97 protein-coding genes and 1 riboswitch (1 of these 98 running past the window's edge) are annotated in these 115,343 nt (G+C 50.3%); of the genes, 74 read left to right on the forward strand and 23 right to left on the reverse strand.

What is annotated here, in order from left to right; translation table 11 throughout:
* Nucleotides 1-100: 100 nt before the first annotated feature.
* The 8 genes from dapA to ABID13_RS18625 all read left to right on the forward strand — a co-directional run bounded on the left by dapA (nucleotide 101) and on the right by ABID13_RS18625 (nucleotide 8,212).
* Entirely contained in the window at nucleotides 101-994 is an 894-nt protein-coding gene (dapA, locus tag ABID13_RS18585; RefSeq protein WP_007867682.1) for a 4-hydroxy-tetrahydrodipicolinate synthase, read from the forward strand.
* Nucleotides 995-1,014: 20 nt separating this feature from the next.
* Nucleotides 1,015-2,352: a hypothetical protein gene (locus ABID13_RS18590; protein ID WP_242849225.1), complete on the forward strand. Its 1,338-nt coding sequence runs from the start codon at nucleotides 1,015-1,017 to the stop codon at nucleotides 2,350-2,352.
* A gap of 98 nt (nucleotides 2,353-2,450) precedes the next feature.
* Nucleotides 2,451-3,545, forward strand: a complete 1,095-nt coding sequence (locus ABID13_RS18595) for an ethanolamine utilization protein EutH (protein WP_048929401.1) — start codon at nucleotides 2,451-2,453, stop codon at nucleotides 3,543-3,545.
* A gap of 5 nt (nucleotides 3,546-3,550) precedes the next feature.
* Nucleotides 3,551-4,174 (forward strand): flavodoxin family protein, encoded by a 624-nt coding sequence (locus tag ABID13_RS18600; protein WP_007867673.1) that lies wholly within the window; start codon nucleotides 3,551-3,553, stop codon nucleotides 4,172-4,174.
* Between the two features lie 138 nt (nucleotides 4,175-4,312).
* Nucleotides 4,313-5,833: a xylulokinase gene (locus ABID13_RS18605; RefSeq protein WP_007867670.1), complete on the forward strand. Its 1,521-nt coding sequence runs from the start codon at nucleotides 4,313-4,315 to the stop codon at nucleotides 5,831-5,833.
* A gap of 24 nt (nucleotides 5,834-5,857) precedes the next feature.
* A complete protein-coding gene (locus ABID13_RS18610; protein WP_007867668.1) occupies nucleotides 5,858-6,187 on the forward strand; it encodes a cupin domain-containing protein in 330 nt (109 codons plus the stop codon).
* A 42-nt stretch (nucleotides 6,188-6,229) separates the two neighbouring features.
* The gene (locus tag ABID13_RS18615) at nucleotides 6,230-6,808 is read left to right on the forward strand and encodes a GntR family transcriptional regulator (RefSeq protein ID WP_048929400.1); all 579 of its coding nucleotides are present in this window, start codon (nucleotides 6,230-6,232) and stop codon (nucleotides 6,806-6,808) included.
* A 471-nt stretch (nucleotides 6,809-7,279) separates the two neighbouring features.
* Complete coding sequence (locus ABID13_RS18625; RefSeq protein ID WP_048929399.1) at nucleotides 7,280-8,212, forward strand: AraC family transcriptional regulator; 933 nt, start codon at nucleotides 7,280-7,282, stop codon at nucleotides 8,210-8,212.
* 93 nt (nucleotides 8,213-8,305) lie between these two features.
* Here ABID13_RS18625 and ABID13_RS18630 read toward each other — a convergent pair whose 3' ends face one another.
* The 8 genes from ABID13_RS18630 to ABID13_RS18665 all read right to left on the reverse strand — a co-directional run bounded on the left by ABID13_RS18630 (nucleotide 8,306) and on the right by ABID13_RS18665 (nucleotide 17,237).
* On the reverse strand, nucleotides 8,306-9,508 hold the full coding sequence (locus ABID13_RS18630) for an ABC transporter substrate-binding protein (protein WP_048929398.1): 1,203 nt from the start codon (nucleotides 9,506-9,508) through the stop codon (nucleotides 8,306-8,308).
* 77 nt (nucleotides 9,509-9,585) lie between these two features.
* Nucleotides 9,586-10,533 carry an ABC transporter ATP-binding protein gene (locus tag ABID13_RS18635; protein ID WP_048929397.1) on the reverse strand — a complete coding sequence of 316 codons (948 nt, stop codon included), beginning with the start codon at nucleotides 10,531-10,533 and terminating at the stop codon, nucleotides 9,586-9,588.
* Nucleotide 10,534: 1 nt separating this feature from the next.
* Nucleotides 10,535-11,512: an ABC transporter ATP-binding protein gene (locus ABID13_RS18640; protein ID WP_045092375.1), complete on the reverse strand. Its 978-nt coding sequence runs from the start codon at nucleotides 11,510-11,512 to the stop codon at nucleotides 10,535-10,537.
* A gap of 21 nt (nucleotides 11,513-11,533) precedes the next feature.
* Nucleotides 11,534-12,412: an ABC transporter permease gene (locus ABID13_RS18645; protein WP_045092374.1), complete on the reverse strand. Its 879-nt coding sequence runs from the start codon at nucleotides 12,410-12,412 to the stop codon at nucleotides 11,534-11,536.
* 17 nt (nucleotides 12,413-12,429) lie between these two features.
* The gene (locus tag ABID13_RS18650) at nucleotides 12,430-13,353 is read right to left on the reverse strand and encodes an ABC transporter permease (RefSeq protein ID WP_048929396.1); all 924 of its coding nucleotides are present in this window, start codon (nucleotides 13,351-13,353) and stop codon (nucleotides 12,430-12,432) included.
* A gap of 27 nt (nucleotides 13,354-13,380) precedes the next feature.
* Nucleotides 13,381-14,940, reverse strand: coding sequence for an ABC transporter substrate-binding protein (locus ABID13_RS18655; RefSeq protein ID WP_048929395.1), 1,560 nt, complete (start codon nucleotides 14,938-14,940; stop codon nucleotides 13,381-13,383).
* A gap of 19 nt (nucleotides 14,941-14,959) precedes the next feature.
* Nucleotides 14,960-15,961 carry a dipeptidase gene (locus ABID13_RS18660; protein WP_045092371.1) on the reverse strand — a complete coding sequence of 334 codons (1,002 nt, stop codon included), beginning with the start codon at nucleotides 15,959-15,961 and terminating at the stop codon, nucleotides 14,960-14,962.
* Nucleotides 15,962-16,055: 94 nt separating this feature from the next.
* Nucleotides 16,056-17,237, reverse strand: a complete 1,182-nt coding sequence (locus ABID13_RS18665) for an enolase C-terminal domain-like protein (RefSeq protein WP_045092370.1) — start codon at nucleotides 17,235-17,237, stop codon at nucleotides 16,056-16,058.
* A gap of 338 nt (nucleotides 17,238-17,575) precedes the next feature.
* Here ABID13_RS18665 and ABID13_RS18670 point away from each other — a divergent pair, with 338 nt between their 5' ends.
* From ABID13_RS18670 to ABID13_RS18700, 7 genes are all read left to right on the forward strand, one after another.
* Nucleotides 17,576-18,664 (forward strand): TRAP transporter substrate-binding protein, encoded by a 1,089-nt coding sequence (locus ABID13_RS18670; RefSeq protein WP_048929394.1) that lies wholly within the window; start codon nucleotides 17,576-17,578, stop codon nucleotides 18,662-18,664.
* Nucleotides 18,665-18,686: 22 nt separating this feature from the next.
* The gene (locus ABID13_RS18675) at nucleotides 18,687-19,181 is read left to right on the forward strand and encodes a TRAP transporter small permease (protein WP_007867630.1); all 495 of its coding nucleotides are present in this window, start codon (nucleotides 18,687-18,689) and stop codon (nucleotides 19,179-19,181) included.
* Nucleotides 19,178-20,482: a TRAP transporter large permease gene (locus ABID13_RS18680; RefSeq protein WP_048929393.1), complete on the forward strand. Its 1,305-nt coding sequence runs from the start codon at nucleotides 19,178-19,180 to the stop codon at nucleotides 20,480-20,482. Before ABID13_RS18675 ends, ABID13_RS18680 begins: the two co-directional genes overlap by 4 nt.
* 40 nt (nucleotides 20,483-20,522) lie before the next feature.
* Nucleotides 20,523-21,260: an aspartate/glutamate racemase family protein gene (locus ABID13_RS18685; RefSeq protein ID WP_007867627.1), complete on the forward strand. Its 738-nt coding sequence runs from the start codon at nucleotides 20,523-20,525 to the stop codon at nucleotides 21,258-21,260.
* 164 nt (nucleotides 21,261-21,424) lie between these two features.
* Nucleotides 21,425-22,615, forward strand: a complete 1,191-nt coding sequence (locus tag ABID13_RS18690) for a coenzyme F420-0:L-glutamate ligase (protein WP_007867625.1) — start codon at nucleotides 21,425-21,427, stop codon at nucleotides 22,613-22,615.
* A gap of 154 nt (nucleotides 22,616-22,769) precedes the next feature.
* Nucleotides 22,770-23,555: an aspartate dehydrogenase domain-containing protein gene (locus ABID13_RS18695; protein ID WP_007867623.1), complete on the forward strand. Its 786-nt coding sequence runs from the start codon at nucleotides 22,770-22,772 to the stop codon at nucleotides 23,553-23,555.
* Nucleotides 23,556-23,625: 70 nt separating this feature from the next.
* Complete coding sequence (locus ABID13_RS18700) at nucleotides 23,626-24,522, forward strand: NAD(P)-dependent oxidoreductase (RefSeq protein WP_007867621.1); 897 nt, start codon at nucleotides 23,626-23,628, stop codon at nucleotides 24,520-24,522.
* An 11-nt stretch (nucleotides 24,523-24,533) separates the two neighbouring features.
* Here ABID13_RS18700 and ABID13_RS18705 read toward each other — a convergent pair whose 3' ends face one another.
* From ABID13_RS18705 to ABID13_RS18715, 3 genes are all read right to left on the reverse strand, one after another.
* Nucleotides 24,534-24,980 carry a MarR family winged helix-turn-helix transcriptional regulator gene (locus ABID13_RS18705; protein ID WP_007867618.1) on the reverse strand — a complete coding sequence of 149 codons (447 nt, stop codon included), beginning with the start codon at nucleotides 24,978-24,980 and terminating at the stop codon, nucleotides 24,534-24,536.
* 103 nt (nucleotides 24,981-25,083) lie between these two features.
* Complete coding sequence (locus ABID13_RS18710; protein ID WP_048929392.1) at nucleotides 25,084-26,934, reverse strand: ABC transporter ATP-binding protein; 1,851 nt, start codon at nucleotides 26,932-26,934, stop codon at nucleotides 25,084-25,086.
* Entirely contained in the window at nucleotides 26,934-28,658 is a 1,725-nt protein-coding gene (locus tag ABID13_RS18715) for an ABC transporter ATP-binding protein (protein ID WP_007867613.1), read from the reverse strand. Before ABID13_RS18715 ends, ABID13_RS18710 begins: the two co-directional genes overlap by 1 nt.
* A 210-nt stretch (nucleotides 28,659-28,868) precedes the next feature.
* Between ABID13_RS18715 and ABID13_RS18720 the strand changes: the two genes are divergently transcribed.
* From ABID13_RS18720 to thiI, 6 genes are all read left to right on the forward strand, one after another.
* Nucleotides 28,869-29,588 (forward strand): hypothetical protein, encoded by a 720-nt coding sequence (locus tag ABID13_RS18720; protein WP_007867610.1) that lies wholly within the window; start codon nucleotides 28,869-28,871, stop codon nucleotides 29,586-29,588.
* A gap of 447 nt (nucleotides 29,589-30,035) precedes the next feature.
* Nucleotides 30,036-30,791, forward strand: coding sequence for a sulfite exporter TauE/SafE family protein (locus tag ABID13_RS18725; protein WP_007867607.1), 756 nt, complete (start codon nucleotides 30,036-30,038; stop codon nucleotides 30,789-30,791).
* Nucleotides 30,792-30,853: 62 nt separating this feature from the next.
* Entirely contained in the window at nucleotides 30,854-31,810 is a 957-nt protein-coding gene (gene prmA / locus ABID13_RS18730) for a 50S ribosomal protein L11 methyltransferase (protein ID WP_048929391.1), read from the forward strand.
* Nucleotides 31,811-31,821: 11 nt separating this feature from the next.
* Entirely contained in the window at nucleotides 31,822-32,571 is a 750-nt protein-coding gene (locus tag ABID13_RS18735) for a 16S rRNA (uracil(1498)-N(3))-methyltransferase (protein ID WP_048929390.1), read from the forward strand.
* A gap of 146 nt (nucleotides 32,572-32,717) precedes the next feature.
* Nucleotides 32,718-33,866 carry a cysteine desulfurase family protein gene (locus ABID13_RS18740; protein ID WP_048929389.1) on the forward strand — a complete coding sequence of 383 codons (1,149 nt, stop codon included), beginning with the start codon at nucleotides 32,718-32,720 and terminating at the stop codon, nucleotides 33,864-33,866.
* A 13-nt stretch (nucleotides 33,867-33,879) separates the two neighbouring features.
* Complete coding sequence (thiI, locus tag ABID13_RS18745; RefSeq protein ID WP_007867592.1) at nucleotides 33,880-35,064, forward strand: tRNA uracil 4-sulfurtransferase ThiI; 1,185 nt, start codon at nucleotides 33,880-33,882, stop codon at nucleotides 35,062-35,064.
* Between the two features lie 153 nt (nucleotides 35,065-35,217).
* Here thiI and ABID13_RS18750 read toward each other — a convergent pair whose 3' ends face one another.
* Complete coding sequence (locus ABID13_RS18750; RefSeq protein ID WP_007867589.1) at nucleotides 35,218-35,451, reverse strand: HPr family phosphocarrier protein; 234 nt, start codon at nucleotides 35,449-35,451, stop codon at nucleotides 35,218-35,220.
* Nucleotides 35,452-35,639: 188 nt separating this feature from the next.
* On the opposite strand from ABID13_RS18750, the gene mtaB reads away from it, so the two are divergent.
* From mtaB to ABID13_RS18820, 14 genes are all read left to right on the forward strand, one after another.
* On the forward strand, nucleotides 35,640-36,995 hold the full coding sequence (gene mtaB, locus ABID13_RS18755) for a tRNA (N(6)-L-threonylcarbamoyladenosine(37)-C(2))-methylthiotransferase MtaB (RefSeq protein ID WP_048929388.1): 1,356 nt from the start codon (nucleotides 35,640-35,642) through the stop codon (nucleotides 36,993-36,995).
* Between the two features lie 164 nt (nucleotides 36,996-37,159).
* The gene (locus ABID13_RS18760; protein WP_007867583.1) at nucleotides 37,160-37,420 is read left to right on the forward strand and encodes an IreB family regulatory phosphoprotein; all 261 of its coding nucleotides are present in this window, start codon (nucleotides 37,160-37,162) and stop codon (nucleotides 37,418-37,420) included.
* Between the two features lie 357 nt (nucleotides 37,421-37,777).
* A complete protein-coding gene (gene ruvX, locus ABID13_RS18765) occupies nucleotides 37,778-38,224 on the forward strand; it encodes a Holliday junction resolvase RuvX (RefSeq protein WP_007867581.1) in 447 nt (148 codons plus the stop codon).
* Nucleotides 38,214-38,513 (forward strand): DUF1292 domain-containing protein, encoded by a 300-nt coding sequence (locus tag ABID13_RS18770; RefSeq protein WP_007867576.1) that lies wholly within the window; start codon nucleotides 38,214-38,216, stop codon nucleotides 38,511-38,513. The genes ruvX and ABID13_RS18770 overlap by 11 nt, the downstream gene beginning before the upstream one ends.
* Before the next feature lie 17 nt (nucleotides 38,514-38,530).
* Nucleotides 38,531-40,759: a ribonuclease J gene (locus ABID13_RS18775; protein WP_330376628.1), complete on the forward strand. Its 2,229-nt coding sequence runs from the start codon at nucleotides 38,531-38,533 to the stop codon at nucleotides 40,757-40,759.
* Nucleotides 40,760-40,853: 94 nt separating this feature from the next.
* Entirely contained in the window at nucleotides 40,854-41,594 is a 741-nt protein-coding gene (locus ABID13_RS18780) for an endolytic transglycosylase MltG (RefSeq protein WP_048929387.1), read from the forward strand.
* A gap of 5 nt (nucleotides 41,595-41,599) precedes the next feature.
* Nucleotides 41,600-42,247 (forward strand): O-methyltransferase, encoded by a 648-nt coding sequence (locus tag ABID13_RS18785; protein WP_048929386.1) that lies wholly within the window; start codon nucleotides 41,600-41,602, stop codon nucleotides 42,245-42,247.
* A gap of 58 nt (nucleotides 42,248-42,305) precedes the next feature.
* Nucleotides 42,306-43,544 carry a peptidase U32 family protein gene (locus ABID13_RS18790; RefSeq protein WP_007867564.1) on the forward strand — a complete coding sequence of 413 codons (1,239 nt, stop codon included), beginning with the start codon at nucleotides 42,306-42,308 and terminating at the stop codon, nucleotides 43,542-43,544.
* A 25-nt stretch (nucleotides 43,545-43,569) separates the two neighbouring features.
* On the forward strand, nucleotides 43,570-44,397 hold the full coding sequence (locus ABID13_RS18795) for a YdcF family protein (protein WP_007867562.1): 828 nt from the start codon (nucleotides 43,570-43,572) through the stop codon (nucleotides 44,395-44,397).
* 129 nt (nucleotides 44,398-44,526) lie between these two features.
* Nucleotides 44,527-47,496 (forward strand): insulinase family protein, encoded by a 2,970-nt coding sequence (locus ABID13_RS18800; RefSeq protein WP_048929385.1) that lies wholly within the window; start codon nucleotides 44,527-44,529, stop codon nucleotides 47,494-47,496.
* Nucleotides 47,497-47,509: 13 nt separating this feature from the next.
* Nucleotides 47,510-48,421, forward strand: coding sequence for a GTPase Era (gene era / locus ABID13_RS18805; protein ID WP_007867538.1), 912 nt, complete (start codon nucleotides 47,510-47,512; stop codon nucleotides 48,419-48,421).
* A 101-nt stretch (nucleotides 48,422-48,522) separates the two neighbouring features.
* Nucleotides 48,523-49,173 carry a DNA repair protein RecO gene (recO, locus tag ABID13_RS18810; protein ID WP_048929384.1) on the forward strand — a complete coding sequence of 217 codons (651 nt, stop codon included), beginning with the start codon at nucleotides 48,523-48,525 and terminating at the stop codon, nucleotides 49,171-49,173.
* Between the two features lie 158 nt (nucleotides 49,174-49,331).
* Nucleotides 49,332-49,985 (forward strand): hypothetical protein, encoded by a 654-nt coding sequence (locus tag ABID13_RS18815; protein WP_082173805.1) that lies wholly within the window; start codon nucleotides 49,332-49,334, stop codon nucleotides 49,983-49,985.
* A gap of 37 nt (nucleotides 49,986-50,022) precedes the next feature.
* Nucleotides 50,023-51,411, forward strand: coding sequence for a glycine--tRNA ligase (locus tag ABID13_RS18820; RefSeq protein WP_048929382.1), 1,389 nt, complete (start codon nucleotides 50,023-50,025; stop codon nucleotides 51,409-51,411).
* A gap of 113 nt (nucleotides 51,412-51,524) precedes the next feature.
* Here ABID13_RS18820 and ABID13_RS18825 read toward each other — a convergent pair whose 3' ends face one another.
* A complete protein-coding gene (locus ABID13_RS18825; protein ID WP_040417159.1) occupies nucleotides 51,525-52,406 on the reverse strand; it encodes a phosphatidylserine decarboxylase in 882 nt (293 codons plus the stop codon).
* 57 nt (nucleotides 52,407-52,463) lie between these two features.
* The gene (locus ABID13_RS18830; protein ID WP_195415372.1) at nucleotides 52,464-53,093 is read right to left on the reverse strand and encodes a CDP-alcohol phosphatidyltransferase family protein; all 630 of its coding nucleotides are present in this window, start codon (nucleotides 53,091-53,093) and stop codon (nucleotides 52,464-52,466) included.
* Between the two features lie 215 nt (nucleotides 53,094-53,308).
* Here ABID13_RS18830 and ABID13_RS18835 point away from each other — a divergent pair, with 215 nt between their 5' ends.
* Nucleotides 53,309-54,847, forward strand: a complete 1,539-nt coding sequence (locus ABID13_RS18835) for a sensor histidine kinase (protein WP_045092354.1) — start codon at nucleotides 53,309-53,311, stop codon at nucleotides 54,845-54,847.
* Nucleotides 54,819-55,508: a response regulator transcription factor gene (locus ABID13_RS18840; protein ID WP_007867519.1), complete on the forward strand. Its 690-nt coding sequence runs from the start codon at nucleotides 54,819-54,821 to the stop codon at nucleotides 55,506-55,508. The genes ABID13_RS18835 and ABID13_RS18840 overlap by 29 nt, the downstream gene beginning before the upstream one ends.
* A 544-nt stretch (nucleotides 55,509-56,052) precedes the next feature.
* Here ABID13_RS18840 and ABID13_RS18845 read toward each other — a convergent pair.
* Complete coding sequence (locus tag ABID13_RS18845; protein WP_270289294.1) at nucleotides 56,053-56,175, reverse strand: hypothetical protein; 123 nt, start codon at nucleotides 56,173-56,175, stop codon at nucleotides 56,053-56,055.
* A gap of 381 nt (nucleotides 56,176-56,556) precedes the next feature.
* Here ABID13_RS18845 and ppdK point away from each other — a divergent pair, with 381 nt between their 5' ends.
* Nucleotides 56,557-59,187 carry a pyruvate, phosphate dikinase gene (gene ppdK, locus ABID13_RS18850; RefSeq protein ID WP_007867518.1) on the forward strand — a complete coding sequence of 877 codons (2,631 nt, stop codon included), beginning with the start codon at nucleotides 56,557-56,559 and terminating at the stop codon, nucleotides 59,185-59,187.
* A gap of 139 nt (nucleotides 59,188-59,326) precedes the next feature.
* On the opposite strand, the gene ABID13_RS18855 is transcribed toward ppdK, so the two are convergent.
* Nucleotides 59,327-60,244: an AraC family transcriptional regulator gene (locus tag ABID13_RS18855; RefSeq protein WP_007867515.1), complete on the reverse strand. Its 918-nt coding sequence runs from the start codon at nucleotides 60,242-60,244 to the stop codon at nucleotides 59,327-59,329.
* Between the two features lie 126 nt (nucleotides 60,245-60,370).
* On the opposite strand from ABID13_RS18855, the gene ABID13_RS18860 reads away from it, so the two are divergent.
* The 9 genes from ABID13_RS18860 to ABID13_RS18900 all read left to right on the forward strand — a co-directional run bounded on the left by ABID13_RS18860 (nucleotide 60,371) and on the right by ABID13_RS18900 (nucleotide 71,021).
* The gene (locus tag ABID13_RS18860) at nucleotides 60,371-61,567 is read left to right on the forward strand and encodes an MFS transporter (protein WP_007867514.1); all 1,197 of its coding nucleotides are present in this window, start codon (nucleotides 60,371-60,373) and stop codon (nucleotides 61,565-61,567) included.
* Nucleotides 61,521-62,420: a PHP domain-containing protein gene (locus ABID13_RS18865; RefSeq protein ID WP_007867512.1), complete on the forward strand. Its 900-nt coding sequence runs from the start codon at nucleotides 61,521-61,523 to the stop codon at nucleotides 62,418-62,420. Before ABID13_RS18860 ends, ABID13_RS18865 begins: the two co-directional genes overlap by 47 nt.
* Before the next feature lie 42 nt (nucleotides 62,421-62,462).
* The gene (locus ABID13_RS18870; protein ID WP_048929381.1) at nucleotides 62,463-62,807 is read left to right on the forward strand and encodes a TIGR04076 family protein; all 345 of its coding nucleotides are present in this window, start codon (nucleotides 62,463-62,465) and stop codon (nucleotides 62,805-62,807) included.
* Between the two features lie 235 nt (nucleotides 62,808-63,042).
* A complete protein-coding gene (locus ABID13_RS18875) occupies nucleotides 63,043-65,955 on the forward strand; it encodes a hypothetical protein (RefSeq protein ID WP_048929380.1) in 2,913 nt (970 codons plus the stop codon).
* 131 nt (nucleotides 65,956-66,086) lie between these two features.
* Complete coding sequence (locus ABID13_RS18880) at nucleotides 66,087-67,769, forward strand: histidine kinase N-terminal 7TM domain-containing protein (RefSeq protein ID WP_048929379.1); 1,683 nt, start codon at nucleotides 66,087-66,089, stop codon at nucleotides 67,767-67,769.
* Nucleotides 67,770-67,795: 26 nt separating this feature from the next.
* Nucleotides 67,796-68,428: a response regulator gene (locus tag ABID13_RS18885; RefSeq protein ID WP_007867493.1), complete on the forward strand. Its 633-nt coding sequence runs from the start codon at nucleotides 67,796-67,798 to the stop codon at nucleotides 68,426-68,428.
* Between the two features lie 142 nt (nucleotides 68,429-68,570).
* Nucleotides 68,571-69,473, forward strand: a complete 903-nt coding sequence (locus tag ABID13_RS18890; protein WP_045092388.1) for a DMT family transporter — start codon at nucleotides 68,571-68,573, stop codon at nucleotides 69,471-69,473.
* Between the two features lie 120 nt (nucleotides 69,474-69,593).
* Nucleotides 69,594-70,352: an SIR2 family NAD-dependent protein deacylase gene (locus ABID13_RS18895; RefSeq protein WP_007867490.1), complete on the forward strand. Its 759-nt coding sequence runs from the start codon at nucleotides 69,594-69,596 to the stop codon at nucleotides 70,350-70,352.
* Between the two features lie 90 nt (nucleotides 70,353-70,442).
* Nucleotides 70,443-71,021 (forward strand): L,D-transpeptidase family protein, encoded by a 579-nt coding sequence (locus ABID13_RS18900; protein WP_048929378.1) that lies wholly within the window; start codon nucleotides 70,443-70,445, stop codon nucleotides 71,019-71,021.
* A 61-nt stretch (nucleotides 71,022-71,082) separates the two neighbouring features.
* Here ABID13_RS18900 and ABID13_RS18905 read toward each other — a convergent pair whose 3' ends face one another.
* Nucleotides 71,083-73,479 carry a response regulator gene (locus ABID13_RS18905; protein WP_048929377.1) on the reverse strand — a complete coding sequence of 799 codons (2,397 nt, stop codon included), beginning with the start codon at nucleotides 73,477-73,479 and terminating at the stop codon, nucleotides 71,083-71,085.
* A gap of 141 nt (nucleotides 73,480-73,620) precedes the next feature.
* Here ABID13_RS18905 and ABID13_RS18910 point away from each other — a divergent pair, with 141 nt between their 5' ends.
* Nucleotides 73,621-75,012: a GntR family transcriptional regulator gene (locus ABID13_RS18910; protein WP_045092348.1), complete on the forward strand. Its 1,392-nt coding sequence runs from the start codon at nucleotides 73,621-73,623 to the stop codon at nucleotides 75,010-75,012.
* A gap of 143 nt (nucleotides 75,013-75,155) precedes the next feature.
* On the opposite strand, the gene ABID13_RS18915 is transcribed toward ABID13_RS18910, so the two are convergent.
* The gene (locus ABID13_RS18915) at nucleotides 75,156-76,613 is read right to left on the reverse strand and encodes a sodium:solute symporter family protein (protein WP_048929376.1); all 1,458 of its coding nucleotides are present in this window, start codon (nucleotides 76,611-76,613) and stop codon (nucleotides 75,156-75,158) included.
* 377 nt (nucleotides 76,614-76,990) lie between these two features.
* On the opposite strand from ABID13_RS18915, the gene ABID13_RS18920 reads away from it, so the two are divergent.
* The 7 genes from ABID13_RS18920 (at nucleotide 76,991) to ABID13_RS18950 (ending at nucleotide 85,718) form a co-directional block, all read left to right on the forward strand.
* Nucleotides 76,991-77,692 carry a LytR/AlgR family response regulator transcription factor gene (locus tag ABID13_RS18920; protein WP_007867477.1) on the forward strand — a complete coding sequence of 234 codons (702 nt, stop codon included), beginning with the start codon at nucleotides 76,991-76,993 and terminating at the stop codon, nucleotides 77,690-77,692.
* Between the two features lie 7 nt (nucleotides 77,693-77,699).
* Complete coding sequence (locus tag ABID13_RS18925; RefSeq protein ID WP_007867475.1) at nucleotides 77,700-79,007, forward strand: ATP-binding protein; 1,308 nt, start codon at nucleotides 77,700-77,702, stop codon at nucleotides 79,005-79,007.
* A 70-nt stretch (nucleotides 79,008-79,077) separates the two neighbouring features.
* Nucleotides 79,078-79,186: riboswitch (TPP riboswitch) on the forward strand.
* 206 nt (nucleotides 79,187-79,392) lie between these two features.
* Nucleotides 79,393-80,184 carry a bifunctional hydroxymethylpyrimidine kinase/phosphomethylpyrimidine kinase gene (gene thiD / locus ABID13_RS18930; protein ID WP_007867473.1) on the forward strand — a complete coding sequence of 264 codons (792 nt, stop codon included), beginning with the start codon at nucleotides 79,393-79,395 and terminating at the stop codon, nucleotides 80,182-80,184.
* Entirely contained in the window at nucleotides 80,180-81,397 is a 1,218-nt protein-coding gene (gene cytX, locus ABID13_RS18935; protein ID WP_082082566.1) for a putative hydroxymethylpyrimidine transporter CytX, read from the forward strand. Before thiD ends, cytX begins: the two co-directional genes overlap by 5 nt.
* Nucleotides 81,398-81,571: 174 nt before the next feature.
* Nucleotides 81,572-82,324 carry a peptidylprolyl isomerase gene (locus tag ABID13_RS18940; protein ID WP_007867467.1) on the forward strand — a complete coding sequence of 251 codons (753 nt, stop codon included), beginning with the start codon at nucleotides 81,572-81,574 and terminating at the stop codon, nucleotides 82,322-82,324.
* Nucleotides 82,325-82,686: 362 nt separating this feature from the next.
* Nucleotides 82,687-84,087: a L,D-transpeptidase family protein gene (locus ABID13_RS18945; RefSeq protein WP_007867464.1), complete on the forward strand. Its 1,401-nt coding sequence runs from the start codon at nucleotides 82,687-82,689 to the stop codon at nucleotides 84,085-84,087.
* Between the two features lie 266 nt (nucleotides 84,088-84,353).
* Nucleotides 84,354-85,718 (forward strand): MATE family efflux transporter, encoded by a 1,365-nt coding sequence (locus ABID13_RS18950; protein WP_048929374.1) that lies wholly within the window; start codon nucleotides 84,354-84,356, stop codon nucleotides 85,716-85,718.
* 127 nt (nucleotides 85,719-85,845) lie between these two features.
* Here ABID13_RS18950 and ABID13_RS18955 read toward each other — a convergent pair whose 3' ends face one another.
* On the reverse strand, nucleotides 85,846-87,081 hold the full coding sequence (locus ABID13_RS18955; RefSeq protein WP_007867459.1) for a BTAD domain-containing putative transcriptional regulator: 1,236 nt from the start codon (nucleotides 87,079-87,081) through the stop codon (nucleotides 85,846-85,848).
* 192 nt (nucleotides 87,082-87,273) lie between these two features.
* Here ABID13_RS18955 and ABID13_RS18960 point away from each other — a divergent pair, with 192 nt between their 5' ends.
* The 5 genes from ABID13_RS18960 (at nucleotide 87,274) to ABID13_RS18980 (ending at nucleotide 91,931) form a co-directional block, all read left to right on the forward strand.
* Nucleotides 87,274-88,140, forward strand: coding sequence for a hypothetical protein (locus ABID13_RS18960; RefSeq protein WP_048929373.1), 867 nt, complete (start codon nucleotides 87,274-87,276; stop codon nucleotides 88,138-88,140).
* A gap of 54 nt (nucleotides 88,141-88,194) precedes the next feature.
* The gene (srtB, locus tag ABID13_RS18965; protein WP_007867454.1) at nucleotides 88,195-89,070 is read left to right on the forward strand and encodes a class B sortase; all 876 of its coding nucleotides are present in this window, start codon (nucleotides 88,195-88,197) and stop codon (nucleotides 89,068-89,070) included.
* 314 nt (nucleotides 89,071-89,384) lie between these two features.
* Nucleotides 89,385-90,308 (forward strand): transporter substrate-binding domain-containing protein, encoded by a 924-nt coding sequence (locus ABID13_RS18970; RefSeq protein ID WP_045092344.1) that lies wholly within the window; start codon nucleotides 89,385-89,387, stop codon nucleotides 90,306-90,308.
* 79 nt (nucleotides 90,309-90,387) lie between these two features.
* Nucleotides 90,388-91,188, forward strand: coding sequence for an amino acid ABC transporter permease (locus ABID13_RS18975; protein WP_007867449.1), 801 nt, complete (start codon nucleotides 90,388-90,390; stop codon nucleotides 91,186-91,188).
* Nucleotides 91,188-91,931, forward strand: a complete 744-nt coding sequence (locus ABID13_RS18980) for an amino acid ABC transporter ATP-binding protein (RefSeq protein ID WP_007867445.1) — start codon at nucleotides 91,188-91,190, stop codon at nucleotides 91,929-91,931. Before ABID13_RS18975 ends, ABID13_RS18980 begins: the two co-directional genes overlap by 1 nt.
* Nucleotides 91,932-92,093: 162 nt before the next feature.
* Here the strand turns inward: ABID13_RS18980 and ABID13_RS18985 are convergent, their stop codons facing one another.
* Both ABID13_RS18985 and ABID13_RS18990 read right to left on the reverse strand, forming a co-directional pair.
* Nucleotides 92,094-92,276 (reverse strand): hypothetical protein, encoded by a 183-nt coding sequence (locus ABID13_RS18985; RefSeq protein WP_007867442.1) that lies wholly within the window; start codon nucleotides 92,274-92,276, stop codon nucleotides 92,094-92,096.
* A 151-nt stretch (nucleotides 92,277-92,427) separates the two neighbouring features.
* Nucleotides 92,428-93,345, reverse strand: coding sequence for a LysR family transcriptional regulator (locus ABID13_RS18990; protein ID WP_048929372.1), 918 nt, complete (start codon nucleotides 93,343-93,345; stop codon nucleotides 92,428-92,430).
* A gap of 208 nt (nucleotides 93,346-93,553) precedes the next feature.
* Between ABID13_RS18990 and ABID13_RS18995 the strand changes: the two genes are divergently transcribed.
* Genes ABID13_RS18995 through ABID13_RS19010 form a run of 4 tightly spaced genes read left to right on the forward strand, consistent with a single transcriptional unit; the run spans nucleotide 93,554 to nucleotide 97,970 of the window.
* On the forward strand, nucleotides 93,554-95,002 hold the full coding sequence (locus tag ABID13_RS18995) for an NAD(P)/FAD-dependent oxidoreductase (protein WP_048929371.1): 1,449 nt from the start codon (nucleotides 93,554-93,556) through the stop codon (nucleotides 95,000-95,002).
* Nucleotides 94,999-96,240, forward strand: a complete 1,242-nt coding sequence (locus ABID13_RS19000) for an NAD(P)/FAD-dependent oxidoreductase (protein WP_048929370.1) — start codon at nucleotides 94,999-95,001, stop codon at nucleotides 96,238-96,240. Before ABID13_RS18995 ends, ABID13_RS19000 begins: the two co-directional genes overlap by 4 nt.
* Nucleotides 96,237-96,599 (forward strand): DUF1667 domain-containing protein, encoded by a 363-nt coding sequence (locus ABID13_RS19005; protein ID WP_007867428.1) that lies wholly within the window; start codon nucleotides 96,237-96,239, stop codon nucleotides 96,597-96,599. The genes ABID13_RS19000 and ABID13_RS19005 overlap by 4 nt, the downstream gene beginning before the upstream one ends.
* A gap of 48 nt (nucleotides 96,600-96,647) precedes the next feature.
* The gene (locus tag ABID13_RS19010) at nucleotides 96,648-97,970 is read left to right on the forward strand and encodes a nickel pincer cofactor-dependent isomerase, group 22 (protein ID WP_007867417.1); all 1,323 of its coding nucleotides are present in this window, start codon (nucleotides 96,648-96,650) and stop codon (nucleotides 97,968-97,970) included.
* A 79-nt stretch (nucleotides 97,971-98,049) separates the two neighbouring features.
* On the opposite strand, the gene pyrG is transcribed toward ABID13_RS19010, so the two are convergent.
* Nucleotides 98,050-99,651: a CTP synthase gene (gene pyrG / locus ABID13_RS19015; protein ID WP_007867415.1), complete on the reverse strand. Its 1,602-nt coding sequence runs from the start codon at nucleotides 99,649-99,651 to the stop codon at nucleotides 98,050-98,052.
* Between the two features lie 239 nt (nucleotides 99,652-99,890).
* Here pyrG and ftsH point away from each other — a divergent pair, with 239 nt between their 5' ends.
* The 7 genes from ftsH to ABID13_RS19050 all read left to right on the forward strand — a co-directional run bounded on the left by ftsH (nucleotide 99,891) and on the right by ABID13_RS19050 (nucleotide 109,719).
* Entirely contained in the window at nucleotides 99,891-102,014 is a 2,124-nt protein-coding gene (gene ftsH, locus ABID13_RS19020) for an ATP-dependent zinc metalloprotease FtsH (protein WP_048929369.1), read from the forward strand.
* A 191-nt stretch (nucleotides 102,015-102,205) separates the two neighbouring features.
* Nucleotides 102,206-103,999, forward strand: coding sequence for a cache domain-containing sensor histidine kinase (locus tag ABID13_RS19025; protein WP_007867411.1), 1,794 nt, complete (start codon nucleotides 102,206-102,208; stop codon nucleotides 103,997-103,999).
* The gene (locus ABID13_RS19030) at nucleotides 103,996-104,760 is read left to right on the forward strand and encodes a response regulator transcription factor (RefSeq protein ID WP_007867409.1); all 765 of its coding nucleotides are present in this window, start codon (nucleotides 103,996-103,998) and stop codon (nucleotides 104,758-104,760) included. Before ABID13_RS19025 ends, ABID13_RS19030 begins: the two co-directional genes overlap by 4 nt.
* Before the next feature lie 260 nt (nucleotides 104,761-105,020).
* Complete coding sequence (locus tag ABID13_RS19035; protein ID WP_048929368.1) at nucleotides 105,021-106,145, forward strand: BMP family protein; 1,125 nt, start codon at nucleotides 105,021-105,023, stop codon at nucleotides 106,143-106,145.
* Nucleotides 106,146-106,197: 52 nt separating this feature from the next.
* Nucleotides 106,198-107,727, forward strand: coding sequence for an ABC transporter ATP-binding protein (locus ABID13_RS19040; protein WP_048929367.1), 1,530 nt, complete (start codon nucleotides 106,198-106,200; stop codon nucleotides 107,725-107,727).
* A gap of 3 nt (nucleotides 107,728-107,730) precedes the next feature.
* Nucleotides 107,731-108,795, forward strand: coding sequence for an ABC transporter permease (locus tag ABID13_RS19045; protein WP_007867395.1), 1,065 nt, complete (start codon nucleotides 107,731-107,733; stop codon nucleotides 108,793-108,795).
* 6 nt (nucleotides 108,796-108,801) lie between these two features.
* Nucleotides 108,802-109,719 (forward strand): ABC transporter permease, encoded by a 918-nt coding sequence (locus ABID13_RS19050; protein WP_007867390.1) that lies wholly within the window; start codon nucleotides 108,802-108,804, stop codon nucleotides 109,717-109,719.
* A 55-nt stretch (nucleotides 109,720-109,774) separates the two neighbouring features.
* Here ABID13_RS19050 and ABID13_RS19055 read toward each other — a convergent pair whose 3' ends face one another.
* Nucleotides 109,775-112,333 carry a hybrid sensor histidine kinase/response regulator gene (locus ABID13_RS19055; RefSeq protein WP_048929366.1) on the reverse strand — a complete coding sequence of 853 codons (2,559 nt, stop codon included), beginning with the start codon at nucleotides 112,331-112,333 and terminating at the stop codon, nucleotides 109,775-109,777.
* Between the two features lie 174 nt (nucleotides 112,334-112,507).
* On the opposite strand from ABID13_RS19055, the gene ABID13_RS19060 reads away from it, so the two are divergent.
* From ABID13_RS19060 to ABID13_RS19070, 3 genes are all read left to right on the forward strand, one after another.
* Nucleotides 112,508-113,995 (forward strand): GntR family transcriptional regulator, encoded by a 1,488-nt coding sequence (locus ABID13_RS19060; RefSeq protein WP_048929365.1) that lies wholly within the window; start codon nucleotides 112,508-112,510, stop codon nucleotides 113,993-113,995.
* A 206-nt stretch (nucleotides 113,996-114,201) separates the two neighbouring features.
* On the forward strand, nucleotides 114,202-115,134 hold the full coding sequence (locus tag ABID13_RS19065; protein WP_007867381.1) for a sugar-binding transcriptional regulator: 933 nt from the start codon (nucleotides 114,202-114,204) through the stop codon (nucleotides 115,132-115,134).
* Nucleotides 115,135-115,148: 14 nt separating this feature from the next.
* Nucleotides 115,149-115,343: the start of a sugar ABC transporter substrate-binding protein gene (locus ABID13_RS19070; RefSeq protein WP_048929364.1), read on the forward strand. It continues 849 nt past the right edge of the window; the window shows 195 of its 1,044 coding nt (coding positions 1-195); it begins with the start codon at nucleotides 115,149-115,151; its stop codon lies off the right edge, out of view.

Below are 115,343 nucleotides of genomic sequence, written 5' to 3' on the forward strand. Positions count from 1 at the left end.
TTGCTCTTACATTCTAACAGCTTAAGCAACAAGATGGATAATTCCTTACTGGATGTAAGGGATATTAACCATAAATATATTGTAGTAGGAGGAAGCAGAAATGTTAACAAAATCAATTGAATTCAAAGGACTTTATCCCGCATTAATGGTAGGCTTCAACGCCGACAATACTCTTGATCTGGAAGGTTTAAAGGAAAACGTAAAATATCTCATGGCTCAGGGCTGTGCAGGTATGTGTGTCAATGGCTCTACCGGTGAGGCGGCAGCCCTTACCAGAGAAGAGAGAGTGGCTGCGATCAAGGCGGCAAGGGAAGCCATGGGCACAGAGGGAACGATCATTGCAGGTGCTGGCGCTTCCATGACCGCACAGACCATTGAGCTGGTACAGGATGCCAAGGATGCAGGGGCAGACGCCGCCCTGGTTCTCTCACCCATCGGCAATACAACAGATGAGGGACTTGTAAAGCACTATGAGGCAGTGGCTGAAGTCGGTATTCCTATTGTTCTGTACAATCACCCGGGCGCAACCGGAATCGACATTACCATTGAAAAGTTTGACAGACTGATCCAGATTCCCAATGTGATCGGTATGAAAGAAACCAGCGGAAGCATGCCTCTCCTTGCTGAGATCTTCAGAAAATACGGCGATACCAACATTTCCATTTTCACAGGCGCAGATGACCTGACCCTTCCGGCGCTGGCAGTAGGCGCAAAGGCTATTATCCTGGCAACAGCAAACGTTGCTCCAAAGCAGGTTCTGGACATCATGAATGCGGTTGAGAACGGCGATATTAAGAAGGCAAGAGAAGTTTACTACAGCATTGCACCTCTGACCAGCGTGATTGGAGCTGAGGACAACTTCCCGGCAGGCATCAAGAAAGCAGTTGAACTCTTAGGCCGTCCGAGCAGTGATCCTAGAATGCCGATCCTTCCAATGCCTGAGGACCAGGTTCCAGGGCTGGTGGAGACATTAAAGATTGCCGGTTTACTGTAATCAGAAGGGAGAATATGAAAATGAAAAAGATTAAAATTGGTTTGGCAGCAGTTGCCAGCCCTGTGGAATCCGGCGGCGAGCGCGGTGATGATCTGCTTGCAAGGGCCAGGAAGGCCATGACGGCAGCCGGTATGGAGGTTGTGGTATATCCTGAGCTGATCTGGGATGCGGCGGCGGCACTGGAAGCCTGCGATACATTTAAGAAAGAAAATGTAAACTCCCTGGTGATCATGGATATCACATGGGTCATTGATTCCATGAAGTATATTTTCACCACCAAACTTCAGGTTCCCACCGTGTTCTGGGCAGTTCCCTATACGGAGACATTCTCCATCGGGTGCATCCAGCATTACGGCTCTATCTTAAAGGCAATGGGATATACGTATGATTACGTTTACGGACTGCCGGAGGATCAGGCTGTTATTGAAGGCATCGAGTCCTATGCAAAAGTGGGCGCTGCTGTTGACAATGCAAAGGACATGGTCATTGGCCTTATGGGACCGAGACAGACATGGCGAGTTTGCGGACCTCAGGACATGAGCAAGGAAGAGTGGGATTTTACAAAGAAGACAGGCGTTACCTTTGTACATATTGAGATGGAGGAAGTGACAGACCGCGCAGCGGCAATTTCAGATGAGGAAGCTGAAAAGACACTGGCTGAACTGATGAAACGCAGCGGGAAATCCGTGGCTGACAAAAAGGCCCTGGTTTACATGGCAAAGGTTTACATGGCTACCAAGGAGATCATTGCAAAGTATCATCTTACCTCTGTTGCTGCCGAGTGCTATCCCAACTACGGAGGCCTGATGAATCTGGTATCCTCCTGGATGGCAGATGAGGGCGTGCTGGTGGATACGGAAGGCGATCTGGGCCATGCGTTTGTGATCAATACACTGAACCAGCTGGCCGGCGGCGGAGTGGTTGCCCTTGGCGAGGCCGGAAGCATTGACATAGAAAGAAATATCGTTCCTGTTGCGCACGAGGGAAGCACTGCAATGTCACTGGCTGACAGCCTTGACAGGGCACAGATCAACCCCAGCGGCGAACTGGGCACCTTTGTGGGCGTGCCCCACAAGGCCATGGATACCGTTACAGTCAGCGCAATTGTGGGCAATGGCGGAAATTATAAGATGTTTGTTGCAAAGGGCAGAACCCTGCCTGTAACACATGAGGAGTGGGTGGAAGGCGGCTCCAAGCTGCTTGTGAACCTGCAGTTTGATACCCCTGCCCAGTCTGTGATCGATCAGCTGATCAAGGGCGGCATGGATCACCACTTTGTGATCAAGGAAGGCGACTATACCAAGGAATTGTCCGCATTCTGCGACTACATGGGATTTGATCAATTGCTGTTAAAATAAGTTTTTTGCAGAGAAGTACGCCCGGAAGCGTACCAGGAGAAAGATGGCCGCAGCGGGAATGTCACTGCGGCCGTTTTGCAATGAGGAGGAGAAATCGCATGTCCGCGTATCTGGCAATAAAAATCATAGTTGCGGTGGGGATTGTGGCGGGAGGGGCAGATCTTCTCATGGACTGCCGGTTCCACATTGGAGAGAAAATGAAGGAAGGGTTTGGAATGGCCGGGCCCATGATGCTGTCCATTGCCGGAATCATGTCCCTGGCTCCCATCATAGCAAAGCTGCTGCAGCCTGCGTTGGTGCCTGTATTCCGTTTTATAGGAGCGGACCCGGCTGTGTTTGGTATCCTTCTGGGCTGTGATATGGGCGGTTACCAGCTGGCCATGTCCCTGGCTGAATCCAAGGAGATCGCCCGCATGGTGGGGCTGGCCACGGCATCCATGCTGGGCGGGACCCTGACATTTTCAATCCCGGTGGGCCAGGCCATGGTGGAACCTGAGGATATGCCGTATTTTTCAAGGGGGATGCTGCTTGGGATCGCGGCCATCCCCTTTGGCAGCATAATGGGGGGAGCTTTTATGGGGATCCCCTGGAATCTGATCCTGATCAACCATGTGCCGGTGATCCTGCTGTCTCTGGTCTTGACATGGGGATTCAGGTTCTGTCCGGGCAGGATCGTGCGCTGTGTGGAAGCATTTGGAAACATGATCTCAAAACTGGGAATTGTGGGGATTGCCATTGGAAGTATCTCCTATCTCACCGGAGTTACCATCATTGGGGATTTTACCCCGGTCATGGAAAGCATGGCGGTGGTGTGCGGCATGACCATTGTGCTCATCGGTATGCTGCCCGTGCTTGAGATATTTATCCGGCTGCTTAAAAAACCGCTGAACATAATTGGAAGAAAGATAGGACTGGATGCGGTCAGCACAAGCGGGATCATATTTACCATGGCCAGCGGTGTGCCCACATTTGCAATGATGAAGAATATGTCCCGCAGAGGGATCGTCATCAATGCTGCCTGGAGTGTGACCTGCGCTGCGATCTTTGGAAGTCAGCTAAGTTTCGTACTGGGAGTGGAGCCGGAGATGATCATGCCGTTCATGGCCGCAAAACTGGCGGCAGGAATCCTGGCCCTGATCATTGCATTTCTGACAACCCGTAATATGGAAGAAATAAGAGAAAGAGAGGTTTAGAAAGGATGAAGGTTTTATTACTAAATGGGAGTCCAAATGAAAAAGGATGTACCTATACCGCACTCAGTGAGGTGGCAAGGACGCTTGAAGAAGAGGGGATCGAAGCAGAGATCATGCATATCAAGAAGAACTGTATCATGGGATGTACAGGATGCGGCGCCTGTTCCGGCAACGGAAACAGGTGTATCTTTGACGGCGGGATTGTCAATGAGGTGCTGGATAAGATGGAGACGGCAGACGGCCTGATCGTGGGCAGCCCTGTTTACTTTGCATCGCCCACAGGCGCTGTGCTGTCTTTGCTTGACAGGATCTTTATGGCCGGAAATAAATTCTATTTAAAACCGGCGGCAGCAGTCGCATCTGCCAGAAGAGCCGGAACCACGGCCACCATTGACGTGCTGAACAAGTATTTTAATCTGGCCGGAATGCCCATTGTCTCCTCCAATTATTACAATGTGATCCATGGACATACGCCCGAGGAAACCAGACAGGATGAGGAAGGCATGCAGACCATGCGTACCCTTGGAAGGAACATGGCATGGATGCTTAAATGCATGGAAGCGGGCAGGGAGAAAGGTCTTGTAATGCCTGAGAAGGAGCCCAAGATCAAGACCAGCTACATAAGATAAATCACCTGTTTCGGCTGCCGTGCAAAACATTGCTTAAAGTGTTGCGGGCAAAAAATGTAATGTATGGGACAACATACTTAATCGACACATGGCAGGGATTGAACTATGCTTAATACAACAAAGTTAAGGAGGAGAATAATGCAGTTACTTATAGGATTGGATGTAGGAACAACAGCACTTAAGGTTGCTCTTTTTGATGGAAAAGGCACGCTTTTAGCAGTGTCCACACAGGAATATGCATTGCTTACCCCCAAAGTAAATTATGTGGAAGTGGATGCAGAGGTTTACTGGCAGTCATTAAAAAAAGGGCTGGAGGAGATTACGGCAGCCTATCCGGTGGGAAGCGGTGACAAGATAGCATTGGCAATATCCGCACAGGGAGAGACGCTGATCTGCATTGACAAACAGGGAAAGACGCTGGGCAATGCAATTGTATGGATGGATAACCGGGCAGTGGACGAAGCCCGGGAGATGGAAGAGCGGTTTGGCAATGAGACATGTTACCGGGTAACCGGGCAGGTAAGCTTTGAACCATGCTGGCCGGCCCCTAAGATCCTGTGGCTGAAAAAGAATGAGCCGGAGATATTTGCCAATACGGACAGGTTCCTTCTGGTGGAGGATTATCTGATCTACCGTATGACCGGACATTTTTACACGGAAGGATCCCTGGTGTGTTCCTCCGTATATTGGGATATCATTAACAAATGTTATTGGAAAGATATGCTGGACTTTATCGGTATCCGTGAATCCCAGCTGGCCGAGGTGGCGGAGTCCGGCACTGTGGTGGATGATATGATCCCGGAAGTGGCAAGGGAGTTTGGTCTTAACTGCCCGGTCACCGTATGTATGGGAGCCCTGGACCAGGCGGCGGGAGCCATTGGCGCAGGAAACATAAAGGAAGGCATGTTCTCCGAGACCATCGGCGCAGCTCTTGCGATCTGCGCACCGGTATCCAAGCCCGTGTTTGATCCCAACCGGAAGATGCCCCTCCATTACTTTGCCCTTCCCGATACATATATGATCCATACATTTACCACAGGCGGCATGACGCTCAGATGGTTCAGGGATAAGTTCTGCGCGGATGAGATGGCGGTTCAGGCGGCAGGAGGCGGGGATGCCTATGATCTGATCAGCAGCGAGGTGGATCAAGTGGCTCCGGGATGTGACGGCCTTGTGATGCTTCCCCATTTATCAGGTTCCCTGGCGCCTGATATCAATGCAAAGGCAAAGGGAGTATGGTTTGGATTCAGTCTGAACCACACAAAGGCACATTTTGCACGATCCATCATGGAATCCCTGGGATTCATTCTCAGAAGGAATCTGGAAGCCCTGGCCGATATGGGCATTACTGTAAAAGAGGTGCGCTCCCTGGGCGGCGGTTCCAAGAGCAAGGTGTGGAACCAGATCAAAGCAGATATCAATGATATTTCCCTTGTGACCGTGAAATCAAAGGAGGCCGCATGCCTTGGCGCAGCAATCCTTGCAGGCACAGCCACCGGCGTATTCTCAAGCGTGGAGGATGCGGTGAATAATATGATCCAGATCAAGGACCGGTACGAAGCCCGTCCGGACGACAAGGAACTGTATGATGAGAGATATGAAATGTACTGTAAGCTGTTCCGTGACCTGACGGAGTGCTTTGACAAAACAAGTATGTAAAATATGACAAAGTGAGGTAGAAATATGAAGGTAATCAAGAAAGAAGAGAGCAGGATATATCTGGACGGACCGGAGATTTGCAGGGAGTATGTGATCACACCAAAGATCGTGTTTGGTTCCTCCACACTTCATCCCGGACAGACCGGAGGGATCGACCCCGGACATCCGGAAGGCCATGAAGTATTTTATGTCAGCAGGGGAGAGGTCCTGATGCATAATACCCAGACCGATGAATTTTATGAGCTCCATGAAGGCGACATTATCCTGGTTTATGAAGGAGAACCCCACGAGCTGACCAATATAGGTACGGATATGGCAGTGATCACATGGAGCTGCGCGCCTAAGATTGATTGATTCCCATATAGACAGAGTACACTGGATTTAACAGGAGGTTGTATGTTTACACAGGATTGGGCGGTTGATGATACGGACAAGGGACAGCCGCTGTACCAGATGATTCATAACACATTATATCACAGGATCGTCAGTGAATCGCTGAAGCCGGGGGATCACCTGCTGGAGTGTTTCCTGGCCGAGGACATGAAGGTGAGCAGGACTCCTGTGAGAAAGGCCATTATCCGTCTGGAAAAAGAGGGCCTTGTAAGGCGCAAGCGCGGCCGTGCTATTGTGGAATCCGTATCCTGCCAGGACATTGAAGATACCCTTGAGATACGTTCCGCCCTGGAAAAGCTGGCAATATCAGATGGTGTCTGCCACGTGACACAGGAAGGGATCCAGTGCATGGAACGAGCCAATGAAGACTTTTGCCGTACCCTGGCCAGGGGTGACGTGCTTGCCAGCGTGGAGGCGGATGAGGCGTTTCATGATATCATATACCAACTGTCGGACAACCGCACGCTTCTGAAGCTTATCAGGGACTTTGAAAGCACCATGTACCGCTTCCGGGTAAGAGCGCTGAATACATTGACAGCAGGATCCTGGTTCAGGAACATGAGGCCATTATCCAGGGATTGAAACATCGTGACGCAGACATGGCAGTGCAGGCAGTGACAAAACATATAGAGCGTCAGAAGGGGATGATGCTTGGAAGCTGTATCGTAAAGCAGAGACCGGATGTTTGCTGAAATTCAGCATTGGAAAAAAATAACTGAACAGAAAATCAGAGGACCTGTTGAACGGTTAAATATTAAACGTTTGTATCGTATAATATTCAGCCTGCCAACGGGTCCTCTTTGGATATGCCCCCCGCCCTTGACATAATTTTGATTATGAAGTATATTCTGCGTGCTGTACAGCCATTTGGCTGTAATCCGGCAGGGCTGTGAGCAGGGGAGGAAATTGGGCACTCAGCAAAAAAAGATATGTGTTCAGCAAACATAATAATGGATTTATGAGCGGATATTTTGTAAACTATAGATAAGGCTAAAATGCCGGAAAAGAATGATAATGTTATGGGTCGGCGTTTCTTGGAGAGGGTGGGATAGAATGGACGTTACTTCTGAAAAATATACCAATATAATGCGTGCTTCGGAGCTGCTTTTAAGCCAGCATGAGGAAGAGATCTCCATCCCTTCATTTCCCGAAGGGATCAAGGTTTTTCTTGATACATTTCATGTTGGGGACTATGCTTTTTCCAGCAGGCACTGGCATCGCTCCATCCAGTTTAATGTAATATTGGAAGGAACCCTGGATGTGTCCGTGAACGGAAAGGATATTCTGCTGCAGAGGGGGGATGGGATATTCATCAATTCCAATGTGTTCCATCACCTTAATTTTAAGGGGGAATCAGAGTGTGTGGGATACAGTTTTCAACTGCATCCTTCGGCCATATGCTCGGAAAAAGACATCTATCTCTATACAAAGTATGTTGCTTCCGTGATCAATAACGCTGATCTGAACTACCTGACGTTCAAAGAAGAGGTTCCATGGCATTCAGGGGTACTGAATTATTTGAACAGGGCCTTTATATCGGCGAACCAGCAGGATTTCGCCTATGAACTGGATGTTAAAAACTTGCTTTCCTGCGCATGGATGTTAATGCTGCGCAATTACAACTCCATTCCGGCTAACAACACGGATTCATACACCTTGTCCAATGCCCCCAGGATAAAAGAAATGCTTTCCTATATCCAGAACCACTACTCGGACCGCATCACCCTGTCCCAGATTGCTGCGGCTGCCAGTATCAGCCTGAGTGAGTGTAACCGTTGTTTTAAGAGATTCCTGAAGCTGACGCCCATTGAGTATCTCACACAGGTGCGGGTGGCGGCTGCCTGCCGGCTGCTGAAGGAGGGGACGGAGACGATCGCTTCCGTGGCGGAAGACCTGGGATTTGCAGACTACTCTTATTTTCACAGGGTGTTTAAAAAATATATGGGGTGTACTCCAAAGGAATATATGGAAATGCATCATGCGTAACAAAACCGGGCGTTCTTCTCAATCTAAAGAAGAATGCCCGGTTATCGTTTTTACATTGTATTTTTCACGTTATCTTTCTCTCTTTATCTCTTTCTATTTTTCATCGATCCCGACATATGTTCCGTTTTTCGCGATCAGCATGTGGGGCTTCGCGTTGGGGTTATCTCCGTTTGCATCAAATCCTTCCACATCCACCATGATTCCTGAATAGGATGCATTGGAGCGGAGCCATTCCACCAGGGCATTGCCGTTTAAACCGTTTGTCTCCTCATTTTTCAGGGCTTCCGATACCATGTAGATCAGATCATATGGTCCTGCCGCTTCCTGGCCGGGATCCACGCCGGTCAATTCGGTATAGCTTTTTACGAATTTCCGGACGCGTTCATTTGTGCTCTCGGCATCAAAGGCTGACATGGTGATAAATCCTTCCGTACACTCGGCATCGGCCACCTGGAAGATAAGAGGATTGGCACAGCCAGTGTTTCCAAACACCTGAACATCCCAGCCAAGGGAAGCCTTCTGTTTCAGGAATAATCCGGCGGGATTATACTCGGTAAGCAGATATACGGCATCCGCGCCCTTTCCCTTAAAGTTTGTGATATAGGCGGTGTAATCCTTTTCCGTTTCCACCTGTACCTGTGCGGAATCAATGATATCAATGTTGTACTTATCTTTCAGATAGTTTTTTGTAAAATCAAAGTTAGTTACATCCGTATCGGCTGATGTATACAGAATGGCAGGTTTTTTTACGCCGCATTCATTTACCATGTAATCGCACATCTGCTCAATGATTGCGGAATCCTTGGCACAGATCCTCAGATAATTCTTATATCCCAGTTCCGTGATGGTATTTCCCGTATTGATCCCGGAGAGGACCGGAAGGTCGGCGTTGGCCCAGGTGGGGTATGCTGCCTTGGAACAGCCTGTGGAAATGGATGTGACCACAAAACGGTATTTGTTTGCGGCAACCATTTTCTCCGCACAGATCACTGCCTGATTGGTATTCATCTGGTCGTCATACACATCATAGACAAGTTTCTTCCCATTGATCCCGCCGTTTTCATTGATCTCCTGCACTGCAAGACGGACGCCGTATTCCTGCTGCTGTCCAAGTCCGGCCGTATCGCCGGTCATGGGCCCCATAACCGCGAATTCAATGGTTTCCGCATCTTCGCTTTTGCTGCTTTGCGGTTCGGAAGCTCCTCCGCTTGTTCCCGAAGCACTGCATCCCGCAAGGGTTACTGCTGCTAACAATGTGAGTGATAAATTTCTGATACATTCTGATCTTTTTTTCATATGAAACCTCCGCATTTTATTATATTTTCAGCTTTATACCAGCTGCCTTATGCCAGTTGCTTTTTACATACTGCTTGTTACAGATATTCATGACAGGCCACAAAATGTCCCGGTTCTATCTCAGCCAGTTCCGGTTTTGTCTGGAAGCATATTTCTTTGGCAAAGGGACAGCGTTTGGCAAACCTGCATTCATTTCCCGGATTGATGGGGGATGTGATCTCACCGTGGATGATCTCCCTTTGCTTATTGCGGCTGCTGAGCTTTGGCACCGGGATGGCGGCCAGCAGAGCCCTTGTGTAGGGATGGGACGGATGGGAAAATAAAAGCTTTTTGGGAGCAAGCTCCACGACCTGGCCCAGGTACATGACCATGATGTTGTCGGAGATATGTTTTACAACGCTCAGGTTATGTGTGATAAACATATAAGTAAATCCCTTTTGTTCCTGAAGATCCTGCATCAGGTTAAGAATCTGTGCCTGGATGGATACATCCAGTGCGGATACAGGCTCATCGCAGACAATGAATTCCGGGTTCAGCGCCAGGGCCCTTGCAATGCCTATTCTCTGCCTCCGGCCTCCGTCCAGCTCGTGAGGGTAGGAGTTGATCAAACGCTCTGCCAGCCCCACGGTCTCCATTAATTCGTATATTTTGTCGTCAAGTTCTGTTTTAGACCGGTAAAGCTTGTTTACGATCAGGGCTTCGGATATGATCTCCCCCACGCTTGCCCTGGGATTTAAGGATTCATAAGGGTCCTGAAAGATAATCTGCATCTTTTGGCGCATCATGCGCATTTTGTGCTTGTCATAGGCGAGGATATTGTCCCCTTTGTAATAGACTTCCCCCTCGGTTGAATCCAGAAGGCGCAGGATCAGGCGCCCCAGCGTACTTTTGCCGCAGCCGGACTCGCCCACCACGCCCAGCGTGGTGCCTTCTTCAATGGTAAATGATACGTCATCCACCGCGTGGAGATAGCCCTTGGCAGTGGGGAAATATTTTTTTAAATGCTGGATCTCCAGTAAATTCATATCAATTCCCCTCCTTTTGCTTTTCCCAATACCAACACATGACACGATGGCCGTTTTCAGCCTCACTGGCAGGCGGGCTGGTCTTGCATAACTCTGTTGCGTAAGGACATCTGGGATGAAAATGGCAGCCAGCGGGCAGATTGGTGGGATCCGGCATTAAGCCATCGATGGGTGTCAGCCTGTGCTTGTCGTCATCCAGGCTGGGGACTGAATTAAACAGACCCTGTGTATACGGGTGAAGAGGCGTGCTGTATATCTGTTCAACACTTCCTGATTCAACGATCTCCCCGGCATACATGATCGCCACCTTGTCGCACATTTCCACCACGATCCCCAGATCATGGGTGATCAGCAGCATGGAGGTGTGATACTCTCTTTTTAGATCCTCCATCAGGTTTAATATCTGTGCCTGAATGGTTACATCCAGCGCTGTTGTGGGCTCATCGGCAATGAGCAGCTTTGGATTGCATGCCAGTGCAATGGCGATCACCACCCTTTGTTTCATGCCGCCGGAAAACTGATGGGGGTATTCTGTTTTGCGCCCTTTTGGAAGCCCGACCTTTTCCATGAGTTCATCCACCTGGTTGCTCAGTTCCTGCTTGCTGAAATGGTTGTGGAGCAGTATCATCTCGCCGATCTGTTCTCCCACGGTTTGAAGGGGGTTCAATGAGGTCATGGGATCCTGGAATATCATGGCCACCTTTCTTCCGCGGATCAGCCTCATTTTCTTTTCCGGCGATTTCACCAGTTCCTCGCCGTCCAGCACAATGCTCCCCGAAACGATTTCCGATACCTTTGGGGGGAGCAGGCCCATGATGCTGAGTGCCGTGGTGGTTTTTCCGGCGCCGGTTTCACCCACCAGTCCCAGCGTTTCGCCGTCCTTTAATTCCAGATCAATGCCGTTCACTGCGTTTACAGTTTCATTGTTGGAATAATAACGGATGTTTAAATTTTTTATCTGTAAATAATCCTTTTGCACGGTAAACCCCTCTCTTTCTGCTTACTTTAACCGGGGATCCAATGCATCCCTCAACCCATCACCCAGAAGATTCAGCGAGAGGACGGTAAGCACGATGCAGATGCCTGGAAACACGACCAGATAGGGCAGGTTACGGATAAATTCCTTGCCCTCGGAAAGCATTGCCCCCCATTCGGGCATAGGCGGGTTAATGCCTAATCCCAAAAAGCTTAAGCCCGCGGCAGATATGATGATCTCACCCACCCCCAAGGTGGCCTGCACGATCACAGGGCCGATGGCGTTTGGGATGATGTTTTTCAGTATAATGCGGCCGTCCCATGTTCCGATCGCCCGGGCCGCTTCTATGAACTCCTTATCCCGGATAGATAGGATGGAGGAGCGGATAATACGCGCATACCGCGGGACGCAGGATATGGCAACCGCCACCATGATGTTTACGATCCCGGTGCCCAGAGCGGCGATCACTGCGATCGCCAGGAGGATGGAGGGAAGGCTGAGGAAAATGTCCATGATCCTCATTAACACATTATCCAGCTTGCCTCCGTAAAAACCGGCAATGGCTCCAATGAGGCCGCCGATGACCAGTGAGGCAAAAACCGTGATAACCCCTATGGTCAGGGATATTCTGGCCCCATAGATCAAACGGGCCAGCACATCCCGTCCGTACTGGTCTGTTCCCAGCCAATGGGCCGCATTGGGGGGCTGCAGGCGGTTGGCGATATCCTGTCTGATCACATCAGTGTTATAATCCACCAGAACATCAGCAAAAATTGCGATCAGCAAAATGCATATAAACAGCCCCAGGCCGAACATGGCCTGTTTGTTTTTTCTCATTCGCAGCCATATTTCATAGAGCTGGCTTCTCTTATAAACATTCCGTTCCTTTTTGATTTCCTTCATTGTACTCCTCCTGTCGTTTAATCCGTCCGGATCCGGGGATCGAATAGGGTGTATAAAATATCGATCAGCAGATTGACAACGCTAAATGTAAAAGCCACAAACAGCACCGCTCCCATTACAACAGGAATATCTTTTTGACGAATGGATGTTACCATCTGGATCCCCATGCCGGGAATGCCAAAAACAGTTTCCGCAATTGCGGATCCGCCTAAAACGATTCCGAAGTTAATGCCGATCACGGTTAAAACAGGGATGATCGCATTTTTTAAGGCGTGCTTGAAAATAACCCTGGTTTCAGAGGCGCCTTTAGCGCGGGCTGTCCTTACAAAATCCTGGCGCAGGACTTCCAGCATGCTGGATCTTGTCATCCTTATGATCTGGGCGGAGTTTACCAGCGCCAATGTGATGGCAGGAAGTACAAAGCTTTTTACCCCATCAAATCCACTGGATGGAAACCAGCCCAGTTTCAATGAAAACAGCAGGATCAGCATAAGCCCCAGCCAGAATACGGGTATGGAGGTGAGGAGAAGTGCAAAGACAACCGTAATACTGTCGATTACCGTATACTGTTTTACTGCGGATAAGGTTCCGATGGGAATGCTGAAGATGACTGCCAGCAGCATGGAAGACACAGCCATGATCAAGGTGATGGGAAAGCGGATCTTTAATATGATATCAGTTACAGGCATTCCCAGCTGATAGGAAGTGCCGAAATCTCCGTGGAGTATGTTGGTCAGGTATGTAAAAAACTGTACTAAAAACGGTTTGTTTAAACCCATTTCTTCTCTCAAGGCATCCACCTGGGCCTGGGGGACTTTGTCCCCCAGGATCATACGCGCGGGATCGCCGGGCGCCAGGTACATGATCGAATAGACAAGAAATACGATTCCAAACAACACAGGGATAAAATATATAATTCGTTTGGCGATATATTTACTCATTGATTTCCTCCCTATCTGTTATATCCATCATTCTTCCAAGGTCCATTCCTTTACAGGAAAGTAGCAGTTATTGTAGATCGTAACGCCTTTGATATGGGCATTGGCGCCCACGATCTCAGCAGGGAAGAATAAGGGAACCACAACCATGCTTTCGTCTGCCCTTTTGATGATATCCGTATAGATCTGTCCTCGTTCCTTGGTATCCATGGTCTGGGTTGCCTTTATCAGCATTTCGTCAATGACAGGGTCATTAAAGCATCTGTCGTAGTTCTGGTCGCCGTCTGATTTGTACAGGAAGGACAGCATTTTGTCAACACTGGGCCAGTTCAGATAGCCGATGGTCATATCGAAATCGCAGTTCCCCAGGTATTCGATCCAGGTGGCCTTTTCCATCTGTTCGATCTGTAAATCGATTCCAATCTCTGCCAGCTGTGCCTGCAGGACCTGAGCTACCTTCATAAGAAATGCTTTATCTGTCCTCACGAGCACGGTGGTGGTAAAACCATCCTGATAGCCTGCTTCTTCCATGAGCTTTTTAGCCCCTTCCAGATCGTATGTATCAAAGGGCAGGTCCTCTGTATATCCCAGTTGCAGACTGTTTAACGGAGCGTTTGCAAGCGCTCCCGCGTTGTCATAGGAGGCGGCAATGATATCGTTTTTATTTACGGCCTTTGCAATGGCTTCTCTTACCTTCTGGTTGTCAAAAGGAGGTTTGGACTTGTTAAATGTCAGGTGCACAAAGGAGAAGCTTGGAGCCTGGTGCACGACCAGATTCTCGTCCCCATCCACAATGGACATGTCTGCTACGGATAAATCCGGCATGAAGTCAACTTCTCCCTTTTGCAGCGCAATAACGGCAGTGCTGGCATCAGGCAGGATCTTAAAATTGATCTTCTGGATCTGGGGCTGTTCTCCCCAATAGCCGTCAAATGCAGCAAGTGAAAATGGCTGCCCGGGAATACATTCCCCTTCCAGCTTATAAGGGCCGGTTCCAATGGGATGGAACTTATAATTGTCACCTGCTTCGATCACGGCCTTTTCGCTGACAATGGAACCGCCCAGGCTTCCGATCACTTGAAGGAAGTTAGCTTGTATATACTTACATGTGATCACAAGGGTGGTATCGTCCGGCGCTTCCACGTGGTCGATCATGGAAAAGCTGGAGGCTGTTACCGGCTCGGACATGGCGCGTTCCACTGAGAATTTGGCATCGGCGGAGGTGAATTTGTCACCGTTGTGGAACAGCACATCATCCCGCAGCTTGAAGGTATACACAAGATTGTCATCGCTGACAGACCACTCGGTGGCCAGCTCAGGCAGGATTTCTGAGGACACTTCATCTTTGCTGTCCACAAGCGTATTGTATATATTGCCGCCCTGTGCAATCATGGAAGTTCCGTCAATGGTGGTATGGGGGTCAAGGCTGGTCTGCTGGCTCAAAAGAGCAATGGTCACCTGTTTTTGTGCAGCTTTGTCACCGGTTTTTTCTGATGCAGTCCCTTCTGTTGAAGCTGGTTTGCCTGCACAGCCTGAAACTAACATGGCAAGACAGACTAAAAGTATAGTTGTTTTTTTGTTTTTTCTCATAGTTCTTCTCCCTTCACGATCATCCTATTGTAGAAGCCAGCAAACGCATCAGATTATCCCCGAGTATTCCTTTGATCTCTGATTCTGTAAAACCGGTTTCCATTAATTTTTCCACAAAAAGAGGAAGTTCCTCATGTGTTTTTATCACATCGAATGTCTCGTTCGCGGTCTGGTGATTCATCCTGTCAAACTGATCCAGTCCCAAACCGGCAATTTCCAACATACCATGTTCTTTTAGATAGCAGTAATGCCGGATCAGGTCGTCCAGTGATGCATGTTCCTGGTCCTCGAAGCGCAGCATCATGCTGACACCGTTTAAACCAACCACACAGGAACGTTCCATCATAACTGCAAGTTGTTTATCCATCAGGTTTCGGGGAGAGTGGGAAATCTCATACACATTCGAGTGGGTGGCTATGAATGGACAGCCTGTCAAATAGATCAGATCCCAGAATCCGGTAAAATTAAGGTGGGAAACATCCAGGAGCATTCCTAGCTTCTGGGCATATTCGATCAGGCGTTCACCGTCCTCTGTAATGCCATACCCGGGCCGTTCGCTGTAAAAACGTGCGCCGTCCGCGGCCCAGTTTGAGCGTGCCCAGCATAATCCCAGAACACGCACTCCCAGGTTGTAGAAGATGCGCAGCAGTGAGACATCTCCGTTTAAGGGCTCAACCCCTTCCATGGTGATCAGGATCCCTATTTTGCCCTGATGTCTGGCTTCCCGGATCTCATCCGTATTCCGTACAATGACTACCTCATCCCGCAGCTCATCCAACTCTGTGTAAAGGGCTTCGACCTGCCGCAGTGCCTGTCTCAAGCCCTGTTCAGGAAGATATTCATCATCCACAAAGATTGCTGCAAATATCACGTCCACACAGCCTGCCCGGAAGGATTCCAGATAGTCTTCTTTTATTACGTGCTGCCTTCCCATTGCGTGCTTGCGCTCCAAATCGGACATCAGATCCAAATGGGCGTCTATTACCATTGATTCTTTCAGTATCTCGTCTGCTGTTTTCATAGCCTTCCCTCTCTATAACCTTCCCTCTCTATACATGTTTGTGTTCCGTATGTTTTTGCTCTGTGTAACATCCCTTTTTAATATGTATGTTGTTTCAGACCTGCCTGCAGATGGTCTTGCTCTCGCAGTCACCGCCTGTTAAGGGCATGCCCCAGATAAAGTCCATTCCGAATCCAGGTTTTTCAGGAAGATACATTTTGCCGTCCTTCAGCTTGTAGCCGCTGAAATCAACACCTTCCGTGGTATCGGTTACTCCTTCCACACGGGCAACGCCGGGATATCCCGCACAGAACTGGGCTGCATAATGTGTTTTCAGCTTCAGGCCCCAGGCATGAGGAGAGATCCTTGCGCCTATTTCTTCAAGCTTTGGCATTACCCTTCTCCAGGGAGTAAGGCCGAATGCATGCCCCAGGGTATAGTCGCCCTGGATATCCATCTGGAATACGCCTAACAGGCCCTTTTTATACAGGTCAATGAGAAGATCCATGTTGGGATCGGTTTCCCCATCGGCGATCAATGTTCTTGGTGACTTGGCATCCAGATGCTCCCGAAGCGCGCGGAAATCCTGTTCATTTTCCCTGAAGGGCTCTTCGATCCAGTACAGTCCCACGTCAGCCACCCCGTCCACATACTGCTTCATTTTTTCCACGGTGTAGGCATCATTGGCATCCACCAGGATCTCACAGTCCGGGAAGCGTTCCCTGACAGCCCTTGTCACATCGATATCCCGCTTTAATCCGTCCGTCCAGTTCATCCACATGGGAGCACGGCCGATCTTAAGCTTAAATGCCCTGTAGCCGTAGTCGTATCCGTACTGGCATTCCTCCAGGATTTTTGCGATCCCTCCGGGTTTTCTGTCAGGGCTGATATCGTCAAAATAGATCAGCGTGTCATAAACGGGAACCGCGCCCACCCCCTTGTTGCCGAACATCTTGTAGCATGGAATGCCAAGTATGCTGCCGGCCAGGTCATGTAATGCAAAGTCAAAGGTAGAGAGGCTCATGTCCACGATCCCCTTGTCCGGGTCAAATACATCCGAGACGGATTTTCCCAGGATCATTCTGTCATCTGTTTCCGGATCCTGATGGTAAAACAGTCCGGATGACAGGCCCCATCCGCGGGCCCCCTGATCGGTGATGATTTCCTTTACTACAAACTCATCTCCATATGCATGTTCATTTCTGAATGCATTTTTGCCCACAAGACGGGGGAAATGGCTCCTGACTTTGTAGGTATTTACATTTGAAATTTTGTGGTACTGAAGTTCGTTGTTCATTTTGGTCACCTCGTGAGAATATTATTTGTTTGCTTTAGACAATTTTAATAATATTTTACAGGAAAGTCATTTCAATAATCTGTCAGGATTATGTACTATTTTTTCAAAAACAATGTTTTGACTGGTGAGGGAGCGGGCGGCGGGATATGTGCAAAACGCAAAAAATGTAGACAATATAGCAAGATAAGAAATAATATATATCTATATAAGTAGAATTACAGCAAGAAAGGATATATGAATGGCAAACATAATAATCGATTTATAAGACTTATTTTTGTAAACTATAGACAAGTCAAAAGCGCTGGAGAAAAAAATTACATATAACGGAGGTAGCAATTATGAGATCAATAAAAAAGTGGTTGGCATTAGGTATGTGTGTATCGCTTGCGGCAGGGTTGGCAGGATGTTCCTCAACCGCCCCATCCGGTACCCAGGGAAACAATACAGCATCAGCAGAAGGCAGTAAGAGCGGGGAAAGCAGCAAAGGTTCGGAGAACGGGAAAGCTTCAGGAGTGAAGACGATCCGCATCGCCAACGGACAGCCTGAGGACCATCCTGAGAATATTGCCCTCTATGCATTTAAGGATTTTATCGAGGAGAGGCTGGGAGATAAGTATACGGTGGAGATCTATCCCAATGAGCTGATGGGCGGTTCTGCCCAGGCTTTGGAGCTGATGCAGTCCGGTTCCCTGGAAATGGTAATTGCCAGTACCAGCAATCTGGAAGCATTCTCCAATACATATAAAATCTTTGGGCTTCCTTACTTGTTTGACAGCCTGGACAGCTATTACAAGGTAATGGACACAGAGGAGTTTATTAATAAGATCTACAGCAGTACCGTTGATTCGGGAATCCAGGGTGTAGCCTGGTTCAGCGCCGGGACAAGAAGCTTCTATTCCCCTAAAAAGATTGAATCTCCTGCTGATCTGAAGGGTAAAAAGGTCAGGGTACAGTCCAGTGACACCAATGTAAAGATGGTGGAGGCCCTGGGAGGCGCAGCAGTCATCTTATCCTACGGCGAAGTGTATACAGCTCTTCAGAACGGCGTTATCGATGTTGCCGAAAGTCCTGAGATCGCTCTGGTCAGCCATAAGCATGGTGAGGTTGCCAAATTCTACAGCTATGATGAGCACCAGATCATGCCTGACATGCTGGTTGCCAGCCCTAAATTCATGTCCAGTCTGAGTGAGGAAGAAAAGGCGGTTTTTGAAGAAGGATTTAAAATGTGTTCCGAAAAAGAGAGAGTTGAGTGGGACGCAGAGATTGACGCAGTGAAGGAAAAAGCACTGGAAATGGGTGTTGAGTTTGTGGATGTGGACAAAGAGCCCTTTAAAGAGCTGCTTCTGCCCGTTACCCAGAAGGTACTGGAGGAAAATCCCGACCTGAAACCTCTGTATGATGAGATCAAGCAGATACAGGAGAACTAGAATTTTTACTGGAGGTGATTGAGTGAAACAGGCAAAACAGATATTGGACAAAATATTGTGTGTCATTTGCGCGGTACTGATGGCATTCATGAGCATTCTGGTCGTTTATCAGGTGTTCACCAGATACGTATTAAACAATCCAAGTACATTTTCCGAGGACCTTCTTACCTATGCATTTGTGTGGATGTCGCTGTTAAGCACAGCGCTGGTATTCGGCGAACAAGATCACATGAAACTTTCGATCCTGGCTGATAAAGTAAATGGGAAAGGTCAGATCATATTGTCTATTGTGACGGAATTGATTATACTGGTGATAACCTATATCATATTCCTGAATGGCGGAAAATCATTTATGAACGTGGGTGCAATGCAGGTTTCACCAACACTCCACATACGTATGGTTTATGTGTATGCCATCCTGCCGGCTGCGGGTGTCCTCATTGTTATATATTGTATTCTTAACATAGGACTGCTGGCATCGCAGTTTATGAAACCGAAAGGAGATGAAAAGGTATGAGTGGAACAGTAACAGCAGGATTGATCATTTTGATCGTACTTGTGGTTCTTTTGCTGGCAGGAGTCCCCATCGGTATATCCCTCAGCGTGGCTTCCATGGCTGCAATCGTGTCATCCCTTGGTTATGCCGAGGCTGTCTCGGCCGCGGCGCTCAGGATGTTCCGCGGGATATCCATATTCACCCTTCTTGCGATCCCCTTTTTCATACTTGCGGGAAATATCATGAACAAGGGCGGGATCGCCATGCGCCTGATCAATCTGGCAAAGGCCCTTACGGGAAAGATACCCGGGTCCCTGGCCCATACAAATATTGTGGCAAATATGATGTTCGGCGCCATATCCGGTTCCGGAGTGGCGGCAGCATCCGCCATGGGCTCCATTGTGGGCCCCATTGAAAAACAGGAAGGCTATGATGAGGATTTCTCAGCGGCGGTCAACATAGCCACAGCCCCCACGGGACTGCTGATACCCCCAAGCAATGTCCTGATCACCTATGCCCTGGCCAGCGGCGGAACCTCTGTGGCCGCCCTGTTCCTGGGCGGTTATATCCCCGGGGTCCTTTGGGGGGTAAGTTGTATGATTGTGGTGTATTTTTACGCCAGAAAGATGGGGTATGTCAGCAACATCAAAATAAGTCCCAGTGAATTTATAAAGGTGCTTTTAGATGCTGTTCCCAGTCTGCTGCTGATCGTGATCATTGTGGGCGGGATCTGTACCGGGATCTTTACCGCCACAGAAGCGGCCGGTATTGCAGTGGCATACAGCCTGGTCTTATCCCTTTTTATATACCGGACCATTGATCTAAAGGAATTGTATGTGATCCTGGTGGACAGCGCTAAGATGTCCGGAACCATTATGTTCCTGGTGGGCGCTTCCAACATCATGGCATGGGTCATGACCTTTACCGGGATCCCGGGAGCCATAGCAAGCGCGATTCTGGGAGTTTCAGACAACAAGGTGGTCATCCTGCTGATCATTAATATCCTGCTTCTGTTTGTGGGAACATTTATGGATATCACACCGGCCATATTGATATTTACCCCAATCCTGCTGCCCATCTGTACCCAGCTTGGCATGACGCCGCTGCACTTTGGGATCATGATGACCTTTAACCTGTGTATCGGCTGTATCACGCCCCCGGTGGGAAATATCCTGTTTGTGGGCATCAAGGTTGCGGGCAGAAAGCTGGAGGATGTGATGAAACCCCTGCTAAAATGCTACATTGCGATATTTGTTGTGCTTATGATGGTAACCTTCATACCGGCATTGTCAAGCTGGCTGCCTGCATGGGCCGGATATTGATAGGATCAAAAAATAAAATAAATTTCTAGGAGGAATAGAGATGGAATATAGTGGAGGAAGACCTTTTTACGGGGATGTGGTAGGTGTCCTGATGCTGGACATGGAGGCTCCTTTGATTCCGGGAAATGTAGGAAATGCAATGTCATACGAGTTTCCGGTCCGCTACAAGGTTATGAAGGGACTGCCTGCTGACTGGTGGTGTGATGAGATCGGCCCGGATGAGACGCGCTGCCAGATGTTTATCCAGGCGGCAAAGGAGCTGGAGGCTGAAGGGTGCAAAGCCATTACCTCCGGATGCGGTTTCTTTGCAATTTATCAGAAACGCGTGGCGGCAGAGGTCAACATCCCTGTATTTTTATCCCCGCTTCTGATGGTGCCCATGCTTTCCATGATGATGGGAAAAAGAAGGGTGGGGATTTTATCTGCCGGAGGAAGGCACTTAAAGGGAGATTTCTTAAAGACGGTTGGAATTGATGAAAATGTAAACTATGCGGTTGGAGGCCTGGATGACACCGAGGAATTCTATCATGTGCATGTTACCTGTAATAAGAAGACCATCAACCCTGAGAAGATCCAGGCAGAGGTGATCCAGGCAGCAGAGAATTTGATCAGGCAATATCCGGATATAGGCTGCTTTGTGTTTGAATGCAGCGATATCCCGCCTTTTGCAAGGGAAGTGGCGCGCAGGACAGGACGCCCGGTATTTGACTTTATCGGGCTGGCCCACATGGTGGCCAGAGCCGTGGTGCCCCCTAAATATCCGGAGTTTTTCGGTTGATCCAATGATCGGAAGTAAACTGAAACCCCAGAGGTCATAAGGCCCCTGGGATTTTAGTATGTAAAATGACTGGCAAAATTTGAATGAAAATACTTCCCCTATCCGATTTTTTATACTATAATAGAATAGTTGACGTAAATTATAATGTACAGGAGAAAATACATATGGAAAGAAAAGTAGGTACAGTTTCAAGAGGTATCCGCTGTCCGATCATCAGGGAAGGCGACAATCTGGCGGAGATTGTGGTCAACAGTGTGCTGGAGGCAGGGGCAGATGAAGGCTTTGAAATCCGCGACAGGGATGTTATCTCCGTGACAGAATCCGTGGTTGCAAGGGCGCAGGGGAATTATGCTCCCATTCAGGCCATATCAGAGGATGTGAAGGCAAAACTGGGAGGAGGTACCATCGGAGTTATTTTCCCGATCCTGTCCAGGAACCGTTTTTCCATCTGTTTAAAGGGAATTGCAGGGGGCGCCAAGAAGATCGTCCTTATGCTCAGCTATCCCAGCGATGAGGTGGGCAATTCACTTGTTTCCCTGGACCAGGTGGATGAGGCAGGGATCAATCCATACAGCGATGTGCTTACCCTGGAACGCTACCGGGAACTCTTTGGAGAGAACAAGCATGAGTTTACCGGCGTGGATTATGTGGACTACTACTGTCAGATCATCCGGGAGGCCGGGGCGGAGGCGGAGGTTATCTTTGCCAATAACCCCAGGGAGATACTGAATCATACCAAGCGTGTCCTTACCTGCGATATCCATTCCCGTGCAAGGACCAAGCGCATCCTTAAGGAAGCCGGCGCCGAAGTGGTGTGCGGAATGGACGATATCCTCAATGCACCGGTGAACGGCAGCGGTTGTAATGAGAAATACGGTCTTTTGGGTTCCAACAAGTCCACAGAGGACAGCATCAAGCTTTTCCCAAGGGAGTGCATGGACCTGGTGTTGGATATTCAGAAACAGATCCTTGACAGGACGGGAAAGCATGTGGAAGTCATGGTATACGGCGATGGGGCGTTTAAGGATCCGGTAGGAAAGATCTGGGAACTGGCCGACCCATGTGTTGCGGTAGCCAACACAGAAGGGCTGGAGGGAACGCCCAATGAGGTCAAGTTAAAATACCTGGCTGACAATGATTTTAAGGACCTGTCAGGCGAGGCTTTAAAGAATGCCATTTCACAGAGGATCAAGGAGAAGAAATCCAATCTGGTGGGAGATATGTCCTCCCAGGGAACCACTCCAAGGCGTCTTACGGACCTGATCGGATCCCTGTGTGACCTTACCAGCGGCTCCGGTGATAAAGGCACTCCGGTGATCCTGGTGCAGGGATATTTTGATAATTATACAAACTAGAGTTCAGTTTCATAGTAGTGTGAGCAGCTTCAGCAATTCTGCACCGGCAGGATTGGTGGAGCTGTTTCGGCGTAAGGAGCACGTGGAATTTTGACGGAAAAGCCGGGAAAACACCCCCTCCTTTTCTGAAAACTATACAATGAAAGAGGATGTTATGAGTAAAATAAAGTTTGGGATCATGGGAAACGGTTATTTGGCCGGAATCATTGTGGATGGCTACCTGGACGGTATCCTCCACGAGTATGAACTGGTGGGGATACTGGGACGCACTCCCCATAAGACAGCTGCCATTGCTGAAAGAGGCGGGTGCAGGGCATGCTCCACGGTGGAGGAACTGCTGGCTTTGAAGCCTGATATCGTGGCGGAGGCAGCCTCCGTACAATGTGTAAGGGATAACGCGCAAAAGGTGCTGTCCGCTGGCGTGAATCTGATCGTGCTTTCCATCGGCGCGTTTGCAGATGAGGTATTTTATGATAAGATAAAAGAGACAGCCATCAGACACAACTCAAAGGTACATATTGCTTCCGGAGCAGTGGGCGGATTTGATGTGCTCCGCACCATCTCCCTCATGGGCCAGGCCAAGTCCGGTATCCGCACCAAGAAAGGTCCGGCATCCCTGATGAACACACCGTTATATGATGACGACCTGATGACGGAGGAGGGGGAGCCCCATGTGTTCTCGGGCAATGCCAAGGAGGCGATCTCTATCCTGCCCACCAAGGTGAATGTGGCGGTAGCCGCATCCCTGGCAACCACGGGGCCGGAGGATACCAGCGTGAATATATTCAGTGTGCCGGGAATGGTGGGGGACGACCATAAGATCACCACGGAGATCGATGGGGTAAAAGCCACCGTGGACATCTATTCCAGCACCAGCGCCATTGCCGGCTGGAGCGTGGTGGCGGTGCTTAAGAACCTTGTATCACCCATTGTGTTTTAGGATGCGCCCCTGCGAACGGAGGGGACCCGACAGATACGGAGAATAAATTGAGAACAGGAGAAGGAATCATATGTTTAAAAAAATAGTGGCAATTGAGCCGGTGAACCTGACGGCGGATGCTGAGAAGGAACTGCGCCTGTATGCAGAGGAAGTATGCATGTACCATGACATACCCGGGGACGACCAGGAGATCATCCGCAGGATAGGGGATGGGGACGGAGTGCTTGTAAGCTACACGTCCAAGATCAGCGCCCATGTTATTGAGAGCTGCCCCTCCATCCGCTATATCGGGATGTGCTGCAGCCTTTACTCTGAGGAGAGCGCCAATGTGGATATTGCCTGTGCAAGAAAGAACGGGATCACAGTGCTTGGAATACGGGACTATGGTGACCGGGGGGTGGTGGAATTTGCAATCAGCGAACTGGTCCGCTTTCTCCACGGATATGACAGGCCCCTGTTCAGGGATATGCCCATAGAGATCACGGATCTGAAAGTGGGGATCGTGGGGATCGGCGTGTCCGGGGGAATGATCGCGGATGCCATGCGGTTCATGGGAGCGGATGTCTCCTATTACAGCCGCACCAGAAAAGCGGAGAGGGAGAGCCAGGGAATGACCTACCGCCCCTTAAAGGAGCTTCTGGAATACAGTGAGGTGGTCTTTGCCTGCCTGAACAAGAATGTGATCCTCCTCCATGAGGAAGAATTTAAACAGCTGGGTACGGGAAAACTCCTTTTTAACACATCCATTGGCCCTGCCTTTGATATCCCGGCCCTGGGCGAGTGGCTGGACCAGGAAGGCAATTATTTTATCTGCGACACGGAGGGCGCGCTGGGGGATCCCGCAGGAGAACTCCTGAAACATCCCCATGTGGTCTGCGCCCATGGGTCCGCAGGCAGGACAAGGCAGGCCTTTGACCTTCTCAGCAAAAAAGTGCTGGATAATCTACGGACATTTTTAGGCGCCTAGATCAGGCTGCCTCAGAGGGGCGTAAAGTCACAGTGCTCCAGGTTGTCGCAGATTTTTTCCAGACAGGCACAGAACTGCTCCATCTCCTCCGGGGTCAGGCCCTTCCAGATCTGCCTGTCCACAAAGTCCAGGACCTGGTGCACTTTTTCCGCTTCCATGATCCCCTCCCCGGTGAGACAGATGAGGAAGGAACGGCGGCAGCCGGGGTCGCGTTCCCTGACCAGGTAGCCGGACTCCTCCAGCCTGTCCAGGGAGCGGGACATGGTGGTCACGTCCATATGGCAGGTGTCTGCCAGTTCTTTTTGTGTAACATGGTCCTTTTTCATCAGGGCGTCCAGTATGCGGGCGTGTCCCTGGCCAAAGGCCAGGCCGATTTGGCTGAAATAGGGCTGAAGCAGATGCTTGCGCGCTTTTTCCGAGCGGACCAGCAATTGGCGTACTTTATATGGTTCAATCATAATTCAGGCTTCCTTTCCATGGATCCGGCCGCACCCGCGTTGGTGCGGCCGGTTGTTTCAATCTGATCTATTTATTTGTTCTTTTTGGGATATCCCATTTCTCCTATTCCAGTTCAAACTGTCCCGTGTACAGCTGATAGTACCTTCCCTTTTCCTCCAGCAGTTCATCATGGCTGCCCCGCTCTATGATCTCACCCTTTTCCAATACCAGGATGGCCTTGGATTCCCGTACCGTGGACAGCCTGTGGGCAATGACAAAGACCGTGCGCCCGTCCATCAGGGCGTCCATGCCCTTTTCTATGAGCTTTTCCGTCCTGGTGTCGATGGAACTGGTGGCCTCATCCAGGATCAGCACGGGCGGGAGGGAGATGGCGGCCCTTGCAATGGCCAGGAGCTGGCGCTGGCCCTGGGAAAGATTGGAGCCGTCACTGTGGAGCACGGTGTCATATCCTTGTGGAAGACGGCGGATAAAGGAGTGGGCATTGGCCACCTTGGCGGCATTGACCACATCCTCCCTGGTGGCGTCCAGACGTCCGTACCGTATGTTGTCGGCAATGGTGCCTGTAAACAGATGGGTGTCCTGGATTACCATGGACAGGGAGCGGCGCAGGTCATCCTTTTTGATGTCCCGGATGTCAATGCCGTCATAGGTGATGGTTCCGCTGTCCAGCTCATAGAAGCGGTTCACCAGGTTGATGATGGTAGTCTTTCCCGCGCCGGTGGAACCCACAAAGGCGATCTTCTGGCCAGGCTTTGCGTACAGGCTGATACCATTGAGAATGGTTTTTTCCCTGGTGTATCCAAAGATCACATTGTTAAAGCGCACATCCCCCCGTAGGGGAATCAGGCGGCCGCCATCCTGTTCCTTCCATGCGTATTCCTGGGTAAACTCACTGCATTCCCTAAGGGTTCCGTCACTGTCACGGCATACATTGCACAGGGTCACGGTTCCCTCATCTGTCTCCTGTTCCTCGTTCATCATATCAAAGATACGTTCCGCGCCGGAAAGGGCGGCCAGCAGGAAGTTGATCTGCTGGGTGAATTGGTTCATGGGCATGGAGCTTTGCCTTACATAGACCAGGTAGGAAGCAAGTGTTCCCAGGTCCGTCAACCCGGCCAGGGCGAACAGTCCTCCCACACAGGCCGACAGAGCGTAATTGACATAGGACAGCGCCACAATGGTGGGGACAGTCATGCCCGAGTAGGTGAGGGCCTTTGTTGCGGCGGTCCTGAACGCTTCATTCCTGCGGCAGAATTCTTCATAGTCCTGGGCCTCGTGGTTAAAGACTTTCTCCACTTTTTGGCCCGCCACCATTTCCTCCACGAATCCGTTGATGCTCCCCAGATATTTCTGCTGCTGTACAAAATATTTCTTGCTCCTTTTTCCGTTATAACGGATAAACAGGAACATGAGGGCCAGAAATACCATGACGATCAGGGAGAGCCGCCAGCTGAGGACCAGAAGCATGGTCAGGGTGCCTGTGATTGTGATAAAGCTCTGTATCATCATGGCAAAGCTGCTGTTTAACGCTTCGCTGATGGTATCCACGTCATTGGTGAAACGGCTCATCAGCTCCCCGTGAGTGTGGGCGTCAAAGTAGGTCAGGGGGAGGCGCTGGGTGTGCCTGAACAGGTCTGCCCGGATCTCGCTTACAACCTGCTGGGAAATGTGGACCATCATCTGATTGTAGGCCAGGCAGGTCAGGGCGCCGCACAGGTATAAAAGCCCCATCAGGGCCAGCATTTTCATAAGTCCCGGAATGTTGCCCGGAATGATATAATCATTGATCACCGGCTTTAACAGATAGGTGCCCAAAATGCTGGCCGAAGCGCTGACCGTGACCAGGAGCGCGATGATCAGCATATACCATTTGTGGCGCCCAAGGTAACCAAGCATCTGCACCAGGGCGCGGCGTGTATTCTTTGGCCGGTTATAATTTGCTATTCTTGCCATTACAGATTCGCCCCTTCCTGCTGAGAATAATAGATCTCCTGGTAGATCCGGTTGCTTGCCAGGAGTGTTTCGTGGCTGCCGATGGCATTGACGGTCCCGTCCTCCAGTATGATGATCTGGTCGGCATGGGACACCGAGGAAATGCGCTGGGCAATGATAATCTTGGTAGTCCCCGGCATACTGCCGGCCAGTCCTTCCCGTATCTTTGCCTCTGTGGCCGTGTCCACTGCGCTGGTGGAGTCGTCCAGGATCATTACCTTTGGTGATTTGAGTACAGCCCTGGCAATGCAAAGCCGCTGTTTTTGGCCGCCGGACACGTTGACGCCGCCCTGTCCCAGCTCCGTATCGTAACCGTGTTCCAGGCGGTCGATGAACTCATCCACGCAGGCGATGCGGCAGGCATCCTCTATCTCCCGGTCGGTTGCATCCTCCTTGCCCCACCTAAGGTTATCCTTGACCGTGCCTGAAAACAGGGTGTTTTTCTGCAGCACCATGGCAATGGAATCCCTCAGTTCTTTTAACGGGTACTCATATACCGGATGCCCATCAATGTAAACCGTGCCCTCTGTTGCCTCGTAAAGCCTGGGGATCAGCTGTACCAGCGTACTCTTGGCAGCGCCGGTCTGGCCTATGATCCCAACTGTCTGGCCTGGACTGATGTGGAAGGAAATATCAGAAAGCACGTATTCGGCCGCATCCGTATGATATTTAAAATATACGTGGTCAAAGCGGATATCACCCTGTTCCACTTTTAGATCCAGGGCGCGGTCCTCCCGGATATCGATCTCCTCCTCCATGACCTCAGAGATCCGCTTCCAGGAAGCCAGGGCGCGGGTGGTCATGAGGAATACATTGGAAAACATCATCAGGGAGTTGAGGACCTGGAGCACATAACTTAGGAAACCGGTCAGTTCCCCCACCTTGACGCCCCCAATGGTCACCAGCCTGCCGCCGAACCACAGGATGCACAGGATGGTGCTGTACATTACGAACTGCATGGCGGGCATGTTCAGGGCAGCCAGGCGGAATGCGCGTTCCGCCGTGGTCTGGAGATTGGTGTTAACCTCCTCAAACTTTTCAATCTCATAGTCTCCGCGGACATAGGATTTGACGACCCGGACGGCCGTAAGGTTCTCCTGTATGATCCGGTTGACCAGGTCGATGGCGCCCTGCATGACGCCGTACAGGGGACGCACATGGCTGATGATCAGAAACAGCAGAATCCCCAGCACCGGGGCTGCCACAAAAAACACCATGGCCAGCTTGGGGTTGATGTAAAAGGAAGCCACCATGGCGGTGAGCATCATAACCGGGGAACGAAATCCCGGACGCAGGCCCGTTGCCACGGAGTTCTGGATGGTGGTCACATCGCTGGTAAGCCTGGTGACCAGGGAGGAACTGCGGAAATGATCCGTATTTGCAAAGGAAAACTGCTGCAGCTTTCCAAATTCCGCCTTACGGATCTCCGCCCCCAGCCCCTGGCCGCACCGGGCTGAGAACATGGCCGCCCCCTGGCCCAGCACAAGGGATATGAGGGCAAAGACAACCATCTGAAGCCCTTTCATCAGAATGTAATGCCTGTCGGCGTTGGCCACGCCCACATCCACAATGGAAGCCATCACAAGGGGGATGACAAGCTCAAACACGGTCTCTGCCTCGATACAGAGAGCAGCCAGTATGGCGTCCTTTCTGTAAGGTTTCAGATAAGATAGAAATTCCTTCATTCTGGAATCCTCCTCTTCTTGGAATTACTTTAAAGTATATGTCTCTATAAATTGTAAAAGCAATAGTTGCATATGCAATTATTGTATGCTCATGTGTTGAAAATGTCAATATACTTGTGGTATACTTTCTTGTATTGAGATAAACTTGAGCGTTGGTAAAGCACATTATAGAGTTGGTAGAACATACCATGGGGAAAAGAGGAGAACATCATGAGAAAAATATGTTCCGGAGCGCTGTTGATGGCAGCCATAACAGTATTATCCGGTTTGGGGGCAGGAACCGCCATGGCCTATGGGCCGGGGGACAGCCGGTATTACAATGATTATTACAGGGGAGGTCCGGGGGTGAATTACGACTATGGGACCGGCTATTCAGGCGTCTATGACTACGGCGGCCCCTCAGGCACCCAAGGCAATGCCCAGGTGACATCAGATAACACGGTCCGGTCCTATCCGGGCTTTAACACCAATGTTCCGGACACCTCAACCTATGAGTTCGACCCAAATTACTGGTGGGACTGGGATGATGATGACGATGATTGGGATGATGATGACTGGTGGTATTACAGCGGCGGACCAGGCGCCCAGTACGGACAGGGCTGGAGATACAGTCCCAACGGCTGGTGGTTCCAGCTCTACGGCGGCAGCTGGCTGTCCAATGGCTGGCAGCTGATCCACAGCCGCTGGTACCGCTTTGACCAGAGCGGATACATGGTCACCGGCTGGTTCACGGACGGGGACGGGAACAAATACTACCTGAACCCGGTGGATGACGGCACCCTGGGCATGATGCGCACAGGATGGCAGGTCATAGACGGCCGCTCCTACTATTTTAACACCCAGTCGGACGGAACCATGGGAAGGCTCTACACTAACACCGCCACTCCCGATGGATACCAGGTAGGGCCCGATGGTGCGCTCCTCCAGTGAGAGAGGCGTTAGGATGATCATGCGGTCTGCGGCCCCGTCCCATAAACAAAAACAGAGCCCTGACTCCTGCGGCAAGCAAGTGTTCAGCGCTCTGTTTTTTATCCTCATGTATTTTTATACGACCAGAAGTAGTATCTCCTCTTTTGTATCATCTGTCATTTGTAGACTGAAATTTCTGCCTGGGTCCGTACCATCCGGTGTGTGTGATGGAGTTGTAATGCAATCAGGAAATTTCTTTTACCTGCCTGCCCGCAGTGCGGCGGGGGCGGTCAAATTAATATGTGCCGGAATCCCCGGCCCCTGGCAGTTGTCATTCATCCGTTCATAATGTTAATGCAGGATGCGCTTTTTTTATTGCAAAAAAAAATTGCCGCTTATTGCCAGTGCATTTATTATGTGATAATATAAAGGTTGTTTTAGCGCGTGTTAGGAAAAGGGGATTAAATCATGATACAGTATCTTATTGTGTGCCCGCTTGTTTTTGTTGCCGGACTGGTGGATTCCATTGCCGGAGGAGGCGGGCTCATTGCTTTGCCCGCGTATCTCATTGCAGGGGTTCCTGCCCATGTGGCATTGGGAACCAACAAGCTGAGCTCCGCCATGGGAACCGTGGTATCCACGGCCAGGTTTGCAAAGCACGGATACCTTAAGGGAAAAATGTTCATGGCCGCATGTTCCGCAGCGGCGGCTCTGGTGGGATCGTCCCTTGGCGCACACCTGGCATTGATGGTGCCGGAGACGGTCATCAAACACATGATGATCCTGATTCTTCCGATTGTTGCATTTTACGTGCTCAGGAATAAGGATATGGGGGCAGGCAAAAGGACAGGCGTGATATCGGACAAAAAGGTATTTGCCATCTGCGTGCTGGCTGCATTTTTTGTGGGCGGCTACGATGGATTTTACGGGCCGGGAACAGGTACGTTCCTGATCCTCATACTCACAGGAGCAGCAGGGCTGGATACTCGCAGTGCTTCTGCCCAGACCAAGGTTATTAACCTGGCTTCCAATATAGCTGCACTGGCAACATTCATTTTTACGGGAAATGTATTTTATCCCCTGGGCCTTACGGCCGGCGTGTGTTCCATTGCGGGCCACTACATCGGGGCGGGAATGGTGGCCCATGACGGACAAAAGGTAGTGCGTCCGGTGGTGCTTCTGGTACTGGCTGTGCTGTTTGTAAAGATTCTCAGCGGAAATTAAGTGAAGATAACAGATAGATGGAAACAGTGATTGAAAAGATAGACTGGATAGGAGAATAGCAGATGAAATGGAAAAAATTCACATTAACTATCACCACGGAAGCGGTGGACCTGGTGAGCAGCATGTTTGATGACATTGGAATAGAAGGAATCGAGATCGAGGACAATATTCCCTTGACTGAGAAGGAGACAAAGGGGATGTTTATCGATATCCTCCCTGAACTGCCCCCGGATGAGGGGATCGCCAAGGTAAGCTTTTACCTGGATGATGATGCGGATGTGGAGGAGATCCTTAAAAAGGTGGAGGAGGGGCTGGATGAGCTCTCCCTGTTCACGGATCTGGGAGCCAGGATTATCACGGCGGGCGAGACAGAGGATAAGGACTGGATCAACAACTGGAAACAATACTTTAAGCCCTTTACCGTGGACCATATCCTGATCAAGCCCACCTGGGAGACCGTGCCGGAGGAGCACAAGGATAAGCTGCTGGTGCAGATTGATCCGGGCACTGCATTTGGAACCGGAATGCATGAGACAACCCAGCTGTGTATACGCCAGCTGGAAAAGCGGGTGGATAAGGATACCCTGGTGCTGGACGTGGGGACAGGAAGCGGGATCCTGGGGATTACTGCCTTAAAGCTGGGGGCAAAGGAAGTCTGGGGCACGGACCTGGATGAAAATGCCATCACCGCAGTGGGGGAGAACCTGGAGGCCAACAGCATTTCCACTGACAGATTCCATGTAGTCCAGGGAAATATCATTGATGACAGGGATGTGAAGGACTGGGCCGGGTATGATAAGTATGATGTGGTTGTGGCCAATATCCTGGCGGATGTGATCATTATGCTGGTGGACGAGATTCCCGCCCATTTAAAGAAGGGGGGATATTTTATCACCTCAGGTATTATCAATATGAAGGAAGAAGCAGTAAAGGCAGCATTTGCCCGGTGCGGGGAGCTGGAAGTAGTGGAAGTGACTTACCAGGGTGAATGGGTATCTGTCACTGCCAGAAAGAAATAAGAGGAAACGCCATGCATCATTTTTTTGTGGGCCCGGAACAGGTTCTGGGTGATGGGATACGGATCGTGGGACCGGATGTGAACCATATGAAGAATGTCCTGCGCATGAAACCGGGGGAGCAGGTGCTGATCAGTGACGGTACGGGAAAGGATTACACCTGCAGCATCATTTCCATTAACAGTGAGGCGGTGGAAGCCGGTATCCGGTCCGTGAGCAATGAGGGGCGGGAGCTGCCTTCCAGAATCTGGCTCTTTCAGGGACTGCCCAAATCTGATAAGATGGATCTGATCATCCAGAAGGCAGTGGAACTGGGCGCGTTCAGGATCGTGCCGGTTGCCACAAAGAATACGGTGGTAAAGCTGGACCCTAAAAAGGAAGCGGCCAAGGTTGGACGCTGGCAGGCTATTGCAGAAAGCGCGGCCAAACAGTCCAAACGCAGTGTGGTGCCGGCGGTCATGGGAGTGATGAGCCTGGCAGAGGCATTTGAACATGTACGGCAGGAGCGGTTTGAGGTGCGCCTGATCCCCTACGAACAGGAGTCCGGCATGGAGGGGAGCAGGAAAGAACTTGCCCGCATCGGACCGGGGCAGGACATTGCAGTGTTCATCGGCCCTGAGGGAGGCTTTGATGAACGTGAGATCCGGCAGGCGCTGGAAATGGGCGTCCGTCCGGTGAGCCTGGGGAAACGGATCCTCAGGACAGAGACGGCCGGACTGGCCATGCTGTCGGTGATCATGATGCGTCTGGAGGGGGCTCTGTGAACTGGCATTGGAGGCCGATCACTTTCCTTTTTATAAGAAGTGTACTCCGGGAGCCGCACCGGCACCCATTTTGCGGCTGATTTTTTGCCGGGAGATTACGGGGGTGCACAGAAACTTTGCGGATGAAGAATGTAAGGAGATAAAGGATGGAAGCATATTTTGATAACTCAGCCACTACCCGGGTATTTGACAGTGTGCGGGACGTGGTGGTAAAGGTGATGACAGAGGATTACGGCAATCCCTCTGCCAAGCACAGAAAGGGCATGGAGGCGGAGCGGTATGTGCGCCAGGCGGCTGCTGATATAGCAAAGACCTTAAAGGTAAAGGATAAGGAGATCCTCTTTACCTCCGGCGGCACGGAATCCAATAACATGGCCCTCATCGGTACGGCCATGGCCAATCAGAGGGCGGGAAAACATATCATCAGCACCAGGATCGAGCACGCTTCGGTGTACAATCCCCTGGCGTTTTTGGAACAGCAGGGGTTTGAGGTGACTTACCTGTCAGTGGATCATAAGGGCCACATTTCCCTGGAGGAACTGGAGCGGTCCGTCCGCCCGGATACCATCCTTGTGTCCATCATGTATGTGAACAATGAGATGGGAGCCATCGAACCTGTGGATGAGATCGCAGCCCTGATCCATGGAAAGAATCCCAACACCCTGTTTCATGTGGACGCCATCCAGGCTTATGGCAAGCTGGTGATCCGTCCCGCAAAACAGGGCATTGACCTGCTGAGTGTCAGCGCCCACAAGATCCATGGTCCCAAAGGGGTCGGTTTCCTGTACATTGCGCCGGGGGTAAAGATGCGCCCCCTGCTCTACGGAGGCGGCCAGCAAAAGGACATGCGCTCGGGCACGGAAAATGTTCCCGGCATCGCGGGCATGGGAGCTGCGGCAAAGGAAATGTACACGGACCATCAGGTTAAGATGGACTATATCACCGGACTGAAGGATCATATGATCCACAGGATGGAACAGCTGGAAGGCGTTACGGTGAACAGCTTAAAGGGAGGGGAGAGCGCTCCCCAGATCGTCAGCGCCAGTTTTGAGGGAGTGAGGAGCGAGGTTCTGCTCCACGCCCTGGAGGACAGAGGAATCTACGTGTCCTCAGGCTCTGCCTGTTCATCCAACCATCCTGCCATCAGCGGGACGCTGAAGGCCATCGGGGTAAAGAAAGAACTTCTGGATTCCACACTCAGGTTCAGTTTTGGAATGTTTAACACAATAGAGGAAGTTGATTATTGTATCGGTGTATTGGAGGAGATCCTTCCCGCACTGAGAAGATACAGATAGAAAGAGGTATAAGATGCAGTACCATTCATTTTTAATTAAGTACGCGGAGATCGGAACCAAGGGAAAGAACCGCTATATGTTTGAGGACGCGCTGGTAAAACAGATCCGCTATGCCCTGCGCGATGTGGACGGCCGGTTCGAGGTGTCAAAGGAGTCAGGCCGTATTTACGTAAAAGCAGAAGGGGAATATGATTATGATGACACCGTGGAAGCCCTGAAACGGGTATTCGGTATTGCGGATATCTGCCCCATGGTCCAGATTGATGACAAGGATTATGAGAACCTGAAGCAGCATGTGAGGGATTACATGGACCAGGTCTATCCTGATAAGAACATTACATTTAAGGTGGATGCCAGAAGAGGGGACAAGCAGTATCCGGTGACCTCGGACCAGATCAACAGGGATCTGGGAGAGGTGATCCTGGAGGCGTTTCCCCAGATGAAGGTGGATGTACACCATCCGGATGTGCTTCTCCATGTGGAGGTGCGCCAGAAGATCAACCTGTTCTCTGTAAAGATTCCCGGACCGGGCGGTATGCCGGTGGGAACCAACGGAAAGGCCATGCTCTTACTGTCAGGCGGTATTGACAGTCCGGTGGCCGGTTATATGATCGCCAAGCGCGGCGTGAAGATCGATGCGGTGTATTTCCACGCTCCGCCTTATACCAGCGACAGGGCTAAGCAGAAGGTGGTGGATCTGGCCAACCTGGTTGCCCGCTATGCAGGCCCCATCATGCTCCATGTGGTGAACTTTACCGACATCCAGCTTTATATCTATGACAAATGCCCCCATGAGGAGCTGACCATTATCATGCGCAGGTACATGATGCGCATTGCCCAGACCATTGCGGAACAAAATGGCGCCATTGCCCTGATCACAGGGGAGAGCATCGGCCAGGTGGCCTCCCAGACAGTACAGTCCCTGGCAGCCACCAATGAGGTGTGCACCATGCCGGTATTCCGCCCCGTGATCGGATTTGACAAGCAGGAGATCGTGGATGTGTCTGAAAAGATCGGGACCTTTGAGACATCCATACAGCCGTTTGAGGACTGCTGCACCATTTTTGTGGCAAAGCATCCTGTAACAAAACCCAATATCAATGTGATCCACAGTTCAGAGCGCAAGCTGGAGGAGAAGATTGAACAGATGGTGGAAACCGCCCTTGAAACAACGGAGAAGATCCTCTGCGAAGGATAACCTCAGTGAAGGATAACCTCAGTGAAGGATGATCTCAGTGAACAAGGAATCATTCAGAAACACAAAAAAGAGTCTGCCATGGCAGACTCTTGATTCATTCAGGATCAATATAACAGCGTGGTTCATGTCCACGCTTTAGATGTAATCCGCAGATCAGTCAATGATGTATGGAGCCAGGATACCCAGAATAGTATCAACATCGCTCTCAGCATGGATATTAAGGTCAATAGGCTTGGACAGATCCAGGCTGAAGATGCCCATAATGGACTTTGCGTCAATAACATATCTGCCGGAAACCAGATCAAAATCAACATCAAACTTGGATAAATCATTTACAAATGACTTAACCTTGTCAATGGAATTTAACGAAATGCGAACTGTTTTCATACGAAGAACCCTCCTTGTGGTGTGTGTTGGATTGCAGTAAACTGCTTTGCTTTAATACTACAGACCGGAGGGGTAAAAGTCAATAGTGAGATTGCATGAAAAATTTAGTAACAAACTGGTAATTTGGTTACAGTTCAGCTATGGGTAAAAAACGGAACTCACAGCCGGATTTAAAAGGAGGTTTTAACATGCCGAAAGCAGCCCTTCATAACCTGGGATGCAAAGTAAATGCTTATGAGGCGGAGGCCATGCAGCAGCAGCTGGAGGAGCACGGATATGAGATCGTGCCCTTTGACCAGAAGGCCGATGTCTATATCATCAATACATGTTCCGTTACAAATGTAGCGGATAAAAAATCACGACAGATGCTTCACCGGGCTAAACGGATGAACCCGGATTCCGTGGTGGTGGCAGCCGGATGCTATGTCCAGGTGGCGGCCGACATCCTGGAAAAGGACGGGTGTGTGGACGTGATCATAGGAAATAATCAAAAGGCGCAGCTGGCCCGGATCCTGGACGGATACCTGGAAGGGCGGGAGGATTCCAAAGCCCATGTCCTGGATATCGACCATACCAATGAGTATGAGTCCATGCGGGTGAGCAGGATCTCCGGCCACAGCAGGGCGTTTATCAAGGTGCAGGACGGATGCAACCAGTTTTGCAGCTACTGTATCATTCCCTATGCCAGAGGCAGGGTGAGAAGCCGGAATCCGGAGGACGTGGTGGAGGAAGTGAAGGGACTGGTGGCCCAGGGCTATAAGGAAGTGGTGCTCACAGGGATCCATCTCAGTTCCTACGGCATCGAACACCTGTCGGACGGCCCGGTACAGGGAGGAGATTGGGACCACACAGCCCTTTTGGACCTGATCCTAAGGATCCATGAGATCCCCGGCCTGGAGCGGATCCGGCTGGGTTCCCTGGAGCCAAGGATCATCACTGTGGAATTTGCCGGAATACTGGCCGGGCTTTCCAAGTTCTGCCCCCATTTCCATCTGTCCCTGCAGAGCGGCTGCAGCGAGACGCTGAAACGGATGAACCGTCATTATACCACCCAGGATTACATGGAGCGGTGCAATATCCTGAGAAGCTGTTTTGACCATCCTGCCATTACAACGGATGTGATCGTAGGATTTCCGGGAGAAACGCAGGAGGAATTTACAGCCACCAGGGAGTTCCTGGAGCAGGTGCATTTTTTTGAAATGCATGTATTTAAATACTCCAGACGCGGAGGCACCAGGGCCGCGGACATGCCGGATCAGGTCCCGGAGCCTGTTAAGGCGGCCCGCAGCGATGTGCTCCTTGATCTGGAGGCAGCCATGTCAAAGGAGTACAGGGAATGGTTTATAGGCGGACAGGTATCCGTGCTTTTTGAGGAAATGGTGGAGGTGGAAGGGAACATGTATATGGTGGGACACACACCTCAGTATGTAAAAGCCGCCCTTGCGGTGAACGGGCCGGAAGGGGACGGGCTTCAAGGGACGATCCATACCCTGAAGGCAGTGGGGCTTTTGGGAAATGACCTGCTGCAGGTTGCATTTCCATAAAAGGAATATTCTAGAAAATTGGCGCATATTCCCGGGTTGACGGAAAAATTGTGTGCAATTTTACAAATATATGACAATAATTAGAAAAAATTAAGAAAATTATCTATTGCCGAATATGAAAATATAATGTAGAATAGAGAAGAATACTTAAAGGACGTGATGACATGGGCAATATAAGAGAAACTCAATATTTTCAGGCTGTTCAGGACAAGAAGATGGAAGTTAGTGATGTGCTGGAGCAGGTGTATATTGCCTTGACCGAGAAAGGATATAACCCTGTGAATCAGATCGTGGGTTATATCATGTCTGGGGACCCGACTTATATTACCAGCCATAAGGGCGCCAGAAGTCTTATTATGAAAGTGGAACGGGATGAGATTCTGGAAGAACTGATGGCTGTCTATATTGATGCCCGTTTGCGGTAAGCTGGAGTTTTCCATTGCATTTGCTGCTGGCAGGTCGGGGTGCGGATACCCTGTGAATTTTATGTTCCGGAGCAGGACTCCGGGAATTTGGCCGCGGATAGCGTATCAGTACCCTGTCCGGCCAGGGACCATAGTGCGACAGTGATTGCGCCACAGCGAGGAATGAGAAGGCCCGGGAACGGGCCTTCATGACAATGTACGGTTATTATAAGTAATATAAGATACGAATGGGATGCATCAGTTGGTGGATAACCAGCTGGTTTTGTTGTGCTTAGAGCATTATTTTTACATGCCCTGCTCCTTTGCGGATAGGCATGGTGATGCCGGTGATCCCGGATTTGAACGGAGGATTTTAATATGAGAATTATGGGTCTGGATTTTGGCTCAAAAACAGTTGGGGTTGCAGTGTGCGATCCTTTAGGTATTACTGCGCAGACAGTGGAGACCATCACGCGAAAAGATGAGAACAAGCTGCGCCAGACCCTTGCAAGAATAGAGGCATTAATTGGCCAGTATGAGATTGAACGGATCGTTCTTGGATATCCTAAGAATATGAACAATACGCTGGGCGAACGGGCTGTGAAGACAGAAGCGTTTAAAGAAGCCCTGGAACGCAGAACCGGACTGCCTGTTGTTTTGTGGGACGAGCGTCTCACCACAGTGGCGGCGGAACGGGTTTTGATTGAGAGCGGCGTGCGCAGGGAACACAGGAAAGAAAGTGTGGATCAGATTGCGGCAGCCATGATACTGCAGGGATATCTGGACAGTTTGTTAAGTGGTTTGGGAGATAGGAATGAAAGATAAGACAAGAGATAACCAGTCCGTGGAGGACATGATCACAATGGTAACGGATTCAGGCGAGTCCGTGGATTTTTATGTATTAGAAGAGACAAGAATCAATGCAGTTAACTATCTGCTTGTAACAGATGCGCCGGAAGATCAGGACGGAGAGTGCTACATTCTAAAGGATGTTTCCGGGCAGGAGGACGCAGATGCCGTGTATGAGTTTGTGGAAGATGACCGCGAACTGGACGGCCTCATGGGTGTGTTTGAAGAACTGTTAAGCGATGCAGATGTGGAGCTTGAGAAATAGAGATTGGAGGAATCAATTTGAATTTAGAAGAAAAAGAGAATATGGCAGAGGTGGGCGCACAGACGGCAAATGTACAGGAGGCAAACGTACAGGAAGCCAATGTACAGACAGCCGGCGCGCAGGCGGCTGCAACGGAGACCCGTGCAGCAGACATGCAGACGGCCAACGTGCAGACAGAAGCATTGGCTGCAGCGCCGGAGCAGGCGGCTAAGAAGCCTCAGAACAGGAGGCCGGCACAGAGAAAGACCGCTTCCAAGGAGCCGGGAAGCCAGACCGCAGAAGCATCCAGGAAGAAATCATCCGGTACCGGTAAGAGCCAGGGGCAGAATGCCGGACGCGGGGAGCAGAAGAACACCCAGACCACAAAGGCGGCACCGGCCAGACAGACGGCTCAGAACAAACAGAGCAAACCGGCCGGGCAGGGCAGACAGGCGTCCCAGTCCAAAACGGTGTCCCAGCCCAAGCAGGGAGCCCAGCCCAAACCGGCATCCCAGCAGAAACAGCAGCAGTCACAGCCCAAGGCAGCATCTGCCTCAAAGGACCTGAAGGTGCTGGCTCCTGCAAAGCATTCTTCCAAGGAAGGAAAAAAGGACGGCAAGGGAAAACTGAAGATCATTCCTCTGGGCGGTTTGGAGCAGATCGGAATGAATATCACTGCCTTTGAATATGAGGACAGTATCATCATCGTGGACTGCGGACTTGCGTTTCCGGGGGACGATATGCTGGGCATTGACCTGGTGATACCGGATGTTTCATATCTGAAGCAGAACATCGACAAGGTAAAGGGATTCGTGATCACCCATGGACACGAGGACCATATCGGTGCGCTTCCATATATCCTGCAGCAGATCAACGTGCCTGTGTACGGCACCAGGCTGACCATAGCGCTGATTGAGCATAAGCTGGAGGAACACCGCCTGATGAAAAACACAAAGCGCAAGGTGGTAAAGCATGGACAGTCCGTGAACCTGGGATGTTTCAGGGTGGAGTTTATAAAGACCAACCACAGTATTCAGGACGCCTCCGCGCTGGCTATCTTCTCACCGGTGGGTATCGTACTCCACACGGGCGACTTTAAGATCGACTACACGCCGGTGTTCGGTGATCCCATTGACCTGCAGCGCTTTGCGGAACTGGGAAAAAAAGGTGTGCTGGCTCTGCTTGCGGACAGTACCAATGCCACAAGACCCGGATTTACCATGTCCGAGCGGACCGTTGGCAAGACCTTTGACACCATATTTTCAGAACACAAGAACCAGCGCATTATCGTTGCCACCTTTGCGTCCAATGTGGACCGCGTGCAGCAGGTGGTGAATACGGCATACAAGTATGGGCGCAAGGTGGTTGTGGAGGGCCGGAGTATGGTGACGGTGATGGAGATCGCCAGCCAGCTGGGCTATATCAATGTGCCGGAGGGAACGCTGATCGATATTGAGCATCTGCGCAACTATCCGCCTGAATCCACGGTGCTGATCACCACGGGAAGCCAGGGAGAATCCATGGCAGCCCTTTCACGTATGGCGTCAGGTATCCACAAAAAGGTTTCCATCACCCCGCGTGATGTGGTGGTTTTAAGTTCCACACCCATACCGGGCAATGAAAAGGCAGTGTCCAATGTGGTCAATGAGCTGTCCATGAAGGGCGCTCAGATCATCAACCAGGATACCCATGTTTCCGGACATGCCTGCCAGGAAGATTTAAAACTTATCTACTCACTGATCCATCCTAAATTTGCCATTCCGGTCCACGGTGAATACCGTCATCGCATTGCACAGAAGGAACTGGCCGAGTTCATGGGCGTTGCAAAGGAAAACGCCGTGCTGGTCAACTCCGGCGATGTGGTGGCACTGGACGGAAACACCTGTGAGGTGATCGACCATGTGACCTGCGGAGGCATCCTGGTGGATGGCCTTGGAGTGGGTGATGTTGGCAATATTGTATTGCGGGATAGACAAAACCTGGCTCAGAATGGTATTATTGTAGTGGTACTCACATTGGAGAAGCACAGCAACCAGCTTCTTGCAGGGCCGGACATTGTGTCCAGGGGCTTTGTGTATGTACGGGAATCAGAGGATCTGCTGGAGGAGGCGCACACGGTTGTGGCCGATGCGGTGGAGGACTGTCTGGACCGTCACGTGAACGACTGGGGAAAGATAAAGAACATTATCAAAGACAGCTTAAGTGACTTTTTGTGGAAACGTATGAAGCGCAATCCGGTGATCCTGCCGATCATTATGGAAGTGTAGCCCCTCATGGGGCTGCCGTCCGGCGGGCAGCAGGATTTGCACTGCGGCGGTCTGGGCGTCAGCACTGTCCGCGGCAGTGACAGAGGAATGGATTATGAGTAATAGAACAAGGGAAATCAACAAAATCACAACCACCATTATCAGCATATCGGTAAAGCTCATTGTATATGCCCTGATCATATTGCTTCTCTACGAGGCAGTGGCCAGGGGATATGCCTTTGGGCATGAGATATTTTTTGCTGAGGCGGTGGAGGATGCACCGGGCACGGATGTGGTGGTACAGATCAGCGAGGACGAGACCGTGTCTCAAGCCGCGGAGTACCTGGCCCATAAAGGCCTTATCAAAAGTGAATTTGCATTTATTTTCCAGAGTAAATTTTACGATTACGACACGGTTTACCCTGGTACCTATACACTGAATACATCCATGACATCCAAGGAGATCCTTCAGCTGCTCAATGAAAAACCGGAGACAGAGGATGTGTCACCTGCCCAGTCTGGCAATGCCAAAGCAAAGACGACTGCCCAGACAACGCCGGCGGCAGCGGGAGAATCCGATGCCCCCTCGGGAAGAAGCATATCGGAGGGAACGGAAGGATCGTCTCAGGGAGGAACAGCTGCGGCTTCAGCCGGACAGGGCGATACCGCCCAGAGCAGCGGAGTTTTGGACGGAGCAGCGGCCCAGGGCGGCGAGACAGCCCCGGACGGGAATGCAGAAGGCCGTGCCATGAGTCTTGGGGAGGAAGCCCGGGACAGCATGGCTAACCAGGAATCCTATGAAGGTGAAGACCAGGAGATGGAAGGCGGATGGATTGAGGATGCTGCTGAGGAATAGACCACATGATTGTTAATGACAGGATAACAGATTACCTGCACTCCCTGGAATCCAGCCAGGGAGTGTTGTTGGATACCATAGAAAAGGCGGCGCTGGATGGCCGTGTCCCCATTATCAGAAGGGAGACCGCGTCCCTGCTGCGGACTCTGGTGGCGGCACTGGAGCCGTCACAGATTCTGGAGATCGGTACAGCGGTTGGGTATTCGGCCCTGCTGATGTGCCAGACCATGCCCCGGGCATGCCATATCACTACCATTGAGAAATATGAGAAGCGGATCCCTGTGGCCAGGGAAAATTTTAAAAAGGCCGGTGAGGAAAGCCGGATCACCCTGTTGGAGGGAGATGCGGACCAGCTCCTTGGCCAGCTGGAAGAAGGCCGGTTTGACCTGGTGTTCATGGATGCGGCCAAGGGCCAGTATCTGCACTGGCTGCCCCTTCTGCTGAAGCTGATGCCGCCGGGGGGCGTCCTTATATCGGACAACGTGCTCCAGGACGGCGATATCGTGGAATCACGGTTTGCGGTGCAGCGCAGGAACAGGACCATCCACAGCAGGATGCGGGAATACCTCCACACATTAAAGCATATGGAGGAGTTTGAGACAACCGTAATTCCCATTGGAGATGGAGTCACCATCAGCACAAGGATAAAATAACGGGCGCTGGCGCCAATCCGTCAAGGCGGATTAAAACACACTCTAAGGAGAGGTGAAGATGAGAGAGACAGAATTGCTGATTCCGGCAGGAAGCCTGGATGTGCTGAAAACAGCGGTTATTTTCGGTGCGGATGCCGTATATATTGGAGGAGAGGCCTTCGGCCTTCGGGCCAAGGCCCATAATTTTTCCAGAAACGATATGAAGGAAGGAATTGCCTTTGCCCATGCGCGCGGGGTCAAAGTCTACGTGACGGCTAATATTCTGGCCCACAACGGGGACCTGCCGGGGGTGGAGGCTTATTTTGAAGAATTAAAGGAAATAGGCCCGGATGCCCTGATCATTTCAGATCCGGGTGTATTTGCCGTTGCGAAAAAGGTGCTGCCCGGCATGGAGATCCATATCAGCACCCAGGCCAACAATACCAACTACGGCACTTATCTGTTCTGGCACAAGCTGGGCGCCAGGCGGGTGGTGACTGCCAGGGAACTGTCCCTGGACGAGATCCGGGAGATCCGGGAGCATATTCCCGAGGATATGGAGATCGAGAGCTTTATCCATGGGGCTATGTGCATTTCCTATTCAGGGCGCTGCCTGCTGAGCAACTTCTTTGTGGGCAGGGACGCCAACCAGGGCGCCTGCACCCATCCCTGCCGGTGGAAATATTCCATTGTGGAGGAAACCAGGCCCGGCGAATATATGCCGGTATATGAAAATGAGCGTGGTACGTACATTTTTAATTCCAAGGATCTGTGCATGATCGGCCATATCCCGGAGATGATGGATGCGGGAATTGACAGCTTTAAGATAGAGGGCAGGATGAAGACGGCCCTGTATGTGGCAACCGTGGCCAGAACCTACAGGAAGGCAATTGATGATTATAAAAAGGATCCCCAGCTGTACAGGGATCACATGGAGTGGTACAGGCAGGAGATCGGAAAATGCACCTACAGGGAGTTTACCACGGGATTTTACTTTGGCAAGCCCACTGAGGATGCCCAGATTTATGACAATAATACCTATGTGAAGAATTATGCATATCTGGGAACCGTTCTGGAAGTGGACGGCCGGGGACGGTGCCTGATCCAGCAGAAGAATAAATTTTGTGTAGGCGATACCATAGAAGTGATGAAGCCGGACGGCCGCAACCTGGAGTTGACCGTAGCCGGCATGGAGGATGAAGAGGGCAATGCCCAGGACAGCGCGCCACATCCGAAACAGGTCCTCTGGATCGACCTGGGGATGGATGCTGACCTGGAGGTCTACGACATTTTACGCAAAAAAGAGGAAAGCGCTTAGTTTTGCAGACAGGAGGTGCCTGCGGATGATAGATGGAATACTCATTGGGCTTGCGGTTTTGTGTGCTGCCTATTTTGTGGTGATCGTGGTATATGCGGGCATCGGCACTTCCTTTGCCTTCATATGGCTGTTCTTTGCGGCCCTGCTTCTGTTCCTGGTATACGGGAAATGGTATTACGCCAGGAACCTGGACCGGATCCCCGGATGGGTGCCGGTTTCCGTGGTCACCACATGCGTGGCAGGGGTTGCGGTGCTGGCAATGCTGTGTGTGCTTGTGTTTTTGGGCGCAGCCACCTCTGCCAAGAGCAACCTGGACTACGTGATCGTGCTGGGGGCCAGGGTAAAGGAGCGCACGGTCAGCAATTCCCTGCGAAAGCGCCTGGATAAGGCCATGGAATACGCGGAGGACAATCCGGATACGATCCTGGTGCTGTCAGGAGGCAAAGGGCCCGGGGAGAGCACCAGCGAGGCGGAGGTTATGTACCAGTACCTGGTGTACAACGGCGTCAGGCCGGAACAGCTGCTGATCGAGGACCGTTCCGAGAGTACGGTGGAGAATATTGCGTACAGCAAGGTGGTTATAGAGCAGCACAGGAAAAAGAACCAGAAGGTGCTGGTGCCCCTTCGGCAGAAAACCACATCCGTGCCCTATGCAGTGGCGCCGGACCGGCCGTTGGAGATTGGGGTACTTACTAGTAATTTCCATATCTACCGGGCCAGGATGACTGCTGAAAAATGGGGATTTGACAATGTATACGGTATTTCCGCGGATTCGGACCCGGTGCTGTTCATCCACCTGTGTGTGAGGGAGTGCGCTTCCATTGTCAAGGACCGGCTGATGGGAAATATGTGATCCATTGCCACGGGTTTGAGACTCCCGCCTCTTATGGCGGTGAGTCATAATAAATGGTATAAGTCGAAGCAACCATGGCAGACTATAAGGTGAGACAGATTGAATCTATAGAATGGAGAGAAAGAATCTATGGCAGATGAAAGGAAGCTGGAAGCGGTTAAGGCGCTGGATGCCTACCGTGTGGTGAAAGAAAAGTTTGTGGAGGAAACAGATTCCGGGGCAATGGTCCTGGAACATGAGAAAAGCGGCGCAAAGCTGTTTTTGCTTTCAAATGAGGATGATAACAAAGTATTCTGCATTGGATTCCGCACGCCGCCTGAGGACAGCACCGGTCTTCCCCATATTCTGGAACACAGTGTACTGGAGGGATCTGAGAAGTTTCCGGTAAAGGACCCGTTTGTGGAGCTGGTTAAGGGATCGCTGAACACATTTTTAAATGCCATGACCTATCCGGATAAAACCGTATATCCGGTGGCCAGCTGCAATGAAAAGGATTTCCAGAACCTGATGGATGTGTATCTGGACGGCGTACTCCACCCGGCCATCTACAGGGAACCTAAGATTTTTCTGCAGGAGGGCTGGCACTATGAAATGCAGTCCCCTGAGGATGAGCTGACCATTAACGGGGTGGTGTACAATGAGATGAAGGGGGCATTTTCCTCACCGGAAAGCGTGCTGGACCGGTTTACAAGGAATGTTCTGTTCCCGGACAGCACCTATGCCAATGAATCAGGAGGGGATCCCTCCGTGATCCCGGATCTGACCTATGAGCAGTTCATTGAATTCCATAAAAACTATTATCATCCGGCCAACAGCTACATCTATCTGTACGGCGATATGGATATGGCGGAAAAGCTTGAGTGGCTGGACCGGGAATATCTCAGCAGCTATGACAGGAAGGACTGCCATGCGGACTCCTCTATTCCCCTGCAAAAGGCATTTGAAGGCCCGGTGGAAAGGGAAATCACCTATTCCGTCACAGAGGAGGAGGGAACTGCCGACAGGACCTACCTTTCCGTGAACACAGTGGTGGGAACCAGCCTGGATCCCGTGCTGTACATTGCATTTAATATTTTGGAATACACCCTGATCAATGTGCCGGGCGCTCCCTTAAAGCAGGCGCTGATCGATGCGGGAATCGGGCAGGATATCCTGGGAGGATATGACAGCGGCATCCTCCAGCCTTATTTTACCGTGATTGCAAAAAATGCAAACAGGGAACAGAAGGGTGAATTCCTTTCCGTTGTAAAGGGAACCCTGCGCAAACTGGCCGACCAGGGGATTGACAGAAAGAGCCTGAAGGCAGGGTTGAACTATTATGAGTTCCGGTCCAGAGAAGCGGATTACGGCTCCGCGCCCAAGGGGCTGATGTATGGCCTGGGTGCAATGGACAGCTGGCTGTACGGCGGGGATCCGCTGGTGCATCTGGAATACCAGAAAACCTTTGAATTTTTAAATAAAGCAGTGGATGAGGGGTATTTTGAGCAGCTGATCCGCACCTATCTGCTGGATAATCCCCACGAGGCAGTGGTCATTGTGAGCCCCAGGGTGAACCAGACCGCCCAGGAGGACAGGAAGCTGGCGGAGCGTCTGGCAGCGTACAAAGCCTCTCTGGGCAGTGAGGAGATCGCTAGGCTTGTGGCTCAGACAAAGGCGTTAAAGGATTACCAGGAGGAGACCTCGTCCCAGGAAGATCTGGAAAAGATCCCCATGCTTCAGAGGGAAGACATTGACAGGAAAAGCGCGGACCTTTCCTACCAGCTTAAGATGGAGGACGGCGTAAGGGTGGTCCACAGCAGCATGTTTACGTCAGGTATAGGATATCTGAAGGTGCTGTTTAACACAGACAGGGTTCCGGTGGATGACCTTCCCTATGTGGGGCTTCTTAAATCCGTGCTGGGCTATGTGGATACTGAGAATTACACTTACAGCGACCTGTCCAGTGAAATCTATCTGGGCAGCGGAGGCATTAATTTTGCCGTGAGTTCTTATCCGGATGTGACCAGACCGGGAGAATTTACAGGTGCGTTTGTGGCAGGCGCCAAGGTATTCTATGATAAGCTGGGATTTGCTTTCTCCATGCTGACCGAGATGCTGACCCGGTCCAGGCTGGAGGATGAAAAGCGTCTGGGAGAGATCCTGGATGAGACCCGTTCCAGGGCCAGGATGAAGATGGAGGATTCCTCCCACGGTGCTGCGGTTGGAAGGGCTTCTTCCTATTACAGCGCATTCGCGGCATTTAACGATATCATAGGCGGAATTGGATATTATCAGTTTTTGGAGTATGTAAGCCGCAGATACAGCGAGGGGCCGGAATACAGGCAGGCGCTGATCGGAAAGCTTAAGGATACGGTGAGACTGCTGTTTACTTCCGACAATATACTTGTGTCATATACGGCTGACGAGGAAGGGTATGGTCATCTGCCTGTGGAGCTCAAGTCCTTTAAGGCCAGCCTGCCGGCAGGAAGGGGCAAGCAGTACAGGTTCACCTTTGAAAAGGGGAACAGGAATGAAGGTTACAAAACAGCGTCCCAGGTGAACTATGTGGCCAGATGCGGCTCTTTTGCAGGTAAAAAGGCGGATGGAAAGGAACTTGTGTACACAGGTGCCCTGAGAGTGCTGAAGGTTATCCTGAACTACGAATACCTGTGGATGAACCTGCGTGTAAAAGGCGGTGCGTATGGCTGTATGAGCGGCTTTGGAAGATCCGGGGATGGCTATCTGGTATCTTACAGGGATCCCAATATTGCCAACACAAACCAGATCTATGAGGGAATTCCTGAATATCTGGAGGGATTTTCCATCGATGAGCGGGATATGACTAAATATGTAATTGGAACCATCAGCGATGTGGATACACCGCTGACACCATCCCTTAAGGGAAACAGGAACCTGTCAGCCTACCTTTCCGGCGTGACCATGGATATGATACAGCAGGAAAGGGATGAGATACTGAACGTGACCCAGGAGGATATCAGGAATCTGGCAGATATTGTCCGGGCAGTCCTCAATACAGGCGCCCTGTGTGTGATCGGAAATGACGAGCAGATTAAGGCGGACCGGGATATGTTTGGGGAGATTAAGAACCTGTACCATTGATAAGGAGAGATAAATGGAAGAAAATACACAGAAGAAATCCGGCTTTGTAGCCCTGGTAGGACGGCCGAATGTGGGAAAATCCACCTTGATGAACCATCTCATTGGCCAGAAGATCGCCATTACGTCTGATAAGCCCCAGACCACCAGGAACAGGATACAGACGGTTTATACGGATGAGCGGGGACAGATCATTTTCCTGGATACCCCCGGAATCCATAAAGCAAAGAATAAACTGGGTGAATATATGGTCAATGTGGCGGAGCACACCCTGAAGGACGTGGACGTGGTCCTGTGGCTGGTGGAGCCCACCACCTTTATCGGTGCGGGGGAACGCCATATAGCCGAGCAGCTGAACAAGACCAGAACGCCTGTGATCCTGGTCATCAACAAGATCGATACGGTAAAGCAGCAGGACGAGATCCTTACCTTTATGGCGGCTTACAAGGACGTGTGCCGGTTTGCGGAGATCGTGCCCCTGTCCGCGCTGAAGGATAAGAACACGGACCTGCTTACTGAACTGATCTTCAAATATCTTCCCTATGGTCCCCAGTTCTATGATGAGGATACGGTGACCGACCAGCCCATGCGCCAGATCGCTTCTGAGCTGATCCGGGAAAAAGCGCTGCGCCTGCTGAGCGATGAGATCCCTCACGGCATTGCGGTGACCATTGAGAAGATGAAGGAACGCCCCAACGGCATCATTGACATTGATGCCAGCATTGTGTGTGAAAGGGATTCCCACAAGGGGATCATCATTGGCAAGGGCGGAAGCATGTTAAAGCGCATTGGAACCGAGGCCAGGAAGGACATCGAGCATATGATGGATACGCAGGTCAACCTGCAGCTGTGGGTCAAGGTAAGGAAAGAATGGCGTGACAGTGATCTGTATATGAAGAACTATGGCTATGACGGCAAAGATGTGTAATAATATGTTGTATTTACAACGAATGTATGGGAGATACCACGTATAATAAGGGTTAGATGGAAGTAAGGTCTGATGGTACTGCAGGAGGGAGGGATACTGAAATGAGAGAAACAGTGACACTGACTGGAATGGTTCTCATATCAGCCCCTTCCGGGGATTATGACAGGAGACTGGTATTGCTGACAAGGGAGCGGGGGCGGATCACCGCCTTTTCCCATGGCGCCAGGAAGCCTGGTAATGCCCTGATGGCTGCCAGCAGGCCTTTTTCCTTTGGCACCTTTTCCATGTATGAAGGGAGATCGGCCTATAACCTGCAGTCGGCACAGATCACCAACTATTTTGATGAACTGTCCATGGATATGGAGTGCACCTGCTACGGCTCCTATTTTCTGGAAATAGCAGATTATTTTTCCCAGGAAAATATGGATGGGACGGAAATGCTCAAACTGCTGTACCAGTCCCTGAGGGCCCTCTTAAAACCAGCCATACCCAACCGCCTGGTGAGGCGGATCTTTGAACTGAAAACCATGGTCATCAATGGAGAGTATACGGAAACGCCTCCCTCCCCTGTTTCGGAATCCTGCAATTATGCATGGGAGTATGTGGTCTGCTCCCCGGTGGAGACCCTGTATAAATTCGTCTTAAAGGAAGATGTGATGAGGGAATTTGATGGGGCGGTGGACAAAAGCAGAAGATATTATGTGCATCATGAGTTTAAGTCCCTGGAGATTTTAGATATGCTCACAACATAAAATCCATGTTAAGGCTTGAAATTATAGGATGTTAAGGATATAATATCCGGGTAGGATCGGCTCCCCTGGATGTATTTGGGAAATGTCCCGGCAAAAGGGACGAAAGATACAAATCCATGGAACAGTCCTTAAGATGTTTGATCACGAAAGGAACGGGTATGAAAAAAATCGGATACAGGTTGCTGACTCTTGTGACCGCGGCAGTCCTTATGACCGGCTGTGCCGGACTGGGCTCATCGGGCGGGGCAAAACCCACGGAGAACAGCGTTATGATAGAAAAGGACGGCAGCGTCCGGTGGCAGTCTGTGGAAACCTATGAGGCAGGCGATTACATCGAGGAGGAAATGACCGCATTCCTGGAGCAGCGGATCAGTGATTACAACAGCTCCCTGGGAAAGGCGGCATCGTCCAGAAATTCAGAGGGGGAACAAAAGCTTCCCGTGGCATTGGTGTCAGTCAGCCTGGAGAGCGGAAAAGCCTATTCCGTGACGGAATATGATGCAGCAAACCGCCTGGTGGAGTTTGCACAGGAGATCGGTGATTACAATGTGACCTTCAGCGCCCTGGAGTCAGGAAGGGCCGCGGTGATGGGCCAGCAGATGGAGGGAGTCTCCTTTCTGGATGAAAAGGGCAAGGCGGCGGATTCCGCCGCGGTTCTGTCTGACGGGCAGAGAATCGTGGTAAAAGCAGAGGGCCCGGGGATCATCAAGGCAGAGAAAAAGATTATGTATGTCAGCGAGGGCTGTGAGCTGAGGGATTCCAGCACGGTGAAGACACCGGAGGAAGGCACCAGCTTTATTGTTATTAATTAGTATTTAATTTAAAGAAGATAAAAGAGAGGATACGGATATGGAAAAGACAATGGAGAAGATCGTGGCGCTTGCAAAGAACAGGGGCTTTGTATATCCCGGTTCTGAGATTTACGGCGGCCTTGCCAATACCTGGGACTACGGTAACCTTGGTGTAGAGCTTAAGAACAATGTTAAAAAGGCCTGGTGGCAGAAATTTGTAATGGAGAGCCCCTACAATGTAGGCGTGGACTGCGCCATTTTGATGAATCCTCAGACCTGGGTTGCCAGCGGACATCTGGGCGGTTTCTCCGATCCCCTGATGGACTGTAAGAAATGTAAGGAACGGTTCCGCGCCGACAAGCTGATCGAGGACTTTAACGATGAGCACGGCATACAGATGGAGGGTTCCGTGGATGCATGGTCACAGGAGCAGATGAAGCAGTACATTGATGACAACAATATCTGCTGTCCAAGCTGCGGTGCCCATGACTTTACCGAGATCCGCCAGTTTAACCTGATGTTTAAGACATTCCAGGGCGTGACCGAGGATGCTAAGAACACGGTTTACCTTCGTCCTGAGACGGCCCAGGGTATTTTTGTAAACTTTAAGAATGTTCAGAGAACCTCCAGGAAAAAGGTTCCCTTTGGTATTGCCCAGATCGGAAAGTCCTTCCGCAACGAGATCACGCCGGGTAACTTTACCTTCCGTACAAGGGAGTTTGAACAGATGGAGCTGGAGTTCTTCTGCAAGCCCGATACGGATCTGGAATGGTTTGCTTATTGGAAGCAGTACTGCATCGACTGGCTGAAGGCCCTGGGCATCAAGGATGAGGAGATGCGTGCAAGGGATCATGAGAAGGAGGAGCTCTCCTTTTACAGCAAGGCGACCACTGACCTGGAGTTCCTGTTCCCATTTGGCTGGGGAGAGCTGTGGGGAATTGCGGACAGGACCGACTATGACCTGACACAGCACCAGAATGTATCCGGACAGGATATGTCCTACTTTGATGATGAGAGCAAGGAAAAGTACATCCCATATGTGATCGAACCGTCCCTGGGCGCTGACCGTGTGACTTTGGCATTCCTGTGCGCAGCCTATGACGAGGAGGAGATCGGCGAGGGTGATGTGAGGACCGTGCTTCATTTCCATCCGGCCATTGCGCCTGTAAAGGTAGGGGTGCTGCCTCTTTCCAAAAAGCTGAACGAAGGGGCGGAGAAGGTATATGTCGAACTCTCCAAATACTTTAACTGTGAGTTTGACGACAGGGGCAATATCGGTAAGAGATACAGAAGACAGGATGAGATCGGCACCCCCTTCTGTGTGACCTATGATTTTGACTCCGAGGAAGACCATGCAGTGACAGTACGTGACAGGGATACCATGGAGCAGGTAAGAATCCCCATCCAGGGACTGAAGGATTACTTTGCTGATAAGTTTATGTTTTAAATAAAAATAGCCGGATAAAGGCCGCACATCCTGAAATTCTCATGGGATGTGCGGCCTTGTGTGCTGTAAATATAGTTTTTGTAAATATAGCTGCGGTAAGCATCCGCAGGGGATCAGGGGCGTCTTCCGATGGCTTCACCCATCTTTACCTTGGTTTCGATATCCAGGGCGGTATTGCGCAGAATATCCTTGTCAACGGTGGCCTGTCCTGGTTCAAACAGCAGGATCACAGTGGATCCGCCAAAGGCAAAATACCCCTTTTCCTGACCGCGGAACACATCCAGTCTGGTATATGCCTTGTGATGGTTTACAATCTTTCCCACCATCATGGCTCCCACCTCCATCATCAGTACGGTTCCGAATCCACGGGATCTGAGCAGGGAATATTCCCTTGTATTCTCTTTGTACACAGGCCGGCATACGGCTGCTGCCGGATTTACTGTGTGCAGCACGCCGGGTATCCTCCGGTAGGAGGAGCGCAGACCGCTGTCAATATAGGCGTAGCGGTGATAATCGGATACGGTGAGACGAAAAACCAGGGCAGTGCCGCCCATATAGCGGGATGCCAGCTTATCATCCCTTAGAAGCTGGGACACCGTATAATCCGTATGTTTGATGGACAAATGCTGCTTTCGGCTGATGGGATATGCGCTGACCAGTCCGTCACAGGGACTGCAGAGTATGTCCGGGTCCTGGCTGAAGGGTCTGGCCGTCTCCTTCAGGGAACGGGTAAAAAAGGCATTAAAGGACCGGTATGCTCCACCGGCCGGAGTTTCACAGCCTCTCAGGGAAATGCCGGAGGATCGGACAAAAGGCCTGATCAAGAAAGTGGATAAGGGGGAATCCAGGAAATATCCTCCGATTCTGGATATGCAGGGATGGACCAGGGGCTTAAGGATCAGGCACCCCGGAAGGCTGTTGTAAAGAGTCCTGAGCAGCTTATCCTGAGTGTTTTCCCTCCCATGGATATGTCCGGACCTGTCTGCGTATTTCATTGAACCACACCTTTCTTTTGATTGATATAAAGACAGGGGAATCATAGAAAGACTCCCCTAAAAAAAGTAAATCTTAGCCAGCGCCACCGCAACCAGGGCAATGAAAAATGAAAGCAGTTTCCATCCCGGTTTCCGCAGCTGGAAATTGATGATGAACAATAGACCCACGGTCAGGATACAGATGTGCAGTTCCGACAGGAACCGGTGTCCAAGCAAGGGCCTCAGGGTACAGAACAGCGGAAGGATAATGGAGATGGATGTAATGGGAAGCCCCTGATAATACTTGCGGGCCTCGTCTGTCTCGTCCTGGCGGTGCTCCTCCATCACATTAAAAAATGCCAGCCGTATGACTCCGGCAGTGAGATAAAAGACCAGGATACAGACTCCGGCGATTCCCCTCATGCCCATGGAATAACATAGGATCATGGGAAAAGCCCCAAAACAGACAACATCGCACAGGGAGTCGATCTGGATACCGAAGCGTTTCTCATCCTCCGTGCGGTTGGGCTTGGTGCGGGCCACTTTGCCGTCAAACATGTCGCACAGGCCGGAAAAAGCCAGGCAGAACAATGCGTATTTGGCAAATCCCTGGACCGTAAGAATCATTCCCAAGGCAGCGCTTGCCAGCCCCATGTATGTCAAAACCACGGTGTAACTGTAAAAACCAATCATATCATAAACCCCAATCATTACTGCTTTTTCGCCCTTCTGTTTCATGGGCAATAGTACTATTATATCAGAAATCACAGAGGAAACAAGGAAAACAGGTGAGTTATTAATAAAATTTATAATAGTTTTATAAACGATTATAAGTAAATGTGATATACTAGCAATAGCGGCTGACGTCTGTCTTTTATATATGGATAAGGCGTACCGCAAGTAGATGAAGGAGGATGGGACTTATGAAATTAAAGACCCGTCTTGCAGTAGCATTTTTGACCATTACCATTGTACCCATGATGCTGTTTTACCTGATGGCGGTTGTGCTCAGCAATTATCAGGCAAAATCGTTTATTAAGGAGTATGACCTTTCGGAGCCCGTGGATTTCTTTTCCGGCAACTCCATGCAGATTTTCAACCGGCTGACCAAACGGTCCCAGGAGGATATCCGGAAAACCCTGGATAAGAATCCGGGGCTGTACAGTGATAAGGAGTATCTGGATACCATTAATGCGGAGCTGAAAAATCACTATGCCTATCTGGTGGTGATCAGAGAGGATGCCATTATCTATTGTGGGGATAATAATATTATGGAAGACGAGGCGCTGTGCGCGCAGCTTCCCCACTTTGGCGCCATGAAAAGTGAAACGGATGGCGGTATCTACCTGGACGGCGGCATCTATCTGGACGGAGAGAGCCAGCACCTGATCAAGCGGATGGACTTTGACTTCCCCGATGGGGAGGCGGGCAGTGCCTTTATTATCTCCAATGTGGATGACCTGGTGCCCGAGGTGAAGTCCATGCTGAGGGAGATGCTGATACTGGGCGCCATGATTTTGGTCATAGCAGGGATTGCCCTTACGCTGTGGGTGTACCGTTCCATTCTTAGCCCTCTTAACAAGCTTCAGGAAGCCACTAAGAAGATACGTGACGGCAACCTGGAATTCACATTGGAAGTGGATGCGGATGATGAGATCGGCCAGCTGTGCCAGGACTTTGAAGAGATGCGTATCAGGCTCAGGGAGAACGCGGATGAGAAGGTGCAGTATGACAAGGATAATAAGGAGCTGATCAGCAATATTTCCCATGACCTGAAAACGCCGATCACGGCCATCAAAGGGTATGTGGAAGGGATCATGGACGGCGTTGCATCTTCACCGGAAAGACTGGACAAATATATCCGGACCATTTACAATAAGGCTAATGATATGGACCGTCTCATAGATGAGCTGACCTTTTATTCCAAGATTGATACCAATAAGATCCCCTACACCTTTTCCAAGATCAATGTGGCCCGGTATTTTAAGGACTGCGTGGATGAGGTGGGATTGGATATGGAAGCCAGAGGGATCGAACTGGGATATTTTAATTATGTGGATGAGGATGTGGTGGTGATTGCTGACGCGGAACAGATGAAGCGCGTTATCAACAATATTATCAGCAACTCTGTGAAGTATCTGGATAAGAAAAAGGGTATTATTAATATCCGGATAAAGGACGTGGGGGATTTTATACAGGTGGAGATAGAGGATAATGGAAAGGGAATTGCAGCAAAGGATATTCCCAATATCTTTGACCGGTTTTACCGGACTGATTCCTCAAGAAATTCATCCCAGGGCGGAAGCGGTATTGGCCTGTCCATTGTGCGCAAGATCATAGAGGATCACGGGGGCCGTATATGGGCCACCAGCAAGGAAGGAATTGGCACGGAGATTCACTTTGTCCTAAGAAAATATCAGGAGGTTATACAGGATGAGCAAGATACTGATCGTGGAAGATGAGGAGAGCATAGCGGAGCTGGAAAAGGATTATCTTGAGCTTTCCGGGTTTGAGGTCGAAATTGAGAATGACGGGACCGAGGGACTTGACAAAGCCCTTAAGGAAGACTATGATCTGCTGATTCTGGACCTGATGCTTCCCGGCACGGACGGATTTGAAATCTGCAAACGGGTGCGGGAGGTAAAGAACACGCCAATTATCATGGTCTCAGCCAAAAAAGAGGATATTGACAAGATACGCGGCCTGGGCCTGGGCGCTGATGATTATATTACAAAGCCCTTCAGCCCCAGTGAGATGGTAGCCAGGGTCAAGGCCCATATGGCACGGTATGAAAGGCTGATCGGCAGCGGACAGCCGTCCAACGAGATGGTGGAAATCCGCGGTCTGAAGATTGACAAGACAGCGCGCAGGGTATGGATCAACGGCGAGGAAAAGACATTTACCACCAAGGAATTTGATCTGCTTACGTTCCTGGCCCAGAACCCCAACCATGTGTTTACTAAGGAAGAATTGTTCAGCAAGATTTGGGACATGGAATCCATCGGAGACATTGCTACTGTAACGGTGCATATTAAGAAAATAAGAGAAAAGATTGAGTTTAATACAGCCAAACCCCAGTATATTGAAACCATTTGGGGGGTTGGATACCGGTTTAAGGTGTGATATTGACATAGCACTTGATTTGGTGTAGAATAATACTAGCTAGGAAGTTAAGTATGTCCATTTGGGCACAAAGCGAAATCCCGTGTATGCCAGTACACGGGATTTCTTTTTGGCTAGCTGTCTTTATGGTTTCGGTCTAGCCATTTGCAGATATAGTAGCCAGCTATGCCTGCCATGACCGAAAGAAGGAAGTTAAATATGTAATCCATTTGCGCACCTCCTCTCTGCTGGAGAGAGTCGACAGCATATCCATTATATCGTATTATAATAGGCATGTCTACGGAATCGGCAGGGTGATTTTGTATCTTTTCCTCTTGGTAGTATAAAATTCCCGTACTACCACAAATACTACCGAAAGTTACACAGTTAGAAAAAAATAAGAGGAAAAGAAACGGTAATATAGGGAAAATGCATAGAGATTGCATGGCTAAAAAGGGTATAAAATTTTAGAAACGGTTATACATGGTACAGGTTATCGTATACCGGTTTAAGGTGTAAACATTGTGCGGTATTTGATGTAAAATAAACGTAGCAAAGAAAGTAGTTAAGACCATGTGGTCACAAAGCGAAATCCCGTGTATGCCAGTATACGGGATTTTTTGCATACGCCGCCCAGACCGTCCGCCCGGAATCCTATGTTCCATCCCAAATATCCATAGGGTTCCATATATTCCGCCAACTGGTACATTTGCCCATTGGGAGGGGGAAACATTGTAAGTGCTTACATGGAAGCGGTAAGGACAGGGGGATATAAAAAGAAAGAAGAATAGGGCCTGATGCACAAATTAGCGTACATCAAGGCCTATATATTCGTATATGCGAATTGATAACGGATATGTGAAAATGACAGAAAATGAAAGTACTTACAGTGCCATTTTACTCTAAATTTAACAAATTTTCATGGAAAACCTCTTTACTCAAGAAATGTTTGTGATATAATGGACGAGGTGGACGGACATGGTAGAAGCATTTGTTCTGTCCAGAAAGAAAGACATATTTTTTAGAGAGTAGAAAGCCAGTCTACAAGAACATGAGGAGGAATTAACTTATGGCAAAATGGGTTTATAAGTTCCATGAAGGCAGCGCAGCAATGAGAAACCTTCTTGGCGGCAAGGGCTGCAACTTAGCAGAGATGACAAACCTGGGAATGCCCATTCCACAGGGATTTACAGTTACAACAGAGGCTTGTACCGAGTACTATAACTGCGGCAAGCAGATTTCCGATGAGATTCAGAATCAGATCTTTGAGGCCATCACATGGATGGAAAGCATCAACAACAAGAAGTTTGGCGATACAGAGGATCCGTTGCTGGTGTCTGTTCGTTCCGGTGCCCGTGCTTCCATGCCAGGTATGATGGATACCATCCTGAACCTGGGGTTAAATGACGTTGCTGTTGAGGGATTTGCAAAGAAGACCGGCAACCCAAGATTTGCGTATGATTCCTACCGCAGATTTATCCAGATGTATTCCGATGTTGTTATGGAAGTTCCAAAGTCCCACTTTGAGAAGATCATTGATGCGATGAAGGAAGCCAAGGGCGTACATTTTGACACAGAGCTGACAGCAGATGACCTGAAGGAACTGGCTGACAAGTTCAAGGCTGTTTACAAGGAAGCCATGAACGGTGAAGAGTTCCCACAGGATCCAAAAGAGCAGCTGATGGGCGCTGTTAAGGCCGTATTCCGTTCCTGGGACAACCCACGTGCCATTGTATACCGCCGTATGAACGATATCCCCGGCGATTGGGGTACTGCAGTTAACGTTCAGACCATGGTATTTGGTAATAAGGGCGAGACCTCCGGTACAGGTGTTGCGTTTACACGTAACCCATCCACCGGTGAGAAGGGAATCTACGGAGAGTACCTGATCAATGCACAGGGCGAGGACGTGGTTGCAGGCGTTCGTACACCACAGCCAATCTCCAAACTGGCAGAAGACCTTCCGGAGTGCTATGAGGAATTCATGAACCTGGCCATGAAGCTGGAGAATCATTTCCGCGACATGCAGGATATGGAGTTCACCATTGAGGAAGGCAAACTATATTTCTTACAGACACGTAACGGCAAGAGGACTGCTCCGGCAGCGATCCAGATTGCCTGCGATTTAGTAGATGAGGGAATGATCACTCCTGAAGAAGCAGTGTGCAGGATCGAGGCCAAGTCCCTGGATCAGTTGCTGCATCCTACTTTTGTTCCGGAAGCCCTGAAGGCCGGCGAAGTGATCGGAAGCGCTCTTCCTGCATCTCCTGGTGCTGCAGCTGGTAAGGTATACTTTACAGCTGATGAAGCTAAGGATGCCGGCAAGGGCGGCAGAGGCGAGAGGGTTATCCTGGTTCGTCTGGAGACATCCCCTGAGGATATCGAGGGTATGCATGCTGCACAGGGTATCCTGACTGTACGCGGCGGTATGACAAGCCATGCAGCAGTAGTTGCACGTGGCATGGGAACCTGCTGTGTATCCGGCTGCGGCGAGATCAAGATTGATGAAGAGGCTAAGGTATTTGAACTTGGCGGATATACATTCCATGAGGGAGATTACATTTCCCTGGATGGTTCCACAGGAAAGATCTACAAAGGCGATATCGCTACACAGGAAGCAACTGTAAGCGGCAACTTTGAGAGGATCATGGAGTGGGCCGACAAGTTCAGAACACTGCGTGTCCGCACCAATGCAGATACTCCTGCAGATACACTGAACGCTGTTAAGCTGGGCGCTGAGGGCATCGGCCTTTGCCGTACCGAGCATATGTTCTTTGACGCGGAGAGGATTCCGAAGATCCGTAAGATGATCCTGTCCGAGACAGTTGAGCAGAGAGAAGAAGCATTGAATGAACTGATCCCATTCCAGAAGGGTGATTTCAAGGCAATGTTCAAGGCTCTGGAAGGCAGACCAATGACTGTACGTTACCTGGATCCGCCGCTGCATGAGTTTGTTCCTACCGATCCGGAGGACATCAAGGCTCTGGCAGAGGATATGGGAATGACAGTGGAAGCTGTTAAGGATAAGTGCGCTGATCTTCATGAGTTCAACCCAATGATGGGTCATCGTGGCTGCCGTCTGGCTGTTACCTACCCTGAGATCGCAAGAATGCAGACAAGAGCAATCATGGAAGCAGCGATCGAGGTTAAGGAAGAGTGCGGTTATGACATTGTTCCTGAGATTATGATCCCATTGGTTGGCGAGAAGAAAGAGCTTAAGTTTGTTAAGGATATCGTGATCGAGACAGCTGAACTGGTTAAGAAGGAAAAGAATTCCGACATCCAGTATCACATCGGCACCATGATCGAGATTCCAAGAGCAGCACTGACCGCTGATAAGATCGCCGAGGAGGCAGAGTTCTTCTCATTTGGAACCAACGACCTGACACAGATGACATTTGGCTTCTCACGTGATGATGCAGGCAAGTTCCTGGATTCCTACTACAAGGCTAAGATCTACGAGTCGGATCCATTTGCAAGACTGGATCAGGACGGCGTTGGACAGCTGGTTAAGATGGCAGTTGAGAAGGGACGCTCCACAAGAGCAGACCTTAAGTGCGGCATCTGCGGCGAGCACGGCGGAGATCCTTCATCCGTAGAGTTCTGCCACAAGATCGGCCTGAACTATGTCTCCTGCTCACCATTCCGCGTTCCCATTGCTCGTCTGGCAGCAGCTCAGGCGGCTCTGAACAACAAATAAGCGGCCGTTTGTCCGGTTGAAAAATATACTTGATTATTAAGAAGTGCCTGATATCATAAAATCGGCAAAAGAAATCATATGTCCATGCGGGCACAAATCGAAAACCCCAGAGCAGCAACGCTGGGGTTTTCTTTTGTCTTCAGCCATCGTCCTCGGCTTTTTTATTTCGTTTCCGGTATTCCCTTGGAGTACATTGAAAGAAGCGCCCAAACATCTGTGAAAAATTGCTGGAACTGTTAAACCCGCACTGTCCTGCGATCTCTGAAACGCTGCTGGCCGGACTGCGCAAAAGCATGGCCGCACCCTGGGTCACCCTGTACTTTAACAGATACTGCATGGGTGAATTCTGGATTACCCGTTTAAAGCACCGCAGGCATTCGCGCTCCCCAATGTCCGCGGCTCTGGCTATCTGGGACAGGTCCAGGTTTTCGTGAAAATGGTTTTCTATATAATCCAGCATTTTCTGCATGCGCAGACTGTCTGAGTCCAGTTCCGAATCCCCGGAGTCAATTTCCTTTTCATAGGCCCTGTACAGGTGGAAGATCAGATGGGACAATTTCTCCCTGACCACAAACTCATATCCCGGTGTTTCCGCGGATAATGCCTGAAATGCGGCTATAAACTCTTCCTTGGGGCTGATCTCATTTCCGGGTATGCGGTCAAAGGGGCAGCCGTCAAAGGAACAGCACTGGATCAGAGGGGCAATATACCTGGTTCCAAAAACAGAGTCCTCGCTCCCTGCCACCAAAAGAGGGTGAAACACAAGGGAGTGCAGGCTGCAGGCAGGCTCTGCTGCTGCAAAATGCAGGATGTTGGAATTGATCACAAAGCCTTCCCCCTGCTTTAGGTGAAAGGTTTTTCCGGGGATCTGCAATTTCAGTCCCCCGGATCCTACATATAGGATCTCCATCTCCGCATGCCAGTGCCAGGGAATCACGTCCTCTTCTTTGTGGGTATAGTCCGCAGCATAGCCGGCAATGGGAAATTCAGGCGTTCCATGAGGCTGAAGTTCCCTGTTGGCGCGGTTCAAATTCAGGATGCATTTTTGCAGTCCCATATAATCTCCTCCCTGATCTGCGATGATTAGTCGCTTTTCTTATATTATAGGTCGATTTTTCAGTTGAATCAAGTGAAGAAAGACGGTATTCTTTTGATGGATAAGAGAAAAATGCAGGAGGATGAAATGTTCCAATTATTGTTGGTTATTATTTATATTGCTTTTATCAGTCTGGGGCTTCCGGATGCCCTTCTTGGGTCGGCATGGCCCTCCATGTACAGGGAACTGCATGCAGGTGTGTCCTATGCCGGGATCATCAGCATGATCATTGCCGGCGGCACCATTGTGTCCAGCCTTTTCAGTGACAGTCTGATCAGAAAGCTGGGGACAGGGGCAGTGACGGCCATCAGTGTTGCCATGACTGCGGCTGCGCTCATGGGGTTTTCCGGTTCCCACACCTTTCTTCAGTTGTGTCTTTGGGGGATTCCCTATGGATTGGGAGCTGGAAGCGTGGATGCCGCCCTTAACAATTTTGTGGCCCTCCACTATGAATCGCGTCACATGAGCTGGCTCCATTGCTTCTGGGGGATTGGTGCAACAGCGGGTCCCTATATCATGGGGCTTTGCCTGATAAATGGATTAAAATGGAACCACGGTTACATGGCAGTGGGGGTAATCCAGATTGTTCTGGTGATCTGTCTGCTTATATCCCTCCCTTTGTGGAAAGTGAAAACAGACACAGGCAGAGGGATGAGCGAAGAACATAAAGGCATGAACCTAAGGGATGCCCTGAGGCTTCCCGGAGCCAGAGGGGTATTGACCGCATTTTTCTGCTATTGTGCCCTGGAGGCCACTACGGGTCTCTGGGCCAGCAGCTATATGGTGTTCTTTAAGGGGATTCCCGCTGATACGGCAGCTAAATGGACCTCGCTGTTTTACCTTGGCATCACGGCCGGCCGTCTGGCCAGTGGTTTTGTTACTGACAGGCTGGGAGACAAAACCATGGTGCGGATCGGTCAGCTGACCGTGTTCTCAGGGGTAGTGCTTCTGGCATTTCCTTTTGGTCATGGAGCGGCTTTGGCAGGACTGGTCCTTACAGGGCTGGGATGTGCGCCCATCTATCCCAGCATGCTGCATCAGACGCCGGACCATTTTGGGGCGGAGAACTCCCAATCCATCATGGGGCTTCAGATGGCCTGCGCATATATGGGCTCCACCTTTATGCCGCCTCTGTTTGGTCTGGGCGCTGAACTGATCAGCGTAAGGATATATCCTTTTTATTTAATGGTATTTGTATGTTTGATGATCATAATGACGGAAAGGGCGGGAAAGATTCATGCAGACAAACCGGATAGACTTACACATGCACAGCTTTTACAGTGATGACGGGGAGTGTTCTCCCCGGGAACTGGTGGGGAAATGCCTTGAGAGCGGTATAAAGGTTATGGCCATTGCGGACCACAACAGTGTCCGTGCAAATGAACAGGGAAAAGAAGCTGCAGGAGATGCGGGGATCACATATATCCCGGCAGTGGAGATCGACTGTACCTATGAGGGAGTCAATTTCCATGTGTTGGGATATGGGATCGATTATACCAGCCCTGATTTTGCTGGAATAGAGGACAACATTTCCCGTCAGGGGGCGGCGGCTTCCGTAAAGATGCTTCATGCAACCAGGGCGCTGGGATTTGAGGTGACCGGTGAGGAGATGGCTGCTTTGGCCGGGAACAATTATTGGAAAGACAGATGGACCGGGGAAATGTTTGCCGAAATTCTTCTGGATAAGACAGAGTACAAGGAGCACCCCATGCTCATGCCTTATCGTCAGGGCGGTGAACGGGGGGATAATCCGTATGTGAACTTTTACTGGGATTATTACTCCCAGGGAAAACCGTGTTATGTGGAGATGAGATATCCCGGACTAGGGCAGATTGTGGAGACGATCCACGGGAATGGCGGGTATGCGGTACTTGCCCATCCCGGTGTGAATTTAAAGGGACATGAGGAACTGTTAAGGCCCCTGATCGAAACAGGGCTGGACGGGATCGAGGCATTCAGCAGCTACCATTCCCGGGAACAGGCCCTGGATTTTTACAACCAGGCCAGGAACCACAACTTATTTTATACCTGTGGAAGCGATTACCATGGAAAGACAAAGCCATCGATTTATGTGGGGCAGCATGGATGTGTGATACCCTATGAGGAAGTGCTTGGGCAGCTGGGCGGACTGTGTTAGTATCATAAATGAAATATGATATAAAGGCGGAGGTAAGATAACATGAAGAAGGTAAAGATAACTGTGCTGAAGACTACATTTGACCAGGAACTGGCAGATGAATATGGGGTTGAGGGCCTGTCTGCCTGTCCCATGATGAAGGAAGGCCAGGTCTTCTATGGGGATTATGCAAAACCGGAGGGCTTCTGTGATGAGGCGTGGAAAGCCATATACCAGTATGTGTTTGCCCTTTCCCATGGTTCCGGCAGGGAATTGTTCTATTACGGGGACTGGATCAGGAAGTCGGGGGTTGCGGTCTGCAGCTGTAATGATGGGCTGCGCCCGGTTATTTTTAAGCTGGAGGCAACGGACCAGGAATCACAGATGGATTATGAGCCTGTGAGATAGAGCGTATCCGGAATATAAATTGAATGAACATGTATGACAGCCATTGGCGATCAGATGCTTATGTATGGGCAGGAGATCACTAATGGCTGTTTTGGACTTGTGAAATGCCCCGGCGCATACAGGACAGGAATGACATATGTCACTCTTATAATGACGTATAACATCTAGGATTACCCGGGACTATTTTCTATAATAAAGACATGAAAAGGAGATATTCTGGGAAAGGGGAACGGGTATGGAGATTATAATGATATTACTTGTGTGGTTTGCAGCTCCTTTTGTGGAGCTGGGCATCATAATCGGACTGGCGGTGAAGATCAGCCATCAGAAGAAAAAAATAGAACAGCTCACAGAATGGCTGAAACAGCAGAGGTTTGCGGCTTTTGGCAGAGACGGGACTAACGGATGTGGGGAACAGGAAACGTGTAATGAGACCTTACAGCAGGTTCCCATACCCTCTTCCCGGACCGATCTGTGGACGGCGCCCGGGGGGAATGAAATACAGACGGCGGACCGGGAAGGATCTGCGGACCGGGAAGCACCCGCGGACCGAAAAGCACCCGCGGACCGAAAAGCACCCGCGGACCGAAAAGCCTTAGAACATAATGTGATAAATGCGCGCAAGGAAAAACGCTGTAAGAGAAATGCGGCACCGGATTCCACATTTTATCAGGGAACGGCAGCGCTGGTGATCGGGGTCATCTTCGTGGTGTTGGCCGGATTGATCTTTGCTACCACGGCATGGCATATGCTTCCCAGCTTTTGCAAAGTTATAATGGCTTTTGGGTTTGCGGGCCTGTTCTTTGGGGCGAGCCTTTTGGCAGGAAGGGTTTTTAAAATCAAAAGGACAAGTCAGGCTTTTTACATACTGGGCAGCGTATTTTTGTTCCTGACCGTGCTGACAGCAGGCTACTTTGGACTTTTGGGACCGGAGTTCATACTAAAAGGTGAGAACAGATGGCGGGTTCTGTGGGCTGGAAGCATTGTGACGGAAATGGCCATGTTTGCAGGGCTGAAGAATTTCCAGGACAGGATTTATACCCAGGCCTGCCTGTGGGGAATGACGGTGAGTATGACATTCCTGATGGGAGCATTGAAGCTGAGCTGCGGGGCATGTATCAATGCCATGGTATACTATTCCTTCCTTTTGGTTGCCTGGGATGCGATCCGCAGAAAGAGGACAAAAGGGGATAGGGGAAAACAGGGGGTAGATGGAACGGGCGTATCCCGGCCAATGCTGGATGCAAGGCTGGATGAGGGATTCCGCTTTTTTGTACCCCTCCATTTTTGGATATTCAGTGCGGCCATGGCGTTTCAGGCTGCTTTGGGATTCATGGGAACCTTCACAGGTCATATGGTTTTCTCACGGTTTCCAATCACTTTATGGAGTATGGTTGGCCTTGGAATGGCAGCAGCGGGTATTGCCATTATTGCCTTGAGGAACAGGACTCCCTTTATGCAGACTCTGCACAGTGTTTCACTGGCTGTGTTTTTCCAGTACGCAGGATTGGGCATGCCGGTGGATTTTACTTACCAGTTGCTGATCGGGGCGGTATTGACCGGAGTATGTTTTTTGGCTGAGAGGAAAATGGGCAGTCCGCTGGGCAATTTAAATGGAGAATGTATCTTTACAGCAGGTTTGGCGGTGGACACGGCACTCTTAATACGTATCTCCCTGTTTGCACAAAATGGGACGGGGGAGCAACTGGCAGCTTCTGCATCTATCATACTGCTGGCAGCGGTGGCAGCGGATTGGAGCAGAGGATATCCTTTGCTTCGCGGAGTTATTCCTTTTATCCTGTTTTTCCTCACTGTTACGGGAAGGACAGCGCTCATACGGTCCTTTGACCTTCCAATCAGATATGATGTGTGTCTGATGGCCTTTACAGCGGCTGTGTCGGTATGGGATGTGGTTAAAAGGGACAGGTTCCAAATATCCGTGCTGGTGATCGGAACAGGGGCGCAGGCGGCCTTTTGGATGATCGGTTGGGGACCGCTGCCGTTTTTTATCCTCCTGTCAGCATATCTGTTGGCTGTATCCTTACATCAGGAGGAGGAGATGAGGAAATGGTATTTAAAAGGAAGCTGTATCTATTCTCTGGCCGGTGTGTTCATTGTTGCAGGCAGCATGACAATAAACAGTGTATTGCAGATGATGTGGGTAACCGGAGTATTTGCAGCAGAGTATGCAGTTGTATATTACCAGTGCAGAAAATGGACAAATGGTAAATTTTGGGATACCACAGGGGTTATTGTATTGGCTATGACCATGGGTGCATTTTATATAAATCCGTATCTGGCACTTTGGAACCTGATTCCCTGTATGGCCAGTTTTGCGGTATTTTATATGATGTTTTACCGGAACGGCCGTATCTGGCCTCATCTGGCAGCGGCCCTGTCCGTGCTTCCCGTGCCTGTGATCGTGGCTGGACGGTATGATGTGACCGCAAACCAGCTGTATGCTTTTACAGCCCTGATTCCTCTGGCCACCGGAATCCTGTTCCGCTGTTACAGACCGGTCATAAGCAGGCGGGAGACTATCCCTGTTTCATGGGACGTGGACTGGTTCCATATCCTGGTTATTCTGATCATCCTGCCAGTGACATGGTCCCAGAACCGGGGATGGAGCTGTGCATATACGTTTCTGACAGCCTTGTACGTACTCCAATACACGTCCCTGAAGCAGTACAGGAAAGAGGCTTACACCCTGGCCCTGTGTCTGACGGTTCTGGCGTTTTGGAGACAGCCCTTTGTGGAGTGGCCTCAGGTCATATGGCTGGAGATACAGCTTTTGCCGGCAGTGATCCTTACCCGCCTTCTGTCTGTGATATGGAAGGGTGAAAAGTTCCTTCCATGGCTTCAGACCGCGCTTTACAGCCTGTGTCTGGCTGCGCTGGTTCTGGACGCGTTTCACACGGGAAATGTGGCAGATGCCCTGATCCTGGAAGCCATATGTCTGGCTGTCTTCCTGTGGGCCCATATTGGGAAATGCACCAGGTGGATCCGTATCTCAGGCATTATCATCATTACCGTGGCCCTGTATATGACAAAAGACTTCTGGCTCAGTCTCTCCTGGTGGATATACCTGCTGGCGGCCGGTCTTGGACTCATTCTGTTCGCAGCAGTCAATGAAATGAAAAAGCATTAATCTTTTGACACACTATCGTTATAAGGCTATAATCAAAGGGACAGACCAATCGTGTATGCAGACTGTGCACAGCGGCCTGTCCTGTTGTCTGCCTTTTTGCAGAGGGGATCATACCCAAGGAGGTTTGGAACATGTTGGATATCATGCTGAGGACCGCATATCTTTTAGCCATTGGCCTGTCTCTCTATACATCGGGATGGCTGATCATAAAGGCGGATAAAAACAAGACCACGGGAGCCTTGGCGGTATGCCAGCTCCTTATCATAATATGGTGCATTCCCCAATTGTTTTCTGCCCTTCCCATGAATCGGGGAATGAAGTACCTGGCTTATGTTATTTCCTATCTGGGCATTAGTTTTATTGGCCCTGCCTGGCTGGAATTTGCTTTTTTGTACAGTAAAAGGAAATTAAACCATTGGGCGGAGAGTCTTCTGTTTGGCATTTCCGCCGTGAATTATTCCATTCTTCTCACCAATGAATATCACCACCTGTTCTATATCATGTTTGAAGTGGAACAGGTGGTCTATGGCCCTGTGTTCTATATTCATATGGCATACACATACCTTTGCGTACTGGCTGGCATGGCGGTGGTACTAATGACGTTTAAAAAGAACCGGGTGGCATTGTCCCACATGGCAGTGATCCTTTTGTCGGCCGCAGTACCGCTTGGGTTTAACCTGCTCTACATGACTGGACTGGTCAGGAGCGGTTTTGACCTGACGCCCCCGGCATTTGCCCTGTCCAGCATCCTGATGCTGCTGGCCGTTTTCCGCTATGATTTTCTGGATGTGAATACCATGGCCTATGAACAGATCTTTGATACGATTTCAGAAGGGGTGGTGGTGTACAACCAAAGGGGGAAGATTACATACTGCAATGAAGCCGTGAAAACGTGGTTTGGATTGAGGACCGGCGATGAAGCAAAGGAGATGTGGAACATGCTAAAGGACAGGGGGATCCGGGTGGATGGAGAGCCGGGAACGGGCCTCCGTCACCCCGGCATATCGGACACCCAAGATCCCGTGGCAGGCAGCACGGTCCTTACCCTGGATGACGGGCATGAGAAACGGAAATTGGAAGTCAAACATTACAACTGCTGTGATAAAAAGGGGAAGATCGTGGCAGGAACTGTGATGTTCTCGGATGTGGGACGATATTATCAGCTTTTGGAGCAGGGAAGAGAGCTGGCAGTATCCAACCAGAAACTGGCTATTGAACAGGAACGCAACCGCATTGCACAGGAGGTACACGACACAGCCGGTCATACCCTGACCATGATCAATTCCCTGTTAAAGCTGATCCGTATCGATTACGAAAGCGGGGGCACGGGCGCTGGTACGGGAGAGTATCTGTCTCAGGCCCAGGAATTGGCAGGAAGCGGTATCCGCCAGCTGCGCTGTTCCATTAACAATCTCAGGCAGGGAGAATCCTATGGACTGATCACACAGGGCGTCTACCAGCTGGCCGCAAGCGTAAAGGAGATCGAGGTGGAGGTGGAAATACAGGGCGAGGACAAACAGGAGTATTCTTATCTGTCGCCTGTTGTGTATGAAAGCCTCCGGGAAGCGATCACCAATTGTCTCAAGTATGCAGAAGCCACCCATATGGATGTGATCCTCAAATTCAGCAGCAGTCTTAACTTCTATATATTTGACAATGGCCAGGGATGCAGCAGCATAGAGGAGGGAAATGGATTGAGCGGTATCCGCCGGAGGGTGGAACGGGCTGGGGGCAAGGTTAGAACCATATCCGGAATAGGGGAAGGTTTTCAGATTTATATCAATCTGCCCCTGCGGGATAGGGAGTCCGCGTAGCGGCAGATAAAAGAGAGGGGGATTTTATGATAAAGGTAGTGATCGCTGATGATATCCAGATACTGAGACAGGGGCTTAAGGCGATCCTGGAGCAGGACAGTGACATTCAGGTGGCCGGATTGGCAGCGGACGGCAGGGAGGCATGGCAGCTATGCAGGAAGGTGAAGCCGGATGTGGTTCTGATGGATATGCGCATGCCCCAGTATGATGGAAGCTACGGAATTGCAAAGATCAAGGAGGAGTTTCCGGATATCAAGGTCCTGGTGCTCACCACTTTTGATGACAGGGAGACGGTGGACGCGGCTGTGTGCAGCGGGGCGGATGGATACATCCTAAAGGAGATGGAGGACGATAAGGTTATCCAGTCCGTAAAAACAGTATGCGCCGGTATCCGGGTGTTTGGAGGAAGCGTATTTGAAGGCATGCGCCGACAGATGGCGCCCTCGGGTTTTAGGCCGGATCAGGCCATGGACCTTACGCCCAGGGAGCGGGATATCATGCGGCTTGTGGCCCAGGGCATGGACAACCGGGAGATCGCGGCAGAGCTTTTCCTGGCGGAGGGCACTGTGCGCAATAATATCTCCCGTCTCTTAGAAAAGCTGAAACTGAAGGACCGTACCCAGCTGGCTGTTTTTGCAGTGAAGAACAATCTGGATTAGACTGCGCTTCTATATACCATGAGCAGCGGTCAAAGCTATGGGCGGGATGATCCGTGATCTTAAAATCACTTTCATCTGGACTGTGTAAGGGGATTGTGGTAGAATAACGGCAATGACCAAGAATAAAGGCAGGGTACCCCAGATGAAATTTTTAGAAAAACATCCGTTGATAATGATCGTGATCGGAATAGCCGGTATCTCCTTATCGGCTATTTTTGTTAAATATTCCCAGGCGCCATCTGTTGTCACAGCCTTTTACAGGCTTGCGTGGACCGTTGTGCTTATGACTCCGGTGGTTTTGGGAAAAAAGGAATGCAGGCAGGAACTGATGGGGGCCAACAGAAGGACCGTACTGCTGTGCGCTGCCAGCGGTCTGTTCCTGGCCCTGCATTTCACCTCATGGTTTGAATCCCTGACCATGACCTCGGTGGCCAGCTCCACTGCAATTTCATGTACAGAGGTCATATGGGTGGCCATGGGATACGCACTCTTTTTAAAAGGAAAGGTTTCCCTGGCAGCGGTGGGAACGATTTTTGTGACCGTTGGCGGGAGCATGCTCATTGCGTTTTCCGATTATTCATCAGGAGGAGACCACCTGTTTGGGGATATCCTGGCCCTGGCAGCTGCCATATTCTGTTCCGTGTATACCCTGATCGGGCGTCAGGTCAGAGGCTATATGTCCACCACGATTTACACCTATATTGTATATGTGTTCTGCGCCCTGGCCCTGGGACTTGCCACTGCTGCCAGCGGGTTGGCGTTTACAGGGTACGGTATGCGTTCCGTGATGGTGGGATTCCTTCTCAGCGTATGCTCCACCCTGTTAGGGCACAGCATTTTCAGCTGGTGCCTTAAATTCCTCTCCCCCTCCTTTGTATCTGCTTCCAAGCTGTGTGAGCCTGCCGTGGCCGCTTTGTTTGCCCTTTTCCTTTTTAACGAAGTGCCAAAACCGCTTCAAATCATGGGGGGAGCGGTTACAATCGGGGGTGTTCTTCTTTATTCGCGGGTTGAGAAGAAAGAAAATGATAAAAAAAATTGTCAATAGTATGATAAATGCGCCGAAAACTGTGGTAATTATCTGGAAAAAATTATATAATAGTGATAATAAGATACAATGGTAATCTTCCCGGAAGATGATTTCGGGCAGCCGGAAGGAGGTATCACTATGAATGAGAAAAAAACTCATGAGAAAATATCTCATTTGAGGAGAATTCTGGATGACAGTACCTATACAGTGGCGCTCTGTGGCTCCGGTATGATGGAAGAGGGCGGTTTTATAGGCATTAAGAAGCAGGATAAAGCCTATGACATTGAGAACCGGTACGGTTATGGTGTGGAGGAGATGTATTCCAGCGCATTCTACAATACCCGTCCGGAACAGTTTTTTGAGTTTTACAAAAATGAAATGCTGCACAACGCACCCAGGGACACTCCCACCGGCCCGGCTTTGGCGGCCATGGAGCGGGACGGGAAACTTCAGTGCGTGATCGACAGCAACATTTACGACAGCCCCCGCAGGGGAGGCTGCCGCCAAGTGGTCAATCTCCACGGGAGCATTTATCAGAACCAGTGTCCCAGGTGTAAGAAAAAGTATCCTTTGTCCTATATCATGAACGCCAGGCGCGTCCCCATCTGTGAAACCTGTAATATCCCTGTAAGGCCCATGATATCCCTGGTGGGAGAGATGGTGGACAGCCAGAACATGACAAAGACCACGGAGGAGATCACTAAGGCAGATGTGTTGCTGCTCCTTGGAACAACCATGGCCTCCGAGGTGTTCAGACAGTATATCAAGTATTTTACAGGAAGCCATATCGTGATCATACATAAGCAGGAGCACTATCTGGACAAAGAGGCGTCCCTTGTGATCCTGGATTATCCTATGAATGTGCTTCCAAAACTTGGATATGGGGAAAAAGCTTAGGATTTCCTTTCAATTTTATTACGTCAATTCCATTTTCTGGTTCATGTGGTATAATTGCCCCAGGCATAAAACCGTATAAGGAGAGCGTATATGAGGAATATCCGTAAACGTCTGGGGCTGGGGATACTGTCCCTGGCATTGTGGGCAGCAGCCCCTGTAAGCGCCATGGCCGGACAGGCAGGGCCGGGGGCGGTTTATCAACCGTCTGTGAACGGTATCAATATCTATGTAAGCAAAAAAGAAAACACAGTGACCCTGAGCCGTTACAGTGCTGTGATCGGTACATGGCCGGCTAAACTGGGCAGGGAATCGGCCACAGGGGACAAAGTGCAGCAGGGGGATGAGATCACCCCTTCAGGCAAGTTCTATGTGTGCACCATGAATGACAAAAGTCAGTATTATCTGGCATTGGGGTTGTCTTATCCAAATATTGAGGATGCTGAGAGAGGCCTTGCGGACGGTCTGATCAATCAGGAACAGTACCAGGACATTGTGGACGCAAACAAGGCAGGAGAAAAGCCGCCCTGGGATACGCCTTTGGGCGGAGCCATTGAAATACATGGAGAACAGGGAGGCGGCACTGCGGGATGTATTGCCGTGACCAATGATGTTATGGATACGCTGTGGCAGTACTGTAACTTGGGAGTGCCGGTTACCATCGGTCCTTAATGGAGACAACAAACTAAAAGCTCCCGGATGTGACATGCCGGGGGATTTTAATGGTATTGCGCTATAGGAAGCGGCTGATCATTTGCTTTAGTTCCGCTATGTCCAGCGGCTTTGCGATATGGCTGTCCATTCCGGCTTCCCTGGCAGCCTGGATGTCCTCGGCAAAGGCATCGGCGGTCATGGCCAGGATCGGTACGGTGGCCGCGTCCTCCCGGGGAAGTTCCCGTATCAGCCGGGTTGCGGTATATCCGTCCATGACAGGCATCTGGATATCCATGAGGATGAGATCACAGGAATGAAGAGGAGAGTGGGAAAATGCTTCCACGCCCTGGGCGCCGTCACATGCCGCCTCTACCCTGGCGCCCACAGCGGTCAGCAGTTCCACTGCGATTTCACGGTTCAACTCGTTATCCTCCACCACCAGGATGGTGCTTCCCGTAAAATCATACCGGCGCTCCCTGTCTCTTTGGCCGGAAGCAGGATCACGCCCAAGGACATACCTGTTCAGTCCTCTCATGAGGGTGGAGGGAAACAGGGGCTTTGGCAGGAAGCCATTTACGCCTGCGGCAATTGCGGGCTCCTCAATTTCAGCCCAATCATAGGCGGAGACGATCAGGACCGGCACATCGCGGCTGACCTGTTCCCGGATCTTTTTCATGGTTTCCAGGCCATCCATTCCGGGCATTTTCCAATCCGCGATCACGGCGTCAAAGTCCCGGTTATGCCGGTGGGCCGTTATAGCCTGTTCCAGGGCTTCTTCACCGCTGGTGACACAGGTGGCATGGATTCCCAAGCCCTCCAGGAGATGAATCGTATATTCACACATAATGGTGTCATCATCTGCAACCAGGATCCTTAGCGGAGGAAATTCCCACTGCTCCATGGATTGGTCTTCAATGCGGAGAGGGAGGCTTACCGTGAACCTGGTTCCCTTTTCCCACTGGCTTTCAACAGTAATGGTTCCGCCCATTAATTCCACTATCTTTTGTGTGATGGCCATGCCAAGGCCGCTGCCTTCGGTTTTGTCCACCCGTCCGTCCCGTTCCCTTGTGAACGCGTCAAAAATATGATCCAGGAACTCCGGCTTCATACCGATTCCCGTGTCGGTGAAGGTAAATATCATCTGCGTTTCACCGCTGGTTTCCGAGGGGATCTCCTCTATATTTATTGTGATCCGTCCCTGGCTGGGAGTGAATTTGGAGGCATTGGACAGGATGTTAATGAGGATCTGCCGCAGACGGAGGGTGTCACAGGAAAATTGTTCGTGCACTATGTTCTTTAGCTGGATGGAAAAAAGCTGTTTGCGGGATTTTAGCATGGGCTGTACAATGGCGATCACATTTTCCATGACTTCGGGGAGATTCATGGAATCATACCGCAGGGCCATTTTTCCGCTTTCAATCTTGGACATGTCCAGAACATCGTTGATCAGGCCCAGCAGGTGCTGGCTGGACAGGGAGATCTTTTTCAAACAGCTGCCCACCTTTTCAGGGTCATTCAGGTGGGCAAAGGCGATCTCCGTCATCCCCACAATGGCGTTCATAGGAGTCCGTATGTCATGGGACATACTGGAAAGAAAGTCAGACTTGGCCCGGTTGGCCCGCTCGGCTTCCTTGAGGGCATTTTTTAACATCTCAGAGCGCTCTTCCAGCTGCTTTTGAAGTTCCTTCTGCTCGGTGATGTCTGTAATATCAATGTAGATGATAAGGTAAAACGGGCGGCCGTTCACCCAGTCGATACAGTCACCGTTGACCTGGAGCCACACACTGTTCCCCTCCTTATTACGGGCTTCCAGCGTAAAATGGACGGATCTGCCCGCTTGCATCAGGGGCAGGTTCTGTTCAAAGGCGAGTTTGTTTTTTTCCGTCATACAGTTGGACAGACCGCAGGAAAGGCTGTCACAGCCAAAAAATCCGCGGAATCGGTCATTGGCCTCCAGAAGCTGCAGGTCCCTGCCCTCCACCATGAATTTGGCCGCGAAGCCGGGAAGATTATTATAGGTAACCGACTGCTCCTTTTGAATACGCACCAGGTCGTCAATATTGGTAATACTGGTGTAGGCAACCTGACAGCCGTTTACATACTCATCCGCAAATGCTGTGGAAAATTTCACCCATATATACTGGCCGTCTTTCCGGCGAATACGTGATATCAGACTGTAGCCGCTTTGGTTGGTGTTCCTTGCCTCCACCACCGTGGCTGTCAGCCGCGCCCATTCTTCCGGATCTTCCCTGTAATAAAGGTCACACTGGTTATGGAAAATATCTTCATACTCGTCTTTTGACCAGCCGATCAGCTGATAATAAAAATCATTGGCCCAGATAACGGTGTAGTGTTCATCCAGCAGATGCTTGCTCACGCTGACACCTAACAGCCGCATCAGGGTGTTATATTCGTAATATGTGGATAAGGGTCCGCCGGGAGACCCTGCATAAGTGTCGTTTGCATGTTCATTCATAGTCTCATACTCCCACAACCTTGTTCATAAGTATACATTTGAAGTATTATATCAAAAATACCATGAAATAACAAGAGACCGTGGCAGAATCAAAGAATAAATGCTATAATATCTCAAAATACGTTTGAAGGAGGGTCTGCATTGGATTACAGCCAATCCCGTTTAATATATGAATATTACGCATCACGTATCCGATTCGGATATTACAGAAAGGGGGATGTCCTGCCTTCTGCCGGTGAGCTGTGCGAGAAGTTCGGGATATCCAGGCAGACCATCCGCAGGGCGTTTGTGCAGCTGAACAAAGAGGGATATGTGGATGTCTCCCCGGGCAGGAAGAGCGCGGTGGCCTATGATGTCTCTGACCAGGAAATACAGCAGTCACTCAGGGAATACTTTCTTGCCAGAAAAGATATGATGCCCGGTGTCAACCAGTCCCTTCTGCTGGTGCTGAGGCCTTTGCTGGAGGAGGGATGCAGGCGTCTTAAGGCGGAAGAGATGGAGGCTTTGGGAAGGAGTATTTCCCAACCGGGTATGGAGGCTTCCGAAATCTCCCTCAGATGCTGTTACGTCATGATGAAGAGTCTGGATAATCCTTTGGCTATGAACCTGTATAATGAAGCGCTTCTGTATTACAGATTTCCGTGTTTTCAGAAAAATATGGGTGAATTTGCCTATGGTGGGGAACATGCCAAAGCCATTGGGGCACAGATGATATCCTCCTGCCGGAATCTGGATAAGACAGGATTCTTACATGGCTTTTTTCAGCTGCAGAAGGAGTTTTATAATGCCATTATGGAGTATTTGGCATCTGTGGAGGACCAGAAAGACGTGCCTGAACCGGCTCTGTTCCAATGGACGGTCTACCGGGACCGGCCCCAATGCTGTTATGCTCTGGTATCCAACCTGATCCGCCACGTGCTGGAAGGAGGCTATGCTGAGGGGGATTATCTCCCCTCCTATGGAGCGATCGCGGAAGAATACAGTGTATCCTTCAGTACTGTCCGCAGGTCGGTTGAACTGCTGAGCGCCCTGGGGGTGGTCCATACTGTCAATGGAGTGGGGATCAGGGTCATGTTTTCTGCCCCGGATGTGGATAAGCTTTGTATGCCTGCGGTCAGCAAGAATTTTCAGATGTTTTTTAACAGTATCCAGATCGTATATTATACCTGCGACAGCGTGATCGGGGCAGTGTTTTCACTTCTGAAGCAGGAGGAAAAGCGAGCCCTGAAGTCCTGTATGGAAGAACAGACGCGGTTTGGCGGATTGTTTTATCTGGTCTTTGATTCCGTGATCCGTTTGCTGAGGATCCATTCCCTAATGGGATTCGGGGAGGTATGTGATAAATTGTATGAATTTTTATTGTGGGGATATCCTTTTATCCACTTGGCTGAATTGGACAAAACCGCCGGTGGCGCGTCCCGCATGCTGGCGGAAGGGCTGGAACGTGATGATGGGGGACTGTACAGCCGGGGGGTAAAGGCTTTGGTGGGAAAGATGTACAGGACCGTAATGAAAGCGCTGAATCAAGAGTGAGGACCGGAACGTTAAGCCGGAAAGATAAATTTGTAAACCAGAAGGATACATCAGAAAAGGTGGAGCCGAAACACAAATATGTGTCCGGCATCCACCTTTATTTTTTAAACAGCAGATCCTGATGAATCTGATCCCATCCGGTGTCAATCGTCCTCTTCCGGGGCCAGTTCCGTTGTCGCCACCTTTGGCGGCATGGCATAGGAAAAAATGACAAAGCAGATAAATGCTGCCACAAGGCCCGGTATGATGGGCTGGCTGAATTTAATTCCGAAGAGCATGCCTTTGGATACGTGCTCCAGATACACGACCACAACGGTCCCTGCAATCAGGGAGGCGATGGTTCCGGCCGTGGAGGCTTTTTTCCAATAGTGCCCCATCACATAGGGGAAGAAGGAACCGGCGGCCCTCAGGGTGAAGCAGAACATCAGGATGGATACAATGCTCTGGGTATTAAAGAGTGCGATAAGCATGGAGGCAACGCCTACCAGGCACATTACCACTTTTGTCACGGTCATAACAGACTGGCTGGAGGCATCCGGTTTTAGGACTGCCTTATAGATGTCGTTGGCAAATATAGAGCCGGCGCCCAGAAGGTCGGAGTCGGAACTGGACATGGTAGCGGAGATGATCCCGGCAAACAGCAGGCCGCAGATCAGGGCGGGCATGGTATTGATGGCCAGAACCGGCAGGGCGTAGCGGGCGCCAACGGATTCAAACTGGGTGGAACTGAACTTGCCCATGTTGATCAGGGCCAGGGTGATGATGCCCAGGATGGTGGGGATAAATGCATAGATAAAGTTCACCAGTGCAGCCAGCCATGCGCCTCTCTTGGCAGCCTTTTCATCCCTGGCGGCATAGAAACGTGATACTGCCTCCTGGCCTACGGAGAAGGTGGCCGTGTACATGATGACCAGGGAAATGATCCCAAACAGGTCATAGCCCTGGAACATGTTCAGGGTTCCCTCCGGAATATTGGCAGTGACCTGGCTCCATCCTCCCGCATAGTTCATGGCAAAGGGGACTGCAATGATCATGCCGATCACGATCAGGAATACCTGGACAAAGTCGGTGAGAGTGACACTCCAAAGGCCGCCCATGATGGAGTAAACGGTTACCACCACTGCCACAATGATTACCGCAACCTGGTAATCGATGTTCAGCATGGTGGAAAGGATAACGGCTGAGGCAATGAACTGTCCGGCGGTAAGACCCACCAGGGGAAGCAGCATGATGACGGCTGTGATGATGCCGCAGGATCTGCCGTAGCGTCTGCGGAAATACTCAGGAACCGTCTTAACGGTCGCGGCCCGGAATTTGGGGGCAATAAAGCTCAGGATGATAAAGGCGATTCCCATGGTGGTAATATACCAGGAAGCGCTGAGGCCGTATCCGGACATACCGTTTTGCACAACGCCCAGGGAACTGCCGCCGCCGATCTCCGTGGCTGCCAGGGTTCCGGCCATGAGAAGCGGGCCGAGACGGCGTCCGGCCACCATGAAGTCGGTGTTGGTGGATATTTTGGTGGAAGAATACCAGCCAATCCACAGCATAAAAAGCAGGTAGACGATTACGATGATTGTTACAATGATATTTGTACCCATAAAATCCCTCCTGTATAAAATTTTTGTAACTGTTCAGAACGGCTCATATTCTTGACCGGAAGAGCCGGTCAAGAAGCATCGGATGTCCATCCGATGTGAAAATGGGCGCCAAAACGGACTTATAAGCAAGCGTAACGCCCGCTTTTGCACCCGTTTTTCCGCCGTCCTGAACTATTACATATTTTCATACAATAAGTGTAACATACCCCTGCTGTTGGAATAAATAACCACTTCTGCAGAATTGATACCGAATATGACATTTAAATCCCAAACTTGACTTATGGAAGGAATGCCCATAAAATAGAGAAAAACGCTGTAGAGAAAACTGCGGATCTTATGGATACAGACCAGGGAGTCTGCCGGAGGGGGATGAAAACGTGCTAAGGATCGCTGTCTGTGACGACACAAGGGAAGAGTGTGATTTCATAGTGGAATACGCGTCCGTATTTTTTGAAGGGCGTCAAATGGCAGTGCATATTGATACATATGAAAAAGGGAGCGAACTCATAGAAGCCGGACAGGAGTATGACCTGTATCTGCTGGATGTGCTGATGCCTGGGCTGACCGGCATTGAGACAGCGGCCAGGCTGGGAAAGGGGAATCACGCGGTGGTCTTCATCACCTCATCCCTGGAGGCCGCGGTGGATGGGTACAGCGTCAATGCGGCAGGATTTATCCTAAAGCCGGTGGAAAGGAATCATTTTGAGGCCACCATGGAACGTGTGGTAAACCAGTACCTGGGAGAGCGGGAAGCGTGTATATCCGTTATCCACAACCGTGTTCCCGTACACCTTAAGCTGGAGCGGATCGCCTGGTTTGAGAACCGCCTGCACCGGGTATTTGTGACCCTGACAAGCGGGGAGACGCTGGCAATCGGGCAGAAGCTGTCGGAACTCCAGGAGGAGCTGAAGGAGCATCCGCAGTTTTTGCGCTGCCACCAGAGCTACGTGGTGAATCTGGAACAGGTGGAGCGGTTGGAGGATTCCTGCTTTCACATGAGGGAGGGACAGCTGATCCCCATTTCCAGGAATTTTTACAAGCAGAGCAAGAATGCATATTACCATCACCGCCTGAAATGAGGTTTTCATGAACGATAACGCATGTACGATTTTTCTGAATCTGATTAACCTGGCAGTGCGTATGATGCCTATTTTCGTATGTTTGGAGCCAAAGCACAGGAACCGGGAGAATATAGCCGCAGTGTCAGCCTATCTGTGGGTCATCATGGTATCCATGCAGTCCTTGTTTCATATTCCCCAAGAGATCTTTTTTGTTTTCCAGGGCATCTTTTCATGCCTGTTTTTCCTTGTGCTCCTCATCTTTTTTCAGGGCAGTCTGCTGAAAAAGGCATTTCTTTATGTTTCAGCATGGCTGTTCGCCGTGCTTTCCACATCCCTGAACGAATTTGCAGCCTGGGTGCTGGGCAGCCGTGTTCCCTTGTCCTACGGCCAGATCTGTGTTCTGGTATCCCTTGTTTCCGCGGCCGGCTTCTGCCTGTTTGTGCGGTTCTGGCTGAGAGATGCGGTGGACCGCCTTTTTTCACAGCTTTCCACCCGTTCCTGTTCCCTGCTTCTCACCTATCCCTGCGTTTCCCTTGTGGTGCTTGCCATTGGGACAAACAGCATTTTCTCCCCTCGTTCCCTGGCATCCCGGGGGATCCAGGATATCCTGTTCTTTATGGCCCTCTGTGCCATGATCCTGATCCTCTATGTGATGATCCTGGGAAATACCCTGGAGATCACATGCCGAAGGAAAACGGAGGAGGAACTGCAGTTTGCAAGGCAGCTGATCGGAAAGCAGAGGGAGCACTATAACCAGACCCTTGATTATATTGAGCAGGTGCGTATCATTAAGCATGATTTCCGGCACCATATCCACGCCCTGCAGAACATGGAAAAGGAGGAGCAGGACAGGTACCTTAAAAACCTCAAGGAGGAACTGGACCGGACGGCCCAGATGGTATTCTGCCAGAATCAGGCAGTTAACGGACTGCTTCAGGAATATGCAGCCAGAGCACGCCAGGAGGATATCACCTTTGAGGCCAGGGCCGACCTGTCGGCGCACGTGCCCGTGGATGACCTGACGCTGTGCATTGTTATCGGAAACCTGCTGGAAAATGCCTTTGAAGCCTGCAGGCGCATCAGCGGAGCACGTTTTATACGGGTCCAGGCCCGGTGGATGGATGACCATCTGATGATGATGGTGGAAAATTCCTATAACGGACAGATCACACAGAGAGGGGGAAAGATCCTTTCCAGCAAAAAGGACGGAGGTCTGGGCATGCTCAGTATCCGGAGGATCCTGAACCATCCCGGGGATGAGTTTGATGTGGATTATGACGGCACAACCTTTACAGCCATGGTGAAGATCGTGGACCGGGCCATGGCGGAGTAAGGCGTGCCCAGGGGAAGAATGGAAAAATGGATTGCATTTTTCCCAAAAAGAGTTATAATGAGTATTGTTAATACAGACAACGGGGAGCTCACTTAAGTGGGCTGAGAGTAAGCTGTTCATGCTTAGACCCATTACCTGATTTGGATAATGCCAACGTAGGGACCATAGGAGATCATATGCCGGCGGTGCACCTGTTTTGGTGCACCGCCGTTTTTGTGCGGAATGGGCCAGGTGTGGAATGGGCCATACGCGGAATCGGCAATATGTGTCATCGGTGGATATTATCACTCGGTAAAAGGGAATCAGCCCAATGGGCACCCAGGCGGCAGGCTGGGGGCACCACCTTCTGTCGCCTAAGAAAATTAATGCGAAAAGGAGAATAACTATGTACACAGCATTAACAATCGCAGGAAGTGATTCCAGCGGAGGCGCCGGCATCCAGGCGGATTTAAAGACAATGACCGCTCATGGGGTATATGGAATGAGCGCGATCACTGCTCTGACTGCACAGAATACCACCGGCGTAACAGGGATTATGGAAGTGACACCTGAATTTTTGGGTGAGCAGCTGGATGATATCTTTACAGATATCTTTCCGGACGCAGTCAAGATCGGGATGGTTTCCTCATCGCGGCTGATCGAGGTGATCGCAGATAAGCTGTCCGCCTATCATGGGGTAAATATCGTGGTGGATCCGGTCATGGTGGCCACCAGCGGTTCCAGGCTTATAGATGAAGCAGCGGTCCAGGTACTGAAAGAACGGCTGATTCCCATGGCAGACCTTTTGACACCGAATGTCCCGGAGGCGGAAATCCTGTCAGGGATCAGGATCAATTCCCAGGAGGATATGGAAGAGGCGGCCCGGATCATTGGGGAGAACTGCGGATGTGCCGTGCTGTGCAAAGGCGGACACCAGCACAATGATGCCAATGACCTTTTATACAGAAACGGGGAGCTGCGCTGGTTTATGGGAAAACGGATCCAGAACCCTAATACCCACGGCACGGGCTGTACCCTTTCCAGCGCCATTGCCTCCAACCTGGCCAAGGGAATGGAGATGGATATGGCAGTGGAAAAGGCTAAGGCGTACCTCTCCGGGGCGCTTGGAGCCATGCTGGACCTTGGCAGGGGCAGCGGTCCCATGAACCATGCGTTTGCCATTAAAGGCGAATATTAGGGAGGGCGGGAATATGAGTGAAAAAAGAACTTCTGTGTTCAGCAACGGGCTGATCTGGTTTGGGGCAGGCGTGTCCATTGCAGAGATACTGACAGGCACTTACCTGGCTCCACTGGGATTTGAAAAAGGCATAGCCGCCATTCTTCTGGGTCATGTGATCGGCTGCGTGCTGCTGTTTTTGGCCGGACTCATTGGGGGTTATACCAGGAAAAGTTCCATGGAAACCGTTAAAATGAGTTTCGGTGAGCGGGGAAGCCTGCTGTTTTGCGCCCTGAATGTGCTGCAGCTGGTGGGCTGGACCTCCATTATGATCTATGATGGGGCGCTGGCAGCGGGAGGCATTTTCCCGGCAGGGAAGTGGATCTGGTGCCTGGTGATCGGAGGATTGATCCTGGTGTGGATCCTGATCGGCATCCAGAATCTGGGGAAGATCAATACCCTGGCTATGGGAGCCCTCTTTATCCTTACCCTGATCCTGTGCCGCGTGATCTTCACAGGCTACGGGGCAGCGGAAGCAGTTTCAGGGGAGGCCATGAGCTTTGGAGCAGCAGTGGAGCTGTCCGTGGCAATGCCTCTTTCCTGGTTCCCGCTGATCAGCGATTATACCAGGGAGGCAGAGCGTCCGTTTGCAGCAACAGCGGCAAGCGCAGCGGTGTACGGCGTTGTGAGCATTTTTATGTATGTCATAGGAATGGGGGCTGCCATTTATACAGGCGAGTACGACATTTCCATCATTATGGTAAAGGCCGGCCTGGGACTGACGGGCCTGCTCATCATTGTACTTTCCACAGTGACAACCACCTTCCTGGACGCGTATTCCGCGGGGGTATCCAGTGTGTCCATTTCCCAAAAGATCAAGGAAAAGTGGGCGGCTGTGGCTGTTACGGTCATAGGTACCGCGGCGGCCATGATGTTTCCCATGGATAATATCACCAATTTTCTGTATCTGATCGGTTCCGTGTTCGCTCCCATGATCGCCATCCAGATCATGGATTACTTTTTCATAAAACAGGATCACAAAAGGGAATCCTTTTGCATTTCCAATCTGGTCATATGGTTTGCGGGGTTTGTGATCTACCGAATCCTTATGCATGTGGATACGCCTGTGGGCAGCACGCTCCCCGACATGGCGGCTACCATGGGCCTGTGCCTGGTATATTACCGTGTGACGGCAGGCCATAAAACCAACACCCAAAATGTGATAAAAGTGTGATAATTTTATAAAATACTTTACTGGACTGTTCATGGATGTTACAATATGCTCTGGCAGTTTAAAACCAGGGCGTATGGGCTGCGGCACAGTGCATGCAGTTTACATATGCGCCCAATTAACCGGGGGCCCGGGAACAAAGGGCGGAAGATCCCGGATGAATGAGGAGTGTTTATTATGAAAAAATGGATATGTGCAGGTGCGGCAGCCCTGCTGGCAGTTTCCATGCTGTCCGGCTGCAGCGGCAGATCAGGCAGTTCATCTGCCCAGGCTCAGACCACCCAGGCCCAGACTGAAAGCCAGACAGAATCCGCAAAGGCGGAGGAGACAAGCGGCAATGCAGAAACAGGCAGCGCAGCAAATGGCAGTGAAGCAGGGGTAAAGGAAAGCGAAGCAACCGGCGGTCCGTCCGCTGAGGAATTGGAGGCAGCGGCCGGAACCCATCATGTGAAGATCACTGTAAAAGATTACGGCACCATTGACGTGGCGCTGGACGGGGACAATGCCCCCATAACGGTTGCCAATTTCCTGAAGCTGGCAAAGGATGGATTTTATGACGGGCTCACCTTTCACAGGATCATGAGCGGTTTCATGATCCAGGGCGGAGACCCCTTGGGCACAGGCATGGGCGGTTCCGATGAGGAGATCAAGGGCGAGTTTGCAAGCAATGGTGTGGAAAATCCGCTGTCCCACACAAGGGGAGCCATCTCCATGGCCCGTTCCCAGATCAAGGACAGCGCCAGCTCACAGTTTTTTATCGTGCATGAGGACAGCACATTCCTGGATGGGGAATATGCATGTTTCGGATATGTGACAGAGGGCATGGAGGTTGTGGACGCCATCTGCAAAGATATCCAGCCAGTGGACAACAACGGCACGGTCCCTAAAGAAAACCAGCCAGTGATCCAGAGCATCGAAGTAATAGATTAAGAAGTTTCGTAAACATTCAGCCAGCCGGAATAAAAACGCAGCCGCCGGGGACCCCATCGATTGAATCAATGGAGTTTCCCGGGGCCTGGGGCTTAATTTCGGCTGGCTTTTTATTCAAACCGCCGCCGTATCCGCCGCACCATTCCCATTCTTCTAATCAATGGATGCACCCCGCCCGCCCCTTCGCGTAATTCCCAATTTATGAAGAATTCTTACATTTTTATTTTAACGGTTGAAATTCTCCCAAAAGGTTGTTATGTTAAGTAGGCAGCCTGACCTTTTTATGGCAGGGCTGGAAAAGAAGTGAAGATTGGGGCTAATTATTTATGCGCATTGTAAAAAAAGGAAGAACAATTGGGAAAATGCTTTTGACGGTCATGACAGCCGCGGCTTTTACGGCCTCATTAGCAGTGACATCATTGGCTGACCAGAACGCGGATACCACCAGGTTCGTACCCGGCACAAAGGTAAACGGTGTGGGGATCGGCGGACTTACAACAGATGAGGCAAAAACCAGGATAGAAGGTTTTTATGACGGTGAATATACCCTGACCATAAAGGAACGGGGGGACAAAGAGGAACGTATTAAGGGAACGGACATAGGATATAAGGTGACGGTGCCGGAAGGTCTCCAGGCTATTCTGGATGCCCAGAACGCCTCGGGGCGCAACTCGGGACCGTCCACGGACAACTCCCATACCATGACCATGACCGCGGCCTACAGCGAGGAGGCTTTGACAGCCAAGATCAGATCCCTGGCCCTTATAAGCGGTTCTAATATCACAGTCACCGCGGATGCACGTGTGTCATCCTATGAAGAGGGACAGCCATTTACCATTATACCGGCAGTACAGGGGAATAATGTGGACGAGGCTAAAACAGAAGCCCTGATCAAAGAAGCGGTAAAGGCAGGGCGGACATCCGTGGATATAGATGGGGCCGGCTGTTATTACCAGGTGAATGTGCGGGAGGACAGCGAGGAACTGAAGGCCCTGTGTGATACCATGAACAGGTATAGGACAGCAACTGTCAATTATGTGTTCGGCGATGTTAAGGAACCCCTGACCGGGGAGATGATATGCAGCTGGATTACAGGCAGCCAGGGCACCACAGCGGTGCTGGACCAGGAAAAGGTGGTTGCGTTTGTGGCCGGACTGGCTGCAAAGTATGATACGGCCGGAACTGCCAGGACCTTCCACACTGCGGGGGGAAAGGATGTAGAGATCACCGGCCCCTATGGATGGAAGCTGGATGTGGCGGGGGAGAGCGCAGCCCTTACCCAGCTCATACAGGCAGGACTGGCCGAGGGAGAACAGGACCGGGAGCCGGTGTATGCAGCCACAGCTGCCAGCCGCACTGCGCCGGACTGGGGGAGTACCTATGTGGAGATTGACCTCACCGGACAGCATGTGTACATGTTCCAGGAGGGCAGCCTTGTATGGGAAGCTCCCTGTGTAACTGGAAATATCGCTAAGAACTACGACACGCCTGCGGGCATTTACAGTCTGACTTACAAAGAAAAGGACCGGATCCTGCGTGGAGCAAAAAAGGCGGATGGAAGCTACGAATATGAGAGCCATGTGGATTACTGGATGCCGTTTAACGGAGGGATCGGCCTGCACGATGCGACCTGGAGAAGCAAGTTCGGGGGATCCATCTATCAGACCAGCGGCAGCCACGGCTGCATCAACCTGCCGCCGGACAAGGCAGCGGTTCTCTATGATCTGGTTTACAAAGGGATGCCGGTGCTCTGCTATGAGTGAGCATAGGCCGCGCCGGTGACCAAAAAGTATGGGAGACTGGGAAATGGGTGAGATCATCCGTTTCCCAGCCTCCCTTTTTTGTCCTTTTTCCGTAATAAGGACAGTCTGCTCCCCGCGGCTGACTGGAAGTGAAATCCAATTGTCTAAAATGTATGTCCTGGAGTGAGAATTTTGGTTTATTTTCTACTTGCAAAATAGATGCAAACAGAGTAAATTTATTCAGATGATAATCAGATGATGATTTAGAAGCAGAGAGGATACATAGTATGGCCAAGAGTGCGACAAAGGATATGACAGAAGGCTCGCTCGTAAAACTGATACTGGGGTTTTTCATCCCTATGCTGTGCGGGCTTTTGTTCCAGCAGCTTTACAACATGGCTGACACCATTATCGTGGGAAAGTTTCTTGGGGTAAAGGCATTGGCGGCAGTGGGCTCCACAGGCTCCATCAATTTTATGATCATCGGCTTCTGCCTGGGGGTGTGCAGCGGATTTGCCATTCCTGTGGCCCAGAAGTTTGGTGAAAAGAATATGAAGGCCCTGCGGCGTTTTGTGGCAAACGGCGGCTGGCTGGCCGCGGCATTCGCAGTGGTAATGACAACAACGGTCTGTCTCTTCTGCCGGGATATCCTGGAACTGATGCAGACGCCTGAGGATATTATCGAAGGGGCCTACAGCTATATTTTTGTGATCTTTCTGGGAATACCGGCCACCTACCTGTACAACCTCCTGTCCTGTACCCTGCGTTCCCTGGGGGACAGCACCACGCCCCTCTTGTTCCTGGTGTTTTCTTCCGTGGTCAATGTGGCGCTGGATCTGTTCACCATTCTGGTGTTGGACATGGGAGTGGCGGGAGCAGGGTGGGCCACCATAACTGCCCAGGCTGTGTCAGGACTCCTCTGCCTGTTTTATATGAAGAAGAAATACACCATCCTGAAGATGAATGAGGATGAATGGAAGCCGGACCGCCACTACATGAAGATCCTGTGCAACATGGGGATACCTATGGGACTCCAGTATTCCATTACAGCCATTGGAAGCGTGGTTTTGCAGACCGCGGTGAATTCCCTTGGCTCCATGGCAGTGGCTGCGGTAACTGCGGGAAGTAAGATCAGTATGTTCTTCTGCTGCCCCTTTGATGCGCTGGGTTCCACTATGGCAACTTACGGAGGCCAGAATGTGGGGGCACGCAAACTGGACCGGATCGATCAGGGGTTAAAGGCAGGATCCATGATAGGCTGTGTTTATGCCGTGATCGCTTTTGGGGTTTTGTTTTTCTTCGGCGACTTGATCGCACTGATGTTTGTTGATCCGGGAGAGACGGAGATACTGAGAAATACCAAATGGTTTTTAATTGCCAACAGCGTATTTTACATACCTCTTCTGTATGTGAACACGGTCCGGTTTATGATACAGGGACTGGGATTTTCCAGACTGGCCATTCTGGCCGGGGTGTGCGAGATGGCGGCCAGGACTTTTGTGGGCTTCTGCCTTGTACCGGTATTTGGGTACATGGCCGTGTGCATCGCCAATCCCGTGGCATGGATCGCTGCCGACCTGTTTCTGCTCCCTGCGTACCGGTATGTGATGAGGAATCTGAAGCACCTGTTTTATGGGAATGGGGAAAGTTAAATATAGCAGTTCAGGAAGAAGAGCCGTCCTGAATTGTTTCATGAAAACAATAAAAAGCTGCGGTGCATCCGCAGCTTTTTGAATTGGCACATGATTGACATATTATTACTGCATTATTACCGCATCATCACCCCATCAAAGCTCCAACAGCGCGTTCCCAGGGAAGTACGGGCTGGAGTTTATATTCTATGGTCAGATCCTTGCGGTTATATTGCTTGTGGAAATTAGAGATGATCCGTTTTAATACCATCTCTCCTTTTTCAGCGGTTACGGTTGGGAGCAGGATAATGTACTGGCTGATGCTGTAGCGGGTGTACACATCACTGCACCTCAGGGAGTTGCGGACCGCATTATTAAGGTGTTCCATGGACTTGTTCAGGACAGCCAGCTTTGGCACATGTCCGTCCAGGTCGCTGACTGTCAGCAGGCACAGATAGATGGAGTCGCCTGTTCTCTCAATGGCCCTGCGCTCCAGCTGGAACAAGTCATGAAAGACAGGGTATTCACAGTAAAATGCACCGCCGGAAGCCTCCTCGCGGAGGGTTTCCTGAATGGAATCCAGGTTGGTGTTGATGCCCTGCTCCTTGCTGCGGATCGTCTTGTACAGATCCTTAAAATGGTCGGAAGGCGATATGGAGAATTCGTTATAGAACAGGTCCATGGTATGGTTGTATTCTTCGATTGCCTGGCTGGTGTGGCCGTCCCTGTACAGGGAGTATACCAGGTAGTAATGGAATTCTTCATCAAAGGGCTCGATCCCCACAGCTGTCTGGCAGATGGAGGTGATCAGTGAAAAGTTTTCCTTTTTCAAAAGCAGATCCACTGTCTTATAAACCAGCTTCTGGTAAAGGGAGTGGTAGTAGGTGCTGATGGGGATGACCCAGGATTCATATTCGGATTTGGGAAGAAAATCGCCTTTATAGATGGCAAGCCCTTCCAGGCACAGTTTAAGCGCTGCGTCCTCATCCTGAATGTGGTTGATCACCTGGGTGCAGATGGCCTCAAAACGGTCAATGTCCAGCTGGGTAGGGTACTCCTGAGTCCATGCATAGGAACCTCTCTGCTGGACTAAAAGTTTCTGTGGAGGCAGTTCCAGGGGTTCCAAAAGCTTTCTGGAACGGAACATCAGGGTCTTTAAGGCGCCTTGGGGATTCACTCCGGGGTCATCTGCCCATATGACATTGATCAGTTCGTTGGGGCTTATATCCTTTTTTTGAAACACAACAAGGTACTCTAAAAGGCACCAGGGCTTTTTAGACTGGTTGCTGTTGTCGGTTATCTCTTTATCACCAACCTTGATTGAGAAGCCGCCCAGTGTATTCACATAAATAGTAGGCTTTTCTTCGGAAGCTGATGTTTTCATGGTCTTTCTCCTTTGCAATACAGAGTTACTACATTTTAGTATACTAACGTATAGGGGAAATGTCCAGAATAAAACTTAAAAAAAATTTTAGCAAAGGGAAGTTTTGTAACCGGAATGTAACCGTGGGCTGTTATACTGATAACAGGATAAATGGGACATTTTACAACAATTCAAAGTAAAGCAGGTGAATATATGTCTGTTGCGAGAACAGGAGCACTGCCGGATTCATACAAATATTATACCATAACCATAGACAGCTTTGATAACAGGCTGTTAAGTGGACAGGTTTTTCACGACAGCCTGGATCAGGGGATGGCCTTTAAAAGTCTGTCAGAGATGACATTGCTATTGGAAGGTTTATTTGACAAGCTGCATTATCCCATGAAGAGTGTGGACCAGAGGAATTTTAATAAAAAGCCTGTGGATATCAGGATAGAGGAACCACAGCATGGAACCAGAGCTTCTGAGGGAATCAAAGGAAAACTTGGAGAGTTCAGGCTTCATGTTAAGTACCGGTTTCATGCGACCTGGCAGGGGGATATCAGAAATTTAAGGAATGGGGAGACACATTCCTTTTTAAGCTTTCTGGAATTAATGGAATATTTCAGCAGGGAGCTGGGTCCAGGGCCGGAGGATAACCCTTATGGTCTGGGCAAGAAGATGTGCGAGGTGGTGGTCCGCAATTATGATAATTTTATCATGAAGGGCGATATTTCCCATCCTGCCGTGGAACAGAGGGAATTATTCTGTAATGAATTTGATATTAAGGAAGCCATTGAACACATGCTGAACCCCTTACCTGAGGGGACGGACCAGGGAAATATAATCATACCAAGGACCGTGACCGTGTGCGCGGGCAACTTCGGACCGGCCACATTTGTGGTAAGGGTGCTTTTCAGGAGAAATTCCACCTGGCAGGGAATTATATGCTGGAAAGAGAGGCGCCGCCAGATTAATTTCAGGAGCTTCATGGAGATGATTCTTCTGATGCAGGACGCTGTGCTTCGCAGTGACAGCTGGAAGGAAGAGGACAGCACGGAGGCGGCGAACCTGGCCTAAAGCCAGGTATTATCTTCACATACGTTTTCAGACAGAAAGGACAGACAGACATAGATGGAGCAGAGGAACGGCAAAAGCGGGATACGTAGGATCATCATCATTATACTGGCTGCAGTCATGCTTGTCAGCGGGGGGATGACCATTCATCGTTACATGGAGGACCAGAGGGCCAAGGCCGAGTATGACCGCCTGGCGGAACTTGCCAGGGAAACCACAGCGCCGCCTGAGACCGAGGCGCCCACAGAGGAACCTGAGACAGAGCCTGAGGCAGAACCCTATGTTTCACCCATTAATTTTGATGAACTAAAAGAAGAAAATCCGGATACCATCGGATGGATCAGGGTGCCGGATACCAATATCGATTACCCCATTGTCCAGGGAACGGACAATGATTTTTATCTGAACCATGACTTTTACGGAAAGGAAAGCATAGGCGGAGCCATTTACCTGGACTTTGAAAGCCAGGGGGATTTTGTGGGGCGCAACAATATTTTGTACGGCCACAACATGAAGAATGGAAGCATGTTCAAGGACGTGGTGCGCTATAAAGAGGAAGACTACTTTAAGGAGCACCAGTATTTCAGCATCTATACCCCGGACAGGGAGATCAGGCTGAAGGCAGTGGCATGTTATTATGGAGAGGCCCAGCCCATTGTGCGAAAGACCCGTTTTAAATCCCAGGAATCCTTTGACGCCTTTGTCCATGAGATGATAAAACCCTGCAGCTACGCGGTGGATGTTACTTATCCGGCCAAGACCCTGTATACCCTGGTAACCTGCAGCTATGAGATCAATGATGCCAGGACGTTCCTCTTTGCCGTGGAGGTGGATGAGGACGGCAGGGAGATCGGGCCTGATGAAGAGTTCCTGCAGAAGATGGATGACTTGATGAAAGCCAAACAGCAGGAGGCAGCCCAGGCAAAAGAGTAAGTGATGTATAAGGTATCAGCCACAAATTCCCAATTGGCAGATTTGTGGCTGATTTTACATTTATTTATACCTGTTTAATGCATAAAAAAACGTAAATAGGTATTGGAAATCAAGAAGAGATATGCTATACTTAGCACGTTAGGCACATTTTATTTAATAAAATAAAGAGTGCCGGAGGATAATAGGGCAAGGTTAAACTGTTTAGGGGATTGCCGGTCATCAGATGACAATGGAGTCATACCTGTGTGGATGGGTGTGGCTTTTTTCTTAGACAGTAAGACCGCATAGATTCCATTAAAAGAGGAGAGATTATTATGAAATTGAGTACAAAGAAAGTATTAGGCATGGTTCTGGCCGGTGTATTGGCCGCAGGTTCCCTGACAGCATGCGGCGGTTCCGGCACCGCATCTACAACAGCAGCGGATGCCGCCACAGCAGCTTCCGGCGACAGCCAGGCGGCAGCAGATACAACAGCGGCGGCAGGAGAGAAAAAGACGCTGAGAGTTGCCATGGAATGTGCATATGCGCCATATAACTGGACCCAGCCCGATGATTCCAATGGTGCGGTTCCCATTGCTGACAGCAATGAATTTGCATACGGATATGATGTAATGATGGCAAAGAAGATCTGTGACGAACTGGGATATGATCTGGAGATCGTGCGTCTGGACTGGGATTCCCTGATCCCGGCCGTAACCACAGGAAAGGTTGACTGCGTCATCGCCGGACAGTCCATTACATCCGAGCGCCTTCAGGCAGTGGATTTTACTGAGCCGTATTATTATGCGACTATCGTTACCCTGGTTAAGGAGGGAAGCAAGTATGCGGATGCAAAGAGCGTAGCCGACCTGGCAGGAGCAACCTGTACATCCCAGCAGAGCACCATCTGGTATAACACATGCCTGCCGCAGATCGAGGGAGCCAATGTACTGGCGGCTACCGCAAGCGCACCGGACATGCTGATGTCCCTGAATGCGGACAAGTGTGACCTGGTTGTGACAGACCAGCCAACGGGCAAGGGCGCACTGGTTGCTTACCCCAACTTTAAGATGATCGAGTTCGGCGGCGGGGAGAATGATTTCCAGGTAACGGATGAGGACATCAATATTGGTATTTCATTAAAGAAGGGAAATACCGAATTACAGGATGCCATCAACAGTGTTCTCACCAAGATGACAAAGGATGACTTCTCTCAGATGATGGATGAAGCCATCTCTGTACAGCCGCTGGCTAATTAATTGATACACCCTTCTGCGCAGTCACTGACCGTGGCTGCGGGGAGGAATAAAGTACGTTCAGACAGTAAGGAGAAAGGATATGCCTACAGACTTTTTCGGCCGCGTAATGGTCGTATTCAACCGATATGGTATGTCAATGCTGCAGGGTGCAGGCGTCAGTATGAGGATTGCACTGGTAGGTACATTGGTGGGCTGTATCATCGGCTTTGCCGTTGGTATTGTCCAGACCATACCAAGCGGAAAGGGAGATAACCCGGTAAAGAGAGCCGTGCTCTGGGTGGTAAAACTGATATTAAACGCCTATGTGGAGTTCTTCCGCGGAACCCCCATGATGGCCCAGGCCATGTTTATTTACTTTGGACTTCTGCCCCTTCTTGGCATTGATATGTCCATGTGGGGAGCTGCTAATTTTATTCTCTCCATCAATACGGGCGCCTACATGGCGGAGACGGTCAGGGGCGGAATCCTTTCGATTGACCCGGGTCAGACAGAGGGGGCTAAATCCATCGGTATGACCCATGTACAGACTATGGTCTATGTTATCCTGCCCCAGGCACTGCGCAATATCATGCCTCAGATCGGCAACAACCTGATCATCAATATCAAGGACAGCTGCGTGCTCTCCGTGATCGGTGTGACGGAGCTGCTGTACAAGACCAAGGCGGCCGCAGGAGCGCTTTATATGAATTTCGAGACATATACCATTACCATGATCATGTACTTCATCATGACATTCACATGCTCCAGGATCCTTCGCTGGTGGGAGAACCGGATGGATGGGGCCGATAACTTTGACCTGGCCACCACGGACACCTTGGCCCATACCAGCGGTATGTACCGTTTTCCGGATGATAAGGGCAAGAATAAGGAGGATGCGTGATGAAGGGAGATAATATTTTAGAGATCCGCCACCTGAGCAAAACCTTTGGCACCAATCTGGTTCTCAAGGACATTGACTTTTCAGTCAGCAGCGGGGATGTCACCTGTATCATCGGGGCATCGGGTTCCGGAAAATCCACGCTTTTGCGCTGCCTGAACCTGCTTGAGACACCTACCACAGGGGAGATCGTCTACCATGGCACCAACATAGCTGACAAGAAGGTAAATGCGCCTCAGTACCGCTCCAGGGTAGGAATGGTGTTCCAGAGTTTTAACCTGTTTAATAACATGACCGTGCTTGATAACTGTATCATCGGTCAGACCAAGGTCCTGAAAAAGAACAGGGCTGAGGCGCAGAAAAATGCCATGTACTATCTGGAAAAGGTGGGAATGGCACCATATATCAACGCAAAACCAAGGCAGCTGTCAGGCGGGCAGAAGCAGAGGGTAGCCATTGCAAGAGCTCTTGCAATGGAGCCGGAGGTACTGCTGTTTGATGAGCCCACTTCCGCCCTTGATCCCCAGATGGTGGGAGAGGTTTTGGAGGTTATGCGCAAGCTGGCCGGTGAAGGTCTTACCATGATCATTGTCACCCATGAGATGGCATTTGCCAGGGATGTATCCAGCCATGTGGTATTCATGGCCGGCGGCGTGATCGTGGAGGAGGGAGCTCCGGAGCAGATATTTGGGGCGCCCAAAGACAGGCAGACACAGGAATTCCTGAGCCGTTTCATGCATGGATGATATCAGGCTGTCATGGGGCTTATGAGGGATATGATTACGGAATGATTTACGGTAAAATAGGGCGGCACGATGGAATAAGGCTGCAGGGCTTAGATGATCTTGGCCCATGCAGATCCATTCCATTGTGCCGCCTTTTTCCGTGGTTTTGCGGGGCGTCAGGATTTATCCCTTTGCGTCCTCATCTACCTTTTGGGCCTTTGTGATATAGGGATAAAGGTCCTCGTATGATTCACGTTCCGCATCGTCCTGAGGCAGAGAGGGAATCAGCCCGGTACAATCCATGGTGGAACAGGCCTGAATGTCGATGTCAAACGGGTCTTTTTCCGTGTCCTTGCTGGTATCCATTTGGAAATCACCTCCCCTTACATGTTTTTGTGTCTGTATGAAATGAATGATGTGTGTGAAGTATTACAGAGTTAGTTTGTATGGAAAAGCGGGAATTATACTGGCAATTGCAGCGGAAAAAGTCATTTTTTTCAAACATATAATTTAGCGGTCACTGGTCCTGGTAATAAGATTTCCAATAATCCTTTGAAAGTTCGATAAAGGTCTTCAGCGGCTGGCTTACATAACTTTGCCTGGCATAACAGAAATCCAGATCCCAGTAGGGATGTGAGGGGAGGGAAAAAAGGGATATCCCATCCATGTTTTTTGTGTAACATTTGGGTATAATGGCGCAGCAGATCCCGGATGAGACAAAGGAGGGAATGCCGGCAGCGCTGGAGGTTTCAAATAAAATGTTGGGAGAAAACCCCGCTTCCTGGAAAATGGAATCTGTTACGGCGCGGCAGCTGGACTTCTGGTACATAAGCACAAAGGATTCGTCTTTCAGAAGCCGCAGATCCAGCTGAGGGTATTCCTTTTCCCTGCTTTTTATGGGCCGCGCAATGGGGTGGGAGGAGGGCAGGGCGGCATAAAATTCCTCGGAACAGATATGGATGTAGTTGATATTGGTCTTTTCACGGGGACCGATGGTGATAAAGCCCAGGTTCAGGTTTCCGTTGGCGATCATGTTCTGCATGTCATAGCTTCCAATCTCCAGAGGGGAGATGGAGACATTGGGATGCATCTGCAGAAAGCGGGGATATATGGAAGTGAACATGGCAATACCCCGCCCGCCCGGCATTCCCAGGGAAAATGAGCGCTGGGACCGGTCCAGTACATCTGCGATTCTGTGATAAGTGTTTTTCTTGGTGAGCATGATCTCACGGGCGCCCTGTACATAGAGCTCCCCGATTTCTGTGAGTTCCCAGTTATGACGGGTCCGGTAAAACAGGGGCGCGCCCAGTTCCTTTTCCAGCTTCAAAAGCTGCTGGTTTAAGGCGGACTGGGAGATAAAAAGCTTCATGGCGGCCCGGCTGACATTTTTTTCTTCTGCAATCTTAAGGATATATTCTATCTGTTTTAAATCCATGGGTATCTGTCTCTCCTCTGCCAATTATAATGCGGGTAGTTCAAACATGTTTTAGGAAAATTATAGCAGGTATGCGGGATTTTATAAATGGATTTATTAAGACATATAGTGAAATTAAGAATTTTACTTATAGAAGGCCGGAGGATATAATCGTGTTATGGATCGGCTGCCTTAAAAAGGGGCGGCTGGAGATGACAAGGAGGAACCTATGGGAGCATATGATGTAATCATTATTGGAGCAGGGGTGGTGGGCAGCGCTGTTGCCAGGGAATTGTCCCGTTTCTGTCTCGACATTGCGGTTCTGGAAAAAGAACCGGATGTGGCCTGCGGCAATTCCGGCAGGAATACGGGAATGCTTCATGCCGGATTTACCTATACGCCGGGATCGCTGAAAGCAGAGTGCGCAGTGGAGGGAAACAGGGAATTTGACCAGGTGGCAGAGGAACTGGATGTCCCATTTCGCAGGACCGGCAAGCTGGTTGTGGGATTTGATGAGGAGGACAGGAGGAATATTCTTAAATTCAAGGAAATCGGGGAACGAAACGGTGTAAGAGGAATGAAAATGATCGACAAGGCCCGTCTCAATCAGCTGGACCCCAATGCGGGCGGGGAGTTTGCCATGTACGTCCCGTCCTCCGGCATCCTGGACCCCATGCAGTACACCATAGCCCTGGCGGAAAATGCATGTGCAAACGGCGTGCGTTTTCTGTTCGGCCGCAGGGTGGAGGGAATCCGGCGGGAAGAGGATGGATATCTGATACATACCTGCAAAGGGGATGTGAGGACAAAGTGGGTGATCAACTGCGCAGGCATGTATGCGTCCCAAATTTCCGCCATGCTGGGATATCCCGATTATCCGGTCAGGGGATTTAAGGGGGAGTATTATGTGCTGGATAAAAAGGCAGGGAAAAATATGAGGATACCCATCTACCCGGCGCCCAATGAAAAGGGAGGGTTCGCAACCCATGCAACCCCCACCATTGATGGAAACGTACTGGTGGGGCCCGACTCCTATATAACGGAGGGATACGAGGATTACAAGGTGACCAGAGAACATATGGACGGACTTTACAGGGATGGCCGCAGGATGTTTAAGGAAATGAAGCCCGAGTATTTTATCAGGAATTTTGCGGGAATACGCTGGAAGATCTATGATCCGAAAACAGGGGAAAATAAGGACTTTGTGCTGGAATCAGATGATTCCCATCCCTGTACCGTAAACCTGGCGGGAATCGAGTCTCCGGGCGTCACCTGCGCCCTTCCCCTGGCCAGGAGAGCGGCAGCGATCCTAAGGGAGAAGGAAAATCCGCGGATCGATCCGTCATTTTCACCGTACCGTAAAGGGATCAGGCGTTTTTCGGATATGGATCAAAAGGAAAAGAAAGAAGCCATTGCCGGCAATCCTGATTATGGGGAGGTTATATGCCGCTGTGAGATGGTTACCAGGGCGGAAATCCTCCAGGCCATCCATAATCCCCTGGGAGTCCATACTGTAACCGGGATCAAGAACAGGACAAGGGCTACCATGGGACGATGTCAGGGAGGCTACTGTGAAACGCGTATCACAGCCATGATCCAGGAGGAACTTGGGATTGACGAGAGACAGGTGCGCTACTCCAAAGAAAATTCATATATGTTTACAGGAAAGGTAAGGTGACGGGGGTGAAACAGGTATCAGCAGCGATCATTGGCGGGGGGCCGGCTGGCCTGGCTGCAGCAGTACAGCTATACCGCAGAGGGATAACCGACATTGTGATCCTTGAGAGGGAGAAAAAGCCGGGAGGGATCCTGCGGCAGTGCATCCACGATGGATTTGGTCTCACGCGGTTTAAGGAGACACTAAGCGGTCCGGAATACGCGCAGCGTTTTATGGACATGGTGGATGATATGGGAATCCCGTATATTACGGATACCACAGTATTGGAGATTACACCTGATAAAAGGATTTACGCTTCCTCCAGGGAAGGGATGATCGAACTGCAGGCCAAGGCGGTCATTCTCACCATGGGCTGCAGGGAGAGAACCAGAGGCGCTGTGAGTATCCCCGGGGAACGGCCGGCAGGAGTCTACACTGCAGGCGTGGCCCAGGCATATATCAATCTCCAGAATAAGATGGTGGGAAGGGAAGCGGTGATTCTGGGTTCAGGGGATATAGGCATGATCATGGCCAGACGTCTGACACTGGAAGGAGCCCATGTACAGGCCGTGTTTGAAATACAGCCCTATTCCAGCGGACTTCCCAGAAATATAGAACAGTGTCTTCGGGATTACGATATACCCTTGTATCTAAGCCATACGGTGACCGATATTCTTGGAAAGGAGCGTTTGGAAGGCGTGGTGGTTTCCCAGGTGGATGATCACATGCAGCCTGTTCCGGGAAGTGAGAAGACATATGCGTGCGATACCCTGATCCTCTCGGTGGGACTGATACCTGAAAATGAACTGTCCCTTGGGGCGGGTGTCATACTGGATGGCAGGAGCAAAGGCGCTGTGGTGGATGAAAATTACCAGACAAGTGTAGACGGAATCTTTGCGGCAGGCAATGTGCTCCATGTCCATGACCTGGTGGATTTTGTGTCCAGGGAGGCGGAACGGCTGGGGGACGCCGCGGCGGAGTATGTGAGAAAAGGCGGCCTTCCATCATGCGGGCTGGACATAAGGACCGATGAACACATTACTCACACCATACCGCAGAAGATCAGCGGGAACAAGTCCTTCTGTCTGTCCCTCAGGGTAAAAAGGCCCATGAGTGACTGCAGGATCCAGGTGCTCCAAGGAGGCCGTGTGATCAAAGAGCAGACATTTAAAAAAGCAAATCCGGCAGAGATGATCCAGATTACCGTGGACGCGTCTGTCTTAAACTGCCGGGAAGATGTGGAGGTGAAGGTGGTATGAAAACAAGCTTTACCTGTATTGTGTGCCCTGTGGGCTGCAGCCTTCAGGTGGAGGAACAGGATGGGAAGGTGCTTAACATCAGTGGAAACCGATGTCCAAAAGGCCATGGTTATGCACTCCAGGAAATGACCGCTCCGGTGAGGAACATAGCCACTTCCATACGGATCAAGGGCGGTGAACTGCCCCTGGCCAGCGTCCGTCTGTCCGCTCCCATTCCCAAGAAGGATATTTTCAGGGCAATGGAGGAGATCAGGAAGGTGACCATACATGCTCCGGTCCATATCGGGGATGTGGCTGTCAGGCATCTGCTGGGCACGGAGGTGGATGTGGTGGTGACAAAGAACGTTTTGGAGGCCTGATATCCAGATGGACCAATGTTAGCTGTAAAAGGAGGATAAATAAAAAGTATGAAGGTGACAGAGGGAGGAATGGTATCGGGATTGCTGCGGGATGTTAAAATCCCCAGGATGTTCCATGCAAGGCAGACATTTCCCAGGGAGGTAATTCCTCGGGAGGAGATTGCGGGGGTGGTGGATCAGCAGCTGAGTCAGGAGCGGTTCGCGTCCCTGATCAAGCCGGGGATGAGGATCGCCGTCACGGCAGGAAGCAGAGGCATACGAAACGTGGATATTATTACAAAGGCCATTGTGGATTTTGTCAAGGGCAGAGGGGCAGTACCTTTTATCGTCCCGGCCATGGGAAGCCATGGGGGCGCTACGGCAGAGGGACAGCTGGAGGTGCTGGCAAGCTATGATATTACCCCGGAAACCATGGGATGCCCGATCCGGTCCTCCATGGAGGTGGTGGAGCTTGGGGTTTCTGAGAGAGGCAGGCGGGTGTTTATTGACAGGAATGCATATGAAGCGGACGGCATTATCATATCATGCAGGCTTAAGCCCCACAATGCGTTTCGCGGAGCTTATGAGAGCGGGCCATGCAAAATGATGACAGTGGGCCTTGGCAAGCAGGAGGGCGCCAGCATTGTGCACAGCGATGGAATGGATGTGATTGCTGAAAACATTCCCACCATGGCCAGGGTGGTGCTGGAAAAGGCAAAGATATTGCTTGCGATCCCATGCATGGAAAATGCATATGATGAGACTTGCAGGATTGAGGCGATCCTTGCACAGGATATCATGGAGCGGGAGCCGGAGCTTCTAAAATATGCCTTTTCCAACATGCCCAAGCTTATGGTGGGGGAGACAGACGTGCTGGTGGTGGATGAGATCGGCAAAAATTACAGCGGCACAGGAGTGGACCCCAATATTACAGGAACTTTTTCAACACCCTATGCAACCGGTGGGATCAGGGTGCAGAGAACCTGTTTCCTGAACCTGAGCCAGGCCAGCCACGGCAATGCGCTGGGCTGCGGACTGGCCTCTGCCATTACCAAAAAGATTTTTGATCAAATGGATATCGAAAAGATGTATCCCAACTGTATCACCAGCACGGTGCTGGCTTCGGCACGGATTCCATGTGTGGTGGCCACTGACAGGGAAGCCCTGCAGCTGTGTATCCGTACCTGCAATAAGATAGACAGGGGGCGGGTACGGGTGGTGCGCATTGCCAACAGTCTCCATATCGGGGAGATCATGCTGTCAGAGGCGTACTATGAGGATGTAAAAAAGGGGCTGTATCCGGGGGTAGAAGCACTGGATGAACCCAAGGCGCTGGAGTTTGATGAATCAGGGAATTTGACCACACCTGCGGAATACATGGCTGCGCCATAATTGCCAGATATAAATAAAAATGTACGGTTTCCGGAAGTGTTACCCTTGATCCTGGAAACCGTACATGTTTGTTACTTAATTACTCTGCGTTCAGGGCCGCCTCAATGAATCCCTTAAATAATGGATGGGGCCGGTTGGGCCGGGATTTAAGCTCCGGGTGGGCCTGGGTGGCAATGAACCAGGGGTGGCTGGGGATCTCCACCATTTCCACGATCCGGCCATCGGGGGAAATGCCGGAAAGCTTCATTCCGTTCTGGGTAAGCAGCTGACGGTAGTCATTGTTTACCTCGTAGCGGTGGCGGTGGCGTTCGTGTATGGTCTCCTGGCCGTATACCTGGTATGCCTTGGAGGACTTGTCCAGTACGCAGGGATAAGAGCCCAGCCTTAAAGTGCCTCCAATGTCCTCCACCCCGTCCTGTTCAGGCATGAGATGAATGACAGGATGGGTGGTGGCAGGATTTAACTCCACGCTGTGGGCATCCCTGCAGCCGATCACATTGCGGGCAAATTCCACTATAGACAGCTGCATTCCAAGACAGAGTCCAAGGAATGGAATGTTGTGTTCCCGGGCATACTGGATGGCGTATATCTTGCCATCAATCCCGCGGTCACCGAATCCGCCGGGCACCAGGATTCCCTTTACACCGCCAAACAGCTGTCCTGCATTTTCCTCAGTGACTGTTTCTGAATCCACCCACTTGATATTTACATGGGCATGGTTTGCAACTCCTCCGTGTTTTAAGGCCTCCACCACGGAAATATAGGCATCATGGAGCTGGATGTATTTTCCTACCAGGGCTACGGTCACTTCCTGCTTGGGATGTTTCCAGGCATCGATCATATTCTGCCAGTCCGTCAGGTCAGGTTCGGGACAGGGAAGATTCAGGCATTCGCAGGCTGACTGGGCCAGGTGCTCCTGCTCCATGACAAGGGGTACTTCATATAGCACGTCCACATCCAGATTCTGGAGTACGTGGTGAGGGGGAACATTACAGAAAAGGGCAATTTTGTTTTTGATGCCTTCGTCCAGGGGCTGCTCAGAACGGCAGACAAGGATGTCAGGCTGGATTCCCATTCCCTGAAGGTCTTTGACGCTGGCCTGGGTGGGTTTGGTCTTGAGTTCGCCGGAAGCTTTCAGGTAGGGGATCAGGGTTACGTGGATCATGCAGGTGTTTCCGGGACCTGCCTCGTGCTGGAACTGGCGGATCGCCTCCAGGAACGGCTGGCTTTCAATATCGCCTACCGTACCGCCGACTTCGATAATGGCGATCTCGGTTTCGGTTTCAGAGTAGTTGCGGTGGAAGCGGCTCTTGATCTCATTGGTAATGTGGGGGATTACCTGTACCGTACCTCCGCCAAAGTCTCCGCGGCGCTCCTTGTGCAGCACGGTCCAGTAGACCTTGCCTGTGGTCACGTTGGAATTCCTGGTAAGGCTTTCGTCAATGAAGCGCTCATAATGTCCCAGGTCCAGGTCGGTTTCGGCGCCATCGTCTGTCACGAATACTTCTCCGTGCTGGACCGGGTTCATGGTGCCGGGGTCAATGTTGATGTAGGGGTCGAATTTCTGCATGGTTACTTTGTAACCTCTTGCTTTCAGCAGTCGGCCAAGGGATGCGGCTGTGATTCCTTTGCCAAGGCCGGAGACAACGCCGCCTGTAACAAATACGTACTTGACTGGCATAGTGGGGATACCTCCTTTTGATTGGTGTGACCTGCTTTTGTTAATGTGTTAATAGTATCAAAAAAATAACTGATACATTATACATCCACATGAAAAATAAATCTAGGACTTTTTGTAAAAAATTAAGAAATTTAATTGTTCTTTTCTTGATTTATGGGGAGACTGACACTATAATGGTAGAGAATGGGTTTTTGTTGGGAATTGATAGATGACCTATTCAGAGGGAGAATTAGTACGATATGGATAATAATAACAAACAAGATCCAAATACGAAGAGCAACTGGCAAACTATCACCATGCTCCTGATAGCTGCCCTGCTTACATTTGGCCTGGTGAGCTGGATGAACTCCTACTTAAACTCCAAGCGGCGGCAGGAACTGTCCTACAATGAGTTTGTGACAATGGTGGAGACAGGGGATGTGGAATCCATCAAGATCGGAAACTCGGAGATCACAGTTATTCCAAAGTCAGGCAATACCAAGTATTCCCAGGATCTGGATTACTATGTGGTAAAGGTGCCGGGGGACTATAAGTTTGTGGACCGGTTCCTGGAGTACAATGTCGATACCCACCAGGAGAAGAATGACACCAGCACCCTGCTGCTGGTCCTCCTGAATTATGCGGTGCCCTTCCTGTTCCTGCTGTTCCTCATGAACTTTACCATGAAGCGGATGGGCGGCGGCGGAATCATGGGGGTTGGCAAGAGCAATGCCAAGATGTATGTGCAGAAGGAGACCGGCATCACCTTTAAGGATGTGGCCGGGGAGGATGAGGCCAAGGAATCCCTGACCGAGATCGTGGACTTCCTTCACAATCCCGGTAAATACACCAAGATTGGCGCCAAGCTCCCCAAGGGCGCTCTGCTGGTAGGCCCTCCCGGAACAGGTAAGACCCTTCTTGCAAAAGCGGTGGCAGGTGAGGCCCATGTGCCATTCTATTCCCTGTCCGGTTCCGATTTTGTGGAAATGTTCGTGGGCGTGGGTGCATCCCGTGTCCGCGACCTGTTTAAGAACGCAACAGAAAATGCCCCCTGTATCATCTTCATTGATGAGATCGATGCCATTGGCCGCAGCCGTGACAGCCGTATGGGAGGCAATGACGAGCGTGAGCAGACCCTGAACCAGCTTCTTTCCGAGATGGACGGCTTCGATTCCACCAAGGGACTTCTGGTTCTGGCAGCCACCAACCGCCCGGAGATCCTGGACCCGGCTCTGCTCCGTCCGGGACGTTTTGACCGCCGTGTTATCGTGGATAAGCCTGACCTGAACGGGCGTATCAACATACTTAAGGTCCACTCCAAAGACGTGCTTCTGGATGAGAGCGTGGACTTTAAGGAGATTGCCCTGGCCACCTCCGGCGCAGTGGGCGCCGACCTGGCCAACATGATGAACGAAGCAGCCATCAACGCGGTTAAGCATGGCCGCAGCGCAGTATCCCAGAAGGATCTGTTTGAGGCAGTGGAAGTGGTTCTGGTGGGCAAGGAGAAGAAGGATCGGATCATGAGCAAGGAGGAGCGCCGCATCGTGTCCTACCACGAGGTGGGCCATGCGCTTGTAAGCGCCCTTCAAAAGCATTCCGAGCCGGTACAGAAGATCACCATTGTTCCAAGGACCATGGGCGCTCTGGGGTATGTTATGAATGTTCCGGAGGAAGAGAAGTACCTGAACACCAAGAAGGAGCTTGAGGCCAGACTGGTAGAGCTGATGGCGGGACGCGCGGCGGAGGAGATCGTATTTGAGACGGTTACCACCGGAGCGGCCAACGACATCCAGCAGGCCACCAATGTGGCGAGAGCCATGGTAACCCAGTACGGAATGTCGGATAAGTTTGGCCTTATGGGTCTGGAATCCCAGGAGAACCAGTATCTCACAGGCCGTAACGTATTAAATTGCGGTGATGCCACCGCTGCCGAGATCGACCAGGAAGTGATGAAGATACTGAAGGATTCCTATCAGGAGGCCATCCGCCTGCTCAGTGATAATAAGGATGCCATGGATCAGATCGCCGCTTTCCTGATCGAGAAGGAAACCATCACCGGCAAGGAGTTTATGCAGATTTTCCGCAGGGTAAAGGGAATACCGGAGCCGGAGGAAGAAAAGACGGATGAGGATGCTGCACGGAAGGCAGAAACCCATACATCGGAGCAAAAGGACGGGGACCATGGGCCAGACCAAAGGGATGAGAACCATGGGCCGGATCAAAGGGATGAGCGACAGACGCCGGACAGCGGCGCAGCAAAACCCCAGTCCCAGGTTCAGCCTGACGGATCAGGTTCGGGCAGCCGCGGAGATGGCCAGAGGTTTGGTTCCGGTGAAAACCAGGAGACGATCTGGAACCACCCGGGAGATGAATATAACAAGTAATTAAATATGACCCATATGTGCAGCGGGGTACCAGTTGGTTGGTGCCCCGCTGTTTTTATGCCCGCTTTTGCCCCCATTTTCCCGCCGTCCTGAACTGTTACATATTTTTAATGCTTCCCCTCACGTTCTCTGATATAATATTGTGGACAGACTGTGTGCTGCCCTATAAAAACTATCCGGAGGAACGGGTTATGAAGCATATGTCATTCCGCCTGAAGCTTACGCTGGCATTTATTGTGACAGCCATGATCGAGGGCGCCCTGATCGGCGGTTTATCCTATTGCCACAGCAGGGATATTGTGGTTAAAAATAAAAAGCAGGAGATGTCGGATACCATCAACCGAATCGATATCAACATCAATGTCAAGGTGCGCTATATCATGGAAGTGCTGGACAATGCAGCGGACAGCGAACTGGTCCGCGGAGCCTGCTTGTCGGGGTGGGACAAGGGGGAGAGGAGTATCCGCAGGACCTATCTGGATGATTATTGCTCCAGCCTTATTAAATCCATTGGTGAACAGATGGAGATTTCCATCATCAACCGGTCAGAGATCTTATACACCACCGGTGATACGGAGATGGGAGATCCGCAGGATGTATCGGATGGTACTCTTGACGTCTATTACCAGGCAGTGGGGGAACGGTATAACAAAGCGGTGTGGGCCGGGATCATGCCCGCGCTTTTTGCCCGGCCCCGGGAGGAGCGCCAGGTGGTGACAGTTGCCAGGGCGATTATGGATGACCGGGGGGACAGGGTCCTGGGGATGATGCTTATTGAGCTGGACCCGGACATGTTCAGCAATCTTCTGTTGGGAAACCAGGGCCTGTTCCAGTACCAGTACCTTTTTATCGTGGATCAGAAGGGAGAGGTCATATGCAGCAATCCCAAGGTGAACAAGGGATGGCAGGAGGAGATCGATGACCGGTTTGAACGGGGGATCCGCCGTTTCGACCTGGAATGGAGGGGGAAGGAATACTATGTGTGCGGACAGTACAACGGAGTTACGGGATGGAAATCCTACTCCGCCATCCCATCAGAGGGCCTGTTCCCCCAGGCCAAGGATCTAAACAGCGCCATCTGGCTGGTGGTGATCATGTGTACCATTGGAATCGCAGCAGTGATCGCCGTACTGGTCTATGCCATGGCCAGGCCCATCAAGCGGCTTTCCAGGGCCATGAGCCAGGTGCAGGAGGGGGATTTTACCGTGCGTGTGCCGGAAGGGAGAAAGGATGAGATCGGTGAACTGATGGATTCCTTTAACTACATGGTGGATAAGATCAATACCCTGATCCGTCAGGTTTATCAGGAAAAGATAGCGCAGAAAAACGCGGAGGTACAGGCGCTGCAGGCCCAGATCAACCCTCACTTCCTGTACAATACCCTGGATTCAGTGAACTGGATGCTGATCGACCGGGAGGAGTACGACATCAGCGACATTATCATTTCCCTGGGCAGTCTGATGCGGTACTGCATCGAGGATGAGAACGCCTTTGTACCCCTGGACAGGGAAGTGGAATATGTGTTAAGCTATCTAAAGATACAGAAAAACCGTCTGGAGGACAGGCTGGAGTATCAGGTGGATGTGGACGAATCCGTGCGGGAGGAAAAGGTACCCAAGCTGATTCTCCAGCCCATGGTGGAGAATGCGATCACCCACGGCATTGAGCCCCGCAAGCAGAACGGTATCGTGAGTATCCTGATCATGGATGGGGGAGATGAGATCCGGATTTCGGTAAGGGATAACGGGATCGGAATGACGCAGGAACAGCTGGACCATCTGAAGGAGGAGGTTCCGGACCTGGGAAAAGAGGGACATACGGGAATCGGGATCAGGAACGTGGACAGGCGCATCCGGCTCCATTACGGTGAACAGTACCGCATCAGGATTGAGAGCGTGTATGGTATGGGAACATCCATTTATCTGAGGATACCAAAGGAAACTCCGGAGCCTGAGCCGGAAGAAGGGAGGGAGGATGAAAGGTGAAATTAATGATTGTGGATGATGAGCCGAAGATCAGAAAAGGTCTCCTGAAACTTCTGGGGGCCAGGGAGGGATGGCAGGTGAGCGGGGTCTTTGAGGATGCCCATTCGGCCCTGACCGCCCTCTACGACCAGGAGGCGGATGTGATCGTCACAGACATCAAGATGCCGGAAGTGTCGGGGCTGGAGCTGATCCGGCAGATCCGTGAACGGAACCAGGAGATCCGTATCGTGATCCTCAGCGGCCACAGCAATTTTGCCTATGCCCAGAAAGCCATTGAACTGGGGGTGACCAGGTATCTGTTAAAGCCCACCAATCCAAGGGAACTGATCGCAGTCCTGGAAGGAATTGAAAAGGAATTGGAACCCGCCCGGGAGGAGGGGGAACAGGAAGGACAGATCCAGGGGGACACAGCGGCGGACAACCTGGCGGATGGGGATAGTGTCGGGAATCTTTTGGTGCAAAAGGCGATCCGGTACGTGGAGGTCCACTACGGGGGAAGGATCACCCTTAAGGATATGTCTGAGGAGCTGCACCTGTCCCCCAACTATCTGTGTGAGCTTTTTAAGCGCCATACAGGGAAGAACCTGATGGAGTATGTGACCGAGTACAGGATGATAAAGGCCAGGACCTATCTGAACCATGTGGAGTATAAGGTGTCGGATGTGGCTGAGATGGTGGGGTACAAGGAGGCCAAGTACTTTAGCAGCGCATTTAAAAAAACCTATGGTATCACGCCCCTGGAGTACCGCAATAAAAAATAAAATATTGGAAAATGATGTAAAAGACTGGAAATATGACGAAAAATCATATCCAGTCTTTCTTTTATTAAGCAATACTTACAAAATCCGTAATATTTTGGAGTAAATAGTAATCTGACAGAATTGTGAGTCCAACGGGCTGCTGATATACTATTGGTACAAGAAATTGGTAACCGTCAGTCCATTGGGGAATTAAAGCGGAGATGTCAGATAGCAGATACAGGACCCTGAGGGCGGACACGCAAAAAAGGAGGATTAAAATTATGAAGAAACGATTAGGCGCATTACTGTTGGCAGCATCCATGGCAGTGAGTACAGTTGCCCTGGGAGGCTGCAGTTCCGGCAAACCGGCTGGGACCAAAGCAGCCACTGAGGCGGCGGCACCGGCTGCAGGGGACAGCAAGGAAGCGGATACAAAGACTGCGGATACAAAGGCAGCTGAGGCAGCAGCACCCGCCACAGAGGGAAAGAGCGCAGCTGATTATAAGATCGTACTGATCCTTCCCGGACCCATCAATGACCAGAGCTGGAACGCAACCAACTACGCGGGTCTGGTGGCCTGCAACGAGACATTGGGAACCAATATGGAGTATGTGGAGAATGTGCAGGCATCTGACTATGAGTCCACCTTCCGTGAATATGCAGAGAGAGGCTATGACCTGATCATGGCGGCCGGATCACAGTTTGATGAGGCGGTTGGGGCAGTTGCCCCCAATTATCCTGACACCACCTTCTGCGCTGTCAATGGTTCCAAATGTGACGGCGACAATGTGGCTCCTATTTTCCCAAAGGAATATGAGGCCAGCTATGTGGCATCCATTATCGCAGGTTATGTGACGGAGAACGGCAACTTTGCAACCATCGGCGGTTTCCCCAATGAGCCAATGGAGCACCTGATGGATGTATATGAGAAGAATGCGGTTGCCATTGCAAAGGAGAGAGGCATCTCAGAGGCAAAGGCAACAAGGGCATATGCCAACAGCTGGGATGATGTGGCGCTTGGCAAACAGATGGCAGAGCAGATGATCGACAATGGAGCGGATACATTATTTGTATACGCAAATGAGGTTGGATTGGGCTGCATTGAGGCGGCAAAGGCAAAGGGAGCCAAGTTCATCGGCTTTTCCAGCGACCAGACCACCATTGACCCCAATACCGTGGTTGCATCTGTAAACTTTGATTTTAAGAACTTCTATACATGGGCCATCAGCCAGTACATGGAGGGCAAGCTTTCCGGCAATATGGTCCACGAGGCTGGAATCAGCGAGGACATTTTCGTACCAGTATACACTGATAACATTACCGATGAGGTGAAGGCTGCGGTTGACCAGGGACTGAAGGATTTTAAGGACGGTAAAGTTGATCTGCAGGCAATGTTTGAAAAGTAACAGGAAATAACAGGGAGGGCCTTAACAGCCCTCCCGGATTGATTAAAGGAGGATGACGCTTGTGGATACGCCGTTTTTTGAGTTGAGGAATATATCAAAATATTTTGCCAGGGTAGTGGCCAACAAGGACATTTCCTTTTCCATCCAAAGAGGTGAGGTCCTGGCTCTGCTGGGTGAAAACGGGGCTGGTAAAAGTACGGTCATGAAGATCCTGTACGGACTTTATAAGGCGGACGAGGGACAGATATTCATGGATGGAAAGGAACAGAAGATCAGCTCTCCAAGGGACGCCATGGCCCTGGGTATTTCCATGATACAGCAGCATTTTTCCCTTGTAAACGCGCACACGGTGACGGAGAATATCGTACTTGGCAATGTCCACGGCGTGATCGATTATGACAAATGCAGGCGGGAAGTGGAGGACCTTTCAAAGCAGTATGGGTTCGATATTCCGGTGGATGCAAAAATTGCCGATCTGGCCGTGGGGGTACAGCAGAAAGTGGAGATACTGAAGGCATTGTACCTGAAGACCAGCCTGCTGATCATGGATGAGCCAACGGCTGTCCTCACCCCCCAGGAGTCAGAAACCCTGATGCAGTTTGTAAAGGATTATACGTCCAGGGGGAATTCAGTTATCTTTATTACCCATAAGATGAAGGAGGTAATGGAGGTGGCTGACAGGATCATTGTTATGAGGAACGGACACCTGACCGGCGACCTGACAGCGGATGAGACCAGTGAGGTGGAGCTGGCAAGGCTTATGATGGGAAAGGAAATGGTGGTTGCAAAAAGGGAAGAGAATGAGGGGGACAGGGACAGGAAGGTGTGCCTTGAACTTCAGAATGTGACGGTCCGGCATAGGGGCGCCCTGCCCGTACTTAATGACCTTTCCTTCCAGATCATGGAGGGCGAGATCTTCGGTGTGGCCGGGGTCAGCGGCAACGGACAGGAGGAACTGTGCGAGGTCATCTGCGGCGCCCTTCCCGTATCATCCGGCCGTGTCTTCCTTAAGGGAAGGGATATCACTTCCACCTCTGTGAGGGAGCGCATCAGCCTTGGAATCGGCTATGTGCCCGTGGACCGGTACCGGGATGCCATGGTAGGGGAAATGACCCTGGCTGAGAATATGATGTTAAAGACCAGCTTTGACAGAAAATGGACGGATCACGGTTTCCTCAATAGGAAAAAGCTGCATGAATATACCCTAAAAGCCATTAAGGACTTTGAGATCAAGGCGCCGGGACCAGATGCCCAGATACGGGGTCTGTCCGGCGGCAATCAGCAGAAGGTGATACTGGCCAGGGAGGTCAACAATGCAGGTGAGATGCTGGTTATGGACCAGCCCACCAGAGGCTTGGACCTGGGTGCGATCAACAACATCCATACCAATATACTGGAAGAGCGCAGGAAGGGAAAGAGCATCCTTTTAGTGTCCACGGAGCTGTCTGAGATATTTGAACTGTGCGATAGGATCGCTGTTATCTACAAGGGCGCATTTATGGGAATCTACCGCCATGACGAGCTGACCACAGAGCGGATCGGGCTTTTGATGGCAGGATATAAAGAAGAGAAGGGGGCATAAAGCATGAATGCAAAGATAAGGGATATGATCGTGACCAATGCGGTTGCGATCCTTGCGGGCCTGCTTCTCAGCGGTCTGATGCTTCTCCTGTTACATATTAACCCATGGGAGGTATTTACCTACTCTGTGACCACCATGCTCACGGATAAATATACCACAGGCGAGGTGTTCCTCAAGGCAACGCCCCTGATCTTTACCGCGCTGGCATTTGCATTTACCTTTAAGGCAAACCTGTTTAATATCGGCGCCCAGGGGCAGTTTTACATGGGAGCAGTGGCGGCCATTGCGCTGTCACTCCAATTGGACGGAAAGGTTCCCACCCTGGTCCTGCTGGTGGTCGTATGTCTGGCGACCGCGCTGGCAGGAGGGCTGATCGGAGCATTGATCGGTTTTTTGAAAGCCCATTATAAAGCCAATGAATTCCTGGTAAGCATGATGTCGACCTATGTGGCTTTAAACGTGATGAACTATCTGCTGCGCACCTTTTTAAAGGAATCCAAGGGGGAATATCCCCAGACAGATGCCATTACCAGAGCCGCATGGCTGCCGACCATTGTCAAGGGGACCAGGCTGCATGCCGGTTTTGTGGTGGCTGTTCTGGTGGCTGTGGGCATATGGATCCTTCTGTACAAGACACCTCTCGGCTACCGCATCCGGGCAGTGGGAAGCAACGATTCCGCGGCCAGGATGTCCGGCATCAATTCAAAAAAGATATTTGTGATTGCATTTTTTATCAGCGGAGCCCTGGCGGGTATGGCTGGATTTACGGAGGTAAACGGGGTGCAGCACATGCTGATCCAGGATTTTAACAGCGGCGTGGGTTCGGCCGGTCTGGGCATCGCCATTCTGGCAAATGCAAATCCCATCGGTATTATATTTGCGTCCATCCTGTTTGGTGCCCTGGGAGTGATGGGCAATCTGATGGGCCGCATGCCGGGGGTAAACGTGCCGTCCAGTATTGTGGATCTGATGCAGGGATTTGTCATGTTGTTTGTAATCATCTCCTATTTCTTCAGACATTACCTGGAGAACAGGAGAGAGAAGCTTAAACTGCAGAAAGGAGCGTAAAGCTGTATGATCGTAAGTTTATTAAAACGGGCATTGATGATGAGTACGCCCCTGCTTTTCGGCTCCATTGCAGAGGTGATCGCAGAGCGTTCCGGTATGATGGTAACCGCCATAGAGGGGATTTTCCTCATGGGCGCCTGGGGTGGATTTGTGGGAACTTATATAACGGGAAATGCATTCATCGGCATCCTGTGCGCCATCCTGGCAGGGGTGACCGCTGCGGCTGTGTACGGCGTGGTGTGTATCTATTTAAAGCAGCACCAGGTGGTTACGGGAACTGCCATCAACGTGCTGGCAGCCGGTATCTGCACCTACCTTCAGAGAGTGTTTTTCGGCGTACCTACAGCGCCTCTGAAAATAAGCCCATTGCCGGAGATCGCCGTTCCGGTTCTCAGCAGGATCCCGGTTCTTGGGCCGGTCCTGTTCCAGCAGAATATACTGACATATGTGGTGTATCTGATCATACCTGTGTCCTATTTTATGCTGTTTAAGACATCCATCGGACTGACCATCCGCTCCACGGGAGAGAATCCTGAGGCTGTGGATGTGGCTGGTATCAATGTGAATACGGTGCGTTTCCTGACCGTATTGCTGGCCGGCATGATGGGCGGAGTAGCAGGCGCATTTTACTCCGTAGGGTATCTTGGGATGTTTACCACCAACATGATCGGCGGCCGCGGATGGATTGCATTTGCCATCTGTTTCCTGGGGAACTGGAACCCCAAGGGAGCGGTGATCGGCACGGTTGTGTTCGGTCTGGCAGAGGCTTTGGCTATCTATATGCAGTCCATGGGCGGAGGCGGAAACTTCCCCAACGAGCTGTTTATCGCACTCCCCTATATACTGACAATTGTGCTGACCGTTTCCAGAAAAAGCTTTAATGTGCCGGCCAAGCTGGGGGTTACATACAGTAAGGAGAATTGATTTTCTGGTAAACATAAAAGCGCGTGCCATTTGACACGCGCTTTTATGGCTGGATTTATAGTAAATATCTTTTTAATAAGCGGGTTAATTCCTTCACATCAATGGGCTTTGCTATATGAGCATTCATACCGCACCCCAAGCAACGCTGTATGTCATCAGAAAAAGCATCTGCGCTCATAGCTATGATTGGAACAGTTAAGGCATCCGGATGATTCAGCTCCCGGATTGCTTGCGCAGCCTCATATCCCGTCATGTGCGGCATCCGTATATCCATAAGAATAACATTGTAATATCCCTCTGGTGATTTTTGGAATTTCTCCAAACATATCCGGCCGTCTTTTGCCCAATCCAATTCCACGCCCAGATCGGATAACAGTTCATTTGCAATCTCCCAGTTAAGCTCATTATCCTCAGCAAGCAGGATACGGCGCCCGGACAGATCAACATCCTGGTTCAATGTCCGGTTATTTGGTGTTCCAATCCCCATATATTGGCGCAGCGCATGGAATAGTGTGGATTTAAACAAAGGTTTGGAAATAAAACCGCTGATACCCGCCTCCCGGGCTTCGGCTTCAAATTCACTCCAGTCATATGCAGAAATCAGCAGTATCGGTACTTCATCCCCTAAATTGCGCCGTATCTCTTTTGCAACCTGGATCCCATTCATGCCAGGAAGTTTCCAATCTAACAGAATTATTTGATAATCCTCTCTCTTTTTGCGGTGTTGGTTAACCAGTTCTATGGCCATTTCCCCGCTTAATGTCCATTCAGCCTTTATTCCAATGGATTTTAGCGTGTCCATGGCTGTCCTGCATAATAATTCGTCATCATCCACCACTAGCATATTCCAAGAGGGGAGAACCATATTCGTTTCCAGTGTAACTGCTTTTTCAAAATCAAACATGAGAAGAAACTCCGTACCTTTATCAAGCTCACTTTGTATGTGGATGGTTCCTTCCATCGCGTCCACAATGTACTTTGTAATCGCCATCCCCAAACCGGCACCCTCAGTTTTATGTATTCTGGCTCCATCCGCACGGCTATAGGATTCATAGATTCTTTTCAGAAAATCTGGCGACATACCAATTCCGTTATCCTTGACCTTGATATGAATTCGGACGTAATTTTCTCCTTTGGGAGATGTTTCTTCAGAAAAGGATAACTGAATTGCCCCTCCCTCCGGTGTATACTTAGTTGCATTGGATAAGAGATTCAGCAAAACCTGATTCAAGCGTACGCCATCGCACCACACATTTTCTGTTATGATATTTTCAACATGAATGTCAAAGGTTTGCTTTTTTGCCTTAACCTGTGGCTGCATAATGTTGACAATTCCCTCAACAACTTCCTTTAGTGAAATCTGCTCTGTTGTTAAAGTTAATTTACCGCTTTCAATTTTAGACATATCCAAAACATCATTGATCAGCCCTAATAGATGTTTGCTCGATAATGTGATTTTTCTAAGGCAATTCTGTACCTGTTTCCGGTCATCTATGTGGGCTGTGGCAATCGCAGTCATGCCTACAATTGCATTCATGGGTGTACGGATGTCATGGCTCATATTTGCTAAAAATTCACTTTTGGCTTTGTTCGCTTCAAGAGCCTCCTGCCGGGCCTTCTCCAATTCATGCAGCTGAGAGCGTGTTATGGAGAAGTACCGAAGAAAAATCAATGTTAGAATGATTAAAACGGAAGCACAAGACACCAATGTCATGAACATACGCTGGCTGCTTAGGTTGTTTATGGTATCGTCCAATATACTGTAAGGCATTACCGATACTAAATACCACTCAGAATAAGGTAATGATATACCATAGATCTGCCGTTTTTCGCCGTTTACTTCAAATATTCCAGCATATTCTTTATGATCCTTTAGCGCAGCGCCAAATTTTTGAAGTGAATGTTCTTCAGATGAATCATTTGCCGTGGAATCAAGCTGCTTTTGCAGTTGTTCAAAGAGATACCATAATTCAGTGTTGGGGTTTTGTATTACAAAACTTCCGTCCGGCCTGATTATATGATAATACATCAGCTGCCCTTCATCCTTTAAGGATAGGAATTCGGTAATATATTCCAAAGGAACGGCCGCTATCAGGCCGGCGCTTCCATCCCCATTGCGCATGGGATAAGCGGCGTCAACGCCAAACAATACCACTTCATTTCCAGCAGAATCAATGCCGACAGCAACGCGTTGTTCCCCTTGCAGGAGTGCTTCCACAAAAGGCTTTGGGTTAAGGGGCTGTATTGACTGCCCATAAAGAGGCTGAAAGTCTCCCTGGGCAGAACACAGTGCTAAATAGTCAAATTCCCTGATCTGTGCCCTGTAAATGAGCTCCTCATATAGCTTTTCTGTATCGGTATTATCTGTTGGGACAACGGAAACAATGCCTTTGACCTGATTAAAACGCAATTTAATGACAGTTTCAAAGTGTCTGGACATTTGTTCATTCATTCCAGACATATAAATTTTTCCGATTTCGTAAACGGCTTTTTCACTCTTTTGGCTCATATAAAATCCCAGCAGGCTAAAAATGATAATACTAAAAATTAATAGCCCAATGAAACTGCATATTAGAAAACGTGTTGTAGGATTCTTCTTTATATTTTTTTCCACTGTTCTTATTTCTCCTTGGAATGCTTAAGAAAATAATTTTACGGTTTTATTATAAATGTTATCCTCACATACTGGCAATATCATTATTGGTCAGGTGTGCAAATAGGTTTGCCCGATCTTATCCTGACAAAGATGGTTTGCCATGATATAATTCAGACAGACAGGAGGCAGGTTATGAAACCACAAGAAACAAAATTTACGTTTGTATATAACGAAATCAAGCAGTGTATTTTGGAGGGCCAGATACTTCCCGGAAACGCCTTGCCATCTTCAAGGATATTTTGCGACCAATACCATGTAAGCAGATATACGATTAACCGTGTCCTTGATGCATTGCGGGAGGAAGGTCTGGTTGATATTCAGCCTCGTCTTGCACCAATCGTTGCCTTAAGAAAAGATACGCCTGATTTGTCCAATACTGTTTTCAACATTTTAAAACAAAGAGAAGGTATTTTACAGGTATATAAGACCTTTGCCCTAATACTGCCTTCACTTCTGGTTTTTGCTTTGCAGGGGTGTGATGTGGAGATAATGCCTCATTATAAAAAGGCTATAAAAGTATTGCGTTTGGGAAATTCCTCTGATGGATGGCGTACGACTTGTAAATTAGGATCTGATATATTAAGAATAGGTGGCAATTCCCTGTTCAGCGAGCTCTATTCTTCATTCTGCCTTTCCAATAAGCTTACTTTTTTTACAGAAGAGTGTCCCTATTTCGCTGAACATTTTTTGCAGGGGTCTGTATCTGTAACCGGCGTTATTATAGATGTCTTAAAGGGCCGTGATCCCTTCATAAAGTACAGCCAGTTATCAAATATGTATCAAAATCTCACGGACTCTATTGAATGCACATTAAAATACTTGTCAGATACGATGCCTAAATATCCGGCTCAAACCGGCATGGCGTTTTCGTGGAATCCCATGCGCGGCCAAGATTACTGCTACTCAAAAATTGTGGATGACCTGAATCTCAAAATCGGCCTTGGGGAATATTCTGTTGGAATGTATCTTCCATATGAAAAGCAACTGGCCAGCCGGTATGATGTCTCTTTATCCACAGTCAGAAAGGCATTGTCAGAACTGGAACAAAGAGGCTTTGTAAAGACATTAAATGGAAAAGGTACCATAGTTATAAAACCGGATGATACGAAACTTCATCGGCTGGCTCTTAATTCCGGATATGTAGAAAAGGCATTACGTTACCTTCATGCCCTGCAGCTGATGGTACTAGTGATTCGCCCAGCGGCCTTAGCCGCGGCCTCGAAGTTTACTAGAGCGGAATTGGATGAGTTAGCAGACAGGTTCACTTCGCCTGGCGGCATTTATTTAGCAGATATGTTTGAATCCATTTTAAAACATACCACGTTAGAACCTTTATATGTTATATTATCTGAAACCAACCGTCTTCTTGAATGGGGACATCATTTTGCTTATTATCCGTCCAAGAGACATACGCTTACACATCTCAACAGGCAAGTCATTTTAGCGCTTCGGCAATTAAGTGAAGGCAATGAGAGCTCCTTTGCAGATGACATAGAAGAGTGTTACCGTTATCTTTTAGTTTGTATGAAGAAGCATATGGTAGAAAAATATAAGTTTCATAATGTTGCGGGTATTCGGGTTCCGCCGCGTTCTGCGGATGCTCATAGACCAAATACATGAGGCTGTCGCATCAATGATCAGGAAATCATTGATGCGGCAGTCTCGTTTTGCCCTTTTTATACAGATAAAAATTGTGTGATATGCCCCATAATTCGAGTGAAATTAATTTCAATTTATGAAATATTGACAATTGGATGTTATTAACTATAATAAGGAGTGTAAGCAATATTGCAAGTATTGAAATTAATTTCAAATGAGGTATCACCATGGGGACAATGAATAATAAACGTTTAATGATCAAGGTATGCGAATTATATTATATCCAAAACAAAAGCCAGAAGGAGATATCAGCCATTCTCGGCATATCCCGGCCCCAGATCTGCCGTTTGATCACAGCGGCTAAGGAGACGGGGATTGTGAACATTTCCATCTCCAATCCTTATGTCAGGGAGACGGAACTGGAGAACCGGCTGATCAAGTGCTTTGGCATCAGGGATGCTCTGGTTGTTGACAGCACCTGCGGAGAAGGGGAAAACAGGATGCAGTCCTTTGCAAAGGAGGCGTCCAGATTAGTGGAGGATTACATTCCCCAGGATGCCAGGGTGGGGGTCATGAGCGGGTATACCTGCAAGGCCATGATCGATGCCATGGAACAGTCGCCCAAGAAGCTGAAGCTGGTGGTCCCCCTTGCCGGTGGGATATCCACCACCAATATGAGTATCCACGCGGATACCCTGGCTCAGAAGCTGGCGGACCTGCATGGAACAAGTGCGTTGAATCTTAACGCACCGGCTGTGGTATCGGATCTTAACCTGGCTGTGTCCTTAAGAAAGGAGGAGTCCATAGCCAAGGTACTGGAGGCCGGGAAAAAGGTTGACATAGCCCTGGTGGGGATCGGTAACCTGAGCGAGGGAGCAACCAATATCCAGCTGGGCAGTCTCAGAAAACAGGATGTGGATGAGCTTAGAAGACAGGGGGCAGTTGCTTCTGTGTGCAGTTCCTACCTAGACAAAGACGGATGCGAGGTGGGGCAGGAGATCCTGGAGCGCTCCATTGGGCAGTCCCTTAAGGATTTAAAGAAAAGCAGGATCATAGCTGCAGCCATTGGAGATTCCAAAGTTGAGGCCATTAAGGCTGCACTGAAAAGCGGTAAGATAGATATTCTGGTAACGGACCTGGAAACAGCAAAGCAGATATGATGGGAGGAAGAATCATGAAAATCAAGAAAATGTTAGCCATACTGGCGGCAGCAATGATGGCAGTGGCAGTGGCAGGGTGCAGCGCTTCCACACAGGGGGGCAGTGATACCGGCAAGGAAGCCGGAAAGGAAACAGAGAAGGAAACAGAGAAGGAAACAGAGAAGGAAACAGAGAAGGAGAAGGCCGGTGATGCAGCCGGATTGCAGGGA

This window comes from Enterocloster citroniae, assembly GCF_040545455.1.
Lineage (GTDB): Bacteria > Bacillota > Clostridia > Lachnospirales > Lachnospiraceae > Enterocloster > Enterocloster citroniae.

Coding starts and splice junctions, on each gene's coding strand:
- dapA (WP_007867682.1), top strand. CDS start 101: ATGTTAACAAAATCAATTGAATTCAAAGGACTTTATCCCGCATTAATG.
- ABID13_RS18590 (WP_242849225.1), top strand. CDS start 1,015: ATGAAAAAGATTAAAATTGGTTTGGCAGCAGTTGCCAGCCCTGTGGAA.
- ABID13_RS18595 (WP_048929401.1), top strand. CDS start 2,451: ATGTCCGCGTATCTGGCAATAAAAATCATAGTTGCGGTGGGGATTGTG.
- ABID13_RS18600 (WP_007867673.1), top strand. CDS start 3,551: ATGAAGGTTTTATTACTAAATGGGAGTCCAAATGAAAAAGGATGTACC.
- ABID13_RS18605 (WP_007867670.1), top strand. CDS start 4,313: ATGCAGTTACTTATAGGATTGGATGTAGGAACAACAGCACTTAAGGTT.
- ABID13_RS18610 (WP_007867668.1), top strand. CDS start 5,858: ATGAAGGTAATCAAGAAAGAAGAGAGCAGGATATATCTGGACGGACCG.
- ABID13_RS18615 (WP_048929400.1), top strand. CDS start 6,230: ATGTTTACACAGGATTGGGCGGTTGATGATACGGACAAGGGACAGCCG.
- ABID13_RS18625 (WP_048929399.1), top strand. CDS start 7,280: ATGGACGTTACTTCTGAAAAATATACCAATATAATGCGTGCTTCGGAG.
- ABID13_RS18630 (WP_048929398.1), bottom strand. CDS start 9,508: ATGAAAAAAAGATCAGAATGTATCAGAAATTTATCACTCACATTGTTA.
- ABID13_RS18635 (WP_048929397.1), bottom strand. CDS start 10,533: ATGAATTTACTGGAGATCCAGCATTTAAAAAAATATTTCCCCACTGCC.
- ABID13_RS18645 (WP_045092374.1), bottom strand. CDS start 12,412: ATGAAGGAAATCAAAAAGGAACGGAATGTTTATAAGAGAAGCCAGCTC.
- ABID13_RS18650 (WP_048929396.1), bottom strand. CDS start 13,353: ATGAGTAAATATATCGCCAAACGAATTATATATTTTATCCCTGTGTTG.
- ABID13_RS18655 (WP_048929395.1), bottom strand. CDS start 14,940: ATGAGAAAAAACAAAAAAACAACTATACTTTTAGTCTGTCTTGCCATG.
- ABID13_RS18660 (WP_045092371.1), bottom strand. CDS start 15,961: ATGAAAACAGCAGACGAGATACTGAAAGAATCAATGGTAATAGACGCC.
- ABID13_RS18665 (WP_045092370.1), bottom strand. CDS start 17,237: ATGAACAACGAACTTCAGTACCACAAAATTTCAAATGTAAATACCTAC.
- ABID13_RS18670 (WP_048929394.1), top strand. CDS start 17,576: ATGAGATCAATAAAAAAGTGGTTGGCATTAGGTATGTGTGTATCGCTT.
- ABID13_RS18680 (WP_048929393.1), top strand. CDS start 19,178: ATGAGTGGAACAGTAACAGCAGGATTGATCATTTTGATCGTACTTGTG.
- ABID13_RS18685 (WP_007867627.1), top strand. CDS start 20,523: ATGGAATATAGTGGAGGAAGACCTTTTTACGGGGATGTGGTAGGTGTC.
- ABID13_RS18690 (WP_007867625.1), top strand. CDS start 21,425: ATGGAAAGAAAAGTAGGTACAGTTTCAAGAGGTATCCGCTGTCCGATC.
- ABID13_RS18695 (WP_007867623.1), top strand. CDS start 22,770: ATGAGTAAAATAAAGTTTGGGATCATGGGAAACGGTTATTTGGCCGGA.
- ABID13_RS18700 (WP_007867621.1), top strand. CDS start 23,626: ATGTTTAAAAAAATAGTGGCAATTGAGCCGGTGAACCTGACGGCGGAT.
- ABID13_RS18705 (WP_007867618.1), bottom strand. CDS start 24,980: ATGATTGAACCATATAAAGTACGCCAATTGCTGGTCCGCTCGGAAAAA.
- ABID13_RS18710 (WP_048929392.1), bottom strand. CDS start 26,934: ATGGCAAGAATAGCAAATTATAACCGGCCAAAGAATACACGCCGCGCC.
- ABID13_RS18715 (WP_007867613.1), bottom strand. CDS start 28,658: ATGAAGGAATTTCTATCTTATCTGAAACCTTACAGAAAGGACGCCATA.
- ABID13_RS18720 (WP_007867610.1), top strand. CDS start 28,869: ATGAGAAAAATATGTTCCGGAGCGCTGTTGATGGCAGCCATAACAGTA.
- ABID13_RS18725 (WP_007867607.1), top strand. CDS start 30,036: ATGATACAGTATCTTATTGTGTGCCCGCTTGTTTTTGTTGCCGGACTG.
- prmA (WP_048929391.1), top strand. CDS start 30,854: ATGAAATGGAAAAAATTCACATTAACTATCACCACGGAAGCGGTGGAC.
- ABID13_RS18735 (WP_048929390.1), top strand. CDS start 31,822: ATGCATCATTTTTTTGTGGGCCCGGAACAGGTTCTGGGTGATGGGATA.
- ABID13_RS18740 (WP_048929389.1), top strand. CDS start 32,718: ATGGAAGCATATTTTGATAACTCAGCCACTACCCGGGTATTTGACAGT.
- thiI (WP_007867592.1), top strand. CDS start 33,880: ATGCAGTACCATTCATTTTTAATTAAGTACGCGGAGATCGGAACCAAG.
- ABID13_RS18750 (WP_007867589.1), bottom strand. CDS start 35,451: ATGAAAACAGTTCGCATTTCGTTAAATTCCATTGACAAGGTTAAGTCA.
- mtaB (WP_048929388.1), top strand. CDS start 35,640: ATGCCGAAAGCAGCCCTTCATAACCTGGGATGCAAAGTAAATGCTTAT.
- ABID13_RS18760 (WP_007867583.1), top strand. CDS start 37,160: ATGGGCAATATAAGAGAAACTCAATATTTTCAGGCTGTTCAGGACAAG.
- ruvX (WP_007867581.1), top strand. CDS start 37,778: ATGAGAATTATGGGTCTGGATTTTGGCTCAAAAACAGTTGGGGTTGCA.
- ABID13_RS18770 (WP_007867576.1), top strand. CDS start 38,214: ATGAAAGATAAGACAAGAGATAACCAGTCCGTGGAGGACATGATCACA.
- ABID13_RS18780 (WP_048929387.1), top strand. CDS start 40,854: ATGAGTAATAGAACAAGGGAAATCAACAAAATCACAACCACCATTATC.
- ABID13_RS18785 (WP_048929386.1), top strand. CDS start 41,600: ATGATTGTTAATGACAGGATAACAGATTACCTGCACTCCCTGGAATCC.
- ABID13_RS18790 (WP_007867564.1), top strand. CDS start 42,306: ATGAGAGAGACAGAATTGCTGATTCCGGCAGGAAGCCTGGATGTGCTG.
- ABID13_RS18795 (WP_007867562.1), top strand. CDS start 43,570: ATGATAGATGGAATACTCATTGGGCTTGCGGTTTTGTGTGCTGCCTAT.
- ABID13_RS18800 (WP_048929385.1), top strand. CDS start 44,527: ATGGCAGATGAAAGGAAGCTGGAAGCGGTTAAGGCGCTGGATGCCTAC.
- era (WP_007867538.1), top strand. CDS start 47,510: ATGGAAGAAAATACACAGAAGAAATCCGGCTTTGTAGCCCTGGTAGGA.
- recO (WP_048929384.1), top strand. CDS start 48,523: ATGAGAGAAACAGTGACACTGACTGGAATGGTTCTCATATCAGCCCCT.
- ABID13_RS18815 (WP_082173805.1), top strand. CDS start 49,332: ATGAAAAAAATCGGATACAGGTTGCTGACTCTTGTGACCGCGGCAGTC.
- ABID13_RS18820 (WP_048929382.1), top strand. CDS start 50,023: ATGGAAAAGACAATGGAGAAGATCGTGGCGCTTGCAAAGAACAGGGGC.
- ABID13_RS18825 (WP_040417159.1), bottom strand. CDS start 52,406: ATGAAATACGCAGACAGGTCCGGACATATCCATGGGAGGGAAAACACT.
- ABID13_RS18835 (WP_045092354.1), top strand. CDS start 53,309: ATGAAATTAAAGACCCGTCTTGCAGTAGCATTTTTGACCATTACCATT.
- ABID13_RS18840 (WP_007867519.1), top strand. CDS start 54,819: ATGAGCAAGATACTGATCGTGGAAGATGAGGAGAGCATAGCGGAGCTG.
- ABID13_RS18845 (WP_270289294.1), bottom strand. CDS start 56,175: ATGGAACCCTATGGATATTTGGGATGGAACATAGGATTCCGGGCGGAC.
- ppdK (WP_007867518.1), top strand. CDS start 56,557: ATGGCAAAATGGGTTTATAAGTTCCATGAAGGCAGCGCAGCAATGAGA.
- ABID13_RS18855 (WP_007867515.1), bottom strand. CDS start 60,244: ATGGGACTGCAAAAATGCATCCTGAATTTGAACCGCGCCAACAGGGAA.
- ABID13_RS18860 (WP_007867514.1), top strand. CDS start 60,371: ATGTTCCAATTATTGTTGGTTATTATTTATATTGCTTTTATCAGTCTG.
- ABID13_RS18865 (WP_007867512.1), top strand. CDS start 61,521: ATGCAGACAAACCGGATAGACTTACACATGCACAGCTTTTACAGTGAT.
- ABID13_RS18870 (WP_048929381.1), top strand. CDS start 62,463: ATGAAGAAGGTAAAGATAACTGTGCTGAAGACTACATTTGACCAGGAA.
- ABID13_RS18875 (WP_048929380.1), top strand. CDS start 63,043: ATGGAGATTATAATGATATTACTTGTGTGGTTTGCAGCTCCTTTTGTG.
- ABID13_RS18880 (WP_048929379.1), top strand. CDS start 66,087: ATGTTGGATATCATGCTGAGGACCGCATATCTTTTAGCCATTGGCCTG.
- ABID13_RS18885 (WP_007867493.1), top strand. CDS start 67,796: ATGATAAAGGTAGTGATCGCTGATGATATCCAGATACTGAGACAGGGG.
- ABID13_RS18890 (WP_045092388.1), top strand. CDS start 68,571: ATGAAATTTTTAGAAAAACATCCGTTGATAATGATCGTGATCGGAATA.
- ABID13_RS18895 (WP_007867490.1), top strand. CDS start 69,594: ATGAATGAGAAAAAAACTCATGAGAAAATATCTCATTTGAGGAGAATT.
- ABID13_RS18900 (WP_048929378.1), top strand. CDS start 70,443: ATGAGGAATATCCGTAAACGTCTGGGGCTGGGGATACTGTCCCTGGCA.
- ABID13_RS18905 (WP_048929377.1), bottom strand. CDS start 73,479: ATGAATGAACATGCAAACGACACTTATGCAGGGTCTCCCGGCGGACCC.
- ABID13_RS18915 (WP_048929376.1), bottom strand. CDS start 76,613: ATGGGTACAAATATCATTGTAACAATCATCGTAATCGTCTACCTGCTT.
- ABID13_RS18925 (WP_007867475.1), top strand. CDS start 77,700: ATGAACGATAACGCATGTACGATTTTTCTGAATCTGATTAACCTGGCA.
- thiD (WP_007867473.1), top strand. CDS start 79,393: ATGTACACAGCATTAACAATCGCAGGAAGTGATTCCAGCGGAGGCGCC.
- ABID13_RS18940 (WP_007867467.1), top strand. CDS start 81,572: ATGAAAAAATGGATATGTGCAGGTGCGGCAGCCCTGCTGGCAGTTTCC.
- ABID13_RS18945 (WP_007867464.1), top strand. CDS start 82,687: ATGCTTTTGACGGTCATGACAGCCGCGGCTTTTACGGCCTCATTAGCA.
- ABID13_RS18950 (WP_048929374.1), top strand. CDS start 84,354: ATGGCCAAGAGTGCGACAAAGGATATGACAGAAGGCTCGCTCGTAAAA.
- ABID13_RS18955 (WP_007867459.1), bottom strand. CDS start 87,081: ATGAAAACATCAGCTTCCGAAGAAAAGCCTACTATTTATGTGAATACA.
- ABID13_RS18960 (WP_048929373.1), top strand. CDS start 87,274: ATGTCTGTTGCGAGAACAGGAGCACTGCCGGATTCATACAAATATTAT.
- srtB (WP_007867454.1), top strand. CDS start 88,195: ATGGAGCAGAGGAACGGCAAAAGCGGGATACGTAGGATCATCATCATT.
- ABID13_RS18970 (WP_045092344.1), top strand. CDS start 89,385: ATGAAATTGAGTACAAAGAAAGTATTAGGCATGGTTCTGGCCGGTGTA.
- ABID13_RS18975 (WP_007867449.1), top strand. CDS start 90,388: ATGCCTACAGACTTTTTCGGCCGCGTAATGGTCGTATTCAACCGATAT.
- ABID13_RS18980 (WP_007867445.1), top strand. CDS start 91,188: ATGAAGGGAGATAATATTTTAGAGATCCGCCACCTGAGCAAAACCTTT.
- ABID13_RS18985 (WP_007867442.1), bottom strand. CDS start 92,276: ATGGATACCAGCAAGGACACGGAAAAAGACCCGTTTGACATCGACATT.
- ABID13_RS18990 (WP_048929372.1), bottom strand. CDS start 93,345: ATGGATTTAAAACAGATAGAATATATCCTTAAGATTGCAGAAGAAAAA.
- ABID13_RS18995 (WP_048929371.1), top strand. CDS start 93,554: ATGGGAGCATATGATGTAATCATTATTGGAGCAGGGGTGGTGGGCAGC.
- ABID13_RS19005 (WP_007867428.1), top strand. CDS start 96,237: ATGAAAACAAGCTTTACCTGTATTGTGTGCCCTGTGGGCTGCAGCCTT.
- ABID13_RS19010 (WP_007867417.1), top strand. CDS start 96,648: ATGAAGGTGACAGAGGGAGGAATGGTATCGGGATTGCTGCGGGATGTT.
- pyrG (WP_007867415.1), bottom strand. CDS start 99,651: ATGCCAGTCAAGTACGTATTTGTTACAGGCGGCGTTGTCTCCGGCCTT.
- ftsH (WP_048929369.1), top strand. CDS start 99,891: ATGGATAATAATAACAAACAAGATCCAAATACGAAGAGCAACTGGCAA.
- ABID13_RS19025 (WP_007867411.1), top strand. CDS start 102,206: ATGAAGCATATGTCATTCCGCCTGAAGCTTACGCTGGCATTTATTGTG.
- ABID13_RS19035 (WP_048929368.1), top strand. CDS start 105,021: ATGAAGAAACGATTAGGCGCATTACTGTTGGCAGCATCCATGGCAGTG.
- ABID13_RS19040 (WP_048929367.1), top strand. CDS start 106,198: ATGACGCTTGTGGATACGCCGTTTTTTGAGTTGAGGAATATATCAAAA.
- ABID13_RS19045 (WP_007867395.1), top strand. CDS start 107,731: ATGAATGCAAAGATAAGGGATATGATCGTGACCAATGCGGTTGCGATC.
- ABID13_RS19050 (WP_007867390.1), top strand. CDS start 108,802: ATGATCGTAAGTTTATTAAAACGGGCATTGATGATGAGTACGCCCCTG.
- ABID13_RS19060 (WP_048929365.1), top strand. CDS start 112,508: ATGAAACCACAAGAAACAAAATTTACGTTTGTATATAACGAAATCAAG.
- ABID13_RS19065 (WP_007867381.1), top strand. CDS start 114,202: ATGGGGACAATGAATAATAAACGTTTAATGATCAAGGTATGCGAATTA.